At 64.2% G+C, this 109874-nt stretch carries 124 protein-coding genes (2 of these 124 only partly in view); 52 read left to right on the plus strand and 72 right to left on the minus strand.

Annotated elements, in window-relative coordinates; genetic code table 11:
* From M9955_04455 to M9955_04540, 18 genes are all read right to left on the minus strand, one after another.
* Positions 1 to 258, minus strand: partial view of a helix-turn-helix domain-containing protein gene (locus tag M9955_04455; GenBank protein ID MCO5080893.1) — the 5' portion only. Its footprint begins 963 nt before the window's first position; only the first 258 of its 1221 coding nucleotides appear in the window; its start codon is at positions 256 to 258; its stop codon lies beyond the left edge, outside the window.
* Positions 259 to 409: 151 nt separating this feature from the next.
* Positions 410 to 2428: a DNA cytosine methyltransferase gene (locus M9955_04460; GenBank protein MCO5080894.1), complete on the minus strand. Its 2019-nt coding sequence runs from the start codon at positions 2426 to 2428 to the stop codon at positions 410 to 412.
* Complete coding sequence (locus tag M9955_04465; protein ID MCO5080895.1) at positions 2425 to 2640, minus strand: hypothetical protein; 216 nt, start codon at positions 2638 to 2640, stop codon at positions 2425 to 2427. The genes M9955_04460 and M9955_04465 overlap by 4 nt, the downstream gene beginning before the upstream one ends.
* Complete coding sequence (locus M9955_04470; protein MCO5080896.1) at positions 2637 to 3194, minus strand: hypothetical protein; 558 nt, start codon at positions 3192 to 3194, stop codon at positions 2637 to 2639. Before M9955_04470 ends, M9955_04465 begins: the two co-directional genes overlap by 4 nt.
* Entirely contained in the window at positions 3191 to 3691 is a 501-nt protein-coding gene (locus tag M9955_04475; protein MCO5080897.1) for a hypothetical protein, read from the minus strand. The genes M9955_04470 and M9955_04475 overlap by 4 nt, the downstream gene beginning before the upstream one ends.
* The gene (locus tag M9955_04480; GenBank protein MCO5080898.1) at positions 3691 to 3939 is read right to left on the minus strand and encodes a hypothetical protein; all 249 of its coding nucleotides are present in this window, start codon (positions 3937 to 3939) and stop codon (positions 3691 to 3693) included. The genes M9955_04475 and M9955_04480 overlap by 1 nt, the downstream gene beginning before the upstream one ends.
* Entirely contained in the window at positions 3936 to 4487 is a 552-nt protein-coding gene (locus M9955_04485; GenBank protein MCO5080899.1) for a phosphohydrolase, read from the minus strand. Before M9955_04485 ends, M9955_04480 begins: the two co-directional genes overlap by 4 nt.
* Positions 4484 to 4885, minus strand: coding sequence for a hypothetical protein (locus tag M9955_04490; protein ID MCO5080900.1), 402 nt, complete (start codon positions 4883 to 4885; stop codon positions 4484 to 4486). Before M9955_04490 ends, M9955_04485 begins: the two co-directional genes overlap by 4 nt.
* Positions 4878 to 5258 carry a hypothetical protein gene (locus M9955_04495; GenBank protein MCO5080901.1) on the minus strand — a complete coding sequence of 127 codons (381 nt, stop codon included), beginning with the start codon at positions 5256 to 5258 and terminating at the stop codon, positions 4878 to 4880. Before M9955_04495 ends, M9955_04490 begins: the two co-directional genes overlap by 8 nt.
* Positions 5255 to 6784, minus strand: a complete 1530-nt coding sequence (locus M9955_04500; protein MCO5080902.1) for an SAM-dependent methyltransferase — start codon at positions 6782 to 6784, stop codon at positions 5255 to 5257. The genes M9955_04495 and M9955_04500 overlap by 4 nt, the downstream gene beginning before the upstream one ends.
* Positions 6781 to 7326 (minus strand): hypothetical protein, encoded by a 546-nt coding sequence (locus tag M9955_04505; protein ID MCO5080903.1) that lies wholly within the window; start codon positions 7324 to 7326, stop codon positions 6781 to 6783. Before M9955_04505 ends, M9955_04500 begins: the two co-directional genes overlap by 4 nt.
* Positions 7323 to 7583: an HNH endonuclease gene (locus M9955_04510; GenBank protein ID MCO5080904.1), complete on the minus strand. Its 261-nt coding sequence runs from the start codon at positions 7581 to 7583 to the stop codon at positions 7323 to 7325. The genes M9955_04505 and M9955_04510 overlap by 4 nt, the downstream gene beginning before the upstream one ends.
* On the minus strand, positions 7583 to 8170 hold the full coding sequence (locus M9955_04515) for a hypothetical protein (protein ID MCO5080905.1): 588 nt from the start codon (positions 8168 to 8170) through the stop codon (positions 7583 to 7585). The genes M9955_04510 and M9955_04515 overlap by 1 nt, the downstream gene beginning before the upstream one ends.
* Positions 8170 to 8505: a hypothetical protein gene (locus tag M9955_04520; GenBank protein MCO5080906.1), complete on the minus strand. Its 336-nt coding sequence runs from the start codon at positions 8503 to 8505 to the stop codon at positions 8170 to 8172. The genes M9955_04515 and M9955_04520 overlap by 1 nt, the downstream gene beginning before the upstream one ends.
* Entirely contained in the window at positions 8502 to 9038 is a 537-nt protein-coding gene (locus M9955_04525) for a hypothetical protein (protein ID MCO5080907.1), read from the minus strand. The genes M9955_04520 and M9955_04525 overlap by 4 nt, the downstream gene beginning before the upstream one ends.
* Complete coding sequence (locus M9955_04530; protein ID MCO5080908.1) at positions 9035 to 9565, minus strand: GcrA family cell cycle regulator; 531 nt, start codon at positions 9563 to 9565, stop codon at positions 9035 to 9037. The genes M9955_04525 and M9955_04530 overlap by 4 nt, the downstream gene beginning before the upstream one ends.
* Before the next feature lie 61 nt (positions 9566 to 9626).
* The gene (locus tag M9955_04535) at positions 9627 to 10112 is read right to left on the minus strand and encodes a hypothetical protein (protein MCO5080909.1); all 486 of its coding nucleotides are present in this window, start codon (positions 10110 to 10112) and stop codon (positions 9627 to 9629) included.
* Between the two features lie 262 nt (positions 10113 to 10374).
* Positions 10375 to 10770, minus strand: coding sequence for a hypothetical protein (locus tag M9955_04540; protein MCO5080910.1), 396 nt, complete (start codon positions 10768 to 10770; stop codon positions 10375 to 10377).
* A gap of 231 nt (positions 10771 to 11001) precedes the next feature.
* On the opposite strand from M9955_04540, the gene M9955_04545 reads away from it, so the two are divergent.
* The 16 genes from M9955_04545 to xth all read left to right on the plus strand — a co-directional run bounded on the left by M9955_04545 (position 11002) and on the right by xth (position 24733).
* On the plus strand, positions 11002 to 11703 hold the full coding sequence (locus tag M9955_04545) for a transcriptional regulator (GenBank protein MCO5080911.1): 702 nt from the start codon (positions 11002 to 11004) through the stop codon (positions 11701 to 11703).
* A 60-nt stretch (positions 11704 to 11763) separates the two neighbouring features.
* Positions 11764 to 12153 carry a hypothetical protein gene (locus M9955_04550; protein MCO5080912.1) on the plus strand — a complete coding sequence of 130 codons (390 nt, stop codon included), beginning with the start codon at positions 11764 to 11766 and terminating at the stop codon, positions 12151 to 12153.
* 81 nt (positions 12154 to 12234) lie between these two features.
* Positions 12235 to 12426: a hypothetical protein gene (locus M9955_04555; GenBank protein MCO5080913.1), complete on the plus strand. Its 192-nt coding sequence runs from the start codon at positions 12235 to 12237 to the stop codon at positions 12424 to 12426.
* A gap of 101 nt (positions 12427 to 12527) precedes the next feature.
* On the plus strand, positions 12528 to 12749 hold the full coding sequence (locus tag M9955_04560; GenBank protein ID MCO5080914.1) for a hypothetical protein: 222 nt from the start codon (positions 12528 to 12530) through the stop codon (positions 12747 to 12749).
* Entirely contained in the window at positions 12746 to 12976 is a 231-nt protein-coding gene (locus M9955_04565) for a hypothetical protein (GenBank protein MCO5080915.1), read from the plus strand. Before M9955_04560 ends, M9955_04565 begins: the two co-directional genes overlap by 4 nt.
* The gene (locus M9955_04570) at positions 12973 to 13359 is read left to right on the plus strand and encodes a hypothetical protein (protein MCO5080916.1); all 387 of its coding nucleotides are present in this window, start codon (positions 12973 to 12975) and stop codon (positions 13357 to 13359) included. Before M9955_04565 ends, M9955_04570 begins: the two co-directional genes overlap by 4 nt.
* Complete coding sequence (locus M9955_04575) at positions 13352 to 14452, plus strand: phage Gp37/Gp68 family protein (GenBank protein ID MCO5080917.1); 1101 nt, start codon at positions 13352 to 13354, stop codon at positions 14450 to 14452. Before M9955_04570 ends, M9955_04575 begins: the two co-directional genes overlap by 8 nt.
* Positions 14453 to 14471: 19 nt before the next feature.
* Positions 14472 to 15407 carry a hypothetical protein gene (locus M9955_04580; GenBank protein ID MCO5080918.1) on the plus strand — a complete coding sequence of 312 codons (936 nt, stop codon included), beginning with the start codon at positions 14472 to 14474 and terminating at the stop codon, positions 15405 to 15407.
* Between the two features lie 28 nt (positions 15408 to 15435).
* A complete protein-coding gene (gene avd, locus M9955_04585; protein ID MCO5080919.1) occupies positions 15436 to 15801 on the plus strand; it encodes a diversity-generating retroelement protein Avd in 366 nt (121 codons plus the stop codon).
* 311 nt (positions 15802 to 16112) lie between these two features.
* Positions 16113 to 17096, plus strand: coding sequence for a reverse transcriptase/maturase family protein (locus M9955_04590; GenBank protein ID MCO5080920.1), 984 nt, complete (start codon positions 16113 to 16115; stop codon positions 17094 to 17096).
* A gap of 50 nt (positions 17097 to 17146) precedes the next feature.
* A complete protein-coding gene (locus tag M9955_04595; GenBank protein ID MCO5080921.1) occupies positions 17147 to 17401 on the plus strand; it encodes a hypothetical protein in 255 nt (84 codons plus the stop codon).
* Entirely contained in the window at positions 17374 to 18600 is a 1227-nt protein-coding gene (locus M9955_04600) for an integrase (GenBank protein MCO5080922.1), read from the plus strand. The genes M9955_04595 and M9955_04600 overlap by 28 nt, the downstream gene beginning before the upstream one ends.
* A gap of 144 nt (positions 18601 to 18744) precedes the next feature.
* A complete protein-coding gene (locus tag M9955_04605; GenBank protein ID MCO5080923.1) occupies positions 18745 to 21402 on the plus strand; it encodes a DNA translocase FtsK in 2658 nt (885 codons plus the stop codon).
* Positions 21403 to 21531: 129 nt separating this feature from the next.
* Entirely contained in the window at positions 21532 to 22206 is a 675-nt protein-coding gene (locus M9955_04610) for an outer membrane lipoprotein carrier protein LolA (GenBank protein MCO5080924.1), read from the plus strand.
* Between the two features lie 157 nt (positions 22207 to 22363).
* On the plus strand, positions 22364 to 23833 hold the full coding sequence (locus M9955_04615) for a VWA domain-containing protein (protein MCO5080925.1): 1470 nt from the start codon (positions 22364 to 22366) through the stop codon (positions 23831 to 23833).
* 93 nt (positions 23834 to 23926) lie between these two features.
* On the plus strand, positions 23927 to 24733 hold the full coding sequence (gene xth / locus M9955_04620; GenBank protein ID MCO5080926.1) for an exodeoxyribonuclease III: 807 nt from the start codon (positions 23927 to 23929) through the stop codon (positions 24731 to 24733).
* A 132-nt stretch (positions 24734 to 24865) separates the two neighbouring features.
* On the opposite strand, the gene M9955_04625 is transcribed toward xth, so the two are convergent.
* A complete protein-coding gene (locus M9955_04625) occupies positions 24866 to 25051 on the minus strand; it encodes a DUF465 domain-containing protein (protein MCO5080927.1) in 186 nt (61 codons plus the stop codon).
* Positions 25052 to 25283: 232 nt separating this feature from the next.
* Here M9955_04625 and M9955_04630 point away from each other — a divergent pair, with 232 nt between their 5' ends.
* The 3 genes from M9955_04630 to M9955_04640 all read left to right on the plus strand — a co-directional run bounded on the left by M9955_04630 (position 25284) and on the right by M9955_04640 (position 27170).
* Positions 25284 to 25487, plus strand: a complete 204-nt coding sequence (locus M9955_04630; protein MCO5080928.1) for a YdcH family protein — start codon at positions 25284 to 25286, stop codon at positions 25485 to 25487.
* A 115-nt stretch (positions 25488 to 25602) separates the two neighbouring features.
* Complete coding sequence (gene purE / locus M9955_04635; GenBank protein MCO5080929.1) at positions 25603 to 26088, plus strand: 5-(carboxyamino)imidazole ribonucleotide mutase; 486 nt, start codon at positions 25603 to 25605, stop codon at positions 26086 to 26088.
* Positions 26088 to 27170, plus strand: a complete 1083-nt coding sequence (locus tag M9955_04640; GenBank protein MCO5080930.1) for a 5-(carboxyamino)imidazole ribonucleotide synthase — start codon at positions 26088 to 26090, stop codon at positions 27168 to 27170. Before purE ends, M9955_04640 begins: the two co-directional genes overlap by 1 nt.
* A gap of 30 nt (positions 27171 to 27200) precedes the next feature.
* Here M9955_04640 and M9955_04645 read toward each other — a convergent pair whose 3' ends face one another.
* A complete protein-coding gene (locus tag M9955_04645) occupies positions 27201 to 27458 on the minus strand; it encodes a DUF6074 family protein (GenBank protein ID MCO5080931.1) in 258 nt (85 codons plus the stop codon).
* A 244-nt stretch (positions 27459 to 27702) separates the two neighbouring features.
* Between M9955_04645 and ykgO the strand changes: the two genes are divergently transcribed.
* The 7 genes from ykgO (at position 27703) to M9955_04680 (ending at position 32939) form a co-directional block, all read left to right on the plus strand.
* Entirely contained in the window at positions 27703 to 27828 is a 126-nt protein-coding gene (gene ykgO, locus M9955_04650) for a type B 50S ribosomal protein L36 (GenBank protein MCO5080932.1), read from the plus strand.
* Between the two features lie 64 nt (positions 27829 to 27892).
* Entirely contained in the window at positions 27893 to 28483 is a 591-nt protein-coding gene (locus M9955_04655) for a hypothetical protein (GenBank protein MCO5080933.1), read from the plus strand.
* Between the two features lie 130 nt (positions 28484 to 28613).
* Positions 28614 to 29684 carry an alpha/beta hydrolase gene (locus M9955_04660; GenBank protein ID MCO5080934.1) on the plus strand — a complete coding sequence of 357 codons (1071 nt, stop codon included), beginning with the start codon at positions 28614 to 28616 and terminating at the stop codon, positions 29682 to 29684.
* Positions 29685 to 29785: 101 nt separating this feature from the next.
* On the plus strand, positions 29786 to 30121 hold the full coding sequence (locus tag M9955_04665; protein ID MCO5080935.1) for a YkvA family protein: 336 nt from the start codon (positions 29786 to 29788) through the stop codon (positions 30119 to 30121).
* Positions 30122 to 30401: 280 nt separating this feature from the next.
* Positions 30402 to 30905, plus strand: a complete 504-nt coding sequence (locus M9955_04670) for an invasion associated locus B family protein (protein ID MCO5080936.1) — start codon at positions 30402 to 30404, stop codon at positions 30903 to 30905.
* Positions 30906 to 31141: 236 nt separating this feature from the next.
* Entirely contained in the window at positions 31142 to 32377 is a 1236-nt protein-coding gene (rlmN, locus tag M9955_04675; GenBank protein ID MCO5080937.1) for a 23S rRNA (adenine(2503)-C(2))-methyltransferase RlmN, read from the plus strand.
* A gap of 157 nt (positions 32378 to 32534) precedes the next feature.
* The gene (locus M9955_04680) at positions 32535 to 32939 is read left to right on the plus strand and encodes a hypothetical protein (protein ID MCO5080938.1); all 405 of its coding nucleotides are present in this window, start codon (positions 32535 to 32537) and stop codon (positions 32937 to 32939) included.
* 12 nt (positions 32940 to 32951) lie between these two features.
* On the opposite strand, the gene M9955_04685 is transcribed toward M9955_04680, so the two are convergent.
* Together M9955_04685 and M9955_04690 are read right to left on the minus strand one after the other, a co-directional pair.
* Positions 32952 to 33599, minus strand: a complete 648-nt coding sequence (locus M9955_04685; GenBank protein MCO5080939.1) for a LysE family translocator — start codon at positions 33597 to 33599, stop codon at positions 32952 to 32954.
* Positions 33600 to 33739: 140 nt separating this feature from the next.
* Positions 33740 to 34636 (minus strand): hypothetical protein, encoded by an 897-nt coding sequence (locus M9955_04690; protein MCO5080940.1) that lies wholly within the window; start codon positions 34634 to 34636, stop codon positions 33740 to 33742.
* 169 nt (positions 34637 to 34805) lie between these two features.
* Between M9955_04690 and M9955_04695 the strand changes: the two genes are divergently transcribed.
* The gene (locus M9955_04695; protein ID MCO5080941.1) at positions 34806 to 36029 is read left to right on the plus strand and encodes an argininosuccinate synthase; all 1224 of its coding nucleotides are present in this window, start codon (positions 34806 to 34808) and stop codon (positions 36027 to 36029) included.
* Between the two features lie 56 nt (positions 36030 to 36085).
* Positions 36086 to 37249, plus strand: coding sequence for a hypothetical protein (locus M9955_04700; GenBank protein MCO5080942.1), 1164 nt, complete (start codon positions 36086 to 36088; stop codon positions 37247 to 37249).
* Positions 37250 to 37416: 167 nt separating this feature from the next.
* Here the strand turns inward: M9955_04700 and M9955_04705 are convergent, their stop codons facing one another.
* Positions 37417 to 38211, minus strand: a complete 795-nt coding sequence (locus M9955_04705; protein ID MCO5080943.1) for a lytic murein transglycosylase — start codon at positions 38209 to 38211, stop codon at positions 37417 to 37419.
* Between the two features lie 164 nt (positions 38212 to 38375).
* Here M9955_04705 and M9955_04710 point away from each other — a divergent pair, with 164 nt between their 5' ends.
* From M9955_04710 to rpsP, 4 genes are all read left to right on the plus strand, one after another.
* Entirely contained in the window at positions 38376 to 39614 is a 1239-nt protein-coding gene (locus tag M9955_04710; protein MCO5080944.1) for an FAD-dependent oxidoreductase, read from the plus strand.
* Between the two features lie 265 nt (positions 39615 to 39879).
* Positions 39880 to 41478, plus strand: coding sequence for a signal recognition particle protein (ffh, locus tag M9955_04715; GenBank protein MCO5080945.1), 1599 nt, complete (start codon positions 39880 to 39882; stop codon positions 41476 to 41478).
* A 10-nt stretch (positions 41479 to 41488) separates the two neighbouring features.
* On the plus strand, positions 41489 to 41824 hold the full coding sequence (locus M9955_04720) for a chorismate mutase (protein MCO5080946.1): 336 nt from the start codon (positions 41489 to 41491) through the stop codon (positions 41822 to 41824).
* 39 nt (positions 41825 to 41863) lie between these two features.
* Positions 41864 to 42247: a 30S ribosomal protein S16 gene (gene rpsP, locus M9955_04725; GenBank protein ID MCO5080947.1), complete on the plus strand. Its 384-nt coding sequence runs from the start codon at positions 41864 to 41866 to the stop codon at positions 42245 to 42247.
* Positions 42248 to 42315: 68 nt separating this feature from the next.
* Here the strand turns inward: rpsP and M9955_04730 are convergent, their stop codons facing one another.
* The 3 genes from M9955_04730 to M9955_04740 form a co-directional block, all read right to left on the minus strand.
* A complete protein-coding gene (locus tag M9955_04730) occupies positions 42316 to 42612 on the minus strand; it encodes a 4a-hydroxytetrahydrobiopterin dehydratase (GenBank protein MCO5080948.1) in 297 nt (98 codons plus the stop codon).
* Positions 42613 to 42614: 2 nt separating this feature from the next.
* Positions 42615 to 43211 (minus strand): RNA 2',3'-cyclic phosphodiesterase, encoded by a 597-nt coding sequence (thpR, locus tag M9955_04735; protein ID MCO5080949.1) that lies wholly within the window; start codon positions 43209 to 43211, stop codon positions 42615 to 42617.
* A gap of 127 nt (positions 43212 to 43338) precedes the next feature.
* Complete coding sequence (locus M9955_04740; protein MCO5080950.1) at positions 43339 to 43983, minus strand: arylesterase; 645 nt, start codon at positions 43981 to 43983, stop codon at positions 43339 to 43341.
* Positions 43984 to 44044: 61 nt separating this feature from the next.
* Here M9955_04740 and M9955_04745 point away from each other — a divergent pair, with 61 nt between their 5' ends.
* From M9955_04745 to M9955_04755, 3 genes are all read left to right on the plus strand, one after another.
* Entirely contained in the window at positions 44045 to 44746 is a 702-nt protein-coding gene (locus M9955_04745; protein ID MCO5080951.1) for an ABC transporter ATP-binding protein, read from the plus strand.
* Entirely contained in the window at positions 44743 to 47286 is a 2544-nt protein-coding gene (locus M9955_04750) for an ABC transporter permease (GenBank protein MCO5080952.1), read from the plus strand. The genes M9955_04745 and M9955_04750 overlap by 4 nt, the downstream gene beginning before the upstream one ends.
* A gap of 229 nt (positions 47287 to 47515) precedes the next feature.
* Positions 47516 to 48295 carry a Bax inhibitor-1/YccA family protein gene (locus M9955_04755; GenBank protein MCO5080953.1) on the plus strand — a complete coding sequence of 260 codons (780 nt, stop codon included), beginning with the start codon at positions 47516 to 47518 and terminating at the stop codon, positions 48293 to 48295.
* Positions 48296 to 48572: 277 nt separating this feature from the next.
* Here M9955_04755 and rplS read toward each other — a convergent pair whose 3' ends face one another.
* The 3 genes from rplS to rimM form a co-directional block, all read right to left on the minus strand.
* Positions 48573 to 49067 carry a 50S ribosomal protein L19 gene (rplS, locus tag M9955_04760; GenBank protein ID MCO5080954.1) on the minus strand — a complete coding sequence of 165 codons (495 nt, stop codon included), beginning with the start codon at positions 49065 to 49067 and terminating at the stop codon, positions 48573 to 48575.
* Between the two features lie 122 nt (positions 49068 to 49189).
* The gene (gene trmD / locus M9955_04765; protein MCO5080955.1) at positions 49190 to 49996 is read right to left on the minus strand and encodes a tRNA (guanosine(37)-N1)-methyltransferase TrmD; all 807 of its coding nucleotides are present in this window, start codon (positions 49994 to 49996) and stop codon (positions 49190 to 49192) included.
* Between the two features lie 62 nt (positions 49997 to 50058).
* Positions 50059 to 50679, minus strand: a complete 621-nt coding sequence (gene rimM, locus M9955_04770) for a ribosome maturation factor RimM (protein MCO5080956.1) — start codon at positions 50677 to 50679, stop codon at positions 50059 to 50061.
* A 104-nt stretch (positions 50680 to 50783) separates the two neighbouring features.
* Between rimM and M9955_04775 the strand changes: the two genes are divergently transcribed.
* From M9955_04775 to M9955_04790, 4 genes are all read left to right on the plus strand, one after another.
* A complete protein-coding gene (locus M9955_04775) occupies positions 50784 to 51728 on the plus strand; it encodes a tyrosine recombinase XerC (protein ID MCO5080957.1) in 945 nt (314 codons plus the stop codon).
* A 49-nt stretch (positions 51729 to 51777) separates the two neighbouring features.
* Positions 51778 to 52845 (plus strand): TraB/GumN family protein, encoded by a 1068-nt coding sequence (locus M9955_04780; protein MCO5080958.1) that lies wholly within the window; start codon positions 51778 to 51780, stop codon positions 52843 to 52845.
* A gap of 315 nt (positions 52846 to 53160) precedes the next feature.
* A complete protein-coding gene (locus M9955_04785) occupies positions 53161 to 53346 on the plus strand; it encodes a hypothetical protein (GenBank protein MCO5080959.1) in 186 nt (61 codons plus the stop codon).
* Positions 53347 to 53468: 122 nt separating this feature from the next.
* Positions 53469 to 53945 (plus strand): hypothetical protein, encoded by a 477-nt coding sequence (locus M9955_04790; protein ID MCO5080960.1) that lies wholly within the window; start codon positions 53469 to 53471, stop codon positions 53943 to 53945.
* Positions 53946 to 54017: 72 nt separating this feature from the next.
* Here M9955_04790 and lpdA read toward each other — a convergent pair whose 3' ends face one another.
* From lpdA to M9955_04850, 12 genes are all read right to left on the minus strand, one after another.
* Entirely contained in the window at positions 54018 to 55421 is a 1404-nt protein-coding gene (lpdA, locus tag M9955_04795; protein ID MCO5080961.1) for a dihydrolipoyl dehydrogenase, read from the minus strand.
* A 32-nt stretch (positions 55422 to 55453) separates the two neighbouring features.
* Positions 55454 to 56206, minus strand: coding sequence for an SDR family oxidoreductase (locus tag M9955_04800; protein MCO5080962.1), 753 nt, complete (start codon positions 56204 to 56206; stop codon positions 55454 to 55456).
* Positions 56203 to 56706, minus strand: a complete 504-nt coding sequence (locus M9955_04805; GenBank protein ID MCO5080963.1) for a hypothetical protein — start codon at positions 56704 to 56706, stop codon at positions 56203 to 56205. Before M9955_04805 ends, M9955_04800 begins: the two co-directional genes overlap by 4 nt.
* Positions 56703 to 57110 carry an MAPEG family protein gene (locus M9955_04810; protein ID MCO5080964.1) on the minus strand — a complete coding sequence of 136 codons (408 nt, stop codon included), beginning with the start codon at positions 57108 to 57110 and terminating at the stop codon, positions 56703 to 56705. The genes M9955_04805 and M9955_04810 overlap by 4 nt, the downstream gene beginning before the upstream one ends.
* Before the next feature lie 53 nt (positions 57111 to 57163).
* Positions 57164 to 58435 carry a 2-oxoglutarate dehydrogenase complex dihydrolipoyllysine-residue succinyltransferase gene (odhB, locus tag M9955_04815; GenBank protein ID MCO5080965.1) on the minus strand — a complete coding sequence of 424 codons (1272 nt, stop codon included), beginning with the start codon at positions 58433 to 58435 and terminating at the stop codon, positions 57164 to 57166.
* Between the two features lie 22 nt (positions 58436 to 58457).
* Positions 58458 to 61448 (minus strand): 2-oxoglutarate dehydrogenase E1 component, encoded by a 2991-nt coding sequence (locus tag M9955_04820; protein ID MCO5080966.1) that lies wholly within the window; start codon positions 61446 to 61448, stop codon positions 58458 to 58460.
* A gap of 102 nt (positions 61449 to 61550) precedes the next feature.
* On the minus strand, positions 61551 to 62453 hold the full coding sequence (gene sucD, locus M9955_04825) for a succinate--CoA ligase subunit alpha (protein MCO5080967.1): 903 nt from the start codon (positions 62451 to 62453) through the stop codon (positions 61551 to 61553).
* A gap of 8 nt (positions 62454 to 62461) precedes the next feature.
* Positions 62462 to 62833: a cupin domain-containing protein gene (locus M9955_04830; protein MCO5080968.1), complete on the minus strand. Its 372-nt coding sequence runs from the start codon at positions 62831 to 62833 to the stop codon at positions 62462 to 62464.
* 4 nt (positions 62834 to 62837) lie between these two features.
* Positions 62838 to 64034 carry an ADP-forming succinate--CoA ligase subunit beta gene (gene sucC, locus M9955_04835; GenBank protein ID MCO5080969.1) on the minus strand — a complete coding sequence of 399 codons (1197 nt, stop codon included), beginning with the start codon at positions 64032 to 64034 and terminating at the stop codon, positions 62838 to 62840.
* 27 nt (positions 64035 to 64061) lie between these two features.
* A complete protein-coding gene (gene mdh / locus M9955_04840) occupies positions 64062 to 65024 on the minus strand; it encodes a malate dehydrogenase (protein ID MCO5080970.1) in 963 nt (320 codons plus the stop codon).
* Positions 65025 to 65297: 273 nt separating this feature from the next.
* Positions 65298 to 66458: a cell division protein ZapE gene (gene zapE, locus M9955_04845; GenBank protein ID MCO5080971.1), complete on the minus strand. Its 1161-nt coding sequence runs from the start codon at positions 66456 to 66458 to the stop codon at positions 65298 to 65300.
* Positions 66459 to 66489: 31 nt separating this feature from the next.
* Positions 66490 to 67011: an AprI/Inh family metalloprotease inhibitor gene (locus M9955_04850; protein MCO5080972.1), complete on the minus strand. Its 522-nt coding sequence runs from the start codon at positions 67009 to 67011 to the stop codon at positions 66490 to 66492.
* Between the two features lie 257 nt (positions 67012 to 67268).
* On the opposite strand from M9955_04850, the gene M9955_04855 reads away from it, so the two are divergent.
* The 6 genes from M9955_04855 (at position 67269) to M9955_04880 (ending at position 72615) form a co-directional block, all read left to right on the plus strand.
* Entirely contained in the window at positions 67269 to 67430 is a 162-nt protein-coding gene (locus tag M9955_04855) for a DUF1328 domain-containing protein (protein ID MCO5080973.1), read from the plus strand.
* Between the two features lie 71 nt (positions 67431 to 67501).
* The gene (dapF, locus tag M9955_04860; protein ID MCO5080974.1) at positions 67502 to 68383 is read left to right on the plus strand and encodes a diaminopimelate epimerase; all 882 of its coding nucleotides are present in this window, start codon (positions 67502 to 67504) and stop codon (positions 68381 to 68383) included.
* Positions 68383 to 69666, plus strand: a complete 1284-nt coding sequence (gene mtaB / locus M9955_04865) for a tRNA (N(6)-L-threonylcarbamoyladenosine(37)-C(2))-methylthiotransferase MtaB (GenBank protein MCO5080975.1) — start codon at positions 68383 to 68385, stop codon at positions 69664 to 69666. Before dapF ends, mtaB begins: the two co-directional genes overlap by 1 nt.
* 14 nt (positions 69667 to 69680) lie before the next feature.
* Positions 69681 to 71348, plus strand: a complete 1668-nt coding sequence (ftsY, locus tag M9955_04870; GenBank protein MCO5080976.1) for a signal recognition particle-docking protein FtsY — start codon at positions 69681 to 69683, stop codon at positions 71346 to 71348.
* A complete protein-coding gene (locus tag M9955_04875) occupies positions 71345 to 71992 on the plus strand; it encodes a septation protein A (protein ID MCO5080977.1) in 648 nt (215 codons plus the stop codon). The genes ftsY and M9955_04875 overlap by 4 nt, the downstream gene beginning before the upstream one ends.
* A gap of 8 nt (positions 71993 to 72000) precedes the next feature.
* Positions 72001 to 72615, plus strand: coding sequence for a pyridoxamine 5'-phosphate oxidase family protein (locus M9955_04880; GenBank protein ID MCO5080978.1), 615 nt, complete (start codon positions 72001 to 72003; stop codon positions 72613 to 72615).
* An 11-nt stretch (positions 72616 to 72626) separates the two neighbouring features.
* Here M9955_04880 and M9955_04885 read toward each other — a convergent pair whose 3' ends face one another.
* From M9955_04885 to M9955_04895, 3 genes are read right to left on the minus strand one after another with little or no spacing between them, the layout of a single operon-like run.
* Positions 72627 to 73196, minus strand: a complete 570-nt coding sequence (locus M9955_04885; GenBank protein ID MCO5080979.1) for an N-acetyltransferase family protein — start codon at positions 73194 to 73196, stop codon at positions 72627 to 72629.
* A gap of 52 nt (positions 73197 to 73248) precedes the next feature.
* Positions 73249 to 73557 carry a DUF1244 domain-containing protein gene (locus M9955_04890; protein ID MCO5080980.1) on the minus strand — a complete coding sequence of 103 codons (309 nt, stop codon included), beginning with the start codon at positions 73555 to 73557 and terminating at the stop codon, positions 73249 to 73251.
* 9 nt (positions 73558 to 73566) lie between these two features.
* On the minus strand, positions 73567 to 74376 hold the full coding sequence (locus M9955_04895; GenBank protein MCO5080981.1) for an N-formylglutamate amidohydrolase: 810 nt from the start codon (positions 74374 to 74376) through the stop codon (positions 73567 to 73569).
* Positions 74377 to 74662: 286 nt separating this feature from the next.
* On the opposite strand from M9955_04895, the gene M9955_04900 reads away from it, so the two are divergent.
* The 3 genes from M9955_04900 to M9955_04910 all read left to right on the plus strand — a co-directional run bounded on the left by M9955_04900 (position 74663) and on the right by M9955_04910 (position 76899).
* Complete coding sequence (locus tag M9955_04900) at positions 74663 to 75082, plus strand: DUF1036 domain-containing protein (GenBank protein MCO5080982.1); 420 nt, start codon at positions 74663 to 74665, stop codon at positions 75080 to 75082.
* Positions 75079 to 76521, plus strand: coding sequence for a pyruvate kinase (gene pyk / locus M9955_04905; GenBank protein MCO5080983.1), 1443 nt, complete (start codon positions 75079 to 75081; stop codon positions 76519 to 76521). The genes M9955_04900 and pyk overlap by 4 nt, the downstream gene beginning before the upstream one ends.
* A 210-nt stretch (positions 76522 to 76731) precedes the next feature.
* A complete protein-coding gene (locus M9955_04910) occupies positions 76732 to 76899 on the plus strand; it encodes a hypothetical protein (protein ID MCO5080984.1) in 168 nt (55 codons plus the stop codon).
* A 79-nt stretch (positions 76900 to 76978) separates the two neighbouring features.
* Here M9955_04910 and M9955_04915 read toward each other — a convergent pair whose 3' ends face one another.
* Genes M9955_04915 through M9955_04930 form a run of 4 tightly spaced genes read right to left on the minus strand, consistent with a single transcriptional unit; the run spans position 76979 to position 79607 of the window.
* Complete coding sequence (locus M9955_04915; protein MCO5080985.1) at positions 76979 to 77812, minus strand: hypothetical protein; 834 nt, start codon at positions 77810 to 77812, stop codon at positions 76979 to 76981.
* Positions 77805 to 78683, minus strand: a complete 879-nt coding sequence (locus tag M9955_04920; protein MCO5080986.1) for a hypothetical protein — start codon at positions 78681 to 78683, stop codon at positions 77805 to 77807. The genes M9955_04915 and M9955_04920 overlap by 8 nt, the downstream gene beginning before the upstream one ends.
* Positions 78680 to 79075: a phage holin family protein gene (locus M9955_04925; protein MCO5080987.1), complete on the minus strand. Its 396-nt coding sequence runs from the start codon at positions 79073 to 79075 to the stop codon at positions 78680 to 78682. The genes M9955_04920 and M9955_04925 overlap by 4 nt, the downstream gene beginning before the upstream one ends.
* Positions 79068 to 79607, minus strand: a complete 540-nt coding sequence (locus M9955_04930) for a hypothetical protein (protein MCO5080988.1) — start codon at positions 79605 to 79607, stop codon at positions 79068 to 79070. Before M9955_04930 ends, M9955_04925 begins: the two co-directional genes overlap by 8 nt.
* Before the next feature lie 329 nt (positions 79608 to 79936).
* Here M9955_04930 and M9955_04935 point away from each other — a divergent pair, with 329 nt between their 5' ends.
* Positions 79937 to 81133 (plus strand): AI-2E family transporter, encoded by a 1197-nt coding sequence (locus tag M9955_04935; protein MCO5080989.1) that lies wholly within the window; start codon positions 79937 to 79939, stop codon positions 81131 to 81133.
* A 24-nt stretch (positions 81134 to 81157) separates the two neighbouring features.
* Here M9955_04935 and M9955_04940 read toward each other — a convergent pair whose 3' ends face one another.
* Positions 81158 to 81745: a copper chaperone PCu(A)C gene (locus M9955_04940; GenBank protein MCO5080990.1), complete on the minus strand. Its 588-nt coding sequence runs from the start codon at positions 81743 to 81745 to the stop codon at positions 81158 to 81160.
* Positions 81746 to 82518: 773 nt separating this feature from the next.
* Between M9955_04940 and M9955_04945 the strand changes: the two genes are divergently transcribed.
* Positions 82519 to 83442 (plus strand): dihydrodipicolinate synthase family protein, encoded by a 924-nt coding sequence (locus tag M9955_04945; protein MCO5080991.1) that lies wholly within the window; start codon positions 82519 to 82521, stop codon positions 83440 to 83442.
* A 92-nt stretch (positions 83443 to 83534) separates the two neighbouring features.
* Here the strand turns inward: M9955_04945 and M9955_04950 are convergent, their stop codons facing one another.
* The 17 genes from M9955_04950 to M9955_05030 all read right to left on the minus strand — a co-directional run bounded on the left by M9955_04950 (position 83535) and on the right by M9955_05030 (position 100159).
* On the minus strand, positions 83535 to 84152 hold the full coding sequence (locus M9955_04950; protein ID MCO5080992.1) for a DJ-1/PfpI family protein: 618 nt from the start codon (positions 84150 to 84152) through the stop codon (positions 83535 to 83537).
* Between the two features lie 83 nt (positions 84153 to 84235).
* Entirely contained in the window at positions 84236 to 84916 is a 681-nt protein-coding gene (locus M9955_04955) for a GntR family transcriptional regulator (protein ID MCO5080993.1), read from the minus strand.
* A gap of 260 nt (positions 84917 to 85176) precedes the next feature.
* Entirely contained in the window at positions 85177 to 86406 is a 1230-nt protein-coding gene (locus M9955_04960; protein MCO5080994.1) for a M20 family metallo-hydrolase, read from the minus strand.
* 32 nt (positions 86407 to 86438) lie between these two features.
* On the minus strand, positions 86439 to 87386 hold the full coding sequence (locus M9955_04965; protein MCO5080995.1) for an N-carbamoyl-D-amino-acid hydrolase: 948 nt from the start codon (positions 87384 to 87386) through the stop codon (positions 86439 to 86441).
* A gap of 2 nt (positions 87387 to 87388) precedes the next feature.
* A complete protein-coding gene (gene puuE / locus M9955_04970) occupies positions 87389 to 88309 on the minus strand; it encodes an allantoinase PuuE (GenBank protein MCO5080996.1) in 921 nt (306 codons plus the stop codon).
* Positions 88309 to 89016 carry an aspartate/glutamate racemase family protein gene (locus M9955_04975; protein ID MCO5080997.1) on the minus strand — a complete coding sequence of 236 codons (708 nt, stop codon included), beginning with the start codon at positions 89014 to 89016 and terminating at the stop codon, positions 88309 to 88311. Before M9955_04975 ends, puuE begins: the two co-directional genes overlap by 1 nt.
* Positions 89013 to 90182, minus strand: coding sequence for an ArgE/DapE family deacylase (locus M9955_04980; protein ID MCO5080998.1), 1170 nt, complete (start codon positions 90180 to 90182; stop codon positions 89013 to 89015). The genes M9955_04975 and M9955_04980 overlap by 4 nt, the downstream gene beginning before the upstream one ends.
* 1 nt (position 90183) lies before the next feature.
* Positions 90184 to 90990: an ABC transporter permease gene (locus M9955_04985; protein MCO5080999.1), complete on the minus strand. Its 807-nt coding sequence runs from the start codon at positions 90988 to 90990 to the stop codon at positions 90184 to 90186.
* Entirely contained in the window at positions 90987 to 91865 is an 879-nt protein-coding gene (locus tag M9955_04990; GenBank protein ID MCO5081000.1) for an ABC transporter permease, read from the minus strand. The genes M9955_04985 and M9955_04990 overlap by 4 nt, the downstream gene beginning before the upstream one ends.
* Positions 91862 to 92947 (minus strand): ABC transporter ATP-binding protein, encoded by a 1086-nt coding sequence (locus tag M9955_04995; GenBank protein MCO5081001.1) that lies wholly within the window; start codon positions 92945 to 92947, stop codon positions 91862 to 91864. The genes M9955_04990 and M9955_04995 overlap by 4 nt, the downstream gene beginning before the upstream one ends.
* Positions 92948 to 92950: 3 nt before the next feature.
* Positions 92951 to 93937 (minus strand): extracellular solute-binding protein, encoded by a 987-nt coding sequence (locus M9955_05000; GenBank protein MCO5081002.1) that lies wholly within the window; start codon positions 93935 to 93937, stop codon positions 92951 to 92953.
* Positions 93938 to 94080: 143 nt separating this feature from the next.
* Positions 94081 to 95352 (minus strand): M28 family metallopeptidase, encoded by a 1272-nt coding sequence (locus M9955_05005; GenBank protein ID MCO5081003.1) that lies wholly within the window; start codon positions 95350 to 95352, stop codon positions 94081 to 94083.
* 9 nt (positions 95353 to 95361) lie between these two features.
* Complete coding sequence (locus M9955_05010; protein MCO5081004.1) at positions 95362 to 96171, minus strand: ABC transporter permease subunit; 810 nt, start codon at positions 96169 to 96171, stop codon at positions 95362 to 95364.
* Complete coding sequence (locus M9955_05015; protein ID MCO5081005.1) at positions 96168 to 96974, minus strand: ABC transporter permease; 807 nt, start codon at positions 96972 to 96974, stop codon at positions 96168 to 96170. The genes M9955_05010 and M9955_05015 overlap by 4 nt, the downstream gene beginning before the upstream one ends.
* A 71-nt stretch (positions 96975 to 97045) precedes the next feature.
* Entirely contained in the window at positions 97046 to 98116 is a 1071-nt protein-coding gene (locus tag M9955_05020) for an extracellular solute-binding protein (protein ID MCO5081006.1), read from the minus strand.
* The gene (locus M9955_05025; GenBank protein ID MCO5081007.1) at positions 98109 to 99284 is read right to left on the minus strand and encodes an ABC transporter ATP-binding protein; all 1176 of its coding nucleotides are present in this window, start codon (positions 99282 to 99284) and stop codon (positions 98109 to 98111) included. Before M9955_05025 ends, M9955_05020 begins: the two co-directional genes overlap by 8 nt.
* Positions 99284 to 100159 (minus strand): arginine deiminase family protein, encoded by an 876-nt coding sequence (locus M9955_05030; protein MCO5081008.1) that lies wholly within the window; start codon positions 100157 to 100159, stop codon positions 99284 to 99286. The genes M9955_05025 and M9955_05030 overlap by 1 nt, the downstream gene beginning before the upstream one ends.
* Positions 100160 to 100300: 141 nt before the next feature.
* On the opposite strand from M9955_05030, the gene M9955_05035 reads away from it, so the two are divergent.
* A complete protein-coding gene (locus M9955_05035; GenBank protein ID MCO5081009.1) occupies positions 100301 to 101161 on the plus strand; it encodes a LysR family transcriptional regulator in 861 nt (286 codons plus the stop codon).
* On the opposite strand, the gene M9955_05040 is transcribed toward M9955_05035, so the two are convergent.
* The 4 genes from M9955_05040 to M9955_05055 are packed head-to-tail and all read right to left on the minus strand — an operon-like array spanning position 101151 to position 106936.
* A complete protein-coding gene (locus M9955_05040) occupies positions 101151 to 102611 on the minus strand; it encodes an aldehyde dehydrogenase family protein (GenBank protein MCO5081010.1) in 1461 nt (486 codons plus the stop codon). The two genes, M9955_05035 and M9955_05040, sit on opposite strands and share 11 nt — an antisense overlap.
* The gene (locus M9955_05045; GenBank protein ID MCO5081011.1) at positions 102601 to 102981 is read right to left on the minus strand and encodes a cupin domain-containing protein; all 381 of its coding nucleotides are present in this window, start codon (positions 102979 to 102981) and stop codon (positions 102601 to 102603) included. Before M9955_05045 ends, M9955_05040 begins: the two co-directional genes overlap by 11 nt.
* On the minus strand, positions 102981 to 104597 hold the full coding sequence (locus tag M9955_05050; GenBank protein MCO5081012.1) for a hypothetical protein: 1617 nt from the start codon (positions 104595 to 104597) through the stop codon (positions 102981 to 102983). Before M9955_05050 ends, M9955_05045 begins: the two co-directional genes overlap by 1 nt.
* A 23-nt stretch (positions 104598 to 104620) precedes the next feature.
* Positions 104621 to 106936 (minus strand): CehA/McbA family metallohydrolase, encoded by a 2316-nt coding sequence (locus M9955_05055; GenBank protein MCO5081013.1) that lies wholly within the window; start codon positions 106934 to 106936, stop codon positions 104621 to 104623.
* On the opposite strand from M9955_05055, the gene M9955_05060 reads away from it, so the two are divergent.
* The gene (locus M9955_05060) at positions 106895 to 108721 is read left to right on the plus strand and encodes an amidase (protein MCO5081014.1); all 1827 of its coding nucleotides are present in this window, start codon (positions 106895 to 106897) and stop codon (positions 108719 to 108721) included. The two genes, M9955_05055 and M9955_05060, sit on opposite strands and share 42 nt — an antisense overlap.
* A 21-nt stretch (positions 108722 to 108742) precedes the next feature.
* Here M9955_05060 and M9955_05065 read toward each other — a convergent pair whose 3' ends face one another.
* Positions 108743 to 109240 (minus strand): 2,4'-dihydroxyacetophenone dioxygenase family protein, encoded by a 498-nt coding sequence (locus M9955_05065; protein ID MCO5081015.1) that lies wholly within the window; start codon positions 109238 to 109240, stop codon positions 108743 to 108745.
* Between the two features lie 36 nt (positions 109241 to 109276).
* Positions 109277 to 109874 carry the 3' portion of an iron-containing alcohol dehydrogenase gene (locus M9955_05070; GenBank protein ID MCO5081016.1) on the minus strand. It continues 530 nt past the right edge of the window, so only the last 598 of its 1128 coding nucleotides appear in the window; the start codon falls outside the window, past its right edge — the gene reads right to left on this strand; it ends in the stop codon at positions 109277 to 109279.

Below are 109874 nucleotides of genomic sequence, written 5' to 3' on the forward strand. Positions count from 1 at the left end.
GAGCGCATATTCGTTCGTCGAGCGCGGCCCCTTGCCGCCCTCGCGAACAAGACGGATCAGCCCGACGTCGAGAAACGCCTTCAGCTCGCGCTGGACCTGCCTCGTCGAGCATTGCGCCGCGCGCGCGACGGTCGACATCGCCGGGAAGATGCGGCTGCCGTCATCCTCGCAGGCGTCGATGAGCTTGAGCAGCACGAGCTTGCGCACGCAGGTGCCCATGTCGGCGCGAAAGCCTATTCCGAGGAGGAACGCGCTCATGTGGCGCACCTTCCGGCAATATCTGCCGGTAGGAATGCGGCTGTCCGCCGGCAATTGGCGGATATCGGCAGAACCCTACCGGCAAAATTTGCCGGTAGGCTGACGCAAGAGCCCAGCCGCTGCTCTTTCGTCCATGCGGATGCGCGCCAGCTCATTCCGCCACCTCCCGGTACGCGGCCAGATGGCCGCAATTGGCCGCGACAAGGGCGGCGGCGAGCGGCGGGCAGATGGAATTGCCGCAGCAGGCGATCTGGTCGGATTTCGACAGCGGCCGTCCGTCATGCTCGACGTCGATGACATAGTCTGGCGGGAAGCCCTGCGCGGAAAACAGCTCGCGCGGGGTCAGCATGCGCATGCCGATGTCGACGATGGTCCAGAACTCGCCGTCCAGGTCGACCGTGACGAACTCGCGCTCGTCCCAGAATCCGTGTCCACGCAGGAAGGCAGCCACCTCTCGCGCCCGGTCGAGCTGCGCGCCGGTCAACGGAGGCGGCTGAAGCTCACCCTCGCACAAGCCGAGGCGATCCTTCACGGTGATGGTCCGCGACGGCTCGTCTGCGCGCTGCCCGTCGCCCGTGCCGTAGTATGTCTGGAAGAAGGGCGCGACGACGCAAAGCCCCGCGCCGCCCGCCGTCACCGTATGCGTCGGCTCGTCCGCTCCGTTGAACGGCTTCGCGGCGTTGCGCATGGTTATCAGGTGCGGCACGATGACCGCGGATTTGTTCACGTCGGCCGTCGCCGTATGCGCCGGCTCGTCCATTCCATGTCCGACCGACTGCCCGAACTGGCGCAACATGAAGGCCGAGACGAGGGCCTGCTGCGGCGCCTGCGTGATGGTGGAGATCGGCTCCTCGGCCGGACGACCGGGATTGACCCCGCCAACGCGACGCGAATCGTTGTTGTGCTGCGCCAGAAACGCCGCCGTGACACAGACGTCGGCCTTGGCCGTCATCGTGGCGACTGGCTCGTCGCCGCCGCGCGGGCGGCTCTGCCCTGCCCTTCCCCCGCAGCCGACAAGCGACGGGACGACAACTGCATGCTTGACGCCACCGGCAACCACAGTGCCGAGAGGCTTTTCTATATCGAGCGCGCGAGGCGCCTGTCCTTCCCGCTCGCCATATCCGGTTTGTATCAGCGACGGCGCGATCACCGCGTGATTGATGCCGCCAGCCGTGACGACTGATAGCGGATCATCAATCGAGCGATGGCCTTTGCCCCAGCGCTTCACACCCGATGGCGAGACTTCGCCATGCGTCAGGTTGACGAGAAACGGCCGCTTCGCGTCCAGCACGTAGCGCTTCACTCCGCGCGCGACCCGGCTCATCGTGGCGGATGCCAGAGGCCGCACGGCGCGCAGGCCATGTCTGGCGAACACTTCGTCCGACGTGTCGAAGATCGACGGGCATGGCAATGACCAGTCGATGATCTCGGCAGCCGTGCGATACGGCTTCAGACCCTGCAAATCCTTCAGTGTCAGGCCATGGCCTTTGGCCCATGCGGTAACGATGCCATCGCTATTCACGCGCAATGGCGCATGCGTCGGCTTCGGCCACACGATCTTCTGGCCGTCGCAGCGGGCGACGAGGAAGAGCCGCTTGCGGATCGTCGGCGCGCCGTAGTCGCAGGCGCGCAACTCGCGATGCTCAAGCCGGTATCCGAGCTTCCGCAGCTGCTTCGCCCATTTGGCGAAGGTCGCGCCGCGCTTGTCCGGATCGGGCATCAGCACCACTTTGCCGCCGCGCTCCTCCTCGCGCAGCGGCCCCCAGTCGCTGAATTCCTCGACGTTTTCGAGCAGGATCACGTCGGGCCGCACGCGCTCGGCCCACAGCACGACGACCCAGGCGAGATCGCGGATGTTGCGCTCCACCGGCTTGCCGCCCTTGGCCTTGGAGAAGTGCTTGCAGTCGGGCGAGAACCAGGCGAGGCCGACATGCCGGCCCTTCACGTAGTCGAGCGGGTCGACCTGCCAGACGTTTTCCGAAAGGTGCAGTGTGTCGGGATGGTTGGCCGCATGCAGGGCGAGCGCCGCCGGATTGTGGTTGATGGCGATGTCCGGCGAGCGGCCGAGCGCCATCTCGATGCCGGTCGAGGCTCCGCCGCCCCCGGCGAAGCTGTCGACGATCATCGGCGGAAAATCGGCCTGCGATTCGAATGGAAACAGGCCGTTCATGCCGCACCCGTTGCCGCTGGCCGCGACCTGTCGGCACATCGCATCTGCGCCAGAGCGCGGCGCAAGGCCTCATGCGCCTCCGCTTCGGCGCATTCCGTGGCGACGATCACGTTGGCATAGGTGATCGCGAGCACCGCCAGCGCCAATTTCGGATCGTCGGGAAGCAGGTCAACAATGCCATCCGACAGGAATTTGACTTCTTCCGGCTTCATCCCGCCCTCTTCCAGTTCTCGAACTCCGCCATGAGGCTTTTCCAGCGCGCCGCGGCGGCGTCGCCGTCGTTGAATTCCCGCCGGCTGGTCACGCCGCAGAGCGAACGCACCTTTTGCGCCGCGCGCCCTTCGGTGAGCGGCGGCTCCAGCCCGTGCCGGTCGGCGAGGAAGCGCAGGAAGGCCGGTGACGCGCATTGCATCGCGGCCTGCGCCGCATAGTCCTTGCCGCGAAGGCCGTGGCGATCCTTCGTCTCGCGCGAGGAATCCGCGTCGCCGGTCTCACGGTCTTCGGCCGGCGCGCGCAGGCGGCGCACGGTGTCGGTGGCGCGGTCGACCAGCGCCAGAAGGAAGCGCACCATGTCCGGTGCAGCCGCAAGGAAACGACGCTCCGCATCGCTCGCGATGGGATGGATGCGGCAGATCGGCACGATCTCGCCCATATCGCCCATCGCCTCGACGAACTCGCCGTCGGCATCGGCGGCGCGCTGCCACTTTCCGGGCGCGATGGCGGCAAGGTCGGTGCGGATGGCGGCGAGTTGCTGACCGTCCGTCATTCGCCCCTCGCCAGATCGTGCCATGCGACATGCCCCGCAGCGGTCATGCGACAGGCGCGCAGCTTGCCCCGTCCGGCCGCCACGTCCCGCTCGATCATCCTGAAGCGGACGAGGGCGGCGACCGCGTTGCCGACCGCGCTATGCCCGCGCCCGGTCAGCAGGGAGAGCTTGTCCAGCGACAGCCGGCACACGCCGTCCGCCTCCGTGTTCTCGCCGACGAGGAAGAGGACCGCCGCCTGGTTGTGCGTCAGCGTCTCGCCACCCGCCGTGATGCGCCCCTGCCCCGGCCGAGCTTCCCCGCGCATGGCGTCCAGCATGTCGTCGGCGAGACCGTGCGCCTCCACATAGTCGACCAGCGCCACGATCATTGCTTCCGTATGTTCGCGGCGCTCCGCCGCCAGCATGCGCAGGCGGCCCGACAGCGTCATCGGGAAGCTGACATGCACGCGCGCCGGGCGATCGGGCGGCGCGGATGACGGTTTTCGCAGGGCCGACATCAGTCCGGCTCCACGCCGAGCGCGGAAAGCTGGCTGATGATCTGCCGCTCGCGCTGTTGCAGGCTGCCGACAATGTCGCGCCTCAGGCCGTCGACATATTTCGCCGACAGGTGGAGCGCGCTGGCGTCACTCCCCTCGCCGACGACGAGGGAGATCGCCGCGCCGGATTCGAGCCGCCCGAGCATGCCGCGCGTCGTGGCAAGCTGTTCGAGCAGACGCTGTGCGCTGCCGAGATCGGAGGCTTTCATGCGAACAGCCTCTCGAACGCGACGATGAAGGCGTTTTCCGCATCTCGCGGCGACAGGAGCTTCAGCTGGAGGCCGAGCGGTTCAGGAGGGTCGATCCATGCCGCCTCGCAGGCGGAAAGGTTGCGGCGCTCGTCGCCGATGATGCGGAAATCCGCTTCGGCGACCTCGTCCGGCATGTCGGGCGGTAGGCCGAAGCGCTCGCAGACGGCGGCCATCACCCGCGTCTCTATCTCGCGATAGTTGGCGAGATCGCCCTTCACCGGTCGCGGTATGTCGACGAGGTAAGCCTCGCTCGCGTCATGCAGCAACGCCCAGCGCTTGAACGGATCGGCCACATGCTCCGCGAGCAGCACGCTGTGCTCGGCGACCGAGTAGAAGTTCACACAGTGGCCGGCGTAGCGGCACTGGAGCGAGAGCGCGTGCGCGATATCCTCGACATGGATGTCTTCCGGGCGTGGGTCGAGAGGCCAGAAACGGCGGCCGGTGAATGTCTGCATCCACTGCCCGGCGCGCGCCGGGATGAGCACGGATCGGCTCGGTTCCGTCATGGCTGGTTCCTTTCGGCCGAAGGCCGCAAGCCCGACCGGGCGTCGCGGCTCATGCCGCGCCCCGCCGGAGCGGCTGGAGGCGAAGCCTCCGGTGCGCCGCGTGAGGTTGACGATTCTGTTTCACGGGTGACAGGCACTGTAACCATCTGTTTCAGAATGGTTTTTCGTGTCACGCGCCGTTTGTGTTTCACCATCAGGAAGGCGAAGGGGTCGAGGCCCGCCATCTGGCAGAGCAGCAGCATGTTGCCGGACGACAGCGGCTTGCCGTTGCGGGCGCGGCTGATCATGGCCTTGTCGGTGTCCGGCCACTTCTGCACGGCCCGGTCGGCCGTGTAGCCGATGGCCGACAGGCGGGCCTCGAAGGCTTCGGCGAAGGCGTCGTGATCGAAGTCAGCCATCGGCGCGCTCCTGTCCGCCATGGGTGAGCAGGACGCCGTAGTCGCCCGGAACATGGCCGAGCACGCCCCACAGGCGGGCGCGTGGCACCGGCGACAGCAGCCGCCCCATCCATGCGAATTCCATCTCGGCATGGGTCACGCGGGCGAGCTTTCGCCATATGGCTTTCTCGCGCTTCGCCGTGGCCTGAAAGCCGCAGCAGGCCGGATGCTTTCCCTTCTGCGCGCCTTCGGCGTCGCGGTTCTCATGCGCGAAATGCGCCCGCGCGCGCAGGAACAACGACAGCATGGCGGGGGAGAAGTCAGGGCGCGTCAGGCAATCGCCCAGAATAAGCCGGCAGTCGCCGATGGTGACCTCTTTGCGGATCGGGCTCATGCGGCCACCGCCAGTCCGGCGCGGCCGAGAAAGCCGCGCCATTCCTTCGTCAGCGCCTTTTTTCCGGCCTCGACGGTGCGCGCGTGCTTGTGCGGCGGCGCCGCGCTTCTGCCAAGCCAGAAGCACCATGTGCACCGCCCCGTGTCCCCGTCCGGAAACACCGCGCCGAGTTCGATCTCTCCGGATTTTGCGAGCAGACGGCCGCCTTCATAAGGCTGATGCCATGTGATCGGGAATGAGAAGGTTGCGGCACTCTCTCCGCCCGGCGCGTCCATTCTCTCAGACGTTGCAGATGCCGTCCGGCCGGCATCGACCCTACTCGCCTCTCCCGCCATGCTGTCGGTCGGAACCTCGCTGTCCGATCCAGTCGCACCGTTGTCCTCGGAGGCTTTCGCCTGGGGTTCCAGCGGCCCGCAGGGAGCCGTGTTCTCGAATGTCTTCCAGTCGACGCGCAGCAGCAGCGTGTCGCGCTTGCCGCCGGCATCGTAGCTGTCGGTAGCCTCGTCCAGTTCCCAGACGAACCATGCACAGTTCATCCGGCTGGAGGCCTCCGGCCCGTCCCATCCGTCGCGGTGCATCATCGGCAGACGGCGCGTGAACACGATCACGCGGCAGGGCGGATGCTCGTCCATGGCGAAGCAGCGATCGGGATCGTCGAAGCCGGCGAGGAAATTGAGGTTGAGCAGCAGCGCCATTTTTCGCGGGCGATGCACACGCAGCGCATGCGCGACGAAAGCGTTGAGCGTTCCGCCATAGGGCGGATTGGTGACGATATCGGGCCTGTCCGGACGCGCCTCGGTCGTGAGGAAATCAGCGACGTCCTGGCACTCGCCGTGCTTCGTCGCCGTGCCGTAGTCGACAAGATCGGAGAGCGAGACGTCGTAGCCCGCAGCTTCCATCTCGCGCGAGATCGCGCCCCTGCCGCAGGCCGGTTCCCAGACGTTCGGCGCGAAGCGCATCCATGCCAGAAGCACGCGCATCGCCTCCGGCGGCGTCTCGTAGAGATTGTGGCCGCGCTCTTCCTTCGTCGCGGTCGCGGTGCCGACGGCGGCGCGCAGGTTCGCGCGGCTGGGCTCCAGCCCCGCGGCAAGCCGCGCCGCTATGGCGCGCTCGACGATCCCCGGCTCGCGGCGCTCGGCATCGCGCAGCTTGCGGGCTTCGTGGATGTCCTTGTGGGAGAGGCCGATATCGGCGGCGCCGGGCAATTCTTCTGTTCTGGAAGAATTGGGGTTCCCCGTTTTCTTGATCTCGCCCCTTTCCTGCGCCGCGTCGTACTCATCGGCCAGCCGCACCTTTGCCTGCGTCTCGATCCAGAGAGCATCGCCCTGCAACTGATGCGCCTTGCCGATAAGCTCGGTTCCGGCCTGAAACCGCTTCGCGAAGCTGGCCGCCGCCTTCGCCTGATCGTACGCGCCGGAGGCAAGCATGCGCGCCGCCATCACATCGCCTTCCGTCAGCAGGCCGCGGGCGCGCTCAACGACGAGCGCGATGTCCGCCTGCTTCCGCATGACGGCGGGCGCATTCATTTGCGGCACCGGGCAATGAGTTCATCGAGGATCGCCAGTTCGACATTCCATGCGTCGGAAACGTCCTGTGATGCTCGCCACGACCGCCAGGTCTTCGCGCGAATCTCCTGAAGCGCAGTGAGATTTTCGGCCAGTTCCTCGCGCGGCACGTGGCGGCCAAGCGCTTCGACCCAATACACCTCGCTTGGGAGATGCTTCCTCAGTTCCTCGGTGGAGAGACCGACGATTCTGTCGCCGAGCAGATCCCCGACATGGCCGCTGCGGGCGAACGCTTCGACATCCTTTTGACGACGCTCTCGCTCGATGATGTCCGCAGATTTGCCGCCCAGTTTTCGTGGGGACACCGCTAATCGTTCGAACGCGAATTTGATCGCCTCGACGCATTCCGGGTCCGGGATGGATTCGATCAGTTCATCCCAGCCGCGATCGTGGAGTACGCGGTCGACTTTTTCACGGGCAGTCTCGCCGCGCGCAGCAATGAAATCATTGAATATCTGCTGGCCCAGCAAGCCATAGTCATGTGGGTCGACATGTACTGTCATTTCCGGCGTCTCCATTTGGCATTTTCGCTGCGCCGCTTCTTCCCGCCGTGGCAGGGCACGCACAGCACCTGAAGGTTCGCCATGCTCAGCCGAGCCGCCCAGGCGACACGGGCCGGCACAATATGGTCGACATGAAATGGACGGTCGGTCCGCCCGCAGAGCGCGCATCGGCGACCCTTGAGGTACAGCGCGGCACCCTTCAGATCGCGCCAGGCGGCCGAGCCGTAAAATCTACGAAGCGTACCGCGCGACAGCATCAGTTCTGCGCCTCCCGTACCGCCCGCTGCCACAGTTCTTCGGGAATGCTGGCCTTCTGGCGTTCGAGCCAGTCGCGCGTCTCCGCCTCGCCCTCGTCGGCGATGCGGTTTGCGATATCCTCGACGACGTCGTCGGGATCGATCGCCACGCGGTCGGCAAAGGTCAGGCATTCCTCACAGACAACCTCGCCGGCGACGACGCGCGCGCCGGCGTCGCGATGGGTTTCGTAGCCGCAGCGCTCGCAGTGGTGGCCTAAACCGATGTCGAGCCAGTCGGCGGGACTGATCCTGGTCAGGGAGTCCCACTGCTCGACGCGCTCGACGAAATCGGGATCGAAGACCGGTGCGTCCTCGTCATCGCCCCAGCGCGACCAGACCCACTCGCGGAACGCCTCTTCCGGCGACGAGGCCCTGATCGCCTGCCAGTCCCATTCGCCCGGCGTGCCGACGGCATAGGCAAGCATGTCCGGCTTCGTCGAGAGGTCGACACCGGCAGCGACAGGGGCGGCAGCGTTCAGCGACGCGGGCATGGCCGCGGCGAGCGCCGTGGCCGAGGCGGAGAGCAGGAAAGCGCGGCGGGAGAGCATCAGTTCTGTGCCTCCGCCAGCCGGCGGCGGCACGGGTCGATCGCCGCGCTCACCTCGTCGATCTCGCGCAATTGCTCGCGCGCGGCGGCTATCCGTTCGTCGCGATCAGCCTCGGCCGCCCGCACCGCCCTTGCGCAATCCGTGCGCGCCGCCGCGATCTCGGCTTCCCATTGCAGCCGGCCATCGGTCAGCCGGGCATGCAGCGCGTCGAGGTTCTGTCGCGTGTTGACCCGCGCCCATTTGCCGGAGAGTTTCTTTTCAACAGCCGCATCGGCCGCCAGATCGAGATCGGCCGGATCGAGGGCGATCCCGGCCGTATCCTGTTCGAGGCTCATGAATTCCTCCGTTTCGGGCAGATGTCGCGGTGGTTGGTCATCCACATTTCGAGCGAGCTGACCGGCTTGCCGATGCGGGCGGCGATGGCCTTCGCCGTCAGTCCCTCCGCCCACAGTTTCCCGATCAGCGCGGCCGGAAAGTCCGGACGCCCGCCGGACGGCGGGCTTTGTGCGCCAGTCGTCGACGCCGGCGCGGCCGCGGCGGAGGGCGCGCGGCCAGCCGACGCCTGCCTCCATGCGTCGAGGATGCGTACAACGCGCGGTTCCGGCACGCCGGTCGCCTTGCTGATCGCGGCGGTGCTGCCCTGTCCGGCGAGCGCGAAGACGAGCCGCACCTGATCGTCCAGTTCGGCGTCGGCCGAAGGCTCGGCCCTCTCCTGCCCGACCCTCGCGGCAAAGCCCGCTTCGAACAGCAGCTTGGCGTAGCCCGTTGTCGAGACGCCCATCTCCGTCGCCCGCTTCGCCAGCGCGGCATGCGTCCGCGCCGTGACGCGGATGCCGATCTGCATGTTTTCCTGAAGCTTGAAGGTCATGCGATCCTCCGCTGCCGGAAGATGTCGCCGCGACGCATCGCCTCCGAGACGACGCCATTGAAAGCGCGGGCGGTATGGTGCGGGCAGTATGGAGAACCGGGCGCTATCGCATGCCCGCAGAACAGATGCTCCTCGCCCGGGGCGGCGTCGTTCACGGCGAAGCGGCAGTCATGCCGGTCGAGATCGACCAGCGGCAGCCGGCGCGAGCCGGCGTCATAGGCGGCGAAGTTTACGAAGGGTTTCGGCTCCGGCAGCGAAAACGCCTTCGGCGGCGCCGGCAATGCTTTCGGGTTCGGATCGCGGATCTTCGGCGCAGCCGCCTTGCGCACCCGCGCCGCGACCACCTTCTGCACCTTGCCGCGTCCGTCCTTCGGCGAGCGCGCGGCGGGGCCGGGGCGCTTCGCCGCGAACCCGATCCGCGAAAGGTCCGCATCGCGATGGATCACCCCGATGATGGCGTTCCGCGAGACATAACGAAACTTCTGGCAGAACTCCCGCGCGATGCGGCTGGCGGAAAGGCCGTCCATCAGCCATCCGCCGATCGCCGCCCGCTCGATCTCCGAATAGGCCGAATTCGGGTGTGCCATATCAGCCGGCCCCCACGACCTTGAGTGGTCCGCCGACCTGGACGGCGACAAGCGAGTCCTTGATGACCGGCATGATCCGCTCGGCGTTCGCCAGCAGGTCGAGCAGCCGGGTTGCTTCCGCAATGGTGAGCACGCCGTCGGACTTCGCCCGCGCCACCTCCACGACCAGCCGGCCGACATGCTCGACCAGCTCGGCCGCATGCATGGAGAGCGAGCCGGCGACGGTCTCTCGCGCGGGAGCGCCGGAGATCTCGCAGCCGAGGAAATCCACCATGGCGAGCGAAACCACCGGCCTGCGCACATAGCCCTCAACGCGCATCGCCTCCGGCAGCGACATGAGGTCCGGCGCGTCGGCGTCGCCCCATCGGTAGACGACGGATTTTGACTTGTTGGTGATGTCCATCACCTTGCCGACGCCGGCCTCGGCCACCAGTTCGGCCTGCGCGTTGCGCAGCTTGCGCTCGACGCGCTCCGTGAATTCGATCATCGAGGCCTCCTCTCAAGGCGCAAAAGCATTCCCGCGCCGGGAAATCCGGCGTCGTTTTCCCGTGGCGGGAAAAGGTCTGGCGATTCACTGTGCGGCGGTCACTTTCCTCACGGGGGACCGCATGGAAAACGAAAGAAACGGCCGAAGGCCGCAAGCCCTGCCGCGCCGCCGCAGGCGTGCAATCGAAAAGGCAGGCGTCGGGCCTTGTGGCCCGCCCACCCGGAGCGCCAGCGAGCAGCGCGAGCGATGCGGCGCGCGAGGCTCATGTGACACTTGCTCCCTTGAAACGGCTGAGCCCGGCGCGCTGGCGGAACTCCATCGCCAGTTCCGGATCGAGGTCGAGCGCCGTGGCGAGCACCTGCAGGCCGAGGCCGTCCGCATAGCAGGCGATGGCCCGGCGCAGCGCCTCGCCGACGCCGATCTGTTCGGCCGCCGCGGCCATGCGCAGCGTCAGCAGCAGATCTGCCGACAGCGTGACGTCGAAGGTGGCCGGCGAATCGGCGGAATGGACGGCCGGCGGCGCGGAGGAGTTGTCGCCGCCGGCCGTGTCCCGTCCGCAGGGGATCGTTGCGGCAGCAGGGACTTCGGGGAAAAGACGATGCGCCAGCGCGGCGCGTTGCGCGGAATGCTGGAAACGGGAGGCGGCGCGGACGCTCATGCGGCGGCTCCTGCTGAAGACGATAATCTTCGGTGCGCGAGCCACGCGTATGTCACGCCGGTAATTCCACGGCGTTCCGCCGCATGGATAACAGCCTGCCAGTGCTCCGGAGCGATCTTTCCGCGGCGACGCATCTGCCGCGCCGCCTCGTAACCGCACCCAACATCAGCAGCGAACTCGACGATTGTCGGCCACGCGTCAATGAGGTCAGTTATGGAGCATGGTTCTGTCATGGCGACGATTTCGTACAATACGTACGACGTCGGGTCAAGCCAACATCGTACACCTTGGACGATGGAAATCGGCCAAAATGTACGAATGAGACAGCAACCGAGAGAGCGGCTTCAATTAGCAAGAGCCAAGGCCGGCTTCAAGAATCCGGCTGATGCGTCGCGCGCCTTCCGCGACATCAATCAAAACACGCTGACGAGCCATGAAAATGGCAATCGGACCATATCTCGCAAGGCTGCCGAAAAATACGCTCGGCATTTCGGCGTCGAAGCCGGTTGGATTCTCTACGGCGACAGGAGCGATTTGGAATTTCCTGGCCTCTATCGTATCCCGGTGCTTTCATGGGTCAGCGCAAGCAATCTTCGGGAGCAGCCAGGCGTCACAGCCGCCGACATTGAGCGATGGGTGCAGGTGGCCGACCTGCCGGCGGGAGACTGGATAGCGCTTGGTGTGGACGGCGATTCGATGAATCGGGTCGCTCCGGACGGATCGACCATTATAGTCAATCGCGCAGATGATAGACTATTGGACGGCAGATACTATGTGTTCCAACAGGGCGGCGGTGCAGCGACTTTCAAGCGCTACAAGCGCAATCCCGAGATGATGCAACCCTTCTCCACAAACCCAGACCACATGTCGATTGCAATTGCAGATGACCTGTACGTCTTCGGTCGTGTTCGCAGAGTTATCACCGACCTCTAGTAAATATGGACACCCGGTAGAGTTGATTTACACTCCCGAGCGGAAGCTTGGGAGGGCATCATGGATTATCTCGATCTCGATCTATTAATCGAAGACACGCTTGTCGTGGGCGTACAGCACCACATTGAGAATTGTCGTGACTTCTACGAGGCAGCGATGGAGGCGGCCTCGTTTGATCTGCTTGAAGAGCACATCGGCATCCGGCTTCAGCGTGATCCGGGCAACGCCTTCGACAGCTACGCCATCAAGGTGCTTGGCAAGTGGATTCAGCCAGACGGGCGCAAGAAGTCCGCCTTGCTGGGCTATCTCTCAAAGGGCATGGCGTGGAAAGTTGGTCAGGAGACAGATGAGGAAGATCGGCTGTATGGCGAATTCTGCTCGATCGAACCACACCCCGACTATGGGTACGACCTTCGGATTAACGTTTATGTAAAGTACGACTTTCAATAGCAATCGTACAAAACGTACTTGACCTGAAATCGTACATCTTGTACGAAAACGCCCATCGCAATCCCGCGATGGAGCTGAACCATGTCACATCCTTTCCGGAAGCCGGCCACCGTCGAGCGGATGGCCGCCGTCATGCTCGACATCCGCGCCACGGGCCGGGTCGTCGACGAGGATGCCCTCGCCAATGAGGGTTTTACCGGGGCCGAGATCGAGGCCTTCGCCCGCCGCGCCCGCGACATCGCCAACGCCCGCGCCGTCCGTCAGGTCGCGTGAGGCTCGCCGGCCATGCGCGACCTTATCCACGACACCGCAGCGTTCGCCGCCCTGATGGCGTGCCTCGCCGGCAGCGCCCTTCTGCTGATGGCGCTGGCGACATGACGAACGACAACCGCCGCCCCGAAACTCTCGATCCCCGCGAGGCGATCCACGCAAAACCGTGGCCGGATGGATCGAACGCCTTCGACGACGAGCCGGAGCTTCTGCCGCTCGCCGCCCGGCCGATGTTCAGCCTGATCGAACTCGTGCTGCTCAGCTGCATGATCGGCATCCTGCTCGTCACGCTTTACATCGGCCTCGTCTGGGCGGTGCGCCCATGACCCCCGCCGAAAAGCACAACGAGCTTGCGCACGACTTCGTCATGAAAGTCGTGCGCGAGACGAAGAGCCATTCCGAGCTGATGGTCGTCGTCGAGAGCGCCGTCCTGTCCGCGATGCTCGTTTCCCGCAAGGTCTACAGCCTTCCTCCGGCTGGCTGCGTCGAGATGATCGAGATGGCGATCCAGCAGGCGACGGCCCGGTTCTCCGCGATAGAGACGCGTTCATGAGCCAGAAGTCATTCCCAACAGCCGCGGTGCTATCGGTCGTTACCGGCAGTCTGCTCTGCGATATCGGCCAGGTCTATGAAGTCCTGAACTTCATGACCGGCGAGAGCGTCTACACGCATCAGTTGCCGCGCATTTCCCGCGAAGCCACACCCGTTCTTCTCGCTCGCCGTCCGGAGTTGCAAGCCGCCATCGACGAAGCGGATCAGGTCAATCCTGAGAACTGGCAAGCATGGCTGGCAACCTGGGTGGAACGCTATGGCGAAACGATGGCCGTGCCCCGCATGACCATCGGCCAGCACGAGCGTATCGATCCACTCTCAGAACTGGCCGAGAAGGTCCATCCCAGCCGCATCATTGTCGTTCAGGGGCGCGGCAATGGCTGACCACACGCATATCGAATGGTGCGATTCAACGTGGCAGCCCATCACCGGCTGTTCGGTCGTCTCGCCCGGATGCACGAACTGCTACGCCATGCGGCTTGCCGGCACACGGTTGCGGCACCATCCGAGCCGCGCCGGCCTCACCCGAGATTCTAACGCCGGCCCGGTCTGGACCGGCGAGGTTCGCCTCAACGAGCAATGGCTCGACCAGCCACTGCGCTGGAAACGTCCGCGCAGGATCTTCGTCTGCGCCCATGGCGATCTCTTTGCCGAAGGCGTGCCCGACGAATGGATCGACCAGGTCTTCGCGGTTATGGCGCTCGCACCGCAGCACACATTTCAAGTGCTGACGAAGCGCGCCGACCGGATGCGCAAGTATGTTGAAGGCGCTTTCGAGCGTCGCGAAGCCCTTGGCGACCTGATGGGCACCGTTGGAGGATCAGAGCGGGAAGGCTGGTACGCTCCGGAATGCGACGGCCGCCGCGGCTGGGTTGGAATGCACCTGCCACTTCCCAACGTCTGGCTCGGCGTCTCGGCCGAGGATCAGAAGCGCGCTAACGAACGCATCCCCCACCTGCTCGCAACGCCGGCGGCCGTGCGCTTCGTCTCGGCCGAGCCGCTGTTGGGGCCGATCGACTTCATGGACATTCCGTGGCCATCAGATCGGCCGAGATTCCCAGAGATAGACGATATCTCGGACGGGCGGAGCTCATTGCATCCTATCGCAGGCTCAAAGCTCGATTGGATCATCGTCGGCGGCGAAAGCGGCCCCGTCGCGCGGCCGATGCACCCGGCATGGGTTTGCTCGATCCGCGACCAGTGCGCGGCAGCCGGCACGGCGTTTTTCTTCAAGCAGTGGGGCGCATGGTTGCCATGGCACCACTTCATGAGCGCCTACATCGCCGACGATCCGGAGCAGACGCGCTTCTCGACCATGGAATGGGATGACGGTCGCTGGCGGGATGTCGGCCGGCCCCAATGGTGCGACGAGGCCGACGGTAACATCGACGGAACACAGTGCGTCGCCCTCGTCGGCAAATCCCGCGCCGGCCGCCTGCTCGACGGCATCGAGCACAGCGCCTTTCCCCACATCTGATCCAACCACGGAGACTCCCATGCTCACCGCAGCAGCCAGACCCGATTCCGCTCCCGTTCTCACAAAAAAGAACCTTGATGCGCCTGCCTTCGTCGTCACCGGACGGGCATCGCTCGCCTTGCAGGACGATATCACCATTGCCGGCACGCTCTTCGCGGCCGGAACGGCGATCACGCTGCCCGCCGGCGAGCACAGGCCCGGCTCGGACTTCGGTATCTTCGTCGACGGCGGCACGCTGATCGCCCTGCCCGACACGCGCGATACGAACGCCGCCGTTCCCGGCCCGCTGGAAAACGGCCTCGTCCAGATCGGCGGCTTCCACTTCGCGCCGGGCGGCAATGCGACGGCGCGATCTGGCGGCGACGACATCCCGGCCATCAATCCGTTCTCCATCTGGGACCTGTCGTTCCGTCCAGCCTGTCCGGACCCGCGCGGCATGTTTGTCGTCAGCCTTCCCGATGGCAGCCGCTCGTGGATCGACATCTACAAGCTCGGCGTCGATCATCTGAAGGACGGCACCAGCCGCTGCGGCGTCACCATCGCCGACGGCGAGAGCCTGCCCGGCCGCATCGGCGGCAACGGCAAGGTGGCGCGTCTGGATTTTCCGACGGCGCAGGAGATCCTTGGCCATCACGGCAAGCAGCTGCTCACCTATGACGAGTTCCGCGTCGCGGCCTTCGGCGTGACGGAAAAGACCGCGGCCGGGAAAGACCCGAAGATCACGGCCCTCGACGCGCCGCGCACCAGCCGTTTCGGCATGATGCAGGCGACGGGCAATCTCTGGGACTGGGGAACCGACGGCGATCCGGACAACCCACGCGCGTCGATCTTCGGCGGGTGCTGGTGGAGCGGCGACGACGCCGGCTCCCGCTGCGCGGATCTCGACGCCTGGCCGGGCCTCTCGGACGGGCTCATTTCCGCGCGCGGCCGCTGCGGCCACATGCGGCCTGCATAGGCCGCGCGAAAGCGCGGGCTGACCCGACATGATCAGGGACGCTCACATGCACGCGCCGGGGCTGGCGATCGTTGAGAAGTACGAGCAGACGATCGCCTATCTCTATCCGGTCATCCAGCGATTTCCGCGCCGGCACGGCGTGGCGCGCGACGCGTTCCTGAATGTCCTGTTCGATCAGGTCACCCTGCTCCATCAGGCGGCCAAGTCGGGCCAGCCCTCGAAACTCTACGCGGCGGACGCGAACCTCGCGACGCTGCGCTTCTGGTTGCGCTTCACGGCGGGTCCAGCCGTCCGGGCCATCACGCCGCGCCAGCACAAGGCCGCGCAGGCCCTTGTGGCCGAGACCGGCGCCATGCTCGGACAGTGGATCAAGACCGCGAAGGGCAAGGGATGAACGGGGTAGAGATGCCACGCGCGTCGATCTTCGGCGGTAACTGGTGGAACGGCGACAACGCCGGCTCCCGCTACGCGAATCTCGACAACTGGCCGGACAACTCGGACAGGAACATTTCCGCGCGCGGCCGCTGCGACGATCCTTTTCCGGCGCGGCCGAGGTCACGGCCCGGCCGGCCCTTCACCATGCGGGCAGTCCCGCAGGGGTGGTCGGCCCGCTCATCCCGCTTCGGCGAACACACTTCTGGGTCCGGCAGAGCGGGGAGTAGCGCCGTCAGGCGTCGAAACCCGCGGCCGGCACGCGAGGCCGCCATGGGCAAGAAACACCGCAATCTCATCGACAGGATCACCGCCGATGCCAACATGATGGAGGCGTGGCGCCTCACCCGGCGCGGCCGGCGCCTTGCGGCATCTGGGCTGGAGTTCAAGGAATACGCCGTCCTCAACCTGCACCGGCTCGCGGCCGCGATGCGCGACGGCAGCTATAGCGAGGGCGAGCCGACGCGGTTCCTGATCTGGGACCCCAAGCGCCGCGAGATCGCCGCGCTCCCCTTCCGTGATCGCATTGCACAGCACGCGCTCTGCGCCGTCATCGGCCCGATCTTCGACGCAACGCTGTTGCCCAACACCTTCGCCTGTCGCACAGGCAAGGGAACGCATGCCGGCGTCAGGGCCGTGCAGGCGGAGCTGCGTCGCCGGCGGCGGGCGGGACGCGCAACCTGGGTGCTCAAGACGGACTTCTCGCGTTACTTCGCATCGATCGACCGGGCTGTGCTCTGGCGCATGATCGAGGCCAAGATCAGCTGCCGCGCCACGCTTCGGCTGATCGAGGCGATGATCCCGCGATCCGGCATCGGCCTGCCGATCGGCAGTCTCGTGTCGCAGATCTTCGCCAACGTCTATGGCTGCATCGTCGACCGTCATCTTCAGCAGGACCTCGGCGAGCGCTTCTGGTATCGCTACATGGACGATCTCGTCGTGCTCGGCGACTGCCCCAACCATCTGCGCCGGGTTAAGGCCTCGATCGAGACCCTGTCGCGGCGGCGGCTCGGCCTGCGCTTCTCCAAATGGTCGATCCAGCCGGCGTCGCGCGGCGTCAACTTCCTCGGCTATCGCATCTGGGCGACGCACAAGCTGCTGCGTCGCGATTCCGTCAAGCGCGCCCGCCGCAAGATCGCAGCCATGCGCGCGAGCGGCGACGACGAACGGCTCGCCCATTTCCTCTCGGCCTGGACGGGACACGCCGGCTGGGCTGACAGCCATAATCTGCTCAAATCGCTCGGGGTGGCAGAATGAGCGCACGGCCAAAACGTGACAATCTCGCCCCGACACTTGATGAACTGCCGATGTTTGCGACGGATCGGCAGATCGCCGAAGCCATCGTCGGCAAGGACGCCGCCGAAAAATGGATGCGAGAACGGCTGCCGACACTTGCGGGAAAGCCCGGTTTCCCCAAGATTGACGAATTCCACGGCGGCAGGCCGGTGAAGCTCGTCGCGCGGTTCTATGACGACTATCTTGGAACCGCGAGAACATCGCCCGCTCCGGCGCGCGGAATAGAGGATGCCAGCGCATGGAAACCGTCAAAGCGCCGGGCCTGAAATGGCGCAAACTCGCGGGCGGCCTGTCACCGGTATGGGTCGCCGACGAGGCCGCTGTCGCAGCAGGCTATCTGCCGAAAACGATGAACCTCAAGCATCTTGCCGGAGATCCGCAGATGCTTGTCGCCAAGTGCAACGCCTTGCAGGCCGATCTCGCTTTGTGGCGCACGGGATACCGTCGCGACCTCCTGAAATTCGACGGCACGATCCGATCGCTGCTCGACATTTACGAGACGCATGAACGCAGCCCCTACCGCGCGCTCAAGCCCGGCTCACGTCGCCCGTACAATCACTATCTGCGTCGGATTCGCGGCCATATCGGTACGCGCTACGTCAACGACATCACGGGTGTCGACGTGCTCAACTGGCACGAAGTCTGGTCGGAAGAGGGTAAGCACCTCGCCGCCGCAGCAATGGCGCGCGCCGTTCTTGAGGCTGCCATAAGCTTCGGCATCATGCTCCGGAAAGAAGGATGCGCCGAGCTGGCTTTGATCTTCCGCGAGACGCGCCGCAAGCTGCCGGGGCCTCGCCCGCGAAAGGCGGTGCTCACGGCCGAGCAGGTCATTGCAGCGCGAAAGGCCGCCCATGCCGACGGTCGGCCGAGCTGCGCCCTTGCCTACGCGCTCGCCTTCGAGACGACGCTCCGGCTCTGGGATGTCATCGGCCAATGGTACCCAATCGACTGGCGTGACGTGTCCGACGTCATCCATGCCGACCGCAAGGAGAAATGGGTAGGCGTACGCTGGGAAGACATCGACCAGAGCATGCGCGTGACCTACACGCCGTCGAAGACAGCCACGCGAACCGGAGCGACGATTTCCTATCCGCTCACGCAGGCCCCCATGGTGCTTGAGGAGTTGGCCCACTGGCCGGAGGAAAAGCGCAACGGCCCGATCATCGTCTCAGAAAAGACGGGTCTGCCCTACAGGGAACTGCCCTTCCAGACGTGCTGGCGTAAGGACCGCAAGGCGGCCGGCATTCCTTCGACTGTGTGGGCGCGTGATTTGCGCGCGTCTGGTATCTCCGAAGGCCGCGCCGCCGATGTCTCGACGGACGATGCCGCAAAGGTCGCGGGACATTCCAGCACCCGCACGACCGATATCTATGACCGTGCCGTGATCGAGGCGACGAACCGCTTCGCAGCGGCCAGAATCAAAGGCCGCGAACAGAGCGGTAACGGGAGCGGTAACGGGCGGTAACATGCCGCCCGCAAAGCCTTGCGCCACAAGGCACACAAAATGGAGATGGTTAATGCCCCCTTTACCAAACGCCTCCTAGGGTAGGGCGACCGTCCCGGCGACTGATTCTGCGGGACGGCTTTGCCTTGCGCGAATGGGTGATGCATGCGTTCTGGTGTGGCGGCACCGCTGTCTCTGATCGAAACCGGCTCCGGCCTCGGCCTCTTCATGCGGCGCCAGCTCGGCCGCGCCGGAGGCCTCGCCCTGCTCGGCGGTGTGGCCTTCGCGCTCGCGGCGCTGGGGACATGGAACGTCGCCGACCCGAGCTTCAGCCATGCCACCGACGCGCCCGTGACCAACGCCATGGGCTATCCCGGCGCCATCTTTTCCGATCTGGCCATGCAGTTCTTCGGCCTGTCCTCCGTCGCGGCGCTCGTGCCGGCGGTGATCTGGGCGCTGTTTCTGCTGAGCGGGAAGCGAATCGACCGGATCGGGAAGAGAAGCATGGCGTGGTTCGCCGGCGCGCTGTTCGCCGCGGCAATCGCCGGCTGCATCGCGCCGCCGCCGACATGGCCGCTGCCCACCGGCCTCGGCGGCGTCTTCGGCGACATGATGCTCAAGGTTCCCGGCATTTTCGCCGGCGGCTATCCGACCGGCTTCCTGGCAACCATTCTGATGGCCGTCTTCGCCCTGCCGGCGCTCTGGCTGTTCGCCTTCGGCTCGGCGCTGCTGTCGCGTCCGCCTTCGGTCGAGGACGATCTCGTCGCTCCCGATGCGCATGAGGACGAGGCCGACGAGGAAGACGACACCAGCGACGGCCTGCTGGCGCTGGGCGCGGTGACGCACTGGTTCCTCTCGGCCCGGGCCTTCGTGCGCCGCCGTTTGGCGGCGATGCGGACGCGCGATGACGACTATCTCGAAGGCATCGCGCGCAAACCCGGCTGGCGCGCGGCGGCCGAGCGCGTCGAATATGCCGAGCGGCAGGAGGCGCATGTCAGCCAGAACGGCCGCGCCCGCGTCGAGCCGGAATTCTTCGCCGCCATGGTTTCCAACGGCCGCGCCCAGCGCGACATGGAGCCCGACCTTGATTTCGACGATGATGACGAACCCGTGGCCTTCGCTGTCGACGACGAGGACGATGAGCTCGCGCGGCGGGCCGCTTCTGCGCGCAACGTCAACGTCCAGAACTTCCGCAGCACGGCCGGCCAGCGCGTCGCCGCGCCCGCGCCGCGTCCGCAGCCAAGCGCCCGCCTCACCCGCGAGGCGCAGACCTCGCTGATCGGCTCCGACAGGTTCGAAATGCCGGCGCTGCATTTCCTTGCCGAGCCGAAGAGCATCGCCAAGGATCCGTCACTGTCCAAGGACGCGCTGGAGCAGAACGCACGCCTTCTGGAGGGCGTGCTGGAGGATTTCGGCGTCAAGGGCGAGATCATCCAGGTGCGGCCGGGTCCGGTCGTCACGCTCTATGAGCTGGAGCCGGCGCCGGGCATCAAGTCGAGCCGCGTCATCGGACTCGCCGACGACATCGCCCGCTCGATGAGCGCCATCGCCTGCCGCGTCGCCGTCGTGCCGGGCCGCAACGCCATCGGCATCGAACTGCCGAACGCCAAGCGCGAGACGGTCTATCTGCGCGAGATCCTCGGCAGCCGCGATTTCGAGCAGACCAAGGCGAAGCTCGCGCTGGCGCTCGGCAAGACGATCAACGGCGAGGCGGTCACCGTCGATATCGCCAAGATGCCGCACGTTCTGGTCGCCGGCACCACCGGCTCCGGCAAGTCGGTCGCGATCAACACCATGATCCTGTCCCTGCTCTACCGCATGACGCCGGAGCAGTGCCGCCTCATCATGATTGACCCGAAGATGTTGGAGCTGTCGGTCTATGACGGCATCCCGCACCTGCTGACGCCCGTCGTCACCGATCCGAAGAAGGCGGTGGTGGCGCTGAAATGGACGGTTCGCGAGATGGAGGACCGATATCGCAAGATGTCGAAGGTCGGCGTCCGCAACATCGACGGCTTCAACCAGCGCGTCGGCGAGGCCGAGAAGAAGGGCGAGCCGATCTCCCGCACGGTGCAGACCGGCTTCGATCGCGAGACCGGCGAGGCGATCTACGAGACGGAGGAGCTCGACCTGTCGCCGATGCCCTACATCGTCGTCATCATCGACGAGATGGCCGACCTGATGATGGTTGCTGGCAAGGACATCGAAGGCGCGGTGCAGCGGCTCGCCCAGATGGCGCGCGCCGCCGGCATTCACGTCATCATGGCGACGCAGCGCCCGTCCGTGGACGTCATCACCGGCACCATCAAGGCGAACTTCCCGACGCGCATCTCCTTCCAGGTCACGTCGAAGATCGACAGCCGCACGATTCTCGGCGAGCAGGGCGCGGAGCAGCTGCTCGGCATGGGCGACATGCTCTACATGGCCGGCGGCGGCCGCATCCAGCGCGTGCACGGGCCTTTCGTCTCCGACGAGGAGGTCGAGAAGGTCGTCGCCCACCTCAAGCTGCAAGGAGCTCCGGAATATCTCGACGCGATCACGCAGGACGACGACGAGGACGACGACGAACCGAAGGGCAAGGGCGGCTCCGGCGGCGGGGACGGCGGCAACTTCGAGGACTCGGAAGACCCGTACGATCAGGCGGTCGCCGTGGTGCTGCGCGACGGCAAGGCATCCACCAGCTATATCCAGCGCCGCCTGGGCATCGGCTACAACCGAGCCGCCTCGATCATCGAGCGCATGGAAAAAGAGGGTATCGTCGGCGCGGCGAATCATGCCGGAAAGCGCGAAATCCTCGTGCCGACCGAAGAGGACAAGTTTTAGTGTTGCCGGGCGCGGCTCCGGTTGGAACCGTGCCGCCCAAATTCGCGTTTCCGACGAGTTTCCGTCGCCAAACTTCAGCCCAACTGGCTTTGTAGGCCGTTCGGGCGATTTGCAGGAAAGTATAGAGATATGGAAAAGATCTCCGGCTCAGGCCTTCTCACCCGTCGGTCCGTTCTCGGCTTCGCGTTTGCCGGAGCTGGCGCGATCGCGTTGCAGGCGGTTCCCGGCTTCGCGCTGATCGCGACCGCGCAGGCGGCGTCCAACACCGCCCAGAAGATCGCCGATCATTTTTCGGCTGTGAAGAGCATGACCGGCGAGTTCGTCCAGTTCGGTCCGCGTGGAGAGCAGACGGGCGGAAAATTCTATATACAGCGGCCGGGCAAGATACGCTTCAACTACGAGGCGCCTTCCGCCTACCGCGTCATCGCCGACGGCACGTCGGTCGCGATCGACAACCGCAAGCTCAATACGATGGATGTCTATCCCCTGTCGAAGACGCCGCTGAAGCTGCTGCTCGACGACCGGATCGATCTGTCCGGCGGGCGCGTGAAGAGCATCAAGGAAGAGGATGACCTGACGACCATACAGCTTGGCGACAAGCAGATATTCGGCAACTCGAAGATCACGATGATGTTCGATCCCTCGAGCTATGAACTGCGCCAATGGACCATTACCGACGCGCAGGGCAAGGACACCACGGTGATGATCTTTAATACCAAACAGGGGGTCGCCATAGACGCCGACCTTTTCAAGATCGACTACCGCCGAAATCTCCAGGTCAACAGCAGGAAGCGGGACGGATAAAGGCCGCCCTCTCCCCCGGACGTGATGGAATGGCGTCGCGCGGAAGCGCGGCGCCATTCGCTTTTGGCCGTTACGAACGGTTAAGTATCTGACTTCAGTGAATTTTCAGCGCTTTGCTCTATTCCGGATCGTTGTAGCAGTCAGATGAGGCAGCCACATGATCCGGAAGATCGCAGAATATTTTCGGGACAGGGGTGGGCAGTTCGCCGTGCTCACGGGCTTGTTGATGGTGCCGATGATCGGGGCCAGCGGCCTCGCGATCGACTATGGCCGCCACGTGGCTGCGAAAAACCACCTGCAGGCGCTGGCTGACGCCGCGTCGCTGGGCCTCGCTTCGGCCAAGCGTCTGGACGAGCAGGAGTCGAGGAAAGAAGCCGAGGCGATGATCGCGGCAAACAATCTGATCGACTGGGTTCACGACGTCGAGATTTCCGACATCGACAGCAATGACGATTTCGTCGACATGAGGCTGTCGGCATATATCAGACCGACCTTCATGCGCGTGCTTGGGTATGAAACATTACCCGTTCAGGCTTATGCCAAGGCGGAGCGGGCACTGATGGGGTCGGTGGAGGTCAGCCTTATCCTCGACAATACCTGGTCCATGTCCGAAAAGGACAAAGACGGTGTTTCGAAGATTTCGACCCTCAAGTCTGCCGCCGCTGAAATGGTCAAGGAACTGATGACCACGGAAGACGGGGCGATACGCATCGCGCTTGTCCCCTACGCGGACTATGTCAATGTCGGTACGCAATACCGCGGCAAGGGATGGCTTTCCATTCCTGACGACTACACGGTAGCGGCAACCGAGAAAGTGTGCGTCACCAAGACCACGAAGGACGTCTGCATTGAAAAGGCCCCGACCTACGCCTGCACGAAGGTGACGGATGGCGTCGAGGAGCCTGCCACCTGCGGCGGCGGCTGCACCAAATATGAGACCCAGACTGTCACGCCCTATCAGTCCTGCTCCGGCGGCGCGGCGGCCAAGACCTACACCTGGTATGGCTGCGTCGGTTCCCGCATGCCTGGAACAGCCCGTCTCGATGACCAGAGCCCCTCGATCCCCTATCCCGGCTATCTGGATACGTCGCAGAAGTGCCTGAATCCGATCGTCCCCCTGACCACGGACAAGGCAAAGCTGCTGTCCGCGATCAACGGGATGATCATCAATATCGGCTCATACAAGCCGGGGACTTACATTCCTGCCGGACTCGTCTGGGGTCTGAACACGCTCTCTCCCAAGGAGCCGTTTGATCAGGGCGCTGAATACGACCCCGAAAACCGCAAGCCGCGCAAGGTCGCGGTGTTGATGACCGATGGTGAAAACACGCTGCGCTTCAACAGCGCAGACGGCAAGCACCCGGCCCTGAGTTCGAACGCCACGACGGCGGCCAAGCAGTTCGCGCAGACCAATGCCGATACGCTGTCGATCTGCTCGAACATGAAGAAGCAGAACATCGAGATCTACACGGTGGCCTTCATGGTCGATGACGAGACCGCCAAAAACATGCTGGAAAGCTGCGCAACGGACAAGAACCACTATTTCGACGCTTCCGATACGAGCAAGCTGCTGGAAGCGTTCACGGCCATCTCGAAATCGCTGCGCGTCGTGCGGCTCGCGATCTAGAGCAGTTCTGAACGCCGCGTCGGGAATTGGCATGAAGGTTGTGTTTTGACGTGATGGCTGGCAGGGTCCGGCGCGATTCCTTCGGACCCCGCCATGTCGCTTTCCATCGCCACCTGGAACATCAATTCCGTACGTCTGCGCATGCCGATCGTGGAGCGGCTGCTGACGGAATATCAGCCGGACATACTGTGTCTGCAGGAGACCAAATGTCCGGACGACCAGTTTCCCTCGGCCGCATTCCGCAAGCTCGGCTATACCCATCTCGCGATCAGCGGCCAGAAGGGCTATCATGGCGTCGCCACCGTGGCGCGGCGCCCGATCGAGATCGTCGAAAAACGCGCCTTCTGCGAGATGGGCGACTGCCGCCACATCTCGACGCGCGTCCGCTCCGGCGGAATCGACATTCTGCTGCACAATTTCTATGTGCCGGCCGGCGGCGACGAGCCTGACCCCGCGATCAACTGGAAATTCAGGCACAAGCTGGATTTTGTCGAGGAGATGCGCGCGGTGCGCGCCGATTTCGCCGAAACCTCGGCATCGATCCTCGTCGGCGACCTCAACATCGCGCCGCTGGAGAACGACGTCTGGTCGCACAAGCAGTTGCTGAACGTCGTCAGCCACACGCCGGTCGAAACCGAGAATTTCGAGGCGATGCGCATGTCCGGCGGATGGGTGGATCTGATGCGCCACCAGATCCCGCCGGAGGAGAAAATCTATACCTGGTGGAGCTACCGGGCGCAGGACTGGCAATCGTCGAATCGCGGCCGGCGGCTCGATCACGTATGGTCGTCGCCGAACCTCGTGCCGCGTCTCGGCCGCATCGAGATATTGCGCGACGCACGCAGCTGGGATCGCCCCTCCGACCATGTGCCGGTGGTCGCCCACTTCGATCTGGAATGACGAATTTCAAAGGTCACCCGCCGTTTCCTGGCGGGCGACCGGAATTCTAATTGAACCTGATCTACGGTCCGACGCCAAGGAGCGTCGGTCCACAGCCGCACGAAACGTGCGTTTTCCGGATTTTCCGCTAGATCAATGCGTCGTCGGTTGCTCTTCCACCTTCAATCTCTCGATCTGGTCCTTGAGAGCGAGTTTGCGTCGCTTGAGCAATACGATGTCGAGATCGTCCACTGACGGATGCGCCAGCGCTTCGTCGATTTCCCGCTCGAGTTCGCCGTGCTTGCGCTGCAGCTCTTCAAGATGGGATGCAAGAGACATAGAGGCTCTCCCTTCGTTTGTTCCTCGAAGTCCGCCACATGCTCGCCCACCGCAGGTTCACCTGTGACGGTATAAACAGTCTGCCATCTTCTTTGCCGATTGTCGAATGCCGGCTAGTAGCATTTCCTGAAGATGTTACTTGTGATATAGGGCTCGCGCCGCCCGCCAGAAGGGGCGGCCCGGTCGAAATGCGGCGCTTTCGAGCCCGGCAAGAATGCCTGACGGGAAAAGAATGTCGGAACAGGAACAGGCCGAGGTTCGTCTCGAATTGGCGCGTCTCAAGCAGGAACACGCAGACTTCGACACGGCGATAAACGCGATGATCGCACAGGGCTGCGATCCGTTGGCCGTCCAGCGCATGAAGAAGAAGAAGCTGGCGTTGAAGGACCGGCTGAAGATAGTGGAAGACCGCGTCATTCCGGACATCATCGCCTGAGGCATACGGCCTCGCGATCGAACACGGGCCGTTTCCTTGTGATGCGGAGATAATTCCGCTAAGGCCCCGGCATGGATGGCGGGCTTCACCGCGCTCCATTGCCGCAGGGGAACGGATGGCCGACGTCGCGATCATTATGGGCAGCCAGTCGGACTGGGCGACGATGCGCCATGCCGCCGAAACGCTTCATGCGCTGGGTGTCAGCCACGAGGCGCGCATCGTTTCCGCGCACCGCACGCCCGACCGCCTGGTTTCGTTCGCGAAAGGCGCGAAGGCCGCCGGCTTCAAGGTGGTGATCGCCGGCGCCGGCGGCGCCGCGCACCTGCCGGGGATGACCGCGTCCATGACCCCGCTCCCGGTCTTCGGCGTGCCGGTGGAATCAAAGGCGCTGTCGGGTCAGGATTCGCTCCTGTCGATCGTCCAGATGCCGGCCGGCATTCCGGTGGGAACCCTTGCCATCGGCCGTGCCGGCGCCGTCAATGCCGCGCTTCTCGCCGCCGCCGTGCTGGCGCTGAACGATGACGGTCTCGCCGGGCGGCTTGACGCCTGGCGGCAGGCTCAGACCGGCAAGGTCGCCGAATTTCCGACGGACGAAGCCTGATGCCTGCGCTCGGACCCGGCCAGACGATCGGGATCATCGGAGGCGGCCAGCTCGGCCGCATGCTGGCCATGGCTGCCGCGCGCCTCGGCTATCGCACCATCATACTGGAGCCGCAGAAGGATTCGCCCGCTGCGCAGGTCGCCAACGATCAGATCGTTGCCGCCTATGACGATCCGGTCGCCCTTGGTGCGCTGGCCGAACGCTGCGCCGTCGTCACCTACGAATTCGAGAACGTTCCGGTTTCTGCGGCCAGCCGCCTCGCCGGGAAGACAGGTGTATTCCCGCCGCCCCGCGCTCTCGAAGTCTCGCAGGACCGGCTGACCGAAAAGACCTTCCTGAACGATGCTGGCGCGGAAACGGCCCGTTTTCGAGCCATCGACAGCGAGAAGGCGTTGCGCGACGCACTTGCCGAATTCGGCGGGGAAGGCGTGCTGAAGACGCGCCGGCTCGGCTATGACGGCAAGGGTCAGCATGTGTTCCGCAAGGGCGGCGCCGACGTAATCGCTGTTGTTTTCAGCGCGATGGGCGGCGTTCCGCTCATCCTGGAAGGCTTCGTGCCGTTCGAGCGGGAGATTTCGATTATCGCCACGCGCGGGCAGGACGGCGCCTTCGCCGCATACGATGCGGCAGAAAACATCCATCGCAACGGCATTCTCCATACTTCGACCCTGCCCGCCTCCGTGACGCCCGAGACGGCGACGGCGGCAAGGCAAACCGCCCGGGGCATCCTCGAAGCGCTGGACTATGTGGGCGTCATCGGCGTGGAGTTCTTCGTGCTGGCCGGGGGCGGGCTGCTCGTCAATGAGATCGCGCCGCGCGTGCACAATTCCGGCCACTGGACCGAGGCGGCATGTCTCGTCTCGCAATTCGAACAGCACATCCGCGCTGTCGCCGGCCTGCCGCTGGGCGACACGCGCCGTCATTTCGACTGCGTGATGGAAAACCTGATCGGCGACGATGTCGAGCGCTTCGCGGACCTCGTCGGGCAGCCCAATCTGATGCTGCATCTGTATGGCAAGGCCGAGGCGCGTCCCGGCCGCAAGATGGGCCATTTCACCCGGATCGCCGCCAGACCGGCGTGATCTTGTAACTATCTGGAACGACCTGCCGCGTCAGGCGAGGCTGCCCGCATCGGCGCTCGGCTTGGCGCGGCCCTGCAGGTCCGCCTGTACGGCGCTCTGAAGCTCATAGATCTCATCCCGTATCGCGCCGTCCGAATGACCGGCCTTGCGCATCTCGGCGACAAGACTGGCGATACGCGATCGCCACAATTCATTGGCTGCGGCGCCATGAACGACGTCGAGATCGTCGGCGAGGGAACGGACGAGGTGAACGCGCGAACGCAACGGAAAAGGAATCACTTGAACCATGACTGCACCGTCGCTTTTCATGGTTGATAGTTGGTGAACGAAACGCCAGTCACGATCACGGCACTTCGATCACGTCCGCGCGTGCCGACGGTGAATGTCCGGCGTCGCTGGCATACATCCGGACGCATCGCGCGGTTGACAGCCGCCGTTCGTCTCGTCTATGAGCCAGCCATCTTTGACGGGCGTGTCTTCGGGCGCGCCCTTTGAGTTCGGCCCGGATGGGCCACATCCGACGGGCAAGACCATGAAGATCAAGAATTCCCTGAAGGCCCTCAAGGCCCGCCACCGCGACAACCGTCTGGTTCGCCGCAAAGGCCGCATCTACATCATCAACAAGACTGACCCGCGCTACAAGGCACGCCAGGGCTGATCGGCCCGCACCTTCACGCGAATTTCAGTTTGACGTTCCGATGCGCGGGGCTAGATTCCCGCGTATGCGGAACGTTTTTGTGCTTTGCGCCCTTGCCATTCTGGCAACCGCCACGCCGGCGCTGAGCGCCGGCAATGCCCTGCCCGACGTCCAGAAGCCGGAGGCTCTCGATCCGAAGGCGAAGCTCGACGGATTGTTCAGCGAGCTGAAGCGCGAGCGCAACGAAAAGGCCGCCGAGCGCATCTCCGGCCGTATCTTTGCCGCCTGGAGCCAGTCCGGCAGCGCCAATATCGATCTGATGATGCACTGGGCGCAGAAGGCCATCGACGCCAAGAAATATGACGTCGCGCTCGACTTCCTCGACCAGATCGTCGTCATGCGTCCGGATTTCGCGGAAGGCTGGAATCGCCGCGCGACCGTCCACTTCCTGATGAACAATTTTGCCAAGTCGATGGTCGACATCGAGCATACGCTGGAACTGGAGCCACGGCATTTTGGGGCTCTCGCCGGCATGGCCCGGATCATGAAGGATCGCGGCCGCAAGGAACTGGCGCTCAGCGTCTATGAACGCATCCTCACCATCTACCCGATGATGCGGAGCGCGCAGTCGGAGGTCGCCACCATATCTGACGAGCTCGCCGGCGAAGGCATCTGACGACCTTCACGCGCACGCCTCTCTGAATATAGCGTCGGCGAAGAATCACGCCGCATTGAACCCGATCCGGCTTTTGTTGCGTATATGGTGTGGCGTCTGATCACCGGGCGCACGCAAAACGCAGCTCCCGATGAATCCTGTCTACGCAATCCTTGCATTTTTTATCGCCATCGCCGCCGTTCTGATCGGTGTTTCCCGCGTCAACAGCTGGCTGATCGAGCGACGGCACCCACCTGTCGGAACCTTCGCCGAGATCGCCGGCACGCGTCTCCACTACGTCCACGATCCAGCGCCGGCCTCACCGGACCTGCCGCCGATCGTCTTCATCCATGGTGCAAGCGCCAATCTCAAGGATCAGTTGCTGACCCTGCGCCCCATGCTGGAAGGCCGCGCCGAACTGCTGTTCTGGGATCGACCGGGGCACGGCTGGTCGGCGCGAGGTCCACTCGCGGCGCAGACGCCGTTCGATCAGGCAAAGCTGCTCGCTGGCCTCATGGACCGGCTGGGCATCGACAACGCCGTTCTTGTCGGCCACTCCTTCGGCGGCGCGGTCGAGACGGCTTTCGCCCTCTCCTATCCGAAGCGCGTCCGCGGCCTCGTCTTCCTGTCGGCGGCGACGCATCCGTGGCCCGGCGGCAAGACCTCCTGGTACTACGACTGGGCTTCGTTGCCGGTGATCGGCCGGCTGTTCGTCGAGACGGTCGCCGGCCCGGCGGGAGCACTGCGCGTGGGACCCGCGACGGAATGCGTGTTTGCCCCGAATGCGGTGCCGGAAGCCTATCTGGAGAAGGCTTCGATCGGGCTGGTGTTGAGACCGCGGAACTTCCGCGCCAACGCCCGCGATGTCGCGGGGCTTTATGCCTATGCGAGCGCGGCCGCCCCGCGCTACAAGGAGATTTCCGCGTCCACGGTGATTGTCAGCGGCGACCGCGATGCCGTCGTCGCCGAGGAAATCCACAGCATTGGCCTTGCCAGGGACATAGCAGGCTCGCAACTCGTCTGGGTCCGCAACCTCGGCCACAAGCCGGAATGGATCGCGCCGGAACTGGTTGTCGGCGCGATCGAGAAAGTCGCGGGCAGACAGGTCGATCTCGCCACGTTGACGCGTGAGGTCGAAACCCGCATTGCGGCCGATGCTTTTGGCGAACACTGCGTCGACGAGCCGTTCGACGGCGGCGAGTTGCATCCCACGCCGGGTTGATCTCCGGGGTCAGGCAAGGCCGCGCCGTTTTCCTCTTGCACGCGCACCGGGACACACCATTTTGTAACAAAGGAAGTTCCTGTCCGCATGGGAGCGAAGAGGTGAAGAACACAGAAACCGCACGTCAGCAGACCTATGTCCGCGACAATTTCTGGCGGACGGCCAAGCGTGCCGCGAGGCACGTGCCGTTCATGCAGGATGTCGTCGCCGCATACTATTGCGCGATGGACAAGCGCACGCCCTTGCGCGTGAAGGGCATCATCCTTGCCACGCTCGCCTATTTCGTGCTGCCGACGGACACGATTCCCGATTTCGTTCTTGGGCTCGGCTTCACCGACGACGCAGCCGTGCTGACCGCCGCCATATCGGCCATCGCCGCCCATCTGAAGCCCGCGCACCGCGCCGCCGCCCGTGCGGCGCTGAAGGAAGCCGACTGATCACGCTTTGGTGACCTTGCACCCGGCGAACCCGTTCCGGGTGCAAGAATACGGGATAAGTCAAACTCTCGCCGCTTTCCTCCGTTCAATCCCGGCAAGGGACGGAACGCTTGCGCATATCGGCTGCGCCAGCGGGATCAGGGCGGGGCACCGGCGGTGGAAGCCTTTTCTTTCGGAAATCTTCATCGTTTGGTAACCCAGATTAAATCAAAGTGACGCGAACGGGTCGTCGCCGGCGACCTCGTCCACGCATCATTTCGTAAGGACAAGATCAACCAACATGCGCGGATTGATTTCGACACTCACCGGCCTCCTCGCGATCGGCCTCGCCACACCGGTTCTCGCGCAGTCGGCCACCAAGATCGGCCAGCACAGCGCCTGGGGCACCTACAGCTACACCCAGAACGGCAGCAAGGTCTGCTACGTGCTCACCGTTCCGACGGACAAGAAGCCGACCAGCGTGGATCACGGCGACATCTTCTTCTTCGTCAGCCAGAAGCCCGGCCAGAACGTCACCTACGAGCCGCAGTTCATCGCATCCTACAATTTCCAGGAGAACTCGAAGGTCTCCGTCTCCGTCGGCAACAAGAACTATTCCATGTTCACGCGCGGCAAGTCCGCCTGGATGGAGAACGCCGCGCAGGAGCCGGAATTGATCGCCGCGATGAAAGGTGGCTCCGACATGAAGATCCAGGCCAAGTCGAGCCGCGGCACGGCGACATCCTATGTCTTCTCCCTCAAGGGCATCTCGGCAGCGCTCTCTTCCATCGCCAAGTGCAAATAGGATCGGATGACTGACCGGCAAAGACGGCTCGCGCCGGCCCGGCCGGCTTGCGCGAAGCCGCTTTCGCGATCCGCAGGGAGATCGACGAGGCTCCTCGAACCGGCTCGGATGGTTGCGGCAGCAATACCGCCTCGCCATATAGGCTTCCGGGCGGCGCGTGACGTCGAGGCCGGCCCATGATATGTGGCGGCCGGAGCGCTAACCTCCCAGCCACAAGCCAAACCGATCGATCAGACATGGCAGTTTCTATAGACCTCATCGCCGACAAGGCGCACAACGCCGTTCCGCCCCGCGTCGCGCTGGTGGAAAAACCGACTCTGATCGGCCTCAGCCGCGCCGAGATGGCGGAGGCGCTGATCATATCGGGCATCGTGCCGGAGCGGCAGGCGAAGATGCGCGTCCAGCAGCTCTGGCACTGGCTTTATGTGCGCGGCGTCTCGGACTTTTCCGAGATGTTCAACATCTCGAAGGATTTGCGCGCCACGCTGGCGAGGCATTTCACCATTGCCCGACCCGAAATCGTCGAGGAGCAGATCTCCAACGACGGCACACGCAAGTGGCTGTTCCGTTTTCCGCCGCGCGGCGCAGGCCGGCCCGTCGAGATCGAGACGGTCTATATACCCGAGGAAGGGCGCGGCACGCTTTGCATCTCCAGCCAGGTCGGCTGCACGCTCACCTGCTCCTTCTGCCACACCGGCACGCAGAAGCTGGTCCGCAACCTGACGGCGGAAGAGATCCTCGCCCAGCTTCTGACCGCGCGCGATCGGCTGGGCGATTTCCCGGATCGCGATACGCCGGATGGCGCCATCGTGCCGGCGGAAGGCCGCAAGGTTTCCAACATCGTCATGATGGGCATGGGCGAGCCGCTCTACAATTTCGAGGAGGTGAAGAAGGCGCTTCTGATCGCTTCCGATGGCGATGGCCTGTCGCTGTCGAAGCGCCGCATCACGCTCTCCACCTCCGGCGTGGTGCCGGGCATCGCCCGCACCGGCGAGGAGATCGGCGTCATGCTGGCGATCTCGCTTCACGCGCCGAACGACGACCTGCGCGATCTGCTGGTGCCGATCAACAAGAAGTATCCGCTCGAAGAGCTCATGGACGCCTGCCGGAAATATCCCGGCCTGTCGAACGCGCGCCGCATCACCTTCGAATATGTGATGCTGAAAGACGTGAACGACAGCCTTGACGATGCCCGCGCTCTGGTGAAGCTGCTCAAGGGCATACCGGCCAAGATCAACCTGATCCCCTTCAACCCATGGCCCGGCACCAACTACCAGTGCTCGGACTGGGAGACGATCGAGAAGTTCGCCGACTTCATCAACAATGCAGGCTATGCCTCGCCGATCCGCACGCCGCGCGGCCGCGACATCCTCGCCGCCTGCGGTCAGCTCAAGTCGGAATCGGAGCGGCTGAAAAAGCACGAGCGGCTGGCGCTCGAAGCCATGATGATCGCCGGCCACGGCGAGGCATGACGTCCGGCACAAAAGCTGACGGCCTGCTGACAGTGCCAAGATACGCTGCAAAGCTGCGCTGAACCTGCACGACAGCAACATCGTTTGGAGCCACGCAAGGCGTTGCTTGACGTGATCCGGCATGGAAGGTCCGTGCCGCAAGCGGAGACGCCGACCCATGAAGGAAGACATCGCCCGAACGATCCTCGGATATGCCGCTTCCGTGCTGACGGCGGCTGCGGTGACGGTTTCCATCGTCACCGCCGGCGAGGCCGTCAGCCTCGGCAACTTCCTTTTCATCCTTCTCTTCGGTTCCGCCTATATCGCGACCTGCGGCCTGCCCGGCTTCGCGGCGACCGTCTGGCTTTCGCGCAGGTTTGGTATCCGCCGGTGTCCGTTCTTCGCGCTTGCCGGCGGCGCGAACGCGATCATCGCATGGACAGCGCTTTACGTTGTCACCGGCAGCGGCGTGCGCATCGACGATGCGCTTTTCGCAGCGAGCGTCGCCGGTGGCTTGGCTGGCGGCATTTCGTTCTGGTCGGTTGCCATCAGGAAAGTGCCCAGCACGCCGCAGGCAGCGTAGCGGCAGCGCCTCTTATCGCGCCTGCGCCGTCAGGATCTTGAGCGCGAAAGCGGAAAACACGCCGGCGAACAGATAGTCCACCGCCCGCGTGACCCTCGGACTCTTGCGCAGCAGGCCGGCGAAGCGATCGGCGGCGAACACCATCGGCGTGGTGATGACGGCCGAAAGCACGATGAAGAGGACTCCGAGGAAATAGAGTTTTGCGGGCGCGTGCGGATCGTTGACACTGACGAACTGCGGCAGGAAGGTCATGAAGAAGAGGATGATCTTCGGATTGAGCAGGTTGATGCCTATGCCGGTCAGGTAGTTCTGCATGAGCGTGTGTCTGCGCCCCTGCCGCTTCTCGGGGGCGAAAGCCGATCCGTGGCGAACGGCCTGCCATGCCAGCCAGACGAGATAGCCAGCACCGGCCACCTTCAGCGCGAGGAACGCCTCGGGCGAAGCCACGATCAGTGCCGAGAGACCGAACACCACCAGCGACGTGTGGACGAGACAGCCGGTGAAGCCGCCGAACATTGCGGCGAGCCCGGCCGCCCGTCCCTCCGAAAGCGCCCGTCCGACGAACAGCGTCATGTCGGGGCCGGGCGTGATGGCGATGATCACGATGGCGATCGAAAACTGGAGGATGGTGGAAAAGTCAGGGACGAAAGCGGGCAGCATGTCTGTCAGGGCGGGTTCGGTTGATGCTTGCGCTCTACCGTCACAAATGCCGGCCGCGCGCAAGCGTCAACATGTTGAAACGGCTGCATAGCCCGCATCATGCCGGTCACGGGGCCGCACCGCAGACCTTTGCAATGACCTCACTGCGCCGCGCGGCTTTTCCCGACGGTCTCGTCCTCCGCCAGCAGCGCGCCTCCCTGCGCCTCGTAGCCGCTGCCGGTCCATGTCCAATGGATCGCCTCGATGCCGTTGACCATTGCCAGCGTCGCGAGGCCGGGCCAGCCGTCATGCGTACGACTCTCGTCGAGATAGAGGCGCACCCCTTCCGTGGCATAGGCGGACTGCCAGTCGCCCGCGCCTTCCGCCGCCCATCCGGCCAGCGTGCAGCCGGAACTGCCGTAATAAAAGGTCGAGCCGCATAGCGAGGCGAACAGCAGCCGTTTGCCGTCCGGCCTGTCGATCTGCGCAGCCGCGATTGTCGGCTCCTTCTTGACCGCCTCCCGGAACAGCCGGATTTCGTCGGCAAGAAGGACCGTCGCCACGGCCGCCGGCGGCCCCTCTTCGGCGAGCGACACCGTCTGATAGGCGGACATATCGATCTGGCTGCAGCGCGGCGCGATCGCTTCTATCACCTTGCCGGAATTGCGCAGATTGAATGTTGCCTGCGCGACAGGCTTGTCCGCGCCGGTGCTGACGCGCATGCGGGTACCGGTCTTCAGTGGTTCGAGGATGTCCGTCGGCACGGACACCTGCAATGTCCCGGGACCGCGCACCGGCTCCAAGGCAAGCGTCCTCCCCTCGAGCCCGATCTTCAAGGGCCCCGGCAGGAGATCAGCCCCTTCGGTGCGGAAGAGGAAGCCCCACTTCTGCTCGGCGCAATAGAGCGAGCCGCCAGTGATGCCGGAAGCCTGCGTAGGCGTGGGCAGAATGGCCACCGCGCCGCCGGCGGCTTCCTCCCAGCGATCTCCCGCCTGGACGGAATGCATGCTGGCCATGCACGAAAGCAGCATCGCCAGCCGCAAGAGCCGTGTTCTCACCGTCTCACTCCCTGACAGCCCCGAAGAATCAACCGCATCATAGGATGTGCTGTGCCTCCAAATGGCAATCGCGGCGTTTCACATTTCGATTACCTTGCCTTGGCGGGGCTTTCCTGCTTAGAGACCCGTCGATTCAGGGGCACATATCCCCCATCTGTGCGGAGAAATCATGTCCAAGTGGAAAGACGTGAAGAAGGTCGTGCTCGCCTATTCCGGCGGTCTCGACACGTCGATCATCCTCAAATGGCTGCAGACCGAACTGGGTGCGGAGGTCGTGACCTTCACCGCCGATCTCGGCCAGGGCGGCGAACTGGAGCCGGCGCGCCAGAAGGCCGAGATGATGGGGATCAAGGACATCCGCATCATGGACCTGCGCGAGGAATTCATCTCCGATTTCGTCTTCCCGATGTTCCGCGCCAACGCCCAGTATGAGGGCGTCTACCTGCTCGGCACCTCCATCGCGCGACCGCTGATCTCCAAGCATCTGGTCGACATCGCCGCCGAGACGGGTGCCGATGCGATCGCCCATGGCGCCACCGGCAAGGGTAACGATCAGGTCCGTTTCGAACTTTCCGCCTACGCACTGAACCCCGACATCAAGGTGATCGCGCCGTGGCGCGACTGGTCCTTCAAGTCGCGCACGGACCTGCTCAACTTCGCGCGCGACCACCAGATCCCCGTGCCGAAGGACAAGCAGGGCGAGGCCCCGTTCTCCGTAGACGCCAACCTTCTGCATTCGTCCTCGGAGGGCAAGGTTCTCGAGGACCCGTGGCAGGAGCCGCCGGAATTCGTCCATCAGCGCACCGTTTCACCGATGGAGGCGCCGGATGCGGTCACCGAAATCGAGATCGAGTTCCTGAAAGGCGATCCGATTGCCCTCAACGGCAAGAAGCTTTCGCCGGCAACGCTTTTCGCGGCTCTCAACGACCTTGGCCGCGACAACGGCATTGGTCGCCTCGACCTCGTGGAGAACCGCTTCGTCGGCATGAAGAGCCGCGGCGTCTATGAGACGCCGGGCGGCACCATCCTGCTCCATGCGCACCGGGCGATCGAATCGATCACGCTCGACCGGGGGGCCGCGCATCTCAAGGACGAGATCATGCCGCGCTATGCCGAGCTGATCTATAACGGCTTCTGGTATTCGCCCGAGCGCGAGATGCTGCAGGCGCTGATCGACAAGAGCCAGGAAGACGTCGAAGGCACCGTGCGGCTGAAGCTCTACAAGGGCAACGTCATCGTCACCGGCCGCAAATCGCCGAAGACGCTCTACTCCGACACGCTCGTCACCTTCGAGGACGACCGCGGCGCTTATGACCAGAAGGACGCCGAGGGCTTCATCCGTCTCAACGGCCTGCGTCTGAGGACGCTGGCCGCGCGCAAACGCAAGACCTGACGACCGCCTTGCAGCGTCCGGGTCAAGATCACGCCGTTCGCCGCCGGCTGGTTCTGATGCTCCCCGGCTTCGAACGGGTTTCGCTGGAAGCGCATCATCGCCGGTTCCGCAGGGAGGCAGCCAGGACTGCCCCCAGCTATGGCGTGACGTTCGGCGTCGGCGAGCCGGAGATTTCCGAGGGCGCTTGCCGGACGTCCTCCTTTCAGCTCGACGCGGAAGGCGACGGCTGGCGCACGACGAGCGACATCGTATTCTACGACCTCGCCTGCCTCAACGGCATGTATGAGCGCAAGTCCATGCCGATACGCCTTCTGCGCGGAGTCGGCGCGGCATTTGACCTGATGATCCGGGGAGCCGGGCTGCGCTATCTGCGCGACGGCTGGCGTTTTTTCCTGTTCTTCCTGTTTCCGTTCCTGCTGCTGCTCATAACCCTCGGACTGGCAGCGCTGGCCGTTCTGCCGGCATTCTACAACGGCGCATGGAATTTGCTGTGGAGCGTGCCGCTCGCTTTGGCCGGTGCAGTGGCGCTCTGCCTGCTCGCCAAGCCGATGCATGTGCCGCTGATGATGGATCTTTGGGCACTGACGGTCGACGTGCCGCGACGACGGCATCCCGAGGTGCATCGGATGCTGGAGGCCGTAAGCGACGACATTGCCCGCCGGATCGCAGCGACGACCGCGGACGAGGTGATCGTCGTCGGGCACAGTTTCGGCGCGGTGCCGGCCATCATGGCGCTCGCCGATCCGCGCTGCACGGCCATTGCGGACGAGAAGCCGCTGGGTTTGCTTGCCGCGGGATCATATCTCCTTGCCGTCGCTCACCATCCGGCCGCCGCGAAGCTGCGCGAAGCGGCCGGGATCGTCATGCAAAGCCCCATCGCGTGGCTGGACGCGCAATCGCACACCGATCCGATCAACTTCTTCCGGACGAACCCCGCCGATGCTCTCGGCATGAAGGACGCCCGCCGGCCCAAGGTCGTCGAGGTCCGCTTCAAGCAGCAGTTGGAGCCCGAGAGCTATCGGCAGATACGCGGCGACTTCTTCCGCACCCATCGACAATTCGTCTACGGCGTCGAGAAGCGCAGCCACTACGCGCTGTTTGCGATCATCGGGGGGCCTGAACCCTTTTCCGAAATCGTCGCACGCGGTGGGCTCTCGACTGACTGGACGCGCTTTTCGCCGCAGGCGAAGGACGGCGGCAGACACGCTGCGGCATCCTGAAAATGAAAAGCCCGGCGCGAGGCCGGGCTGCTCTGTTTCGTCTAAAGCATGTCGCCCGAAAGTGGGAACCGGTTTCGGGACAACGACATGCGAAAAAACAATAACTTAAAGCGTGTCGCCTGATTCCGGTTCGATGCGACACGCTTTCGGATGCATAGCCGCCGGGATTACTGACCGTCGATCTGCTCGCCGATGATGGCGATGGCCTGCTGGTAGACGCTGGCGGCATTCCAGCCCGCTATGGCGCCCATATTGCCCCGGTAGCCGGCGCCGGCGCGCCAGCCATGGCCCTTCAGGAAATTGGCGGTCGAAGCCAGAGCCGTCGCCTTGTCGCGCAGGTTGGCGCTGCCGACGCCGTATTTGAGGACATTGCCGGGAAGGAACTGCGTATGGCCGATTTCGCCATGCATGGCGCCGACCGAACCGGCGCTGAGCGCACCACGATCGACCAGCTTAAGGGCCGCGATCGCATGCGGGGTGAAGAACTCCGGCCGGCGGCAGTCATAGGCCAGCGTCACGATGGCCGAAACCGTGTTCTGCTTGCCCATATAGGAGCCGAAGCCGGTCTCCATGCCCCAGATAGCGAGGAGCACGCCGGGCGGAACGCCGTACTTGCGCTCGATGTCGGCGAAGAGCGCCGCATTCGTCTTCTTCAGCGTCCTGCCCTTGGAGATGATCGCCGCGCCGCCGCGACGCTGCATGAACGCTTCCACCGAACCACTGAATGCCTTGTGCACGGCGCGATCGGCCTTGATCGTCGCGGTCGCGTATTTGGCGCCGGCCAAGGCAGTCAGACCCTTGCTCTTTACGCCGGAGGCCTTCGCCTGCTGGGCGAAATCCGCTTTCCACTCATCGAAGCCCGCCGCGGTCTTGCCGCAGCTTTGCGCCTGCGCCGCTCCCGTTGCCAGAGCCAGAACCGCCAAGGCTGCGCCAAATGCAATTCCCATGGCCGTGCGTGCCATCAATTTCTCCTCGCTGCCCAAGATACTTCCTTGCGAAAGTTCCGAAATTAGCCTGAATTATTCCCGTAAAGATGATGTTTGAGGCCAAAGCAAGTCACACTGGCTTGTGCGCCGGAATTTCCCGGCTTCTGCAGCATTGTTGCCACGTCTGAGGGGGCGTTTGCATGGAAGACGTCGATGTGGTGGTCGTCGGGGCGGGTTCCGCCGGGCTCTCGGCGGCGAAGACGCTCCGCGCGGCCGGACTGTCCTTCAAGGTGTTCGAGGCGATGAACCGCATCGGCGGGCGCGCCTGGACCAGCGACCAGCATTTCGGCGCACCATTCGACATCGGCTGCGCCTGGCTCCATGCCGCCGACCGCAACCCGTACTATGCCGAGGCCGAAGCGGCCGGCTGGACGCTGCACCACCACGACATGAACGTCGTTCACCTCTATTTCGGCAAGCGCAAGGCGAGCGAGGACGAGGAAGCCCATATGAAGGCGGCCGATGCCGAACTCGCCCGGCTTATGGAGACGTGGAGCGGCGGCGACGATGACCGCCTGTCGTCCCTGACCAGCCGGACCCACACCGCACGCGCCGCCGCGACCTTTGCCGGGCCGATGGATTTCGGCGCGGATTACGACGAAATCTCCATCGAGGATTTCCGGCAGGCCGCCGACCTCGACCCGAATTACTTCACGAGAGAGGGTTTCGGCGCGCTGGTCGCCCTCTACGGCGCGGACGTCCCGGTGGAACTCTCCACTCCGGTTCGCAGAATCCTCTGGGACGTGCCGGGTGTCGCCTGCGTCACGGATCGTGGCACGATCCGCGCCCGCGCCGTCATCGTCACCTCGTCGCCGGCTGTGCTCGCATTCGAGGAAATCGCCTTCTCGCCTGCCCTGCCGGACAAGCATGTCGAATCCTTCTTCGACCTGCCCATGGGCATGCTGACCAAACTGCCGATAGAAGTACGCGGCACGCGACTTGGGCTGACGCCGTTCGACGACCTGCTCATCGAGCGGCCGGCGCGCAACGACATCTATTTCCTCTGCTTTCCCTTCGACACCGACCTGATGGTCGGCTTCGTCGGCGGCGATTTCGCGTGGGAACTGTCGGCGGCCGGCGAGGCGGCCGGCGTCGATTTCGTCGCCGATCGGCTCTGCGGCATCTTCGGCAGCGACCTGCGCAAGCATCTCGGCAGGGCCATGATGACCAACTGGGGCGCGGAGCGTTTCGTACGCGGCGCCTATGCGGCCGCCCGGCCCGGCAAGTCAGGCGCGCGGCGCATCCTGTCCGAGCCCGTCGCCGACCGCATCTTCTTTGCCGGCGAGCATCTGGCCGGGCCGCTTGTCCAGACCTGCGGCGGCGCCCGCCTGTCTGGTGAGGACGTCGCGCGGAAGGTCGTGACGATGCTTGCGGCCTGAAACACGCTGCCGCCCATTCGACCGCGCAGACCTTGACTTTCTGCGGCCTTTGCGGTTCAAGGCGCGTTATTCAGCGACGAGTTCATCTCCGAGCCGCCGACCGGGACGCCGAAGCCCATCTGGGCAGGTGCTGTAAAGAGATCCCGGAGGCCAACACCCGGCAGCGCAATGCGCCCCCGGGTGCTTTTTGGCTTTGGCGCTTGGTTGGCCGCCGCCGAGAGACTACTTCTCGGGTCGAAACCGATCCGGAAGCGAAGGAAAGCGGATGTTTGAGTCACTCCAGGAACGACTTGGTTCGATCCTCAACAACCTGACCGGCCGGGGCGCCCTGTCCGAGGCCGACGTTTCGGCTGCGCTGCGCGAGGTTCGCCGCGCATTGCTCGAAGCCGACGTCGCGCTGGAGGTCGTCCGCTCCTTCACCGACCGGGTCCGCACCAAGGCTGTCGGCGCCGAGGTGCTGAAGTCGATCAAGCCGGGCCAGATGGTCGTCAAGATCGTCCATGACGAACTGGTCGAGATGCTGGGATCCGAAGGTCAGACGATCGACCTGAACGCCCCTGCCCCCGTCGTCGTCATGATGGTCGGCCTGCAGGGCTCAGGCAAGACGACGAGTTCGGCCAAGATCGCCAAGCGGCTGACCGAGCGCCAGGGCAAGAAGGTCCTGATGGCCTCGCTCGACACGCGCCGCCCGGCCGCGCAGGAACAGCTTCGTCAGCTCGGTGAGCAGACCAAGGTCGCCACGCTCCCGATCGTCGCCGGCCAGTCGCCGGTCGAGATCGCCCGCCGTGCCGTGCAGGCGGCGAAGCTCGGCGGCCATGACGTCGTCATCCTCGACACCGCCGGCCGCACGCATATCGACGAGCCGCTGATGGCCGAAATGGCCGAGATCAAGCTGGTCTCCAATCCTCACGAGATCCTGCTCGTCGCGGACTCGCTCACCGGCCAGGACGCCGTGAACCTCGCCAAGAGCTTCGACGAGCGCGTCGGCATCACCGGCCTGATCCTGACCCGCATGGACGGCGACGGACGCGGTGGCGCAGCGCTTTCCATGCGCGCCGTCACCGGCAAGCCGGTGAAGCTGATCGGTACCGGCGAGAAGATGGACGGGCTGGAGGAGTTCCATCCCAAGCGCATCGCCGACCGTATCCTCGGCATGGGCGACATCGTCAGCCTCGTCGAGAAGGCGGCGGAAAACATCGACGCGGAAAAGGCCGCGGCGATGGCCAGGAAGATGCAGTCCGGCAAGTTCGACCTGAACGATCTCGCCGATCAGCTTCAGCAGATGTCGAAGCTCGGCGGCATGGGCGGCATCATGGGCATGATGCCCGGCATGGGCAAGATGAAGGACCAGCTCGCCGCCGCCGGCATGGACGACAAGATGTTCGCGCGCCAGATCGCCATCATCCAGTCGATGACCAGGGCCGAGCGCGCCAATCCGGACATCCTGAAGCACAGCCGCAAGAAGCGCATCGCCGCCGGCTCCGGAACCGACGCGGCCGAGATCAACAAGCTCCTGAAGATGCACCGCCAGATGGCCGACATGATGAAGGCCATGGGCGGCAAGGGCAAGGGCGGCGGCATGATGCGCGGCCTGATGGGCGGTCTCGCCTCCAAAATGGGTCTCGGCGGCATGATGCCGGGCATGGGCGGCATGCCGGATCTGTCCAAGATGGACCCCAGGCAATTGGAAGCCCTGCAGAAACAGGCGCAGGCGGCCGGCCTCGGCAAGGGTCTTCCCGGCCTGCCGGGCGGTGGCGGATTGCCCGGTCTTCCCGGCGGCGGTCTTCCGGGATTGCCGGGCAGCATGAAGCTGCCGGGCCTCGGCGGGCCGGGCGGCCTGCCCGGTCCCGGCAAGAAGAAGTGAGGGAGGGGAAATGAGCGAGGACGCACACGTAAAACTGCTCGAATACCGCGCCTCTATCGACAATATCGACGCGGCGCTGATCCACATGCTGGCCGAGCGCTTCCGCTGCACCAAGGCGGTCGGCGTGCTCAAGGCCACACACGGCCTGCCGCCCGCCGATCCGGCGCGCGAGCAGCAGCAGATCGCGCGTTTGCGCCGTCTGGCGCAGGAAGCGCAGCTCGACCCCGATTTCGCGGAAAAGTTCCTGAACTTCGTCGTCAGGGAAGTGATCCGCCACCACGAACAGATCGCCGCCTCGAACGGCGCGACTGCACCCGGCGCTGAGGGCGCCGCCACCACCGGCTGACCTCAGCCACCAAACCGAAGCTTTAGGAGAAAGAACAAAATGTCACTCAAGATCAGGCTGGCCCGCGCGGGCTCGAAGAAGCGTCCCTACTATCACATCGTCATCGCCGACGTGCGCAGCCCGCGCGACGGCCGCTTCATCGAGGCGGTCGGCGCCTGGAACCCGCTGCTGCCCAAGGACGGCGAGCGCGTGAAGCTGGATACCGACCGCGTCAAGCACTGGCTCTCGCACGGCGCCCTGCCGACCGACCGCGTCGCCCGCTTCCTCGACGAGGCCGGCCTTGCCAAGCGCGAGACGCGCAGCAATCCGAAGAAGGGCGAGCCGGGCAAGAAGGCCCAGGAGCGCATCGCCCTGCAGAAGCAGGCCGAGGAAGCCGCTGCTGCCGCAGCCGCGGCCGGCGCGACCGAGGAAGCCGCGGGCTGATCGGCGCGTTATCGCCGGAATTCGGAACGGCGGGCCGAAAGCCCGTCGTTTTCGTTTGCAAAACCTGCCTAACTGCCGGCTATCGCATTCATCTTCTTCGCCAGCTTGAAGTCGAGTTCGGTCAGCCCGCCGGCATCGTGCGTGTTGAGCGTCACGTCCACTGTCCTGTAGACGTTCGACCAGTCGGGGTGATGATCCATCTTCTCCGCCGCCAGCGCCGCACGGCTCATGAAACCGAAGGCTTCGGAGAAGTTGCGGAAGGTGAAGACGCGACGGATCGACAGGCCGTCATCGGCAAGTTCCCAGCCTTCCAGTTCGGCAAGGGCCGCCCGGATCGCATCAGGAGACAGCCGTTCCCGCGCCATGGTCAGCGCATGAAACGGAAGGCGTCGACAGCGCCCGCAGAGGCGCCGGCGCCCTGCGTGTCGGACCCGCTGAGCGGCCAGACCTCCTCGATGACATAGGGGCCGCCGCCGACCGATTCGCGGGACGACATCAGCACGAAACGCCCGACGCGAAAGGGCATCGCGGCAAAATTGCCACGCGACGAGAGGTAATGCGCAACGTCTCCCGGGTTTGCATTCTTCAGCCGCCCCAGGGTCACATGCGGCGTGAACTTTCGTGGATCGGCGGGAAGTCCAAGCCGCTGGCAGATGCGCTCTATTTCGGCCTGCAGCGCATTGAGGTCGGGCGACGGCATGGTGCCGGCCCAGATCGAATGCGGTTTCTTGCCGCCGAAGGCGCCGACGCCCGACAGCGTCAGCGAGAAGGAAGGCCGCCGCACCCGGTCGAGCGCGTTGGCGACCTCGTCTGCGACATGGCCTTCCACGTCGCCGATGAAGCGCAGGGTCATGTGATAGTTTTCGACGTCAATCCAGCGGGCGCCCGGTAGACCCCCGCGCAGGAGAGAGAGCGAGAGGGCCGCATCGCGCGGAATTTCGAGGGCAGTGAAAAGTCGCGGCATGGCCAGGCTCCTTTCCTCGAATCGAACTCGCAGGCTTAGCGAATCATCTAAGCAACGTCGCGGCAAGCGGTTTGTTCGACAGAGGCATCGGCCGCCGTTTCCGCTGGGGAAGCTGCCATATGCCCGATCAGCCGTTCCCGGATGACGCGCCGATCACTTTTTCGACAAATGGCAGCATGCGCTCCACCATGATGTCGACGCCTTCGGCGGTTGGATGAATGCCGTCGGATTGCAGCAGTTTCAGGTCCGCCGCCACCCCGTCGAGGAAAAACGGATAGAGCGGCACGCCGTATTTTTCCGCGAGCCTCGGATAGATGCCGTTGAAAGCCTCGGCGTATTCCGGGCCGAGATTGGGGGCGGCCAGCATGCCGACGAGCAGCACACGGATGCCGCGCTCGTTCAGCCGCGAAAGAATGGCGTCAAGGTTCTTTTCCGTGAGTTCCGGCGCGATTCCGCGCAGCATGTCGTTGCCGCCGAGTTCCAGAACCACCAGGTCGGTGCCGTCAGACACGGACCAGTCAAGACGGGCCAGCCCGCCGCTGGTCGTATCGCCCGACACCCCGGCCCCCGCCACCTCGACGTCCAGTCCCTTCGCCTTCAGAGCCACCTGGAGCTTCTCTGGAAAACTCTCGCCGGGACCGAGTTGGTAGCCCGCCATCAGGCTGTCGCCGAAGCCGACGATACGATATGGCTCCGCGCCGGCCGACCTCGCCACGCCGAAGGCTGCGATTGCCAGAATGGCGAAGAATGCGAATAAGCGTTTGAAAGGCATTTTGCGCAACCCATATCAGGCGGAACGATCCCCGCGTCCCGCAATATAGGACCTATCCTCCGTGACAGAAGCCGTCATCGAATTGCGGGATGTCTCCCTGACGCTCGGCGAGGGAGCGTCGTCCGTCCATGTGCTGAAGGGCATAACGCTCGATCTCGCCGCCGGCGAGGCGACCGGCATCGTCGGCCCGTCCGGTTCCGGCAAGTCGACGCTGCTCATGGTGCTGGCCGGGCTGGAAAAGGTCGATTCCGGCACGGTGAAGATCGCCGGCGAGGTCCTGAACGGCAAGAGCGAGGACCGGATCGCCGCCTTTCGGGGTCGCACCATCGGCATCGTCTTCCAGTCCTTCCACCTGATCCCGAACATGACGGCGCTGGAAAACGTCGCCGTTCCGCTGGAGCTTGCCGGACGGCGCGACGCTTTCGAGGTCGCCGAGCGCGAGCTTGCCGCCGTCGGCCTGTCGCAGCGCCTGACCCACTATCCCGGCGAGCTTTCCGGTGGAGAGCAGCAGCGCGTGGCGATCGCGCGCGCCCTCGCCCCGGAGCCGCGCATTCTGATCGCCGACGAGCCGACCGGCAATCTCGACCAGGCAACGGGCCGGCAGATCGCCGACCTGCTTTTCGCCAAGGCCGCCGAACGCGGCATGACGCTGGTTCTGGTGACGCATGACCCGGCGCTCGCCGCCCGCTGCGACCGTCAGGTCGCGATGCGCTCTGGACGGATCGAGGCGGCCGAGCGGCCGGCACTCCGGATGCCGGCATGACCAGCACCCTTCCCCTCGCATTTCGCTTCGCGTTGCGCGAAATGCGCGGTGGCCTTTCCGGCTTCCTGATCTTCATCGTCTGCATCGCGCTTGGCGTCGCTGCAATCGGCGGCGTCAATTCGGTGGCCAACGCCATTTCCGAGAGCGTCGCCGATCAGGGACAGGTGCTTCTGGGCGGCGACGCGCGCTTCGAGCTCAATCAACGGGAGGCGTCGCCGCAGGAACTGGAGTACCTGCAAGGCCTTGGCGCTGTGGCCCACAGCGCAGGCATGCGCTCCATGGCGCGGCTGCCGGATGGCTCGAACCAGGCGCTGGTCGAAGTGAAGGCCGTCGACGCGGCCTACCCTCTCTTCGGCGCGCTCGTCACGGAGCCACAGCTCGCGACGCCGGAGCTTTTCGCCGAGCGCGGCGGCGTCTACGGAGCGGCGGCGCCCGACCTGCTGTTCGAACGTCTTGGCCTGCCGCTGAACGCCCGGATCAAGCTCGGCACCGCGACGTTCGAATTGCGGGTAAAACTCGTGACCGAACCCGACGCCGTATCCGACGGCTTCGGCTTCGCGCCCCGTCTGATGGTTTCGCTCGACGGCTTGCGCGCCGCCGGCCTTATCCAGCCCGGAAGCCTTGTCGAACATGCCTACAAGTTGCGCCTGCCGGCCGGAACCACGGCGTCGCAGCTCGCCGCGATCATGGAACGCACCGGCGAAAAGTTCCCGGAGGCCGGCTGGTCGACCCGCACGCGCACCAGTGCCGCGCCGGCGCTTGCCTCCAACATCCAGCGCTTCTCGCAGTTCCTGACCCTGGTCGGGCTGACTGCGCTTGTCGTTGGCGGGGTCGGCGTCGCCAATGCGGTGCGCGCCTATCTCGACGGCAAGCGCGCTGTCATCGCCACCTTCAAGAGCCTCGGCGCCTCCGGCGGCTTCGTCTTTCAGGTCTATCTCGTCCAGATCCTCGTCATCGCCGCCATCGCCATCGTCTTCGGCCTGATCGTGGGCGCGCTGATGCCCTTCGCCGCCGGCGCCTTCCTGCAATCCTTCATCCCCGTTCCGGCCGATCCACGTCTCTATCCCGGCGCGCTGGCGCTGGCGGCGCTGTTCGGCGTGATGGTCACGCTCGTCTTCGCGCTGCTGCCGCTCGGGCGCGCCCGCGATGTGCCGGCCACCGCGCTTTTCCGCGAACTCGGTTTCGAGGGACGCGGTTTTCCGCGCGCGCCCTATGTGATCGCCGCCCTGCTGATCGCCGCCACGCTCGCCGTCATCTCGATCTGGATGGCGGCGGACCGCCGTGTCGCCTGGATCTTCGTCGTGGCGGCGGTCGTGTCCTTCATCGTCCTGCGCGGCGTTGGCGCCGTGGTGCAGGCCGTTGCCCGCCGCAGCCCGCGCGTCCGCTCGACCGCGCTTCGTCTTGCCATCGGCAACATCCACCGGCCCGGCGCGCTGACGCCCTCGGCGGTGCTGTCGCTCGGCCTCGGCCTCACCCTTCTGGTCACGCTGGCGCTGATCGACGGCAATCTGACGCGCCAGATCGCCGGCAACCTACCCGAACAGGCGCCGAACTTCTTCTTCGTCGACATACAGAGCGGCGAGGTCGAGCAGTTCGCCAGCCTGGTGAAATCGGAAGCGCCGAATGGCGATCTGATGCGCGTGCCCATGCTGCGCGGCCGCATCATGGCGATAAACGGCAAGGATGTGCGGGAAATCAGCGTGCCGCCGGAGGGGGCATGGGTGCTGCGCGGCGACCGCGGCATCACCTATTCCGAGACCCTGCCCGAAAACGCCACGCTTTTCCGGGGCGACTGGTGGCCCGCGAACTATTCGGGCGAGCCGCTGGTCTCCTTTTCGGCCGAGGAGGCAGGCCAGCTCGGGCTGAAGATCGGCGACAGCGTGACCGTCAACGTGCTCGGCCGCAACGTTACTGCAAAAATCGCCAATCTGCGGCAGGTCGAGTGGGAATCGCTCTCCATCAACTTCGTCATGGTGTTCTCGCCCAATACCTTTGCGGGCGCCCCGCATGCATGGCTGGCGACGCTCACCGACCGCGAGGCGACGCCCGCCGATGAATCCCGCATCCTCAACGGCGTCACCCGCGCCTTCCCGACCGTGACGACGGTGCGCGTCAAGGATGCGCTGGAAGTCGTCAACGGCCTCGTCGCGCAGCTCGGCGTCGCCATTCGCGCCGCTGCCGGCGTCGCGCTGATCGCGTCGGTGCTGGTGCTGGCGGGCGCGCTCGCGGCCGGCAACCGCGCCCGCATCCACGACGCGGTCGTGCTCAAGACGCTGGGTGCGACACGAAAGACGCTGATCGCAGCCTTCTCGCTCGAATATCTGTTGATCGGCCTCGCAACCGCCGTCTTCGCGCTCGCCGCAGGAGGCGTGGCGGCATGGTTCGTCGTGACCCGCATCATGAACCTGCCTTCGGCTTTCCTGCCGGAAGTGGCGGTCGGCACCATCGTCTTTGCCCTCGTGCTGACCATCGGCATCGGGCTTGCCGGAACCTGGCGCGTGCTCGGGCACAAGGCCGCCCCGGTATTGCGGGAACTGTAGATCCGCCGCACGCCGACAGGCAGCTCGCGGCGGCGAACGCCTTTGCGCGTTAGGCATCGTATGAAAAATGCGTGATCACCTTGTCTTGCAGGCGGCGACGGGTCTTGTTCTTGTCGTGAAGACACATCATATTCAGCCGCAGGCATGCTGGAGTCCCGCCAGCGGCGCCTGGACGCGTGCTTGAGCCTGCGACCGACACCCGACGGGACAGAAGCAACAGAGGAAATCAATGGCTGAACCCCTCCGCAACTACCAGACGCGCGTAGCGGCCGGCGCGCGTGCCGACGCGGCGATCGATCAGGGCCTGCGCGCCTACATGCTCAAGGTCTACAACCTCATGGCGATGGGCCTTGCGATCACCGGTGTCGCGGCGCTCGCCATGGTCATGCTGGCGACGACCAACGATCCGTCTCAGGCTGTGGCGACGCTCGGCAACGGCAAGATGCTCACCGGCATCGGCTACGCGGTCTTCGCATCGCCGCTGCGCTGGCTCATCATCCTTGCTCCGCTGGCGATGGTGTTCTTCCTGGCGTTCCGAGTCCACAAGATGAGCGTTGCGGCAGCGCAGACCACTTTCTGGGTCTATGCCGCGCTGGTCGGCCTGTCGCTGTCGTCGATCTTTCTGGTCTACACGACCGCGAGCATCGTCCAGACCTTCTTCGTGACCGCTGCCGCCTTCGGCGCCCTGTCGCTCTTCGGCTACACGACGAAGCGCGATCTGACGGCCATGGGCTCGTTCCTGATCATGGGCGTGTTCGGCATCATCATCGCGATGCTGGTCAACATCTTCCTGCAGTCGTCTGCCCTGCAGTTCGCCATCTCGGCGATCGGCGTGCTGGTCTTCTCGGGCCTGACCGCCTACGACACGCAGAAGATCAAGGAGATGTACTGGGAAGGCGATGACGTCCTGGTCGCGGGCCGCAAGGCGATCATGGGCGCGCTGACGCTCTACCTGGACTTCATCAACCTCTTCACCTTCCTGCTGCAGTTCCTGGGCAACCGCGAGTAATCGCGCCCGACACATCAGGGTGAACGTTGAAAAGAGACGGCTGCGCAGCAGCCGTACCGAAACAGTCAGAGGCTCCGGGATCACCGGAGCCTCTTTTGTTTTCGGCTGCGGTAGGTCGATCCTCTTCCTAAAGGCCGCGACGTCATGACGATCATCAAGATAATCGGACAAACACGAATGCGGTTTCGCCCGCACGATGCAACGAAAATGGCCGCCCCGTTTCGGAAGCGGCCATTTGCTCATTCGGCCGGATCTTGGCGATCCGGAATGAAAAATCTTACTTGGCTTCCGCAGCCTCGGCAGCAGCCTTCTCGGCAGCCAGAGCCTGTGCGGCCGCGACCTTCTCGGCCTCCAGCTTCGCCTTTTCGGCGGCGAGCGCATCACGCTCGGCATCGTTCAGCTTGCGGGCACGGACGCCGGAATTCTCGACGATACGGGCCGACTTGCCGCGACGGTCACGCAGGTAATACAGCTTGGCGCGGCGCACCTTGCCGCGGCGCACGACCTCGACGCCTTCGACCAGCGGCGAGTAGACCGGGAACACGCGCTCCACGCCTTCGCCGTAGGAGATCTTGCGGACGGTGAAATTTTCCTGGAAGCCGGAACCGGAGCGGGCGATGACGACGCCCTCATAGGCCTGCACGCGCGTACGCGTGCCTTCCGTGACGCGCACCTGCACACGCACGGTGTCGCCGGCCTGAAATTCCGGGAGCTTGCGCTTGGCTTCGATCTTGGCGGCCTGCTCGGCCTCGAGCTGACGGATGATGTCCATCTCAAAAGTCCACTTCTTGTTGTTCCAACAGCCAGAGCGCCATCTCTCGCCGCGCAGTTCGTTCGACCGCTTGGCTATGTCGTTCAGGTCTTTCGACCATCCCGGCAGGGGCGACTACACCGTCATTCGTTGACGGGACCGGAGGATTCTCCGCCGGTTCGGCCGCGCTCATACACAGTTGCCAGGCATTTGTCACCTGCCGGCCCCGATTTTTCATGCCCGGAGCGCCCGGATTCCGCCCGATCCCTCGCTTCCAGCAGGTCCGGGCGACGCTCCCGCGTCAGCTCCAGCGCCTTCTCGCGCCGCCACGCCGCGATTTTCGCGTGATTGCCGGAAATCAGCACGTCGGGAATGGCCCGCCCCTCGAACAGCTGCGGGCGGGTATAGTGCGGATGTTCGAGCAATCCATTCTCGAAACTCTCCTCCTCGCCGGACGCATCGTTGCCCATGACGCCGGGCAGCAGCCGCACAACGGCGTCGAGCAGCACCAGCGCCGCCGGTTCGCCACCGGAGAGGATGTAATCACCGATTGAAACCTCTTCGAGGCTCCTCGCTTCGATGACGCGCTGGTCGACGCCCTCGAAACGGCCGCACAGGATGGTAACGCCGGGGCCCGCGGCCAGTTCGCGCACCCGTGCCTGCGTCAGGGGTCGTCCGCGCGGGCTCATCAGCAGGCGCGGCCGATCGTCGCCGGGCGGCGAGACATGATCGATGGCGCGGGCCAGCACGTCGGCGCGCATCACCATGCCCGCGCCGCCACCCGCCGGCGTGTCATCGACGGAACGGTGCCTGTCCATGGCGAAGTCGCGGATCTGGGTGGTCTCCAGCATCCACGTGCCGTCCTGCAGCGCCTTGCCAGCCAGCGACTGCCCAAGCACGCCGGGAAACATCTCCGGATAAAGCGTCAGCACGCTGGCACGGAATGGCATACGCGCGCTGCCGGAACCGGGCGCGTCTTCCTGTTCAGGCATGCGGCAGCGCGTCCATGAGCTTAACGGTTGCCGCCGGCATCGGCAGGGCCGCGCGGACGACGTTTCGGGTCGAAGCCGCTTCGGGCGGCGTAGCTGGCGGGTGCACCCTCGATGTCGCTGTCGTCGGTCTCAACGAGGCCGGCCGCGGCCGGATCGATGCGGAGATAGCCGGCGGCCACGGCCACTTCCGGCACGGCGGCAGCGGAAAACGGGACCAGCACCTCGTGCCGGCCGGCAAGGGCGATCTCCAGAATATCGCCGCCTCCGAAATTCTGCACCGCCGTCACACGGCCGATTTCCGCACCCGTATCGTCACGCACCTTCAGGCCGACAAGGTCGGCGTGATAGAATTCGTCGTGGTCATTATCGTCCGGCAGGACGGAGCGATCGACGAAAAGCTCGGTATTGGTGAGCGCTTCCGCTGCCGTGCGGTCGTTCACGCCCTTGAGACGCACGATCACGACGTTGTTGGCGGGACGGATGTCGGCGATGGTGAACTTGCGGCCGTCTTTTGTATGCAACGGCCCGTAGTCCGCCAGCGCCATCGGATCGCCGGTAAAACTCTTGACCCGCAACTCACCCTTGATGCCGTGGGCAGCACCGATGACAGCCATCTGGACCGGGTTTTTCAATGATGACATGGCCGAACTCCTTGCCGGGTTCTAGAGCAAGACGGGGTTGGATTGAAGCCTTCACGCTCCGCTAACCCGAACCCGCGACACTGCCCGTACTGAAAGGTGATTTCGTGGAAGAGTTCCTGATCTCGGCAAGGCCGGAGCTTCAGGCGGCGCGCGCCGACTGGCTGAAGTCTCTCATCGGCGAAAGGCGGCTCGCCCCGCTGACGGTCGATGCCTATGAGCGCGATACGCGGCAGTTTCTGCAATTCCTGACCGGGCATTGCGGCGCTCCGCCCGGCATCGCCGACATTGCCGACCTTCGTCCCGCCGATCTTCGTGCTTTCCTGGCGCAGCGGCGCGGCGCGGGAGCCGGCGCGCGCACGCTGGGGCGCGGCCTGGCCGGCGTGCGCTCGTTCCTGCGCCATCTCGAACGGCGCGGGATGGTGAACGCCGCCGGCGCGACCGCCTTGCGCGCGCCCAGACAGCCGAAGTCGCTGCCGAAGCCGCTGACGGCGCCGGACGCGAGACGCGTCGTCTCGGTCGAGGGGCAACTGGCCGAAGAGCCGTGGGTCGCTGCGCGCGACGCCGCCGTGCTGACGCTGCTCTATGGTTCCGGATTGCGTATCTCCGAGGCACTCGGCCTTATGGGCGGCGACCTTGCGTCGCCGCGCGAGACGGTGCTGCGCGTCACGGGCAAGGGCGGCAAGACGAGGCTCGTGCCGGTGCTGCCGGTCGCTTTGCAGGCCGTGGCCGAGTACCGCAGGCTCTGTCCCTACCATCTCGACGCCGGGGGTGCCTTGTTTCGCGGCGCCAAGGGCGGCCCTCTCGATCCGGCGATCGTACAGCGGGCGATGCGGAAAATGCGGTCGGCGCTCAACCTGCCGGACACCGCGACGCCGCATGCGCTGCGTCATTCCTTTGCGACGCATCTGCTCGGCCGCGGCGGCGACTTGCGCACCATCCAGGAATTGCTGGGCCATGCCAGCCTGTCCACGACGCAGATTTACACCGGCGTCGATACGGCGCGACTTCTGGAAATCTATCAGGCAGCCCACCCGCGCGCCCGCATTTGAACGGCGCGATTAACGATTTCTAGCGCAGTTGAAGGCTAGAATCGCGGCCATGAAATCTGCCCTTGTCCTTGCCGATCGGTATTCCGACGCAGCCTTGAAGCTGCTCGTGTCGATCAATGTGCTGTTCCTCCTGTCCTTTACGATCGTGCTGCTGATCGCGACCGGACAGGCGCGCGCCGAGACTCCGGCCTGCACCGGACGGAGCGTAATGGAGGAACTGGCCGCAGGGAAACCGGCGGAGCTGGCGAGGATCGAAGCCGAAGCCGCCAAGGTCATCAATGGCGACAGGCTGCTTTGGAAGATCGAGAAGGAAGGCGTCGAACCCTCCTATCTGTTCGGCACCATGCATATGACCGATCCGCGCGTCACCGCGCTGACGCCCGCCGCGCAGACGGCGTTCGAAGGGGCAAGGACGGTCGTCATCGAAACGACGGATGTCCTCGACAAATCGCAGATGGCGGCGGCTCTCGCGAAGCAGCCGGAATTGATGATGTTCACTGACAGCACGACGCTCACCTCGCTGCTGTCTCCCGAGGACAGGGCTATACTGGAAAAGGGTCTGGCAGAGCGCGGTATTCCGCTCGCGAGCGTCATCAAAATGAAGCCGTGGATGCTGGCCGCGATGGTCGCGCTGCCTGCCTGCGAGATGGCGCGTCAGGCTTCCGGGGCTCCCGTGCTCGACGTCAAGCTCGCGGAAGAAGCTAAGGCCGACGGCAAGGCGCTCAAGGGGCTGGAAAGCGTCACCGACCAGCTCGGCGCGATGGCTTCGCTGCCGATGGAGTTTCACATACGCGGCCTGGTCGATTCCCTGACGCTCGGCGACCGGATGGACGACATCATGGAAACGATGATCGAGTTTTATGAACGCGAGCAGATCGCGATGATCGTGCCGCTTATCAATGCGGTGACGCAGGAGGCGGGGGCGGACAATTCCGGCTACGCCGATTTCGAACAGACGATGATCACGGCGCGCAACGCGACGATGGCGAGCCATGCCGCGCCGATTATCGATCAGGGCGGAGCATTCATCGCGGTCGGCGCGCTGCATCTGCCGGGTCCGGACGGTGTCGTCGAGCGCCTCCGCAAGGCTGGCTACACGCTGACGCCGGAAAGCTAGGGTCGCTCGTCTCCGGTGCCCGTTTCGTTGCCGGAACGAGGGGCGCCGTTGATCCAGGTCAAGGCATGGCCGGTGGCCCTCGCTACGATGATCTCCAAAAGGGAGATCGCCGCATGCCGTCCGACACACTCATGATGCTCATTCCCGTCTTTGGAGCGTTCGCGTTCTTTGCGGTGTCGCTTATCTATGCGGACATGACTTGGCGTCCGAAGCGCTGAGCGCGACATACTGACGACATTCACAAAAAGCGTGATTTGCCACTTGGTCAGGGTCTGTTACCCTTGTGTCCTCGATATCGAGCAGAGGAGAACACCCATGACCAGAGTGCTCCTGTTGGCTGCGGCCATCGGCTTCACCGTCTCCGGCGCCGGCGCGTGCGAGTATCTCAAATCCGTGCAGGCCAAGACCGACAACACGGTCGTCGCCAGCATCGCCAATGACAAGATGTCGACCGCAGAGGATGCGCAGGCACCTGTTATTGTCGAGGAGAAGGCGGAGTAATCATGGTTTCGGGGTGCGGAGACGGGTGCGCCGCGGCGTTCCCGTCTTCACACATTCCGCCAGGATGAAACCGATTCGTGTGTCGCGCGTTGATCCGCCAGTGCAACTGACGGAGACTTGCCATGGCAAACGCCGCACGAAGATATGAAGAGCCGGTCGAAGGCGCACCGCGCGCCGTCGATCCGCTAAATCCCGTCCCGCCGCTCGGCGGTCCGGCTACCGATCCCCGCTTCACGCCTGCTAACGATCCGCGTTTCGATAACACCACTGTGGTGCAGTCGCGCGGCGGGGGTACGGGTGTTCTGATTGCCGCGCTGGTGATCGTGCTTGCCGCGATTGCCTATTTCCTGTTCGCGCCGGGAACTCCTGAAACGACTGTTCCGGCCGATCAGCCCGCAGTGACGAGCGAGCCAGCTACGCCGGCACCTGCTCCTGACGCGACGACCACGACGCCGGCCCCCGATGCTGCGGCGCCGGCAGCCCCGGCCCCCGATGCGACAGCGCCCGCCGATCCGGCAGCGCCTGCACCTGAATCCAGCGCGCCGGCCGATACGGCTCCGGCGACGCCGGCTCCTGCCGAGCCAGCCCCGGCCCAGTAGCGGCGTTCGAGGACAAACAAAAAGGCGGCCCGTATAGCGGGCCGCCTTTTCGCATGTCGAAAGTGCATCGGCTCAGATGTGGATCGACTTGGCGAAGGTGCCGAGCGCGGCTTCTTTCACGGCTTCGGACATGGTCGGATGGGCGTGGCAGGTGCGGGCAAGGTCCTCCGACGAACCGCCGAACTCCATGAGCACCGCCGCCTCGTGGATCATCTCGCCCGCGCCGAAACCGACGATATGGACGCCGAGCACGCGGTCGGTCTTCTTGTCGGCGAGCACCTTAACGAAACCGTCCGTCTTCAGCATAGCGCGCGCGCGGCCATTGGCCGAGAAGGGGAATTTTCCGGCATTGTAGGCAATGCCCTCCGCCTTGAGCTGCTCTTCGGTCTTGCCGACCGAAGCCACTTCGGGGCTGGTGTAGACGACGCCCGGTATGACGTCGTAGTTCACATGCCCCGCCTGCCCGGCGATGGTTTCCGCAACCGCGACGCCCTCGTCCTCGGCCTTGTGCGCCAGCATCGGCCCGGCGATGACGTCGCCTATGGCGTAGATGCCCGCAACATTGGTGCGCCAGTGCGCATCGGTCTTGACGCGACCGCGCTGGTCCAGTTCCACGCCGGCTTCTGCGAGACCCAAACCTTCCGTGTAAGGCTTGCGGCCAGTCGCCACGAGCACGGCGTCTGCCGTGATCGTCTCGGCGGCGCCGCCCTTGACCGGCTCGAAAGTGACCGTCGCGCCCTTCTTCCCCCTGGCCACGGCCGTCACCTTGGCGCCGAGCTTGAATTCGAAACCCTGCTTGCCGAGGAGGCGCTGAAACTGCTTTGCGACCTCGCCATCCATGCCGCCAAGAATCGTATCGAGATATTCCACGACCGTGACCTTGGCTCCCAGCCGCGCCCACACGGAGCCGAGTTCAAGCCCGATGACGCCGCCGCCGACCACGACGAGATGACCGGGCACCTTTTCCAGATCCAATGCGCCTGTCGAGGATAAAATCACCTTCTCGTCGAAGTCGACCTGGACGCCCGGAATGCCGGCGACATCGGACCCCGTGGCGATGACGATGTTCTTCGCCTCGACCTCGCTGACCTTGCCGTCATTGCCGGTGACGGCAACCTTGCCGGCGGCGACGATCCTGCCGGTACCGCGCAGCACGTCGATCTTGTTCTTCTTCATCAGGAAATCGAGACCCTTGGTGTTCTGCTCCACCGTCGTGGTCTTGTGCGCGAGCATCTGCTTGAGATTCAGCTTCGGAGTCACCTCGACGCCGAGAGCGGCGAAGGAGTGCTGAGCCTCCATCAGCATCTCGGAAGCGTGCAGGAGAGCCTTGGACGGAATGCAGCCGACATTGACGCAGGTTCCGCCATGAGTGGGGCGCTTTTCGATCACCGCGGTCTTGAGGCCGAGTTGTGATGCCTTGATCGCGCAGACATAGCCTCCGGGGCCGGTTCCGATGACGACGACGTCGTAAGCCATGCTCACATCCCTCTTTCGATGGTGGCGGCCGTTCAGCGACCGCCGGTTACACTCACCACGCTTCCGGTGACATAGGAAGATGCGCCCGACAGCAGCCACAGAATCGCTTCAGCCACTTCTTCCGCCGTGCCGGCGCGCTGCATCGGCACGGTCGGCGCAAGCTGATACGGGCGTTCGGCGTCCGTGATATCGGCGTGGATATCGGTGATGATCAGTCCCGGCCTGACCGCATTGACCCGTATGCCTTCGGCTGCGAGTTCACGGCCCAGACCCATCGTGAATACGTCGATCGCGCCCTTCGACGCGGCATAGTCGACATACATGCCGCCGCCGCCCAGAGTGGCCGCTGCGGATGAAAGGTTGACGATCACCCCGCCTTCGCCGCCATTGCGGGTCGACATACGCCTGACCGCCTCCCGTGCGCAGAGAAACGAACCGGTGATGTTCACCCGGAACATTCTTTCGATGCGCGCGCTATCCATCTCGTCGAGGCGGGCGGTTCTGCCCGCAATGCCGGCGTTGTTGACGAGGCCACAGAGTCGGCCGTAACGGCGGTCCACCGTATCGAACAGGGCCATGATATCCGTTTCCGAGCCAACATCGCCTTGGACCGCGAATGCCTCTCCGCCCTCGCTTTCGATCGTTCTGACCACCGCTTCGGCGGCATCCTTGTTGGCGGCGTAGTTGACGGCCACACGCCAGCCGGATCGCGCCGCCAGCACCGCAGTGGCCGCGCCTATGCCGCGCGAACCGCCCGTGACGATCAATGTCTTTCGTTCCGTCATTCCTGGCATCCGTTCAGCGCAAAGACATCCCAGGGCGCGCTTGCCTCCACGCCCTGCCAGACCCTCGAAGCGGCGAGCGAAGGGCCGAGGCCGGCAAACAGCAGAAGCTCCGGTGCGGGCTTTCCCTCTGCCGGCAAGGGCGCGATGTTGCCCGCCTTGTCGGAGGCGTAGACGATGCCTTCCCATACCGTGCAGGCGGCAAGCTCCTCTCCGGTGACGTCTCCATCGGGGCACTTGTCCATCAGCATGCCGTAGGGCCGCGGCGTGTCCGCCCTCCACATCACGATGCCGTCGAGAACGATATCGGTTCGGACGAGCATTCGGAACCTGTTGGTGACGGTGGCGCTTTCCCCTGTCGGCGTGAACTCGACGCGCGCGCCGGACTGGATTTCTCCGTAGGTGGCCAGTTCGACCGGACACGCCGCATGCGCCGGCGCTGCGAGAAGCAGGCCCGCCACGAGCGTGCTCGCGCAGGCGGCGGCGCGTTCCGCCATCCTCATGCGAACATCAGCCTGACCAGCATCATCAACAGGCCCGCAAGGGCGACCAGCCACACCAATGTGCGCACGACCGGCACGCCAAGACCATAGAGGACGACGAAGACAATACGTGCGACGAGCCATATCCACGCACCCGTGGCGGCGATGCCGCCCGCCTTGCCGCTCACGACGAGCGCCAGCGCTAGGGCGACGAACGCCGGATAGGTTTCGAGCAGGTTCTTCAGCGCACGGGCGAAACGTCCGGACAGCACGTTGGCCGATTTGCGTTCGGTGTCGCGCGGCCCCATGAGATAGTTCGGCCCGAGGTCGTAGGACGATACGGCCTGCGCCGCGATCTGCACCAGCAGGAGCACGACACTCCAGCCCAGAACCGTGATTTCGGTGGCGTTGAGCGCTTGCTCCATGTCAACTCCTGCTTCGGCGGCATCGCGCCGCCGATGAGTCAGCTCTGCACAGATCAGAGATCGAGAACCAGACGCTCCGGATCTTCCAGCGTTTCCTTGACGCGGACCAGGAAGGTGACCGCCTCCTTGCCGTCGACGATACGGTGATCGTAGCTGAGCGCCAGATACATCATCGGGCGGATGACGATCTGGCCGCCGACCACGACCGGCCGGTCCTGGATCTTGTGCATGCCGAGGATGCCGGACTGCGGCGCGTTGAGGATCGGCGTCGACATCAGCGAACCGTAGACGCCGCCATTGGAGATGGTGAACGTGCCGCCCTGCATGTCGGCGACCGACAGCTTGCCGTCGCGCGCGGCGAGACCGAGCCTGCCGATCTCCTTCTCGATCTCGGCGATGGACATCTGGTCCGCGTCGCGCACGACAGGCACGACGAGGCCCTTGTCGGTTCCGACCGCCACGCCGATATGGGCGTAGTTCTTGTAGAGGATATCGGTGCCGTCGATCTCGGCGTTGACCGCAGGGATTTCCTTCAGCGCATGCGTCACGGCCTTCGTGAAGAAGCCCATGAAGCCAAGCTTCACGCCGTGCTTCTTCTCGAACAGGTCCTTGTACTTGGCGCGCAGGTCCATCACCGGCTTCATGTCCACCTCGTTGAAGGTGGTGAGCATGGCGGCGGTGTTCTGCGCATCCTTGAGGCGGCGCGCGATAGTCTGGCGCAGCTTGGTCATGCGCACGCGTTCCTCGCGGCTTTCGTCGGCCGGGCCGGACGGAATACGCGGGGCTGTCGGCGCCGCGGGAGCGGCGGCCGGAGCCGGAACACCCTTGGCGATGGCGTCGAGCACATCGCCCTTCAGCACCTGGCCGCGCTTGCCGGAACCCTGCACCTGATCGGCGGACAGATTGCTTTCGGCAAGCAGCTTGGCGGCGGCCGGCGCCGGCGGCGCCTTGCGCTCCTCGACCGGGCCTTCGCCGGCGATCCTGGCCGTCTGCGCCGCGGCTTCCTTCGTGGTGGAGGCTGCTGTAGGTGCGGAAGCCTGCGCGACGGCCGTATCCTGCTTCGGTTCGGGTGCCTTGGCGGCGCCGCCGCCGGAACCGATCGTGCCGAGGATCGCACCGAGGCCGACCGTCTCCCCTTCCCTGGCGGTGATCTCCTGCAGCGTGCCGGAGGCCGGCGCCGGAACCTCGACGGTAACCTTGTCGGTCTCGAGTTCGACCAGCGGTTCGTCTGCCTTGATCGCGTCGCCGACCTTCTTGAACCACTTGCCGACAGTCGCTTCCGTCACGGACTCGCCCAGTGTGGGAACCTTGATTTCGGTGGCCATCTGTCTTTTCCGGTTTCTGGGTTTATTCGCCGAGTGCGTCTTCGAGGAGGGCGGCAAGCTGCGCGAGATGCTTGGACATCAGGCCCGTCGCGGGCGAGGCCGCGGCCGGACGCCCCGTATATCTAACGCGCTGATGCTTGGCGTCGATATGCGCCAGCACCCATTCGAGATAGGGATCTATGAAGGACCATGCGCCCATGTTCTTGGGTTCTTCCTGGCACCACACCATCTCCGCGTTGCGGAAACGCGACAGTTCGGTGATCAGCGCCTTCGCCGGGAACGGATAGAGTTGTTCGACGCGCAGCAGATATATGTCGTTGATGCCGCGCTTCTCGCGCTCCTCGTAGAGGTCGTAATAGACCTTGCCCGAACACAGCACGACGCGGCGTATCTTCGAGTCCTTGACTAGCTTGATCGGCTGGTCCGCGAGCAGTTGCGCGTCGTCCCACAGCAGGCGATGGAAGGTGGACTCGCCCGACATTTCGGCCAGCGTCGACACCGCGCGCTTGTGGCGCAGCAGAGACTTCGGCGTCATCAGGATCAACGGCTTGCGGAAGTCGCGCTTCAGTTGCCGGCGCAGGATGTGGAAATAATTGGCCGGCGTCGTGCAACTGGCGACCTGCATGTTGTCTTCAGCGCAAAGCTGGAGGAATCGCTCCAGACGGGCGGAAGAATGCTCCGGCCCCTGGCCCTCATAACCGTGCGGCAGCAGGCAGACGAGGCCGGACATGCGCAGCCACTTGCGTTCGCCCGACGAGATGAACTGGTCGAACACGACCTGCGCGCCGTTGGCGAAGTCTCCGAACTGCGCTTCCCACAGCGTCAGGGCGCGCGGCTCCGCAAGGCTGTAGCCATATTCGAAGCCGAGAACGGCTTCCTCCGAAAGCATCGAGTTGATCACCTCGTATCCGGCCTGTGCGGCCGAGAGGTTGTTCAGCGGGATGTAGCGGTTCTCGTCGCGCTGGTCGTAGAGCACCGAATGGCGCTGCGAGAATGTGCCGCGCTCCGAATCCTGGCCCGACAGGCGGATCGGATTGCCATCGAGCAGGATCGCGCCAAAGGCCAGCGATTCGGCCGTCGCCCAGTCGATGCCCTCGCCGGAGTCGATCGCCTGCCGGCGATTTTCCAGGAAGCGCTGGATGGTGCGGTGGACCTCGAAATCCTTCGGCACCTCGGTGAGCTTCCTGCCGATCTCCTTGAGGGTCTTCATCGGCACGGCGGTCTTGCCAAGCCGGCGTTCGTCCTGATTGTCGGCCGCGCGCAGGCCCGACCATGCCCCGTCCAGCCAGTCCGCCTTGTTCGGCTTGTAAGCCTGGCCGACCTCGAACTCGGCTTCGAGATGGGCACGCCATTCGGCCTTCATCTTGTCGAACTCTTCCGCCGACAGCAGGCCCTCGCCGATGAGCTTGTCGGCATAGAGCTGCACCGTCGTCTTGTGCGAGCGGATGTTCTTGTACATCAGCGGCTGCGTGAAGGCCGGCTCGTCGCCCTCATTGTGGCCGAAGCGGCGATAGCAGAACATGTCCACCACCACCGGCTTGTGGAACTTCATGCGGAATTCGGTCGCCACCTTGGCGGCGTAGACCACTGCCTCCGGATCGTCGCCGTTCACATGGAAGATTGGCGCCTCGATCATCTTCGCCACATCCGACGGATAGGGCGAGGAGCGCGAGAAGCGCGGATTGGTGGTGAAGCCGATCTGGTTGTTGATGATGAAATGCAGCGTGCCGGCGACGCGATGGCCGCGCAATCCGGAAAGGCCCAGTATCTCGGCGATCACGCCCTGGCCCGCAAATGCGGCGTCGCCATGCAGAAGCAAGGGCATGACCTTGGCGCGCTCGTCGAGCGGGACGATCTCGCCGCGTGCACGGCCGAAGAGCTGGTCCTGCTTGGCGCGCGCCTTGCCCATGACGACGGGATCGACGATCTCGAGATGCGAGGGGTTGGCGGTGAGCGACAGATGCACCTTGTTGCCGTCGAACTCGCGATCCGAGGATGCGCCGAGGTGATACTTCACATCGCCGGAGCCTTCTACGTCGTCCGGAGCATAGGAACCGCCCTTGAATTCGTGGAAGATGGCGCGGTGCGGCTTGGCCATCACCTGGCTGAGCACGTTGAGACGGCCGCGATGGGCCATGCCGAGCACGATCTCCTTGAGGCCCATCTGGCCGCCGCGCTTGACGATCTGTTCCAGCGCCGGGATCAGCGACTCGCCGCCGTCAAGCCCGAAACGCTTGGTGCCCTTGTACTTGACGTCGATGAACTGCTCGAAGCCTTCGGCCTCCACCAGCTTGTGGAGAATGGCCTTCTTGCCGTTCGCAGTGAATTCGATGCCCTTGTCCGGCCCTTCGATGCGTTCCTGAATCCACGCCTTTTCCTCGGGATCGGAGATGTGCATGAACTCGACGCCGAGCGTCGAGCAATAGGTGCGCTTCAGGATTTCCAGCATCTGCCGGATGGTGGCGTATTCGCCGAGACCCAGCACGTGATCGATGAAGATCGGGCGGTCGTAATCGGCGTCGGTGAAGCCGTAATTCTCCGGCGAAAGCTCGTTATAGTCCTCAAGCGGCTTGGCTATGCCGAGCGGATCGAGATTGGCGTGCAGATGGCCGCGCATGCGGTAGGCGCGGATCATCATGATGGCGCGAACGGAATCCCGCGCCGAACGCTGCAGGTCCGCCTCGGAAACGGCAGTGCCGCCCGCTGCCGCCTTGTCGCGCATCTTCTTGTCGATGACCTTCTCGACAAGGCCCCAGTTGCCGTCGAGCGCCGAGACCAGTTCACCATTGGCCTGCAACGGCCAGGACGGCCTGGACCACGAGGCGCCGCGCGCGTTCTTGCGGACGTCGCCCGCATCGTCCTTCAACGCATCGAAGAACGCCCGCCACTCGTCGTCGACGGAGGATGGATCGTCCTCATACGCCGCATGCAGCGCCTCGATGTAGTCGGCATTTCCGCCGTATAGAAACGAAGTCAGGGAAAATTGGTCGTTGGCCTGATCGTGTCGTGCCATCTGCCTCTTCGGAGCGACGCTCCGTCTCCTTTTCAGAGTGATCGGTGAACAGTGATCCGTGAACAGCAGTACTACTGCTCACCGTTCACTGTTCACTGCTCACTATCCGTTGATCGCCTCCACCAGCGTCGTGCCGAGACGCGCCGGCGACGGCGATACCTTGATGCCCGCCGATTCCATCGCCGCGATCTTGTCCTCGGCTCCGCCCTTTCCGCCGGAGATCACCGCGCCGGCGTGACCCATGGTGCGGCCGGGAGGGGCGGTGCGGCCGGCGATGAAGCCCGCCATCGGCTTCCTGCGGCCCTTTTTCGCCTCGTCCTTGAGGAACTGCGCGGCATCTTCCTCGGCCGAACCCCCGATCTCGCCGATCATGATGATCGACTTCGTCTCGTCATCCGCCAGGAACATTTCGAGGATATCGATGAACTCCGTACCTTTCACCGGATCGCCGCCGATGCCGACGGCCGTGGTCTGGCCGAGTCCGGCATTGGTCGTCTGGAATACCGCCTCATAGGTAAGCGTTCCGGAACGCGAGACAACGCCCACCGAACCCTTGCGGAAGATGTTGCCCGGCATGATGCCGATCTTGCATTCGTCCGGCGTGACGATGCCGGGGCAGTTCGGGCCGATGAGGCGCGACTTCGACCTGTCGAGCCTCGCCTTGACCTTGACCATGTCCATCACCGGAATGCCCTCGGTGATGCAGACGATCAGCGGAATCTCGGCCTCGATCGCCTCGATGATGGCCTCTGCGGCGCCTGCCGGCGGCACATAGACCACCGAAGCGTTGGCGCCCGTCTTCTCCTTGCCTTCGGCGACCGAAGCGAAGATCGGCAAGGTTTCTCCTTTGGAGCCGGTCCAGTTCGTGCCGCCCTTGGAAGGATGGATGCCGCCGACCATCTTGGTGCCATGATAGGCCAGCGCCTGTTCGGTGTGGAAGGTGCCGGTCTTGCCAGTCAGGCCCTGCACGAGGATCTTGGTGTTCTTGTCAATGAGGATGGACATTATTTCCCCTAAAGCCGCTTGAGGTTCGCGACGGTCAGCTCACTTTTGGCGTTGCCGGTGTTCAGTGTCGTCGCCAGCTCGAACATCAGCACGACGGGTTCTTCGGTGATGGAGCGCGGCCGATGCTCGACGCCGCGCGGGACGACGATGAAGTCGCCTTCGTCCAGTTCGACCTGTCCATCGCGAAAATCGATGGCGATCTTGCCACGCAGCACGAGGAACGCCTCGTCCTCATTGTCGTGTGCGTGCCAGTCGAATACCGCTCCGAACTTGGCGACCTTGGCCTGCGCGTCGTTTATATCGCCGGCGATATGCGGATCGAAGACCTTTGCGATCCTGGCATCCGCGGCTTCGACAAGATTTATCTTGCGCGGTGGCATCGGCTTACGGCTTCCCGACCGCCTTGACGATCTTCTGGGCGGCGTCGTCCAGATCGTCCGCCGGGATGACGTTCAGGCCGCTCTCGCGCAGGATCTTCTTGCCGAGTTCGACATTGGTGCCTTCCAGCCGCACCACCAGCGGGACCTGGAGGCCGACTTCCTTGACCGCCGCGACCACGCCCTCGGCGATGACGTCGCACTTCATGATGCCGCCGAAGATATTGACCAGAATGCCCTCGACCGCCGGGTCGGCCGTGATGATCTTGAAGGCGGCCGTGACCTTCTCCTTCGACGCGCCGCCGCCGACGTCGAGGAAGTTCGCGGGCTCCTTGCCGTAGAGCTTGATGATGTCCATCGTCGCCATGGCAAGGCCCGCGCCGTTCACCATGCAGCCGATATTGCCGTCGAGCGCGACATAGGCGAGGTCGTATTTCGAGGCCTCGATCTCCTTCTCGTCCTCCTCCGTCGTATCGCGGAGTTCCATGATCTCCGGATGCCGGAAGAGGGCGTTGTTGTCGAAGGACACCTTGGCGTCGAGCAGCCGCAGGCGGCCGCTCTTCATGACGATCAGCGGATTGACCTCGAGCAGGCTCATGTCCTTCTCGACGAAGGCCTTGTAGAGCGCCGGAAACACCGTCTCGCCGTCCTTGGCCGCGTCGCCGGTCAGCTTGAGCGCCTCGTTGAGCTTCCTAACGTCGGCCGCCGTGACGCCGGCTTCCGGATCGATCGCGACATTGACGATCTTTTCCGGCGTGTCGTGCGCGACCGTCTCGATGTCCATGCCGCCTTCCGTCGAGACGACGAAGGCGATGCGGCCGACCGAACGGTCGACCAGCAGCGAGAGATAGAGCTCGCGGTCGATGTCGGCGCCGTCCTCGATGTAGAGACGGTTGACCTGCTTGCCGGCAGGACCGGTCTGCTTGGTCACCAGCGTGTGGCCGAGCATCTCGTTGACGTTCGTCACCACTTCGTCGACCGACTTGGAAAGGCGAACGCCGCCCTTGGCGTCGGGGCCGAGTTCCTTGAACTTGCCCTTGCCGCGGCCGCCGGCATGGATCTGGCTCTTCACCACATAGAGCGGGCCGGGCAGGGACTTCGCCGCCTTCTCCGCCTCGTTCGCATTGAGAACCGCGACGCCGTCGGCAACCGGCAGTCCGTAGCCCTTCAGGACCTGCTTGGCCTGGTATTCGTGGATGTTCATGGCTGGCCTCTCGCTTGCTTCGCAGGCTTATTTCAGGCTGGGAGCGATGGTGACGCAGGCGTCGCAGAGCCCCTTCACCGCCGCGACGGATTTTTCGAACATGGCCTTTTCGCCTGCGTCGAAGGCGATCTCCACGATGCGCTCGACGCCGTCGGCGCCGATCACGACCGGCACGCCGACATACATGTCCTTGATGCCGTACTGTCCCGCGAGATGCGCCGCGCAGGGCAGGACGCGCTTCTTGTCCCTGAGATAGCTCTCGGCCATGGCGATGGCGGAAGCGGCGGGCGCGTAATAGGCTGAGCCGGTCTTGAGCAGCGCGACGATCTCGCCGCCGCCCTTGCGGGTGCGCTCGACGATGGCATCGAGCTTCTCCTGGCTGGTCCAGCCCATCTTGACGAGATCGGGCAGGGGAATGCCGGCGACGGTGGAGTAGCGCACCATCGGCACCATGTCGTCGCCATGGCCGCCGAGCGTCATGGCGCTCACATCCTCGACCGAAACGTTGAACTCTTCCGAGAGGAAGTAGCGGAAGCGGGCCGAATCCAGCACGCCGGCCATGCCGACCACCTTGTTCGCCGGCAGGCCGGAGAATTTCTGCAACGCCCAGACCATGGCGTCGAGCGGGTTGGTGATGCAGATGACGAAGGCGTTCGGCGCATATTTCGCGATACCCGCGCCGACCTGCTCCATCACCTTGAGGTTGATGCCGAGGAGATCGTCGCGGCTCATGCCCGGCTTGCGCGGCACGCCGGCGGTGACGATGCAGACATCCGCGCCTTCGATCGCGGAATAGTCGTTGGCGCCACTATATTTCGCGTCGAAGCCATCGACCGGCGAGGATTCGGCGATGTCGAGGCTCTTGCCCTGCGGCACACCCTCGGCAATATCGAAGAGGACGACATCGCCCAGTTCCTTGAGGCCGACGAGATGGGCCAGAGTGCCGCCGATCATGCCGGAGCCGATGAGCGCGATCTTGTTGCGTGCCATGTGACGGAAGTTTCCCTTGTCTGAGCCGTGCCGGACGGCAGATTGAGGCATAAAGGGTGCGGCCAGCGGCCGAAAAAGTGCGATGCCAATAGCTTCCGACTTGGAAAAGATCAACCGGTTATTTTGACATCAAATATTTCAATCGGTTAGACGATTCAGGATTTACGTAAACGTAATTTAGCGTCGCTTTTTTTCTGCATCTTCATCCAGAGTTTTACTGAGATTGTTAATGCGGGATGACACGGGTCCTCCGCCTTCAGCGATCACCACAGCCTAAGCAGCCGCCCGCCATTGCTCAAGCCATTCTGCACTCTGCATTTCGATCAGCCGCGAGGCGGTGCGCTCGAATTCGAAGGCTTCCGTTCCGCTCTTTCCGGCATAGAGCTTGTCCGGGGCCGCGGCGGCGCTCGCGATCAGGCGGGCGTGGCTGTCGTATAGCGTGTCGATGAGCAGGATGAAGCGCTTGGCTTCGTTGCGCTGTCCGTCCGCGAGCACGGGAATACGGTCGATGAGGATGGTGCGATAGCGCGCCGCGATCGCCAGAAAGTCGCGTGCGCCAAGCGGCTTGCTGCAAAGATCGGAGAAGTCGAAACGCGCCACGTCCCCGGCGGCGGCCGGCACCCGGATCTGACGCCCCTTCAGGGAAATCTCCTCCGCGGACGGCGTCCGGCCTCGGATGACGGCCGCCCAGGTCTCGTCCATATGCCGCTCGGTCTGCCCGTCGAGCGGTGTGAGATAAACCTTCAGCCGATCCAGCTTCTCCAGGCGGTAGTCGGTCTCCGAATCCAGCGTCATTACCGTCACGTGACGCTGAAGCGTATCGATGAAGGGCAGGAAAAGCTGTCGGTTCAGGCCGTCTCGATAGAGATTTTTGGGCGCGACATTGGAGGTGGCGACCAGAACGACGCCCTCGGCGAACAGGGCGGAGAACAGACGCGACAGGATCATCGCATCCGCAATATCGGTCACCGTGAACTCATCGAAGCACAGGACCCAGGATTCGGCCGCAAGCTCGCGCGCCACCGGCGGGATCGGGTCATCCTCCGTCACCCGGCCTTCCTTGCGCGCCTGGCGCTGCCGCTGGATGCGGTCGTGAACGTCCGCCATGAAATCGTTGAAATGCGCGCGGCGCTTGCGGCGGACGGGGACAAGCTCGAAGAACATGTCCATCAGCATGGTCTTGCCACGCCCGACGCCGCCATGGACATAGAGGCCCTTGACAGGCGCCTTCTGCTCGCGGCGCTTGCCGAACAGCCAACCAAGCGCGCTCGACTTCTGGGCGAGGCGCTTGCTGGCGATTTCATCGATCAGGCCGTCGAGCGCCGCGACAACCGGAAACTGGGCGGGATCGGATCGAATCTCGCCGGTACCGACCAGATGGTCATAGCGTTGCCGGATGGTGGCGCGCGGCTGGAGCCCGTCGCGAATATGCATGCCAAGGGCTCCGAAGGCAAAGGCGGGAGGATCAGCGGCTCAATGTGATCGCTACGCCACCGGAGGTCTGCCCGTCAAACTTTTCGGGACCGGAGGCGTAGAGGCGCGCGAGCGTGCTGCCGCTCTCGTCGTAAAGCGTCAGCTGCTTGCCGGACACGCTCCACGACTTCACCCCGTCGATCGGCGCGGGACAGCGCAGAGGACCGGCGCGATAGCCCTGACCGAACTTGGTCTGCGGGGTCGCCACCTTGCAGGTCTGGCCGGAAACGCTGGCGTTCCATACGCCGGCAACGCTGCCGGGCGTGAGATCCGGCGCATTCGCGTCCGGTTGCGGGAGAGCCGCGACCTGCGTCTCCGGCGCGGTCGGAAATTCGGTCGCCGAGGGTTGCGGCGTTGCCGGCGGAGGCAATTGCTGGCTGCTCACCTGCCCGGATGGCGCGGCCGGAAGCGGCGCCGGCTGCGTGTTCTCTGATGCGAAGCGCGAGCTCGTGCAGCCGCTTGCGGCGAGCACCGCGAAGGCGGCAGCCAGAACTGCGGTTCTCGTAATCAGCATCAGGGGTCCTCCGTGGACACAGAAAATGGCTTGGCGCCGTTGAGGTCGGCACCACTCAAAAGGATGAAGTTGGCGAAATTTCAACTCTATATGGTTAAAATACGGTGTAGGAGGGTTATGTTCCGTGAAAGTGCGGGCTACCGCTTGTCGAATGTCAACGCGCTGAGGCTCGAACGACGCGCTGTCTGCAAGCGTGGCTCTATGGAACCTCCTATGACAACCGACGTTGAGAGCCGTCGTTCGCGTTGGGGAAAATCATGCTCAAATGGATACTCATCCTGCTGATTGCGGCGGCAGTGCTCAGCCTGCTCGGCTTTCCGCGTCTGGCCGGAGTTGCGGCGACAGGCGCGCGCCTGCTGATTGCCCTCGTTTTGATCCTGTTCCTGCTGGTGCTGCTTGGCCTGATCGTCGTGACGTAAGCGCGGCGGACTGGTAATTCCACGGGCTTTCCGCCATATAGGCCGCAACCGGAACGGAGTGGCCGAGCGGCATGTCGGCACGCGCAGAATTCGCCAAGATGAACGGACTCGGCAACGAGATAATCGTCGCCGACATGCGCGGGCGTGCCGATCGCGTCTCGGCGGCGGCGGCCGTCGCGCTCAATGCCGATCCGGCGACGAAGTTCGACCAGATCATGGCGATCCAAGATCCGAAGACTCCGGGTACGGCCTATTTCGTCGACATCCTCAATTCCGACGGGTCGAAGGCGCAGGCCTGCGGCAACGGCATGCGCTGCGTCGTGCAGGCGCTAGCCGGCGAAACCGGACAGAAGATCTTCACCTTCGAGACGGTGGCCGGCATCATCAATGCCGAGGAGCATGCGGACGGTTCGATCTCGGTCGATCTCGGCAAGCCGCGCTTCGGCTGGCAGGATATTCCGCTGGCTGAGGAGTTTCGCGACACGCGCGCCATCGAGTTGCAGATCGGGCCGATCGACGCGCCGGTGCTGCATTCGCCGTCGGTCGTGTCGATGGGAAATCCGCATGCGATCTTCTGGGTGGATCGGGACGTCTGGTCCTACGAACTCGACAAGTTCGGCCCGCTCCTCGAAAACCATCCGATCTTTCCCGAGCGCGCAAACATCACGATCGCAGAGGTCGCTGCGCGTGATCACCTGATCATTAGAACGTGGGAACGCGGCGCAGGTCTGACGCGCGCCTGTGGTTCGGCCGCCTGCGCGGCGGCGGTCGCCGGCGCGCGCACCGGTCGCACCGAACGCACGATCCGGCTCACTGCGCCGGGCGGTGATCTTCGTGTGGAATGGCGCGCCGACGATCATGTTATCCTCACCGGTCCGGCCGAATGGGAGTTTTCCGGCAGCTTCGATCCGGCCACCGGCGCATGGTCCCGCGCCACGGAAAGCGCGGCCTGATGGGCGTCGATATCGTCACCTTCGGCTGCCGGCTCAACACCTACGAGTCGGAAGTGATGCGGCGCGAGGCGGAAGCCGCTGGGCTCGGCGCGTTGAAGGACGGCGCGGTAATCTTCAACACCTGCGCCGTGACGGCCGAGGCCGTGCGCCAAGCCAAGCAGTCGATCCGCAAGGCTCGGCGTGAAAACCCGAACGTTCGCATCATCGTCACCGGCTGCGCCGCGCAGACGGAGCCGGGCAGCTTCGTCGAGATGGACGAGGTCGATCTCGTGCTCGGCAATGAGGAGAAGCTGAAGGCGCATTCCTATCGCGCACTGCCCGATTTCGGCGTCAACGACACGGAGAAGGCGCGGGTCAACGACATCTTTTCCGTGCGCGAAACGGCCTCGCACATGGTCGACGCCATCGAGGGCCGGGCCCGCGCCTTCGTGCAGGTGCAGAACGGCTGTGATCATCGCTGCACCTTCTGCATCATCCCTTACGGACGCGGCAATTCCCGCTCCGTGCCGATGGGCGCTGTGGTCGAGCAGGTGAAACGGCTGACCGACAACGGCTATGCCGAGATCGTGCTGACGGGCGTCGACATGACCAGCTACGGCGCGGACCTGCCGGGCGCGCCGAGGCTGGGCAAGCTGGTGCGCAGCATTTTGCGGCAGGTGCCGGAGGTGAAGCGGCTGCGTCTCTCCTCCATCGATTCGGTCGAGGCCGACGACGATCTGCTGGAATGTATCGCCACCGAGCCGCGCCTGATGCCGCATCTGCACCTTTCCTTGCAGGCCGGCGACGACCTGATCCTGAAGCGCATGAAGCGCCGCCATCTGCGCGACGATTCCATCCGCTTCTGCGAGGATGTGCGGCGGCTGAGGCCAGACATCGTGTTCGGCGCGGACATCATCGCCGGCTTCCCGACCGAGACGGAGACGATGTTCGAGAACTCGCTGAAGCTGATCGATGAATGCGGCCTGACGCATCTGCATGTCTTTCCGTTCAGCCCCCGCGAAGGTACGCCGGCCGCACGCATGCCGCAGGTCGACCGCCGTGCGGTCAAGGCACGCGCGGCGCGGCTGCGCGAAGCGGGCGACCGTGCGTATGCACGACATCTCACATCCCTCGCGGGAACACCGCAGCTATTGCTGATCGAGCGTGAGGGGTCCGGCCGCACGGAAGGTTTCACGCTGGCCAGCGTGCGGTTCGGCGCCGCGGGCGAGATCGTCGAAGCGTTGATCGCCGGGCATGACGGCAACCGCCTGATTGCCGCTCCGGCCGCCGCGCGGGCGGCTTAAGGGTTTCGTCGCAGATGGCTTTGGGTATCCTCAAGAAGGTCTTTTCCTTCGGCAAGAAGGAAGTGGTCGAGACGCCCGGCCTGCGCACCGACGGCGATGAGCTGAAGCCGCTCGATTCGGCGGTGCTCGAGGCTGCGACACTCGAGGCTGCGACGCTGGAAGGCGAAGCCGCCGTCCGGGCTGAGACCGAAGCAAGACAAGCCGCCGAGGAAGCAGCCCGGAGAGAAGCCGAAGAGAAGGCGGCTCTGGAGGCTGCCGCGAAGGCGGCGGCAGAAGCCGAAAGATTGGCCGAACAGGAACGTCGCGCAGCCGAGGAAGCTGCAGCGCTGCAGGCTGCGGAAGACGAGGCCGCGAGACGGGCCGCCATCAAGCTGGCCGAGGAGGCCGCGACAAGAGCCGAGCAGGAATCGAGACGACTGGCGGAAGCCGCCGCTGCGCAGAAGGCGGCGCAGGCTAGAGCTGCCGAGGCTGCTGCCCGCGAAACCGCCGAAGCTGCCGCAAAGGCCGTGGAGGCGGAGCGTCAGGCCGCAGCCGCACTCGCCGAAAGAGAGGCAGCCAAGGAAAATGTCGCGCGCGAGGCGGCGGTGGCGGCTGCAACGGAAACGCAGAGGCGGGCGGAGCAGGAGCAATCGTCACGCGCGGCGGCGCTCGAACCCACCGCGCAGCCCGTTTCCCCGCGCCCTGCCGAAGGCAAGGTCACCGTCGCCAGAAAGGTCGAGCAGAAGGCTGAGCCTCAACCCGCGGTGCCGGCGCCCGCTCCGCGCCCGTCATGGTTCCAGCGGCTCAGGCAAGGTCTGTCGCGCTCATCGCGCGAGCTGACCAGCAACGTCTCGGGCCTCTTCACGAAGCGCAAGCTGGACGAGGAAACGCTGCAGGATCTGGAGGATGTGCTGATCCGCGCCGATCTCGGCCTCGAGACGGCGTTACGCATCACCGATTCTCTGGCTTCCGGCCGCTACGGCAAGAACGTGTCGGACGAGGAAGTCCGCGCCGTGATGGCCGAGGAGATTGGTAAGGTGCTCGCCCCGGTCGCGCAAGCGCTGGAACTCGACCTGTCGCACAAGCCGCATGTCATCCTCGTGGTCGGCGTCAACGGCACCGGCAAGACGACGACGATCGGCAAGCTGGCGGCAAAGCTCACCGAAGGCGGGCTTTCGGTGATGCTTGCGGCCGGCGACACCTTTCGCGCCGCCGCCATCGAGCAACTCAAAATCTGGGGCGAGCGCACGAAGTCGCCCGTCGTTTCTTCCAAGCTCGGCGCGGATGCGGCGGGGCTTGCCTACGACGCGTTCGAGCAAGCCAGGGCAGCAGGTTCCGACGTGCTCATCATCGACACCGCCGGCCGGCTGCAGAACAAGGCCGAACTGATGGCGGAACTGGAGAAGATCGTGCGCGTGCTCGGCAAGCTCGATCCGGAGGCGCCGCATACGGTGCTCCAGACGGTGGATGCCACGACCGGCCAGAACGCGCTCAATCAGGTGGAGATCTTCCGCAACGTCGCCGGCGTCAATGGGCTGGTGATGACCAAGCTCGACGGAACGGCGCGGGGTGGCATCCTCATCGCCATCGCCGCCAAGCACAAGCTGCCAGTCTATTTCATCGGCGTCGGCGAGCAGGTCGACGATCTCGAACCGTTTTCCGCCGGCGACTTCGCCAAGGCGATTGCAGGGGTGCAGGGATGAACGAACCCATTCTCGAGCGCGACCCCGCCGACCCGCGGAAGAAGGAAATGAACCCGCTTCTGAAGCTCGCGCTCGAACTCGGTCCGCTGCTGATCTTCTTCTTTGCCAACACGCGCGGCGAATGGCTGGTGCAGAAATTCCCGGTGCTGGGCGCCTTCGGCGGCCCGATCTTCCTAGCCACGGGCCTGTTCATGATCGCCACGGCGATCGCGCTCGTGGTGTCCTGGATTCTTGTCAGGTCGCTGCCGATCATGCCGCTTGTGTCGGGCGTCGTCGTCTTCGTCTTCGGCGCGTTGACGCTCTATCTGCAGGATGACGTCTTCATCAAGATGAAGCCGACCATCGTCAATACGCTGTTCGGCGGTGTGCTTCTGGGCGGCCTCGCTTTCGGCAAGTCGCTGCTCGGCTATGTTTTCGATTCCGCCTTCAAGCTCGACGCCGAAGGATGGAAGAAGCTCACCTTTCGTTGGGGCCTGTTCTTCCTCTTCCTGGCTTTTGCCAACGAGATCGTCTGGCGCAATTTCTCGACCGACGCCTGGGTGGCGTTCAAGGTCTGGGGCATCATGCCGATCACCCTCGTCTTCACCTTGAGTCAGATGCCGCTGATCATGCGCCACTCCGCTGACGAAAACGCCGGCAAATAGAGGAACCCATGGAGTTCATCAGCACAAGTGAGGAACTGCGCGAGCACTACAAACCAGCCTCCGACGGCTCGCTGAAGAAGGAGATGCGGACGCTCGACGCGCATGTGCGAAAATTTCTCGCCAACAGCCCCTTCGTGCTGATCGGCACGTCGGACGGCAGCGGCAATGCCGACGTGACGCCGAAAGGCGACAAGCCCGGCTTCGTCACCGTGCTTGACGACGCAACCATCGCCATCCCCGACCGCCCCGGCAACAATCGGCTCGACACATGGGAAAACGTGCTCGTCAATCCGGCTGTGGGGCTACTGTTCCTTATACCCGGCATGAACGAGACGCTCCGGATCAACGGCACCGGACGGATCACCGTCGACGGAACGCTACGTGAGCGCCTTTCCGCCGAAGGCAAGGCGCCGCTCAGCGTGCTGGTGGTCGAAATACGCGCCGTATACATGCATTGCGCCAAGGCATTCATGCGCTCCCAGCTCTGGCAGCCGGAGACATGGCAGCCGCGTTCGGCCATGCCGACGCTGGGCGAGATCCTTAAGGACCAGATCAAATTCGCCGAAAGCGCAGCCTCGAAGGACCGCTGGCTGGACGAGGTCTACAGACAGGAAATGTGGTGAGGTCGCGAGGTTCAGCGGGTTTCCCTGAACCGCCTTTCCGGAAGCGATTGCGGGTCCGGATCTGATTGACGACCTCCGTTGATCGACAACTGCATCAGGACGGTGTCCAGCCAGCGGCCGTGTTTCCAGCCTGTCGCCTCAAGCGTGCCGCAATGCCGGAAGCCCAGCCTCTCATGCAGCTTCACCGAAGCGCTGCTCGGTGATCCGTCGCCGATGACGGCAAGGATCTGGCGGAAGCCGAGGCGTTCGCATTCCGTGATCAGGGAGCCCATCAGCACCCTGCCGATACCTGCTCCCCTCGCTTCCGGTGCCACATAGATCGAATTCTCGACGATGAAACGATAGGCGGGCCGCGTGCGGAAGACGCTGGCATAGGCATATGCCAACACAAATTCGCCCCTGGCCGCGACGAGATAGGGATAGCCGCTGTCTGTGGTCGCACTGAAGCGCGCCGCCATCTCCTCGATCGATGGCGGCTCCAGTTCGTACGTGGCGGTGCCGTTCAGCACGGCGTCCGCATAGATGGCGGTGATGCGCGGCAGGTCGTCGATCCGGGCGGGCCTCATGTCGAAATCAGGCATTGGTTGCTCGCGGGGAATGCCTCAATCCGGGCAGAAGCGACGTACCCGCAACTCAATGATCCTTCGGCCGCCGCGCTTCGAACAGGGCTTTCTTGGCTTCCGACGTTTCCGTCTGGTATTTCTTCTGCCACTCGGCATAAGGCATGCCGTAGACGATTTCCCGCGACGCATCCCTGTCGAGATCGACGCCAGCCGCGCTGGCGGCATCTCGATACCAGTTCGACAGGCAGTTGCGGCAGAAGCCGGCGAGGTTCATCAGGTCGATATTCTGCACGTCGCTGCGTTCGCGCAGATGCTGCACCAAGCGGCGGAAGGCGGCCGCCTCGAAATCGCGCTGCTGTTCGGGCGTGAGGTCGGACATGGCTGGCTCCTATATCACAGAGTCGAACGGCCCGGTCCGCGAGCCGAATTTGCGGCGCTCGTGTATGTCGGGCCGGGCATTCACCGCCTCGACGATCGGCGCGAGCCGTTCGGCCCATTGGTCGGCGCCGGCATCGTCGGCGATCAGATCCTGCCGTATCTCGATGAGCGCATGCGCAAAGCCGTTGACGATGGCGTGCCGGAACATGGTATCGCCGCGCAAAGCCCCGTCATAGGGCTCGTTGTCGCCGACCACGAGCGCCGCGTCCTTTGACAGCAGGTCGATCAGCGCGCGCGGCGCGCGATCGTCGAGATCCCACAATATGCCGACATGCCACGGCCGCTGCTGACCCTGCATCGACGGCGTGAATGAATGGATCGAGAACACGAAAGGCGCCGCACCGGTAGCTGCATGCACCGAGGCGACCAGAGCGCCGACGGCGTCGTGATAGGGCCGGTAGAAGAGATCGAGCCGGCGCTCCCGTTCCTCCGCCGTCATCGGATAGTTCCCGGGAACCACCGTGCCGTCATAGAGCTGTCGGATAAGCGTCGGATCATCCTCGCCGCGATTGGGATCGATCAGGAGACGGGAAAAATTCGCCATAAGCGCCGGCGCGCCGGTCAATTCGGCCAGCCTGCGGGTCACCCGCTCCACCCCGATATCATAGGCTATGTGGCGGTCGAACTCAGCCTGCGGCAAGCCAAGGTCGCCATATTCGTCCGGCAGCGCGCGCCCGGCATGATCGGCGAGCAGCACCAGGCCGCGCCCGCGGTCTCCCTCGATCATCTCGAAGGGCCGAAAGACAACGGTACGCACCATGAAAGAAATGCCCTGCACGGCGGAATGCCGCAATCACAACCGTGAGACAGGCCGAATGTCGTCGTTTTGTCAATCTTTTCTCCGACATCGGCGCCATGGGATCATGCGCGGCAACACGCTCTAAATCGATTGGAACGAGCGGAAGCGCGCGTTGACATGCACGCCGACTTTTCCGAAAAGGGTCACCACGATGCCGATGTCACGCTGGAGGGGTTGGGAATTGCAGCCGCGGCGCTTTGCTGAGCGACTATCTTATGCCTCCCTCGGCCTTCTCGCGGCCGTTTGCGTGCTACCGGCGCTGGGGACAACGGCTGCGCTTGCCGACTTTCGCGTCTGCAACGGCACGCAGAGCCTCGTCGGCGTCGCGATAGGATATCGCGCGGCAGCCGGCTGGGTGACGGAGGGCTGGTGGCATATCGCCGGCTCAAGCTGCAAGACGCTTATCGAAGGACCGCTCTCGTCGCGCTATTTCTATCTCTACGCCGAAGACGCCGAAAAGGGTGGCCGCTGGGACGGCCCCGTCAACATGTGCGTGGCCGACAAGGAGTTCAAGATCAACGGCGTCAACGATTGTTTTGCCCGCGGCTTCCAGCGCGCCGGCTTCCAGGAATACGACACTGGCGAGCAGGCGAGTTGGATGGTTCAGCTTTCCGGCGAAGCAGAACCGGGCGGCGAAGCCGCTCCCTCGGGAACTGAAGGTCAATGAGACGCAACCGCAGGGTCAAGATTCTCGCCACGCTCGGTCCGGCTTCCTCTTCCGAGGAAATGATCGGCAAGCTGTTCAATGCCGGCGCCGACGTCTTCCGCATCAATATGAGCCACACCGATCACGACGCCATGCGGGCGCTCGTTGCGCGAATCCGCAAGATCGAGGCGGAGGTGGGCCGGCCGATCGGCATTCTCGCCGACCTGCAAGGACCGAAACTGCGCGTCGGCAAGTTCCGGAACGGCAAGGAGGAGCTGGTCGTCGGCCAGACCTTCACGCTGGACGACAATGCCGAACCGGGAGACGCCACGCGCGTCTACCTGCCTCACCCTGAGATCCTGACCTCCGTGCAGGCCGGCGACAGGCTGCTGATCGATGATGGCAAGCTCGAACTGAAGGCGATCAAGTGCGACGGCCGCTCGATCGTGACGACGGTGGTCGCCGGAACGCGAATCTCCGACAAGAAGGGGGTGAGCCTGCCGGATACGGAGCTGCCGGTCGGCGCATTGACCGAAAAGGACCGCGCCGATCTCGATGCGGTTCTGGAAACCGGCGTCGACTGGGTGGCGCTCTCCTTCATCCAGCGGCCAGACGATCTTGCCGAGGCGCGCAAGATTGCGCGTGGCCGTGCGCTTCTGATGTCGAAGATCGAGAAGCCGCAGGCCGTCGCCAGACTGGCGGAGATCATAGAGCTCAGCGATTCGATCATGGTCGCGCGCGGCGACCTCGGCGTCGAGATGCCGCTCGAACAGGTGCCCGGCATCCAGAAGCAGATCACGCGCGCTGCGCGCCGCGCCGGCAAGCCGGTGGTCGTGGCGACGCAGATGCTGGAATCGATGATCACCGCGCCTGTGCCGACGCGCGCCGAAGTATCCGACGTCTCGATCGCCGTTTTCGAGGGCGCGGACGCCATCATGCTGTCGGCCGAATCCGCTGCCGGGCAATATCCGGTGGAGGCGGTCGCCACGATGGACCGCATCGCCACGCAGGTCGAGAAGGACCCGCTCTATCCGGGCATCATCAACGCGCAACGCAGCACGCCCGAGGCGACCGGGCCCGACGCGATATCCCTTGCCGCCCGCGAAATCGCCGAAACGCTGAAGCTCGCGGCGATCGTGACCTATACGGCCTCGGGCAACACCGGACTGCGCGCGGCGCGGGAACGGCCGCAGGTGCCGATCATCGCGCTCTCGCCGATCAAGAGCACCGCACGGCGTCTGTCGCTGCTGTGGGGAACCCATTGCGTCGTGTCTCCGGACGCGACGGACCTCGACGACATGGTTGACAGGGCTTGCCGGATCGCGCGCGAGGAGCAGTTCGGCGACGCTGGTGACCGGATCATCATTACCGCAGGCGTGCCGCTCAGAACGCCGGGCGCCACCAACATGCTGCGCATCGCCTATATCGGCGAGGCAGGCGCTCCTGCCGGGCAGCCCTGATCTTTAGCTGGATATCTTCCTTCGCGGCGATCACCCGAAAGAACGCCGTATGTCCTCAGACAACCGTGAAATATTTTTAGCCGTTATGCACTCAATGCATTGCTGCGTTGCAATATGAATTATTGCATCGCACAATACAGCACACCATCTTTGCATCGGGAGGAACAACCTCGCCGCCGAAAGGCAGCATAGACCAGGGGATCTGTTCCGATGTTTGCATCGATCGTCAAGAATGTCCGTCAGCGGGTTGCAAAGCGCCAGCGCTACAACCGCCTCACGGCCGAAATCCTCAGCATGAGCGACCGCGACCTCGCCGATATCAACGGCAATCGCACCGACATGCTCCGCTACGCCTATCGCGAAGTATACGGCAGCTGAGTTCCCGTTTCCGGACAAGCGTAAATTGGCGGCGGTCGAGGACGACCGCCGCTTCTCCTTCCAGCCATGCTGGTGATGCCTAGTCCACCGGCTCGTTCTGCCGACGCTGATAGAGAACTGCCATAGCCGCGCCGAGAGCGATCCCGGCGGCACCCAACAGCAGGGTGTCGGTTCGCAACACCTTGCCGCGCGTGTCGACCTCTTCCTCGCCATCGTCGAAAAGATCATCCATGGCAGGCTCTTCCTCGTCTTGGCTGACGAAACGGCCGAGCGGTGTGCGCGCAATGGCCGCCTTCGCCTCGTCAGCCAGCGATGAAGCCTTGTCCCTCGCCTCCCCGACGAGTTCGGAGGCGCGATCCCTGGCCTCGTCGATCATGTCCGCCGCCTTGTCTTGCGCATCCGCAGCCAGCGCCGCTGCCCTTGTTCTCGCGTCGCGTACGAGTTCGGCAGCCTTTTCCTCCACACTCCTGCCCGCCTGGCGACCGAGTTCGGCGGCTTGTGAACCCAGCTCTCCGGCCTGAGTTTTCAGATTTTGCTTCGCGCGTTCCAGTTCATCGCCCCGCCGCCCGGACAGCGAAGCGTCGACGGGAGTGCGTAGGAGGCTAAAGAGCCCACCGCCGACAAGCGCGATCGCAATCGGCGGACGGCGCAGGAAATGCCAGGCGAGGCCGGCGCCGATCACCAGTGCCGCGGCAGGATTGGCCACCGCCTTTTCCCTGATCGTTTCGACCACGGAACGGCTCCGCGCCCGCGCCTCCTCGACGAAGCTGTCGCGCTTTTCAAGCGCCGCCTGCTTGAGCGTTTCCGGCAGATCGGTCAGCCCGCCCGGCGCACGCAGCGCTGCGATGTCACCCATCAGTTTGGCGCGTGCCGTCTCGGCCTCGCGCTCCAGCTTTCTCAGATCTTCAGCCATCACGCGCGCCCTGATCATCCTCACGCGCCGCATTGCCATCGCCGGCGTCACACGAGGCGTTGCGATGAGGCCGGACCTCATTCTCCGTCACTTTCTCGTCAGAGGACCGCTTTGCCGAACGTGATGCGGCCGCCTTTCCGCGTCCTGCCTTGGCGCGCCCGCCCGACGCGCCCTTCTTCTGCGTTCCCGCTCCGGCCTGCCCACGGCCTGCGGCAGGCTTTTCCGCCGACATGAATTCGTCGCTGAACGTCTCCGCGACATCGAGCGCCGCCTCCTTCAGGCCGTCCGGTGTGAGGCCGTGTTCCTCAGCAACCTCGGCCGCGCGTCTTCGTGTCCGATCCGCAGCGCGCTTGAGACGCCGGCGAGCATCATCAGCAGCTTCGCCGATGCGTTCCCCCACGGGAGCGAATGCGCGCCTTTCCACACGTGAACCGGGAAGCGCAGCCGCGATCAGCGCGCCCGCCGCGATACCGATGAGGCCGACAGTAAGAGGCTGCTGGGCAAGCATGCGGTCGACCGCATCCGATGCGCCGCCCCGCACACCCCGCATCGCCTCGCCCGTCCGTTGCGCCGCAGCACGACGCGCGTCGTCGGCATAGCTCACGGCTTCCTCCGCCGAATGGGCCATCCTTCCGGCGACATCGGACGCATACGCCCGCGTCACGCCGAACAATCCGCGGGCATCATCCTCTTCGGCGTGACGCCCTCTGCGCCGCGCCCGGCCAGTGGCACGAGGCAGATCCTCTTCTCCGCGCAACCTGTGCGCCGCAGCGCCCACGCCGCGCATCAGCAGCGCGCAGCCGGCGGCAAACAGCAGCGCGCCTTCGGGGCTCCGTTTCGCTGCGGCGACGACACGATCCAGCACGCTCATGACAGTTGCTCCTTCGTCGATTTGATATCTTGCTTGATCTGGTTGATTGCCCGCTCCGGAGCCATGCCGGCGGTCGCATCCGCCCTGCCCTTGAGGAAGCAGCCGAGGCCCACGATCGCCAGAACTGCCGCGACCAGCAGACAGGCCCAGTGCGGAGCCATGCCCCAGGCGATCAGGCCGAGCACGATTGCCTGAATGACGAGCAGCGCCGCCAGCAATGCCAAAAGGCCGGCCACCGACATCCACAATCCGGCGCGCAGGGTTCGCGCGATGTTGTCGGCGATCTCGGCCTTGGCCAGCTTCAGCTCTTTCTGGAAAAGGTCGACGGCGTCCGTCGCGACATCCGTCAGCGATTGCAGAAGCGCCGACGCCTTCGGCGCTTCGTCAGCCATTGCGGCTTCTCCGTTTCTTGGCGGCGGGCCGGGCGGGCTGCGTCGGAACCGAACTGTTGCCCAGAGCGCGCATGACGACGAAACCCGCCAAGGCCGCCAAGCCGAAGGTCACCAGCGGCTGGCGGCGGGTAAAATCGGCGGCTATGCCCACCACCTGATCGACCGTCTTGTCGCGCACCTCTTCGGCGAAGGCATCGATACGATCGGCCATGGAGCCGACGAGGCCGGCGACATGGGGCAGCGTCTCACTCATGTCGTCCGCAGCAAGCCGCGTCGAACTCGCCACCTGGCTCATCATCGCCGCGCCGCGGTCGACCTGCTCATCGAGCATGCCGTGAACCCGGTCCGTGATGCTGGAGGCCCCTTCGCTCGCCGCCTGCAGCACGGAATCGGTCGCCTGGAAGGCGAAGGAAGATGCCCGCGCGGCGGTGCTTTTATGGGCACGCGTCGATGCTTTTCGGGTCGATGGCTTGCGTCGCCCGGCAGCGGTATCCGGCGCAGAGGATTTCTGGGTTTTGCTTGTCTTGCTCATCTCTCCCTCCATTCCTCCGACTGTGACCCCGGAGCCGCGCTCACTGTCCAGAGATCGAATGCTCGCGCTGCCCAGATCGAACGGCCGGGAAACCGCTTTGTTCCGGAACGACGGTCGCGTGAAGATTTCGCCGCAGCGTCCGATACTTTGGCGCGTCGGAAGCCTTTCTCTCGAAAGTCATTGTCCTGACGTGCCAAGCTGCGCTTTATAGGGACAGGATTTGCCCGTCGGAGAACACCGGAAGTGTCGATCATGCTCATTCACTCGCGTCATAACGTCGGGAAATACCGCATGTTGCCCGCCGCCGCGGCAGGGGAGCGCGCCTGACCTTGGCCGCCGGCCTTCCCCCGCCGCCCAAGCAGCCGCATCTGCTCGGCACGTCGACGCGCGCAGTCGTGCCGCCGCTTTCGGCGGCGCGCTGGTTGCTGGTGCTCGTCGTTCTGGCGGGAGCCTATTTCTTTCACGGCTTTCTGTTTCCGGTTCTCACCGCCATCGTCATCGCCTTCGCGAGCTGGCCGCTCTATCGCCGCCTGCTGAGGCTGGTGGACGGCAACCGCACGCTCGGGGCCACATTGGCGCTGCTGCTCATCCTTGCCTTCCTCATCGTGCCCATCGTGTACGCATCCAGCTATGCCGTCGCGGAGATTCGCGAATGGGTCGGCTGGGCATTCGAGGCGAACCGCGTCGGCGCCCCGACGCCGCAATGGATCGTCGCGCTGCCGTGGATCGGCGAATGGCTGAACGAACAATGGACAGCACGTTTCGGCCATCCGGGCGGCATCGGCGAGGTGATTCAGCTGATCAGCGGCTCGAACATCCGCAACATCTATCAGACAGTGCTCGCAGCGGGTGGAAGCGCTTTCTCGCTTCTGCTGGCAATCCTGTTCATGCTGATCGCATTGTTCTTCGCCTATCGCGATGGCGAGAAGCTGGTGGCGCAGGTCGATCTCGTCGGCGAGCGCATCCTGCCGATGCGCTGGGAGCGCATTTCGCGCGTCGTGCCGGCGACGATCAGCTCCACCGTCATGGGCATGACTCTCATCGCCATTGGCGAAGGTGTCGTGCTGGGCACCGCATACTGGATCGCCGGCGTGCCGTCACCCGTCACGCTGGGCGTGCTGACGGGCATCATGGCGCTCATTCCCGGCGGCGCGCCGCTCGCCATGACGCTGGTTTCGATCTACCTCGCCGCCAGCGGTTCTCTCTTCGCCGGTCTCGCGCTTTTCGCCTGGGGCACGACCGAACTCTTCATCGTCGACAAGACGATCCGGCCGAAGCTTGTCGGTGGTCCGATCAAGCTTCCCTTCCTCCCGACCTTCTTCGGTCTCGTCGGCGGCGTGAAGACGATGGGCTTTCTCGGCCTGTTCATCGGACCCGTGCTGATGGCCCTTCTCGTCGCCATCTGGCGCGAATGGATCCGCGAGATCGAGATCGCGGATGCACAGGATGCCCGTCCGGCGGGCATCGAGCCAAACCCGCCGGCATCGACCGTCGCCGATCCTCCCAAGGTCAGGGCCGAGGCCTAGAGCCTTTCACGGCTGGCTAAAACGTCAGCCGCCGTGACTGGCGTGGCCATCGGCGGGTTGGGCCGCACCATGTCCATGACCTGCGTCGTTGCCCATTCCCTGAACCTCGAACTCGACGTCGACGGACCCCGCCTTTTCAAAGGTCAGCGTGCCCTTGAACTTCGCGCCTTCCTTTGCCCAGTCCTTCATGCTCATGAACATGATGTGTACGCCGCCGGGCTTCAGCTCCAGGGTTGCACCGGCCGGAACCTCGACGCCACCTTCCAGTTGCCGCATGGTCATGACGCCGCTGGAGTCGACTGCCATCTCATGAATCTCGACCTTGTCGGCGACCTCTCCGGTTGCGGAAACCAGCCTGTCGGCTTCGGCTCCACTGTTCGTGAGCGTCAGATATCCGGCCGACACCTTGGCGCCTTCCGGCACGGCGCGCGACCAGGGATGGGTGATTTCGATATTGCCGGCCTTGTAGTCGTGCGCGAACGCGCCCGAGCAGAAGACGACCAGCATGGCCGTGACTGCGAGTGTGCCGAGCCATTCGCCTGAAGAGCGAAAAAGCGAGATGGAGTGGCTGGGAAGGAGGGCGCGCGCGGCACCACGAATGAAAACTTGCATCGATCATGCTCCGGTATGCCCTGATGCGCCTTTGCGCCACGGGCTGGACTCGAACGGGATTCGCGCCGGGCTTCGGCGCCATTCGTATCAAACCGTGAGCGGAGGCGCGCGAGGTCGTCCCGGATCGTGATCGCGAGTATACCGATCCTGTAATGTATGAAGCGCTGGCAGCGGCATGTCGGCGGAGCGCGCAGGAGGGAATGCTGGTGCAGTGCCTTGAGGCGCATGAAGAGCCGGGAGGGCCGAGGCGCAGGCCATCGTGCAGCAGTTGGGCAATTTGGCGTGATCGCCTTCCATCGGGCTGCCGTGACCGGCGCCGGTGATGCAAAGCGGATTTCCGAACAAGTCCAACGCCGGGCCGGCCGGCATCGCAGCGATGGCCGAAGCCGTCAGGGAGGACTGCAGCAAAAGCACCAGAGCCGCGACGATCACGGCTATTCCGCTGCTTCGATGCCTCACCGCTTTCAACGCATTCTCCTGATAGGAGGCGTTTAGCACGGCAGCAGCACCGGGAAAACTCAGCCGGGCTGCGGCAAAGTTCCCGCATCGCATGCGGGCCTGTCGGCCTCACATGCCTTTGCGGTCGCCTCGTCAAGCCATAAAGCTCCGAGTGGCGGCTTGCGCACAGGAACGAGTTGCGTTCGGCACGGCGGCGATACTATCGTCAGGACGGGAAGCACACCTTGCACGACCGACTCTCGTCATGATCGAGATCGCCGCGCATCGCGCAACTTCTTCGCACGCATTTTTCCACTCTGACCCTGGAACCGACCATGCCCCTGACCCAGCCGCTGACCGGCATTCTTCCCGTCGCACCAACCCCGTTCCATGCGGATGGCCGCGTCGACGAAGATGGCATGCGCCGTGTCATCGACTGCATGATCGACCAGAAGGTGGACGCGATCTGCATACTGGCGAACTATTCCGAACAGTTCCTGCTGTCGGACGAGGAACGCGCGCTGCTGATACGCCTTTGCCTCGAGCATACGGCAGGCCGCGTGCCGGTCATCGTCACGATCAGCCACTTCTCGACCGGCATCGTCACGCAGCGCGCGAAGGCCGCCGAGTCCATGGGCGCGGCGATGGTGATGATGATGCCGCCCTATCACGGCTCCGGACTGTTTCCCGCGCCACAGGGCATCTTCGAGCACTTCAAGTCGGTGAATGATGCCATCAGTATCCCGATCATGGTTCAGGATGCGCCGTTGTCGGGCGTCAACCTGCCGGTCGATCTTCTCGCGCGGCTGGCGAAGGAGCTCGAGAATGTCACCTATTTCAAGATCGAATGTCCCTTCGCCGCCGACAAGCTGGCGGCGCTGATCGACGCGGCCGGCGAGCATATAGACGGGCCGTTCGATGGCGAGGAAGCGGTGACGCTGCTCGCCGACCTGGACGCCGGCGCCACCGGCACCATGACATCGGCGCTCTTCCCGGAAATGATCCGGCCGATCGTGACCGACTATCGCGCCGGCAATCAGGCGGCCGCGCTGGCGCAATGGCAGAAATGTCTGCCGCTGATCAATCATGAAAACCGTCAGTGCGGCCTGCGCGCCACCAAGACCGTTTTCGCCGCCGGCGGCGTGATCCGCAGCGACGCGGTGCGCCATCCGCTAAAGCCGATGTCGGAGCGCACGAAGAAGCGTCTTCTGGAACTCGCCCGGGACCTCGACATCCTCGCCCTGCGCTGGGGCGAGTGACCGTCGCCGCCGGCATGTGCATCGAAGCGGGTTGACGGTCTGACTTTCAATGTGCGCGGACCCTCAACGATCCGCGCACCATTTCCATCGAGCTACGCCGCGGCTTTCTCGCTTCCCGCGACGGCTCCATGTCGGATCTCGGTGCCGAGCACCTTCAGACATTCGCGCATGAAGGCGGCAAGACCGGTCCAGCCCTTGGCCGACACCATGGTCCCGTCCACATAGGCCTCGGTCGGCTTGACATCGATATAGGTGCCGCCGGCAAGCCGCACTTCGGGCTCGCAGGCGCCGAGTGCTGCCACCTTCTTGCCACGCACCACGCCGTCGACCGCGACAAGGATCTGGACACCGTGGCAGATGGTGAAGATCGGCTTGTTCGCCTCGTGGAAGTGGCGCACCATCGCCTGCACGCGCTTGTCCGTGCGGATATATTCCGGGCCGCGGCCGCCGGCGCAATAGACGGCGTCATACTCCTCGGGCTTCACTTCCGAAAAAGTCTTGTTGATGTCGGCGAAGTGACCGTAGCGTTCGATATAGGTCTGGTGTCCTTCGAAATCGTGCAGCGACGTCTGGATCTTGTCGCCCGCCTTCTTGTCCGGGCATACGACATGGACGGTATGGCCGACCGCCTCCATGCCCTGTTGAAACACGAAGATCTCGTATTCCTCGGTAAATTCTCCGGTGAGCATCAGGATTTTCTTGCCGGGCATGTCGTTTCCTCCTTCGAATGGTATGCCGTCTCGGTTCGCCCAGTTATCTGCAGTCTGATGGCGTTTCACGCGCCTCCATGAAGCTATCCGAACGCCGGCCTCAATCTCGCGCGCGATCGCTCGATATGCATCCGCATCGCCCTGTCCGCCGCATGGCCGTCACGTGCAGAAAATGCCCGCATGATCGCATCGTGCTCCTCGAGCGCCTCGTCGGTGACGCGGGCATGAAACATGAGACGAAAAATGTGGAAATGCGTGTGCTGGTGCGCAAGCGTGCTGCGGATGAGCGCGTTCTCCGCGAACTCCATGATCCTGTCGTGGAAAGCGGCGTCCTGGCGCGCGAATGCGGAATAGCGCATCCGCTCGTCTCCATCGGATGGTTGCGCCATGGCGCCGGCAAGCTGCCGCAGCGAACGAAGCCTGTCCTCGTCCATGCTCTCAGCCGCGCGCCGCGCGCCTTCCGGCTCCAGCAGCAAGCGCAGTTCGTAAAGTTCCTCGAAGCTTCGGCGCGAGATCTGCGGAGCCGCGCTGTAGCCGATCAGGTGCGTCTTGACGACCAGACCCTCGCCCTCCAGCCGGCCCAGCGCTTCGCGGATCGGCGTCTGCGAGACGCCGAGTTCGCGAACGAGATTGTCGACCGTTATGCGGACGCCCGGCGCGATTTCCAGCGCCATGAGCTGATTGAAAATGGCCCCATACACATCGTCCACCAGACCATGACGACCGATGACACGACCGCCGCGTCCAGCAGCGTCGCCATCCATCCGGCTTTTGGGGAATGCGATGCCCATCGAAGCCTCTTGCCTGCCGGGATTTGGTATCATGGGGGAATGGCAGCGACAATCCTATATCCTATAGGATTTTAGGCAGAATCTCGCATCCAAGTCGGTTGTTCGATGGAAATTGATGCGATGAGGGCACAATCCAAGGATGCGCCAGGAGCATGCGAGCATACAGACGTGAGCTCTGCGGTAAAAATTCTCCGCACTGGGACCTCCTCCGCATGTCAAAGCCGCCGAACTCGCTATACTATTCTTCCACGCTTTCCACGGCGATCGGGCATTCCGCGTGCAAGTTGCCTAATCGTCTCGATTAGCGCCACAACGGCGAGGCCCATGTCCTTGGGCGAAGCATACTCATCGGGATGATGACTCACGCCGCCACGGCATCGCACGAACAGCATGCCGACATGTGCGAGATCCGCCATCGTCTGGGCATCATGCCCAGCGCCCGAGGGCAACCGGAATGGTTCGATACCGAGACTCGACAAGGCAGCTGCGAGGGTATTCTGCATTTCCGCGGAACACGGGGTGGCTGACGCCTCGTAGTCCGTCACGATGTTCAGCGATACGCCGCGGTCATGCGCCAATTGCGCAAAGGCCGTTTCCATGGCGAGTCTGCCTGCCACGTAGGTCGCATCGTCGGGAGCCCGCAGGTCCAGCGTGAAGCGGACCCATCCCGGGATGCTGTTGGCAGCCGGAGACGCGATCGAAATATGCCCGACAGTGGCGACCAGACCAGCCGCCGATGCCCGGGCCAGCCGCTCGGCCGCGAGCGCCATTTCGGCCGCTGCGCTGAAAGCGTCGTGTCGCAGCGCCATCGGCACCGTGCCGGCATGCCCGCTCCGTCCTTCCACGGTAATGGTAAAGCGGCCAGCCGCCGCGAAAGAAGTCACGATGCCAAGCGGCCGATCCTCCTGCTCAAGCACCGGTCCCTGCTCGATATGAACTTCTATAAATCCCAGCACGTCCTCCGGACGCCGGGCGAGCGGCGCGAGCTTGGGCTCGGAGATGCCAAATGCAGCCAGCGCCTCGTGCATACTCAGGCCGCTCTGGTCGCTCGTTTCGAGCAGGGATTGCGGGAGTGGCCGCGTAAGGGCCAGCGAGCCGATCGTCGCGTCGGGAAAACGGAGCCCTTCCTCGTCGCCGAATGCCAGAATCTCGAGATCGAAGGGAAGTCGCTCGGCGGCGAGCGCGTCGGCAGCGAGAATGCCGGCGATCACGCCGAGCGGACCGTCATAACGCCCGGCATCGACGACGCTGTCGATATGCGAGCCGATCAGCAGCGAGGAGGCGCCGGGGCAGCCGCAAGACAGGCGACCGCATACGGTCGCAAGGTCGTTGACCATCACCTCAAGTCCCGCCTCCGCCATCCACTGCCCGACGAGATCCGCCGCCTGCTTATGCGCCGGGCTAAGATAGGGCCGGTTCAGCCGCCCCGCATCGTCGGAGCAGCGAGCGAGGGCGTCGATCATCACCGCGGCGCGGACTCCGAGGCTGCTGGCCATCATCGCGCAGCGGGAGCGGACGGCGGGACCGCACCCTTCCGCTCCGTGATCAGTCCGTAATGCTGCGGCTGCCGATGGGCGGCGAAATTGAAGATGCGGTCTTTGATATCGTAGCAGAGATCGAGGTCGATCCGCGCCGTGATGAGTTCGTCGGCCATGGTCGTGGCCTGGGCTACGATCTCGCCCGTAGGGGCGATGATGGCGCTCTGGCCGATCATGGTCGAGCCTTCCTCGTTGCCGCATTTGGCGACGCCCACGACGAACGTACCGTTCTGATATGCGCCCGACTGCATCACAAGATGGTTGTGGAACCCCTGCAGGTGATCGTGATGCGGAACCTCGGGGTCGGCGATCGGCGTGTTGTAGCCGATGAGCACCAGCTCGACACCCTGCAGACCCATGACGCGATAGGTCTCTGGCCAGCGGCGGTCGTTGCAGATCGCCATCCCGACATTGCCACCAAAAGCGCACCAGACGCGGAATCCGGTGTCGCTAACATCGAAATAATGCTTCTCCAGATGCTGATGCGCCCAATCTTCGCGATGGTCAGCATGTCCGGGGAGATGAACCTTGCGGTATTTGCCGACGATGACGCCGGTCTGGTCGACCAGTATGGCGGTATTGAAGTGCCGCACGCCATTGGTTCGGTCGAGTTCGGCGTAACCCAGATAGAAGCCGATCCCCAGGGCTCTGGCGGTATCGAAGAGCTTCTGCGTTTCAGGCGAGGGCATGGAGGCCTCGAAGAAATCATCGACCTCGGCTTGGTCCCTTAGCCACCAGCGCGGAAAGAAGGTGGTGAGCGCCAATTCCGGAAAGACCACGAGCTCGCAGCCGCGCGCCTTGGCCTCGTAAAGCAAAGCGATCTGCCGCTCGATGACCTGCGTTCGGGTATCGCTCCTGGCGATCGGCCCCATCTGGGCTCCGCCGACGACGATGGTTCGGGCCATCCTTATGCTCCTTGCGGGTAGTGATGCTGGTACCAGTGCTGCGCAATTGCATTCCGGCGACAGATCCAGACGTCCTCATGAGCGAGCACGTGGTCGAGGAAGCGCTCGAGACCCGCAGCCCGGCCGGCACGGCCGGAGAGCCGGCAATGAAGGCCGATGCTCAGCATTTTCGGATTCGCCGCGCCTTCCCGGTAGAGGAAATCGAAGCTGTCCTTGAGATAGGTGCAGAAGGAGACCCCATCGGGAAAGCCGGCGGGCGAGACGAAGCGCATGTCGTTGGTGTCGAGGTTGTAGGGAATGACGAGGTGCGGCTTGCCGTGGTCGAAGTTCCAGAAGGGCAGGTCGTCGCTGTAGTCATCGGAATCATAGAGGAACCCGCCGTCTTCGATGACAAGACGCCGCGTGTTCTCGCTGATGCGGCTGCCATAATAGCCAACGGGGCGCTCGCCGAGCAGATCTTGATGGGTGCGGATGACCTGCGCGATCTGGGCGCGTTCGGTCTCCTCGTCCATATCGGCATGATCGATCCACCGCCAGGCATGGCTCGCGACCTCCCAGCCGCTGGCCTTCATCGCGCGGGCCGCTACGGGATTGCGCGATAGCGCCATGCCGACCGCAAACACGGTCACCGGGACGGCGCGCTGGGTGAACAGCCGTCGCAGCCGCCAGAAGCCGGCGCGGCTGCCATACTCGTAGATCGACTCCTGTCCGAGATCGCGCTGCCCTGCGAGAGGCGGGGAATCCGGCAGCTCGCCCAGAAATCCTTCCGATTGCGCATCGCCGTGGAGGATGGAGCTTTCGCCGCCTTCCTCGTAGTTGATGACGAAGTTGACCGCGAGGCGCGCGTCGTTGGGCCAGCGGGGGTGGGGTGGAGTCTCGCCGTAGCCGATAAGGTCGCGCGGATAGCTCTCGGCTGCGGCCATCAGCGAGCGCCTTCCCCGGAAGTCGGCGGGAAGGCAAAGACGCCGACCTTGCTGGTCGCAATGCCCGCCGATGCGAGACCCGCAACAAGGCCTACGGCAGCAGCGACGCTTTCGATGATCGGCACCCCGGACTCCGTGCTCAGCCAGTCCGCCAGATCGGACATGCCGGCACAGCCGAGGATGACGGTCTCGGCCCCATCCTCCACCGCCGCCTGCACCTGCGCCAGAACCTTGGCGTTCGCCATAGGCGATCCGTCGAGGTCGAGCACGGCCATATCGCAGGAGCGCACCGACCGGCATTTGCGTTCGAAACCGTACCGCAAGGCCATGTCCTCGATGATGGGAATCCCGGCCCGGGCCGTTGTGACTACCGAGAAGCGCGAGGCGGTGACGGCGGCAGCCAGCATGGAGGCTTCGCAGATGCCAAGCACGGGGCCTGTCGCGAGCTCCCGGCAGGCGGCGACCGCAGGATCGTCGAAGCACGCAATGACGTGACCGGCACAGCCCTGCTCCATCCCCTGACTCACCTCGCGCAGAATAGCCGGAGCGGCAGTGATCGTATCGCAAGCGGTCTCGATAGACTCAGGCCCGGCGGGCGGGTTGGAACAGACGACCTCGAAGCGGCCAGCGGCGGCACGCCGCGCTGCCGCCGCGATCTTTGCCGTCATCGCCGCGGTCGTGTTCGGATTGATGACCTGAATCTTCATGCCGGTTCGCCCTTGGCGAAGCCATCGGTCAGCTTCGACAGCGCCCGCATCTGGATGGCGAAACCCAGCTCCAACTGGTCGATATCGATATATTCGTCCGGGCTATGGCAGCGATCGCCGAAGCCAGCGCCGAAGTTCAGAATCTCGATGCCGTCGTCTGCGAAGTGCCGGCCGTCGCTCGCTCCTTCGCTCAGCAGGAACTTTGCCTGCTTGCCGGTGATCTCCTCCACTGCCGACTGGTGAGCGCGCACGCCCGGACCGCCGCGCCCCGGCATGAAGCCGTTGGAGGCGACGAGCACCTCCATCGACCACTTGTCCGCAGGTTCTCCCGACGCGCGCAGGACAGCCTCGATCTCGGCGATCGCCACGTCGACCGGTTCACCGGGCAGGACGCGGCGGTCGATCTCGAAGCTGCAGGAATCGGGCACGGTATTGATGTCATGACCGCCATGAATGCGGCTGATGGCCATGGTGCTCTCGAAACAGGTGTCGCGCCGGGTCGCAAGTTCTGGCTGCAGTCGCTCTTCGAGGATCGCGATCAGCCGTGTCGCGCGCAGTACGGCATTGTCGCCGCGGCTGGGCGAGCCGGCATGGAAAGCATGCCCCGTAGTCTTGATACTGAGCCACAATACGCCGCGCTCCTCGCAGCCGAGGTCGAAGCCGCTCGGCCCGCCGACGACGAACAGGCTGGGCTTGATCAAGCCGTGCTCCCGCAGGTAGCGCGCGCCGCCGTCCCCGAGGTTTTCCTCGTCGCCGACGAAGGCAAAGACGACCTTTCCGCGATTTGGGCCGCCTGCCTCGGCAAGCGCTTTGGCAACGGCAAGGAAGATTGCGGCGGCGCCCTTGCAATTCTCGGCTCCGAGGCCGTAGACCCGACCGTCCTTCACCGTCGCCGCAAACGGCTCGACGCTCCAATGTGCCAGCGTTCCAGGTCCCACTGTATCGATGTGAGTGCAAAGGACGATCTCAGGTTGCCCTTCGCCGATCGACGCGACGACGTTGGTCGCACCGCCCGTTGGGCCGACGACCTGCGGTTCATAGCCGAAGCCGCGCAGATAGGCGGCGATCACGTCGGCAACGGCCGAGGTGTTTCCCTCGGGCATGGCCGAGGGCGTCGACAGCAGCGCCTCGAGATAGGCGATCATCTCATCGGTTCGGGAAGTCATTTCAGTCCTTGATGCCCAGGAGCTTGTCGAAGCCGACAATGCGGTCGAACAGCACGATGACAAACAGAGTGGAGAAGACGAACAACGCCGAGACGGCGCCGATCAGCGGGTTGAGCTGGTAGCGGATGTAGCCGAAGAGCTTGAGCGGCAGCGTCTGCGCATTCGCCCCACCGATGAACGCCGCGAAAGTGACGTCGTTGAAGGAGAACAGGAAGCTGAGGACAGCGGCCCCGGCGATGGCGCCGGCGACCTGGGGCAGGACAACGAGGCCGAAGCTGCTCCACGGACCGGCACCAAGGCTGGCGGCCGCCTCGGTGACGGACCGGTTGAGGCTGGCCAGTGCCGCCGCCACTGTACTGGTGACAAGGGGTACAGCGATCAGCAGATGCGCGCCGACGAGCCCGATCCTCGAGCCGAGCAGGCTGTTCTCGGAAAGAAAAAGCAGAAGGGCGAGCGCCAGAACGATGATCGGAAAGACGAGCGGCGAGAGGATCAGGGCGGTGATCAGCGTCTTGAGCGCGCCGACCTGCATTTGATCGAGCCCGTAGGCAGCCAGAACCCCGATGACCGTCGCCAGAACGGTGACGATAGCGGCGATCTGCAGGCTGAGGACGAGCGACGCGATGAATTCGGGATCGCCGAGAAAGCGCGCGAACCATTGTAGCGAATAGCCGGGCGGAGGGAAGGTGAGGAATGGAGAAGCGCTGAAGCCGATGATCGTCGCGATGGTGAGCGGCATCAGGATGAAGATGGTGACGATGACGAACAGGCCGATCATCACCGGATTGCGGTGGAGCGCGCCTATCATGCGAAGCTCCGTCCGGATTTCGTCAGGCCGGCCAGCCACATGGCGAGGCCCAACATGGCGAAGACAATGAGGAAGCTCGCGATGGACATCGCCGCCGCAAGCGGCCAGTCGAGCGTATCTCGAATGGCCTGCCAGATCAGCAGCGGCACGATCAGCACGCCGTCACCGCCCACATAGATTGCGAAGGCAAAACTCGAGAGTACGATCGTGACGGTGACGAATCCCGCCGCAAGCGCGCCCGGCAGCGTCAGCGGCAGCACGATGAGGAAGAATGCGCGCCACGGACCCGCTCCGAGGCTCAATGCAGCCTCCTCAAGCTGTCGGCTGACCTGAACGACCGCAGTGATCAATGGAATCAGCGCATATGGAAAGGCGACATGGACCAGAGCAATGACGAGGCCCGTTTCGGTGTAGAGCAGCTTCAACGATGGTCCGAGGATGGACTGCAGCGCCTTGGTCAAGGAACTGCCTGGCCCCAGAAGGAGTATCCAGGCGAACACCAGAACGACGAAGTTCGTGAGGAGAGGCGACAACAGGAGACCTATCATCAGCCCTTTGCCAGCAAAACGCCCTCGCGCCAGCACATAAGCGACCGGGTATGCGAGCAGCAGGGAGAAAAAGGCCACCCAGAAGCAGACTCTCACCGTAAGCGCCATCTTGGACAGATAGAACGGGTCGGTGAGATAGCGCTGGTAGTTGTCCAACGTGAAACCGGGCGCCATGATGATGTTCGGCTCGTGCACAAAAAACGATATCTGCACCAGCTTGACGGCCGGCATCACAAGGAACAACGCCATGAGCAGCAGGGCCGGGGCCAGCGCGAGCCAGATCGATACGCGCTGCCACCGCATGGCGCTCGACGCAGCCGCGCTCATTTGCGGGCCTCGACCAGACGGGCGTCTGAGGCCCTGAACGCCACCTTCACCGGCTCGCCTGGCGAAGGCAGGCCGCCGAGGTCTCTTCCGTCGTTGGGCAGCAGAACCTCGAGTTGACCTTCTGGTCTGTTGGCTACAAGGGACAGCCAGGCCCCCTTGAACGAGAGAGCGTCGACCACCGCATCGAGCACGATCCAGTCGCCGCCTGATTCAGCGGGGCCGGCAAGGCGCAGGCGCTCCGGACGGACAGCGAGGACGACGGGATGGTTGCCGCTGGCTTGAGCTTCTTCCAGCACTATCGCCGGGCCGCCGGCGATGGCGAATGCCAGGGCTCCCGCCGCATCCCGCACGAGTGCGCCGGCCAGCAGGTTGCTCTCGCCGAGGAATTCTGCAACGAAGGCCGAGCGCGGCTGCAGATAGAGATTGGCTGGCACGTCGATCTGCAGCATGTACCCCCGGTCCATCACCGCAACACGGTCGGACATGGTGAGGGCTTCTTCCTGATCGTGCGTGATGTAGACGAAGGTGCGCTGCAGTCGCCGATGCAGATGCTTGAGCTCGATCTGCATACGCTTGCGCAGCTTCAGATCAAGCGCGCCCAAGGGTTCGTCGAGCAGCAGCACTTCCGGTTCGAAGACGATGGCGCGCGCCAGCGCAACCCGCTGCTGCTGCCCGCCCGAAAGCTGATTGGGCAGGCGCTGCTCCATGCCGGAGAGGCCGACCAGATCGAGCGCCTGGGCGGCACGTGCGTGGCGTTCCTTTTTCGGCTGGCCGCGCATACGCAGGCCGAACGCGACATTGTCGATCACGCTCATATGCTGAAAGAGCGCGTAGTTCTGAAACACCACGCCGAGGTTGCGGCGCTGCGGTGGCAGCCGCAAGACTTCGCGGCTGCCGATGCGGATCGAACCCGCGTCGGGCTGGACGAAGCCCGCGATCATACGCAGCAACGTCGTCTTGCCCGAGCCCGATGGACCGAGAATGGAGAGGAATTCTCCCTGCTCGATGTGAAAATCGAGCGGATGAACAGCGGCGACGCCCGCGTAGCTCTTGGTCAGGCCGGTGAGTTCGATGGACGACATGTGCTAGCCGGCGATTTCCCTGTTCCAGGCGGCAAGCCAGCTGTCCTGAAGCGTCGAGACCTTCTTCCAGTCGACCGGATAAGCCCGGCTCATATCGGAAGCGGAAAGTACCTTGTCGCGCAGTTTCTCACCGACATCAGCCTTGATGTTGGTCGGTCCGGAATACATCAGGGCGGACATGGCGACCTGCGGAGCAGGGCTGAGCATGTGGTTGACAAAGCGCTGGGCGGCTTCCTTGCGTTCTGCCGGAATGTTCGCCGGCATCGCAAGCCAGACACCGATCGGAAACACACCTTCTTTGGGAAAGGCGAAGTTGATCGGCAGTCCCTGGTCGGCAAGATAGAAGGTCTCGTTGTTGAAGATGGTCGCAAGATCGGCGCCATCGTTCTGCAGCAGCGCCAGCGCGGCACTCGCGTCGACGAACTGACCCCCCTTTTCGCGCAAAGCCTTGATCGGAGCGATCGCGGTGGAAAGAACGTCGTCCTCCTTCCCACCGGAGACGACCGTCGCGGCGAGCATGTTGAGCAGAGAGCCGGAACTCGCGACCGGCCGCTGAAAGGCGACCCGCGTCGGATCGGCCGCCTCGAACAGGCTGGCCCAGCTGGTCGGAGCGCCCATCTTGTCTGTGCGGTAGGCAATGCCCCAGGAATCGAATTCGATGTTGTACGCATGCGGCGCCGACTTCGCGATCTCGGGAAGATCGACGGAATTGGGGATGGCGGCCGCATCGAATTCGGCAAGCAGCCCGCCCTGGGTCACAGCAGTGACCACCTCGACATCGGTCAGCGCCACCACGTCGATGGATGGCGTCGCCTGGCGGGTTTCGCCGACCAGCACGGCTATGGCGTCCTGTCCGGAGAGGATCTTGACGGCTATGCCCGTCTCGGTGGTGAACGGATCGATCATGGCGCGCTTCTGGCTGTCGCCATAAAGGCCGCCATAGGTGAGGAAGCTGATGCCGGTTACCGACTGCGCGTGGGCCGGCCCCATCCCTCTCGCCAAAACAGAGCTTGCGGCAAACAGGCCGGCTCCCTGCCGGAGGATTGTTCTTCGCGAGATGTGCTGCGCGAGCAACGACTTATGCAAGGCTGTCATGGCGAGTTCCCTTTTTTGTTGCAGTCAGGGCGTGGCCGTCACGGCAGCAACGGCGTGAAATTCGACCATCCCCAACGTCCGTTGAAGGACTGCACCTCCCGGCGTTGAGTTTCGGAAAAATCCCGGCGGTGGTCGGCCGCCTTAAGGATCGCGTCCAGCAGGGCCTTGCCCATGGCGAGCGGCTTGGTGAGACCGCGCGGCGAACAGCGGTCGATACTGTCGAACGGCGTATGGTTGAAGTTGAAGTAGCTCTGGGCGACGCTGACGGCCGGAATGCCTGCCGCTCCGAAATTGGTGTAGTCGGTAAATCCAGGGCCGCGCTGCACCACAGGCTCGATGCCGGTCCCTTCGACGATCGAATCCATCAGCCGGTTCCAGGCCGGGCCGCCCAGGATATTCACACGGTCCTCGCCCACGGTCATGCCGATAGTGTCGAAATTGATGGCAGCCACAACGGACCTGCCGGCGGCCTGCGCCGCGCGGATGTAGGCCTCGCTGCCATGCATGCCGGTCTCGTGCGAACCCCAGGTGCAGAAATGAATGGTGCGCCGCGGCTTTGGACCGGCAGCAAAAACCCTTGCGAGTTCCAGCACCGTCGCACAGCCACCGGCATTGTCGCAGGCGCCGGGGCTGGTGGGGGCGCTGTCGTGATGGGCGCAGACGACGATGATCTCGTCTTCCCGTTCGCCCTTCAGCGTACCGACGACGTTGCGCGAACTGCCGTTCAGGACTTCGGCCTCGAGCGCCATGGTCAGTTCGGTCGCGCCCTCGGCCACCAGTCGGGCCATGTCGTCATGCGAGATGACGAGACAGGGAGGGGCGGGCATGCGGTCGCTGTCCCGGAAATTGTAGAATACCACCGGCACGCCGCGATGGCCGGGCGAGGCGGTGAAGATGAGGGCGGCTGGATTGTGCACGCCCAGCCGCTCCACCAATGCAGTGTCCGGATAATGGATGTAGGCGTCACGCGCCATCAGCCAGGCCTTGCCGGCGAGGTCGCCCGCCTGGGCGACGTCGAATTCGGCCCCGCCTTCGATATAGGCGATGGGCAGACGGTGCTCACCCTTCGGCAGGGTGCCCGCGAACGGCACGGCCGTGGCCTCGATCTGCACGTTTCCGGCCCGGACCGCCACCACGTCCTCTCGCCAGCGGCGGATCGGAAAGTCGGGCGTCTCCACAACGAGACCGCTTTCGCGCAAGCGCGATGCCACGTAATCGATGCCCGCCTGCTCTTCGGCACTGCCGGAAACCCGCGGACCGATATCGGTCAGGGCGACCATATGGGCGAAGGCGGAGACGTCGTCGAGCATGTTGTTGTCCTAGCGATTGAGGCCGAAGACCCGGTCCAGGCCGAAGAGACGGTCCACCGCCAGCACCGCCACCAGCGAGGCAAGGCTCATGACGGTCGAAATGGCGGCGATCGTGGGATCAGGGCGGAAGCGCATATAGGTCTGGATCTGAACCGGCAGGGTCACGAGATCCTGGCCGGAGAGGAACAGCCCGACCACCGGCTCGTCGAAAGAGACGAGAAAGCCGAACAGGCCGCCGGCAAAAAGGGCCGAACTCATCGACGGCAGGATCACCCGTCCGAAGACACGTGCATATCCGGCGCCGGCGACCACTGCCGCTTCTTCAAGCGCCTCGGGCACCGCCGCATAGGCGGATGCCATCAGCCGCAGGGTGAAGGGCATCACCACCATGAGATGTGCGCCGAGCAGCACCAGCAGGGTGGCCCAGTAGGAGCCTAGCCATCCCATCGCCCCCGACATCAGCAGCAGGGCTGGCCCGTAGACGATGGTGGGTAGCATCAGCGGCACCACCGAAAGCGCCTCGACGAACCGCCGCATCCGGCCGCGGCGTCCCGCCTCGACCACGACCAGGGCGGAAATGCCGGTCGCGGCCACCGCGATGACCAGCGCAATCGACAGGCTCAGCGCAAGGGAGCCAATGAAGTCCTGCCTGGTGAAGAAGTTGGCGTACCATTGCAGGCTGAAACCTTGCGGAGGGAAGGTGACGACGCTGCGCGAAGAGAGGGACGCCAGCGCAACGATTACCGTCGGCAAGCAAAGAAAGGCGCAGATTCCCAGTACGACAAGCAGATAGATCGCACGGGCGATTCGACGGCTCACGACTTCCTCCTGACAAGCCGTGCCCCAAAGCTCAGGACGCCGAGCATCATGAAGATGACGAGGACGAGCAACACCGACAAAGCGGCGGCAAAGGGGTAGTTCACAACCTTGGAGATCAACTGCCGGATCAGCGTTGCCAGCGTCAGCACGCGTCCGCTGCCCAGAAATTCGGGGACGACGAAGCTGCTCAGCGCCATCAGGAAAACCAGCACCGATCCGGTGACGATTCCCGGTGCGCTGACCGGCAGGATCACCCGGCGGAAGATCGCGAACCAGTTCGCGCCGCTGATTGCAGCCGCCTCTTCCTGAGACCGTTCGACGGCCTGGATCGAGCTTGCCGCCATGATGACGAATACGGGTAGCAGTTCCTGGACGAGCGCGATCAGTATGCCCGCTTCGTTGCCCAGGAGCCTGAGAGGCCTGTCGATCAAGCCGGTATCGAGCGCGAGCGTGTTGATGAAGCCCTTGGGACCCAGCACGATCATCCAGCCATAGGCCCGCACCACGAGATTGGTGAAGAGCGAGGCGGCGAGGACGATGAGCACGGCTCGAGGCATCCAGCCTTTTTCACGCGCCACAAACATAGCGAGCGGCATGCCGAGGAGCATGCATCCGATTGTTGTACCTGCAGCGATGCGCAGGCTGGTCAGCAGAATGTTGACCGCATAGGGCTCGGTGAGCGCCCGCAGGTAGTTGTCGAAGGTGAAGTCGGGCGCAAACACGCCCGGCTGCACGAAGGTGTAGAAGCTCAGGCTCAGCAGATAGACCAGCGGGATCACGAAGAAGACGGCGAACGCCGCCACGAGCAGCAGGGTCGCCCACGGCACCGAACGGCGCCGCGACGACGATGCAAATGCGATCGCCGCCGAAAGAGTCATTTCGTGCCCACCAGCGGCACGATCTCGCTATTCCAGCGCTCGACGAGCGCGTCTCTGCGGGCGTTGAGAGAGACCCAGTCAGGGGTGATGAGGGCGCCGACTTCGGCAGCGCCGACCGGCATCCACTGCGTCAGTTCGGCTGGCAGCTCCACCTTTTGGACAGACGGCGCCGAAGCATACTTTTCCGCGAAGACACGCTGAGCGCTCTCCTCGAGCGCGGCGTTGATGAACTTTTCGGCAAGCTCCGGCTGACGGGCTTTCGCCGGGATGACCAAAAGGTTCGGCACTGCGACCATGCCTTCGACGGGCTTGGCTACCCGGATCGAATCCTGGCCGGAGGAATACATGACGAAGGCCTCGCCGCTGTACATCGGCGCAAAAGCGATCTCGCCCGATGCAAAGGACGGCCTCAGATTGAAATCGCCGCTCGAAACGGCTGCGCCGGGGGCGACCTTCGCGACCGCGGCGAAGCCCGCGTCGAGGTCGGCCGGGTCGCCGCCGTCCGCCTTGGCGAAAACCGGCAGTACGTAGAGCATCCAGTTCTCGACCGAGTTGAGGCCATAGCGGCCGCTGTGTGCGGGGTCGAAGAACACCTTCCAGCTGTCGATCTCGGCCACCTCGTTGCTGTCATAGACGATGGTGACGGCGCCGAAGCTCGCAGCGACAGCTTGTCCATCCCCATACAGGGCATTGGGATAGACATTTGCGAGATTGGGGATGACGGCGGAGTCGAGCTTGCGGAACATCCCGCGCTCAAAGCCAGCGGCCGCAGCGTCTAGATCGATATAGAGCACGTCAAACGGAGGATTGTCGCCGCTGGCGATGAGCTTGGCGAACTGGTCGGCACTGGTTCCGGGGGAAATGGAAACCGTCGCGCCGGTCGCCTCGGTAAACTTCGAGACGACGGCCTCCTTGACGGTGTCGTCCCAGATCCCGCCCCAGGAGCCGACCTTCAGTTCCTGCGCCTTGGCCGCAACCGACGACAAGAGCCCGACCGCGAAAGCGGCGAGCAGCGGGAGGGCAACGCGCCCGGCCTTGCGAAGTGGCATACGCTTTTGGTCATGCATCGGAGGCTCCTGGTTGGCGGGGGGTCAAGGTATCGAGCAGATGGATATCGGCGGCGTCCCAACGCAGCCAGACCTGCTGGCCTTCTGCGAGGTTGCCGATCAACGTGCGCGGCAGCGCCGCCGTGATCATGGGACCGTCTGCGAGCCGGCAATCGGCATAAAGCAAAGGGCCGTGGAACCGGGTTTCCATGACGCGGGCCGCGGCTCCCCCGGAGGCTTCGTCGAGAGAAACGCCGACGCGTTCGGGGCGCAGCATGGCGCGAACGACGCTGCCGGGGTTGATGTTATCCTGGAATGGAATGCTCCACCTGAAGCCCCCGATGGCAAGGAGATCGATGCGGCCTGCCTCGGCGTGGTCGACCGTGGCCTCGAGGAAGTTCATCCGGCCGACGAAATCGGCGACGAAATCGGTTGCGGGACGGTCATAGATCGTCTGGGGAGCGGCGATCTGATGCACCCGGCCGCTCTGCATGACGGCGATACGGTCCGACATCAGCAGCGCTTCTTCCTGGTCGTGCGTTACCAGAATGGCCGTTATGCCAAGCCGGCGCTGCAGGGCGCGCAGTTCTACCTGCATGCGTTCGCGCAACTTGCGGTCGAGCGCGGAGAGCGGCTCGTCAAGCAGCAGAATTCTGGGCTCGTAGACGATTGCCCGCGCGATCGCGACCCGTTGCTTCTGTCCTCCCGACAGTTCCGCGGGGTGGCGGCGGCCGTAGTCCTCCAGACCGACGAGTTCGAGCGCCTGCGTGGCCCGTTCCCGCCGCTCAGCCGCTGGTACGCCTCGGGTTTCCAGCCCGAAAGCCACATTCTGGAGGACGCTCATGTGTGGCCAGAGGCTGTAGTTCTGAAACACCATGCCGAGGTCCCGCTTGCGCGTCGGCACGCCGCGGACCGGCTTTCCGTCGATGAAGATCTCGCCGGCATCGGGCTCGATGAAGCCCGACAGGATTCGCAGCAGGGTAGTTTTTCCGCAGCCGCTCGGGCCGAGCAGGGAGACGAACTCCCCGCGCGCGACCTCAAGGGACAGATCCTCCATCACGCGCACGGTCCCAAAGCTCTTGCTGACCCTGTCGATGCGAAGCGACGGCACCGGGGAAGCTGGGCCCGATTCCGAGCCGGAACCGATTGCCTGGGACGACGCTAGATCAATTGGCCGTCCCATCATCATCAGACCGGGTCCCTGCGCAGCGGCATCGTCATGCAGTGAACGCTTCCGCCACCGTGGGCGAATTGATCCAGATTCGGGTCGTAGACCGTCAATCCTTCGCTTCGCAGCAATGTGTTCACACGCTTGCAATGGTGCGGCGTGACGACCCTGCCATCACCCAGCGCAAGCACATTGCAGGCCATATCGAGCATGGCCTCCTTGTAGCTGACGGGGATGAGTCTGATAGCGGTATTGTCCAGCCAGGCCAGGAAGCCGTCATCGAGCACGTCGACGCACGCCAGCGCCAATCTGTCTGCGACCATGCAGAAGATCACGTCGAGATGCAGAAAGTGTTCGGCCATCGGCACCGTGTAGGTCTGCCAGCCCTCGTCGGCGAACCACTTCGCGAACTGCTGGGCCCCCGTCTTGTCGGTACGACCGCCGGAATACCCGACCGCCATGAGGCCTTCGCGGATGATATGGATGTCGCCGCCCTCGATGGCGCCGGCCGTGCCGGTCCGCCAGAACGCCGTCTGGGTCCGGCCGTAAAATTCGAGGATCGACCCGATCTCGCCCCGCCGCTGCGGCCTCTCGAGTTGAGTCAGCATGACCCCCCAGGGAGTCACCTGCGAACTGTCCCTCGTATAGACTTGATAGGGTAGGCCCGCTTCGGGCTTGAGGTAATGGCGATTAACGCCCGCATCCGACAGGGCGCTTTCCAACTCGCCATATTGTAGCGCCAGCCCCCGCGGATCGGCTTTCGTCCCCTGGTCAAGCGCACGGCGCGCTATGTCGTTAGTTGGAATCCACTCGTAGTGATCGGGCCGACAGAGCAGTACGTCGCGCAACGTGCCCGTTTCAGAGTTTACAGTCCATTGCGCAGGGATGTCCGTCATTGCTGCTCCATCTTTCCGGAGAGCCTAGGGACGAACATGCTTCGATTGAATTCGGAAGTTTTGTAGTTCAATAAGGGAAACCTCAAACTAAGCGACAGGTGAGCGGTGGCGCTGGACAAGCTTGATTTTCGGCTTCTGAGAATGTTTGAGACGATCGTGGAAGCGGGCGGATTCTCGGCTGCTCAAGGCGAACTCAATCTGTCCCTCGCAACCATTTCGAGTCACATCGCCTCGCTCGAGACCCGCCTCGGGGTTACGCTTTGCCGACGCGGTCGTTCCGGCTTCCAACTGACGCCCGAGGGCCGGGTGGTCTACGAGGAGGTCCGCCGGCTCAACGGGACACTAGAACAGTTCGATGCCAAGGTTCGCGGGCTCAGGGACCGCCTGTCGGGATCTTTGAACATCGGCCTCGTCGACAACACGATCTCCGACGCCAGCGCGCCGCTCGAGGCTGTGATCGGCGAGTTCACGGATGCGGCGCCGGGCGTTTCGCTCACAATCGCGACGCGGCCGCCTCAGGAATTGCTGCGCGACGTCATCGGCCGGCAGCTTCACCTCGCTGTCGCAAGCTTTCCGCGCACCACTCTGGGGCTTGTCTACACCGATCTCTATTTCGAGGTGCAGCGGTTTTACTGCGGCCGCGGACATCCGCTTTTCGACGTGCCGGATCGCCAGATCGACATCGGAGAGGTGCGCAAGCACAATCTGGTCGCACGCTCCTACTGGGGTGCCCGCGATATGAAGGTTTTTGCTATTTCGGCCCCCAAGGCAACGGTCAGCGACATGGAGTCGGAGGCGCGCCTGATCCTGTCAGGACGCTATCTCGGCTATCTGCCGGAACACTATGCGCGGCAATATGTCGAGTCTGGACGCATCCGCTCCATCCGCCCGGACTTGTTCGGCTACAGGGCGCCCTTTCAGGCTGCCCACGATCCGGGCGAATCCACCAATGGAGTCGTGCGGCTGTTTTTGAAGATCCTCACCGCTCATTTCAAACGGTAAGAGCGGAGCGGGCTTCCGTGATGTGCTTGGTTCCCATGTAGCCGGCCATACCCCACGGACCGAGTTCGCGGCCGATGCCACTCGCCTTGAAGCCACCCCAGGAGGATTGCGGGAAGACCACCGGCGCAGAGTTGATCCAAATGTGTCCGGCCCGGAGCCGCCGGGCCAGACGGGCGTTGCGCTGCTGGTCCTGGCCAACGATGGTCGCCGCAAGGCCGTAGTCGCTTTCGTTGGCCTGCCGCACGGCGTCGTCCTCGTCAGAGAAGCTGCGGACGCACAGCACCGGCCCGAAGATCTCCTCCCGCCACAGCCGGCTCGTAGGCGGAACGTCCCAATAGACCGTCGGCGCGATGAACAGGCCGCCATTCCGATCCACGACATGACCGCCGCAGGAAGGGGACAATCCCTCCTGGCGGGCTATGTCGAAGTAGCTGATTACCTTGTTATACTGTGCCCGCGTCGTCATAGGCCCCATGCCGGTCGAAGGGTCGGCCGGGTCGCCGAGGCGAATTGCCTCCGTCTTCTCCAGCAGCACAGGGCGGAGTGCCGCCTCGAAGCTCCGTTCGACAAGGAGGCGCGAAGTGGCGGAGCACACTTGTCCGGCGTTGTAGAAAATGCCGTCGCATATCCATTGTGCGGCCTCGTAGGGATCGCTGTCCCCAAAGGCCACGATGGCCGACTTGCCGCCAAGTTCCAGCGTCGTCGGCACGGATCGCCTCGCAGCAGTCGCCATCACCTCCTGTCCGACCCGGTTCGAGCCGGTGAAGGAGATCTTTGCCACCAAGGGGTGCTCGCAGATCGCCCGACCGCAGTCCGGCCCGCCGGTGACGATATTCACCACCCCCGCGGGAAGGCTGGCGGCCAGCGCCGCCTCGCCCAGCAGCAATTCGTTCGACGGCGTGAACTCGGAGGCCTTGAGCACGACCGTGCATCCGGCCGCGAGCGCCGCTGCCACTTTCCAGCCACTCGTCACAAGCGGGAAGTTCCAGGGTACGATGAGCCCTGCGACGCCCAGCGGCTCGAATCGCGTGCGCCCGGCAAAACCCTCGATCAGTTGAACATCGGTGTCTTGCCGCGCATCGAGCCGGCAAGCCTCGTCGGCATAGTATCGATAGGTGGCGATCGCATCATCGGCATCTATGCCGGCTTCGACCAGCGGTTTACCGCTGTTGGCGACTTGGTTGGCGACGATCTCCTCGCGCCGGGACTGCAACTGGTCGGCGATCTTGTCGAGCAGCGTTCCCCGTTCGACGCCACTTCGATCACTCCAGCCGGTAAAGGCTCGATGCGCGGCAGCAACCGCCTTGTCCACATCCGCCGCCGTTGCCATGGCGACACGACCCAAAACCGTTCCGTTGGTCGGATTGATGACCGGCGTCGTCTCGCCGTCGCCGGCATCGAGCCAGCGATTGTCGATGAACAGCCGCCAGCGCCGAGGTTCAACGGCCATGGCTGGCCGCCTCCTGATCGACGATTGCGATAAAGAATTTCTCCGCCGCTTCGATCGTCTGCCAGCGGCCCGTGAATCCGGCAGGAATGAAGAAGCCCTGACCCGCGCCGAACTCGCGCCGACGCCCATCGCTATCGACAACCGCCACCCGCCCCTTGGTGACGACACATATCTCGTTGTAGGGCCAGGCATCGAAGACCACCTCCCCCGGCTCGCCCGACCAGTAGCCTCCAAACGAGCCGCCCCAGGTCTCGAAGATCCGATATTCGGTTTCGCTCCATCCTTCCGAGACGCCGTCGTAATCAGTCGTCGGCGGCACAAAGGGCTTAGCGAGAGCGGGGTCTATCGGCAGAATGGAATCGATATTCATCATGCATCCCGGGTAAAGCGGTTGAGAACGTTGCGTACGATCCGGTCGACAAAGGGGTCGCGCTGGCTGAGGGCATAGGGCCATTCGGTACAGCCGCCGTTGAAGACTTCGCCCTTTGCCCGGGTGAAGGCGGCAATCATTCCCGCGCCTCGCATCCCGCCTTCGTTGACGTATTCCGGCAGGTCCTCGCCGAGTTCGATGTTGTAACCTTTCACTTCCTCGATAGGCCCGCCGATCGGATAGCGTCCGGCAAAGCGGTCTTCCTCCCCGCGCACCGCCGGGCAAAGAGCGAGAATTTCGAGCGTTTCGGGCGCTCCGTCCTCGAAGGTCGGATAGGGGAGACCGCGCCGGAAGGTATACTCGATCGAGTCCACCTCAAACGCGGCGAGAAAGGTTGGCGCCGCACCGAGCACATCGCCATAATAGAGATCCGTGCCCTCGAAAGCCCAGTGCTCGGGCCGATAAACGGTAAAGCCGCCTGACGAGCGCGGGGTCGCCACGCCGTACCGTGTATAGACGCCGCCCAGACCGTTGAGGCCCACCGTGGCCGCACCCGGTCGGCCCACCGATTTTGCCTCCCAGACCGTCGTGGCACGCCGCGGATCGGCCGAAGCCTCCGGATCGAGCGCGGGCAGTCGATAGCAGTACTGGGTGGTGCCGTCCTCGCTGAGCCGCACCTGCCATTGATAGTTGCCGCCCAGCCGGCTGAGGCCACCGCCGGCATCGACGAAAGCGTCGACGACATCGCGCATCTGCCAGCTCCAGTATTCGTCGTGTCCGACGACGACCAAGCAACGATAGTCCTGCAGCGCGTCGGCATCGAAATGGAGATCGTGCTGCGTAAGATAGTCGATCGCGTAGCCGGCCTCTTCGGCCCAGACCGCAAAGAGACGCTCATATGTGGCCCAGCCGGAATCGGCATGATGGCGGCTGTAACCTTGGTGACGGGCCCATTCGTAGGACGCATAGCGCGGCGCGCCGCCAATCGGCAGGGTCAGGTGATTGGCTTCGCGCGGGGCGCCGGCGGGCTTCTTCAGCATCCCGCGGGCGATGGGACGCTGCGTCGACGAGAGCGGCGATGCCGCATCATTGCGCGGATCGTTGCCGAGGCCGCGATAGTGGTTCGCACCGCCCCAGTCGTTGTAGGCGAGCATGGTCGAGGTTGTCACCACCAGCGCGATCCAGTTCTTGCGGCCGGCTGGCGCCTTGACGACGAAGAAGTGTTCGCGTTCCCAGATTTCACCGGAGGGCTGCGTGGTCCGCACGGTGACGAGGTAGAATCCCGAGGCGAGGCTGTCGGGAATGGTCCAACTATAGCCGACCGGCCAGCCGCAGCCTTTGGCATACGCATCCAAGGGGGTCGGCCTGTGGTCTGCGACGAGATTTTCGGCGACGTGCACGACTTCCGGCTTGCTGCCGTCGCGCGTGATCGTCAGGGAAAAGTGCGGCGTGGTGGCACTGAGGTGAAAGTCCACACGCTCGCCAGGAAAATACGAAAAACGCGACGTATAGCACCACACCTCTCCTGCGTCGGGCTCTGTGCTCGGACGCTCCGACGGCCAGTCCTTCGACGACCAGGCGAAAGCCGGCTTGAGATGTCCTTGGGCGTGGGTCATGTGTGCTCCTCGGTGGTCCCGATTTATTGTCCCGCCTCGAGGCGGTTCCGGATCGCTGCAAGCGCTTCGTCCAGCGGCCGCAGCAGATAGGCGAGGTGGTCTGTCTCTTCATGACGCTGCCACACAGGACCGGGCCAGTGTCGGCGAGCGCGCTCGGTCACGTGCAGCCGGATGCCATCGGTCAGCGCCTGCATGTATTTCAGCGTATTCGCATCGAAACGACGGTATGGACCGTCGACCCCGACATAGATCGGCGACGTATGGCCCATGATCGGCCGTTGCCAGACATCGTGATGATTCGTTTGTATCGGCCCGGCGAAACAACGCACTGCCAGCCAGCTTGCCTCCTTGATCGGCAGATCGATCTCGAAAGCGATGCGCTCGACCCCCTCGCGCGCCTCGCAGTGGACGACTTCGCCGTTGACGACGAGTTCGAGCCGCGCCAGTGGAAAGATGGAAACCGCATCGGCCCTGATCCGAAGGCGCTGGCCGGAACGCACGACAAGCTCGCTCCCCGGCGGCCTTTGATCTGCACTCAACTGGAGAAGCGGACCGGAGGTGACGAAGCAGTCGCCGCATTTGATCGCCTCCAGCCATGCCGAATAGTCGGGCGTGCGAGCGTCGGCAATCCGGGCATAGGTGCGGATCTGACCGACTGCGACATCCGCCGTCATTTTGTCGGTGCCGCCGACAATGGGCAGGCGATAGCCCGCGTTGAGATAACGGTAATACTCCCCGACGTTGTACGGATCGTGAGCGATCATCTCGATCGCGTCGGCGCGGCCGGTGGCGATCATCGCCGCGATCTCGCCATTAGGCACCGGGAAATGCGCGAGAATCACGATGCCGCCCTGGGCGTGGCATTCGTCGGCCCAGTGCGACAGCATGGTTTCGAGCCCGCCTCCCATGGCGGCCTCCTCGGCGCCGCCGGTGCACCAGGGCACGATCTGCCGCCGCATGCCGAGCAGGTGGATGTGGCCGAGCATGTTCGATCGATTCTCCTGACCGGCATAGACGACGACCCGGCGGTCGTTGCTTTGGCGCGGACGGCCGGTGAACTCCTCCTTGCTGGAATAGTGCTGCCCCCATTGGCTGAGCAGCAGATTCGCGACCGCGACGCCCTCGCAGCGGGCTTCGAGTTCGGTTCCCTGGCTCGAAATGAAATGCAGGTGAGTGTCGCCGGCGGCGTAACCGACCGCGGCCATGTCGGCGATCCGTACGAGCGTCAGCGCGAGATGTTTCTGGCCCGGCGCTATGGTGACGACAGTTTCCACCGATCGGTACTCGAAGCCGCAGGCGAGTTCGACTGTCAGCTCGCCGACAGGTACCCATCCCTCGCATTCGCCGTCGATCGCCGCGTAGGTGCGGCCGCCGATGCGCACATCCCCACCGATATCGAGGTTCCATGTTCCGCCGCCGGAATTTATCGGCGTGTGATGGCCGTAGGGCGCGACGGGAATGCCGTCGGACGTGCGCATGTGAATGCGGCAGGCGAGCAATTCTCCCGTGGCGGCATCGGCGACCGTAATCCGGAGCCATGTGCGGCTACTGTTGACCCGTGTCACGCGAAGCCCAGGTCCCGCCTCGACCGGGTTTCCCGCCTCAAGATCTCCGAAGCGGACCCGGCCGACTTCCTCATCGGCTTCGCGGATGACGAGCGTGGCGCTTGGCGAGCCGGCAATGCTTGCGAAGCCGGTCCGTACCCCCCGCCGTGCCGTGCCCCAGCCAGGCAGATCTCCCGCTTCGCTCGCCGCCACCGCGGCGTGCATATAGATACTTACACCACGGTCGATCGCAATCTCGGTGGCTTCCGTCACCGGCCGGTCGAGTTCGACCAGCAGATCATCCGCCACTTGTCTGCCGAACGGCTCCTCATCGGTCAGCCCGGCTGTGATTGCTCCGATGATGGTCGTGCGCCCTCCGCCCGTGAGGATGAGGTGGCTCAACTCCTTGCCGGGGTGGGGATTCCGCATCGCCCACACGTAGAAACGGTAGGGCAGCACATAGGGCACCCGCGACTGCGGGTCCTCGATCTCGACGAGGCGCGCGCCGGCTTCGTCGTAGCGGCCATGGCTGCGATGCATCAGCCGCTGCTCGGTATCCGGCATCGCCAGGAACGGCGTCTGGCCCCAGTCCAGCGGGATCGGCCGCCCGGTCCACTTGCGCGGCGTCGGGCCGATTTCGTAGCGCTGCCGGATGGGAACAGCGTGTTGCGACCCATCCGAGAAGACGAGCGCGTAGGTCGCGCAAACGTCGCCCACCGCGCCGCCGGAAAACAAGTCTGTCTCCAGCACCGCATGGGCAAAGATCAGCCAATCGACCCGGGCAGGCAGGGGCACTCGGATAGTTTCAGCAGAGCCGATCCGCAGCACACAGGCAGCGGACTCACGGTCGCCGAAAGCGAATGGCAGACCATGCAGAATCCGCCGGCCCAGCTCTACCTCGTGAGCATCCTCGAAAAAGGAAAGGTCGCTGTTGAAGACCCCGCTGAGGTCGAGAGTTTCATAGTCCTTGTGCACGGCATCGTCTCTGTTGGCGAGCCCGTGAGCCCGCCGGCAAATCTAGACGCTTTCAAAACAGCGGAAAAAGCCCACCTGTCCGAAATTCACTTCGAGAAATGCCAAAGCATGGCGCGATGCTGCTGTCCTATCATCGCGGAGCGTAGTTGTTATTCCGAACTGTCTGGGAGGTCTCGTTTGAGCGACAGCGATCTATGCTACATCTCGGGCGTCGAGGCCATTCGCCTGTTCCGAAGCAGGGCCCTCAGCCCGGTCGAGTTCATGCAGGCGGTGATCGCGCAGACGGAGCGCGTCAATCCGCGGGTGAATGCGCTGACCTACAGCTTCTTCGATCGCGCCCTGGCTGAGGCGCGCCTCGCCGAGGCCCGATACAGGAACGATACGGCGCGACCGCTCGAAGGCCTGTCGCTGGTCGTCAAGGATTCTACCGCGCTCGCCGGCGAGATCACGACCTACGGTTCCAAGGTCTACGAACACCATCGTCCGGCAGCGACGCATCCTTCGGCGCAGCGGCTGCTCGACTCAGGCGCCATCGTGCTGGGACGCTCGACCATGCCCGAGTTCGGCGAGGCGGGAAACTGCTACACGCCCCTGTGGGGTGTTACGCGCAACCCGTGGAATCTCGATTACGGTCCCGGCGGCTCGTCGTCAGGCGCCGGCGTGGTGCTCGCGGCCGGCATGTCGACACTGGCGGACGGCTCCGATATCGGCGGGTCGATCCGCATTCCCGCTGCATGCTGCGGCGTTCTGGGATATAAGCCCCCCTACGGCCGCAATCCCAACAGCCTCGCGGCCAGCTTCGATCCCTATATGCACTATGGCCCGCTGGCCAGCACCGTGGACGATATCCGGCTGATGCAACAGGTGACGGCAGGCCGCCATGTCGACGACATCGGCACGGTTGCAGAAGTCGTCGACTATCACACGACGCCGCAGGATGTCCGGGGCTGGCGCATCGCCTATTCCGTCGATCTCGGCTATTTCCAGGTCGATGATGAGGTGCGCGCCAACATGTTCCAGAGTCTGGCTGCGCTCAGCGAGGCCGGTTGCTTCCTGGAAGAAGTGGACCTCGGCTGGACGGACGAAACATTCGAGGCCTGGCTGGCGGTGAATGCCAGCCGCGGTTCGGCCGCACGCCGGGTGCCCGATTTCGAAAGATGGCGGCCGCAGCTGTCGGACTACGTGGTCGACATGATCGAGCACGGCCAATCACTGACGCCTTCCCAGCTTGTTCGCGCGCTCGAGGTGCATGTGGAAATGTATGGTCGTCTAGGTCCGATACTGGAGCGTTGTCACGCCTTTGTCTGTCCCACGAATGCCATACCGTCCGTGCCCGCCGAGCGGTCGCCGCTCGACCTCGACATTCTCATCAACGGCAAGCCGGCATCCCGTTCCGTCGCCTCTGCCTGGTTCATGACCTATCCGTTCAACATGCTTAGTCAACTGCCGGTGATCAGCGTGCCAAGCGGCTTTGCCGCCAACGGAGTTCCCACCGGAATCCAGATCGTCTCCCGCGCCTTTAACGATCTGCGGGTTCTGGACCTCGCACAGGTGCTGGAAAATATCAGACCTTGGCGCGATAAACGGCCGGATCTCTTGTCATAAGTGCCGATGTGCTTCGACTCTTCAGCGAATGAACTGGTCGACATAATCGACGCCGAGACCGACCTTTTCATAGTGCGCGCGGCACATGTCGATCTTGGTGAAGACGTCCTCGTAGCCGATGTGCCGGTCGTCCTCGTCGAGGTAGATCATCGAGCCGGTGATGTTGAAGAAAGTGATCATCTCGCGGCAATCCTCCGGCACCAGCAGCGTGTGGATTTCGCCCGGCGGCTCGAACACATAGGAACCCGTGTCGGCGATCCAGTCGTGCTCGCGATAATGCCACTTTCCCTTGATGACGTAGCCATGCACGGGGTTGGGATGCAGGTGTCGCGAGAGCACGCCGGCGCGGCGCACGCGCAGCAGGTTGCACCACTGGCCCTGCATGGTGTTGAGCATCAGCGGCCGGAACCAGACGCGGTCCGCCTGGGGCACCCAGACGCGCTCGTCATCCGGCAATGCCTGCACCGCGATCTCGGGCGGCGCGAGGCGGTGCGTCGTTCCCACCATATCCTGGTACATGCGTCTTCTCCCCGTAACCAATGGCCGGCGCGAATGTCAGCCCAGAGCCTCTTCGAGCATCGCGCGATAGTCGGCGGCGGTCGCCGCGCGCGGGTTCGTCGCGTGGCTGTGATCGGCCAGCGCCCGCTCCACGATCCAGTCGAACCGGTCGCGCGTGACGCCCATCGCGGCAAGGCCGGCGGGCAGGTCGAAGCGCCGGTTGAGCGCTTCCAGTTCGGCCGCCAGATCGGCTCCCGGTGCAAGGCCCATGGCTGTCTTCAGGCGCTCCAGCTTGTCGCCGACATGCGCCTGGTTGAAGCGCACGACGATCGGCATCAGGATGGCGTTGAGCGTGCCGTGATGCAGCTTCAGATCCTTCAGCCCGCCCAGCGCGTGGCTGAGCGAATGCACGGCGCCGAGGCCCTTCTGGAACGACAGGCCGCCATGCAGCGCGCCCATCATCACCTCGCCGCGGGCCGCGAGATTCGAACCGTCGGCAAAGACCTTCGGGAGGTTGCGCCAGAGGCGACCGGCGCCGTCGAGCGCGATCGCCTCAGCCGGCGGATTATAGCGCGGCGAGAACAGCGTCTCGATGCAATGTGACAGGGCGTCGAGGCCGGTCGCGGCCGTCAGATAGGGCGGCAGGCCGAGTGTC

It is taken from the genome of Rhizobiaceae bacterium (assembly GCA_023953845.1).
Lineage (GTDB): Bacteria > Pseudomonadota > Alphaproteobacteria > Rhizobiales > Rhizobiaceae > Arvimicrobium.

Coding starts and splice junctions, on each gene's coding strand:
- M9955_04460 (MCO5080894.1), bottom strand. CDS start 2,428: ATGAACGGCCTGTTTCCATTCGAATCGCAGGCCGATTTTCCGCCGATG.
- M9955_04465 (MCO5080895.1), bottom strand. CDS start 2,640: ATGAAGCCGGAAGAAGTCAAATTCCTGTCGGATGGCATTGTTGACCTG.
- M9955_04470 (MCO5080896.1), bottom strand. CDS start 3,194: ATGACGGACGGTCAGCAACTCGCCGCCATCCGCACCGACCTTGCCGCC.
- M9955_04475 (MCO5080897.1), bottom strand. CDS start 3,691: ATGTCGGCCCTGCGAAAACCGTCATCCGCGCCGCCCGATCGCCCGGCG.
- M9955_04480 (MCO5080898.1), bottom strand. CDS start 3,939: ATGAAAGCCTCCGATCTCGGCAGCGCACAGCGTCTGCTCGAACAGCTT.
- M9955_04485 (MCO5080899.1), bottom strand. CDS start 4,487: ATGACGGAACCGAGCCGATCCGTGCTCATCCCGGCGCGCGCCGGGCAG.
- M9955_04490 (MCO5080900.1), bottom strand. CDS start 4,885: ATGGCTGACTTCGATCACGACGCCTTCGCCGAAGCCTTCGAGGCCCGC.
- M9955_04495 (MCO5080901.1), bottom strand. CDS start 5,258: ATGAGCCCGATCCGCAAAGAGGTCACCATCGGCGACTGCCGGCTTATT.
- M9955_04500 (MCO5080902.1), bottom strand. CDS start 6,784: ATGAATGCGCCCGCCGTCATGCGGAAGCAGGCGGACATCGCGCTCGTC.
- M9955_04505 (MCO5080903.1), bottom strand. CDS start 7,326: ATGACAGTACATGTCGACCCACATGACTATGGCTTGCTGGGCCAGCAG.
- M9955_04510 (MCO5080904.1), bottom strand. CDS start 7,583: ATGCTGTCGCGCGGTACGCTTCGTAGATTTTACGGCTCGGCCGCCTGG.
- M9955_04515 (MCO5080905.1), bottom strand. CDS start 8,170: ATGCTCTCCCGCCGCGCTTTCCTGCTCTCCGCCTCGGCCACGGCGCTC.
- M9955_04520 (MCO5080906.1), bottom strand. CDS start 8,505: ATGAGCCTCGAACAGGATACGGCCGGGATCGCCCTCGATCCGGCCGAT.
- M9955_04525 (MCO5080907.1), bottom strand. CDS start 9,038: ATGACCTTCAAGCTTCAGGAAAACATGCAGATCGGCATCCGCGTCACG.
- M9955_04530 (MCO5080908.1), bottom strand. CDS start 9,565: ATGGACGGCCTTTCCGCCAGCCGCATCGCGCGGGAGTTCTGCCAGAAG.
- M9955_04535 (MCO5080909.1), bottom strand. CDS start 10,112: ATGATCGAATTCACGGAGCGCGTCGAGCGCAAGCTGCGCAACGCGCAG.
- M9955_04540 (MCO5080910.1), bottom strand. CDS start 10,770: ATGAGCGTCCGCGCCGCCTCCCGTTTCCAGCATTCCGCGCAACGCGCC.
- M9955_04545 (MCO5080911.1), top strand. CDS start 11,002: ATGGCGACGATTTCGTACAATACGTACGACGTCGGGTCAAGCCAACAT.
- M9955_04550 (MCO5080912.1), top strand. CDS start 11,764: ATGGATTATCTCGATCTCGATCTATTAATCGAAGACACGCTTGTCGTG.
- M9955_04555 (MCO5080913.1), top strand. CDS start 12,235: ATGTCACATCCTTTCCGGAAGCCGGCCACCGTCGAGCGGATGGCCGCC.
- M9955_04560 (MCO5080914.1), top strand. CDS start 12,528: ATGACGAACGACAACCGCCGCCCCGAAACTCTCGATCCCCGCGAGGCG.
- M9955_04565 (MCO5080915.1), top strand. CDS start 12,746: ATGACCCCCGCCGAAAAGCACAACGAGCTTGCGCACGACTTCGTCATG.
- M9955_04570 (MCO5080916.1), top strand. CDS start 12,973: ATGAGCCAGAAGTCATTCCCAACAGCCGCGGTGCTATCGGTCGTTACC.
- M9955_04575 (MCO5080917.1), top strand. CDS start 13,352: ATGGCTGACCACACGCATATCGAATGGTGCGATTCAACGTGGCAGCCC.
- M9955_04580 (MCO5080918.1), top strand. CDS start 14,472: ATGCTCACCGCAGCAGCCAGACCCGATTCCGCTCCCGTTCTCACAAAA.
- avd (MCO5080919.1), top strand. CDS start 15,436: ATGATCAGGGACGCTCACATGCACGCGCCGGGGCTGGCGATCGTTGAG.
- M9955_04590 (MCO5080920.1), top strand. CDS start 16,113: ATGGGCAAGAAACACCGCAATCTCATCGACAGGATCACCGCCGATGCC.
- M9955_04595 (MCO5080921.1), top strand. CDS start 17,147: ATGTTTGCGACGGATCGGCAGATCGCCGAAGCCATCGTCGGCAAGGAC.
- M9955_04600 (MCO5080922.1), top strand. CDS start 17,374: ATGGAAACCGTCAAAGCGCCGGGCCTGAAATGGCGCAAACTCGCGGGC.
- M9955_04605 (MCO5080923.1), top strand. CDS start 18,745: ATGCGTTCTGGTGTGGCGGCACCGCTGTCTCTGATCGAAACCGGCTCC.
- M9955_04610 (MCO5080924.1), top strand. CDS start 21,532: ATGGAAAAGATCTCCGGCTCAGGCCTTCTCACCCGTCGGTCCGTTCTC.
- M9955_04615 (MCO5080925.1), top strand. CDS start 22,364: ATGATCCGGAAGATCGCAGAATATTTTCGGGACAGGGGTGGGCAGTTC.
- xth (MCO5080926.1), top strand. CDS start 23,927: ATGTCGCTTTCCATCGCCACCTGGAACATCAATTCCGTACGTCTGCGC.
- M9955_04625 (MCO5080927.1), bottom strand. CDS start 25,051: ATGTCTCTTGCATCCCATCTTGAAGAGCTGCAGCGCAAGCACGGCGAA.
- M9955_04630 (MCO5080928.1), top strand. CDS start 25,284: ATGTCGGAACAGGAACAGGCCGAGGTTCGTCTCGAATTGGCGCGTCTC.
- purE (MCO5080929.1), top strand. CDS start 25,603: ATGGCCGACGTCGCGATCATTATGGGCAGCCAGTCGGACTGGGCGACG.
- M9955_04640 (MCO5080930.1), top strand. CDS start 26,088: ATGCCTGCGCTCGGACCCGGCCAGACGATCGGGATCATCGGAGGCGGC.
- M9955_04645 (MCO5080931.1), bottom strand. CDS start 27,458: ATGGTTCAAGTGATTCCTTTTCCGTTGCGTTCGCGCGTTCACCTCGTC.
- ykgO (MCO5080932.1), top strand. CDS start 27,703: ATGAAGATCAAGAATTCCCTGAAGGCCCTCAAGGCCCGCCACCGCGAC.
- M9955_04655 (MCO5080933.1), top strand. CDS start 27,893: ATGCGGAACGTTTTTGTGCTTTGCGCCCTTGCCATTCTGGCAACCGCC.
- M9955_04660 (MCO5080934.1), top strand. CDS start 28,614: ATGAATCCTGTCTACGCAATCCTTGCATTTTTTATCGCCATCGCCGCC.
- M9955_04670 (MCO5080936.1), top strand. CDS start 30,402: ATGCGCGGATTGATTTCGACACTCACCGGCCTCCTCGCGATCGGCCTC.
- rlmN (MCO5080937.1), top strand. CDS start 31,142: ATGGCAGTTTCTATAGACCTCATCGCCGACAAGGCGCACAACGCCGTT.
- M9955_04680 (MCO5080938.1), top strand. CDS start 32,535: ATGAAGGAAGACATCGCCCGAACGATCCTCGGATATGCCGCTTCCGTG.
- M9955_04685 (MCO5080939.1), bottom strand. CDS start 33,599: ATGCTGCCCGCTTTCGTCCCTGACTTTTCCACCATCCTCCAGTTTTCG.
- M9955_04695 (MCO5080941.1), top strand. CDS start 34,806: ATGTCCAAGTGGAAAGACGTGAAGAAGGTCGTGCTCGCCTATTCCGGC.
- M9955_04700 (MCO5080942.1), top strand. CDS start 36,086: ATGCTCCCCGGCTTCGAACGGGTTTCGCTGGAAGCGCATCATCGCCGG.
- M9955_04705 (MCO5080943.1), bottom strand. CDS start 38,211: ATGGCACGCACGGCCATGGGAATTGCATTTGGCGCAGCCTTGGCGGTT.
- M9955_04710 (MCO5080944.1), top strand. CDS start 38,376: ATGGAAGACGTCGATGTGGTGGTCGTCGGGGCGGGTTCCGCCGGGCTC.
- ffh (MCO5080945.1), top strand. CDS start 39,880: ATGTTTGAGTCACTCCAGGAACGACTTGGTTCGATCCTCAACAACCTG.
- M9955_04720 (MCO5080946.1), top strand. CDS start 41,489: ATGAGCGAGGACGCACACGTAAAACTGCTCGAATACCGCGCCTCTATC.
- rpsP (MCO5080947.1), top strand. CDS start 41,864: ATGTCACTCAAGATCAGGCTGGCCCGCGCGGGCTCGAAGAAGCGTCCC.
- M9955_04730 (MCO5080948.1), bottom strand. CDS start 42,612: ATGGCGCGGGAACGGCTGTCTCCTGATGCGATCCGGGCGGCCCTTGCC.
- thpR (MCO5080949.1), bottom strand. CDS start 43,211: ATGCCGCGACTTTTCACTGCCCTCGAAATTCCGCGCGATGCGGCCCTC.
- M9955_04740 (MCO5080950.1), bottom strand. CDS start 43,983: ATGCCTTTCAAACGCTTATTCGCATTCTTCGCCATTCTGGCAATCGCA.
- M9955_04750 (MCO5080952.1), top strand. CDS start 44,743: ATGACCAGCACCCTTCCCCTCGCATTTCGCTTCGCGTTGCGCGAAATG.
- M9955_04755 (MCO5080953.1), top strand. CDS start 47,516: ATGGCTGAACCCCTCCGCAACTACCAGACGCGCGTAGCGGCCGGCGCG.
- rplS (MCO5080954.1), bottom strand. CDS start 49,067: ATGGACATCATCCGTCAGCTCGAGGCCGAGCAGGCCGCCAAGATCGAA.
- trmD (MCO5080955.1), bottom strand. CDS start 49,996: ATGCCATTCCGTGCCAGCGTGCTGACGCTTTATCCGGAGATGTTTCCC.
- rimM (MCO5080956.1), bottom strand. CDS start 50,679: ATGTCATCATTGAAAAACCCGGTCCAGATGGCTGTCATCGGTGCTGCC.
- M9955_04780 (MCO5080958.1), top strand. CDS start 51,778: ATGAAATCTGCCCTTGTCCTTGCCGATCGGTATTCCGACGCAGCCTTG.
- M9955_04785 (MCO5080959.1), top strand. CDS start 53,161: ATGACCAGAGTGCTCCTGTTGGCTGCGGCCATCGGCTTCACCGTCTCC.
- M9955_04790 (MCO5080960.1), top strand. CDS start 53,469: ATGGCAAACGCCGCACGAAGATATGAAGAGCCGGTCGAAGGCGCACCG.
- lpdA (MCO5080961.1), bottom strand. CDS start 55,421: ATGGCTTACGACGTCGTCGTCATCGGAACCGGCCCCGGAGGCTATGTC.
- M9955_04800 (MCO5080962.1), bottom strand. CDS start 56,206: ATGACGGAACGAAAGACATTGATCGTCACGGGCGGTTCGCGCGGCATA.
- M9955_04805 (MCO5080963.1), bottom strand. CDS start 56,706: ATGAGGATGGCGGAACGCGCCGCCGCCTGCGCGAGCACGCTCGTGGCG.
- M9955_04810 (MCO5080964.1), bottom strand. CDS start 57,110: ATGGAGCAAGCGCTCAACGCCACCGAAATCACGGTTCTGGGCTGGAGT.
- odhB (MCO5080965.1), bottom strand. CDS start 58,435: ATGGCCACCGAAATCAAGGTTCCCACACTGGGCGAGTCCGTGACGGAA.
- M9955_04820 (MCO5080966.1), bottom strand. CDS start 61,448: ATGGCACGACACGATCAGGCCAACGACCAATTTTCCCTGACTTCGTTT.
- sucD (MCO5080967.1), bottom strand. CDS start 62,453: ATGTCCATCCTCATTGACAAGAACACCAAGATCCTCGTGCAGGGCCTG.
- M9955_04830 (MCO5080968.1), bottom strand. CDS start 62,833: ATGCCACCGCGCAAGATAAATCTTGTCGAAGCCGCGGATGCCAGGATC.
- sucC (MCO5080969.1), bottom strand. CDS start 64,034: ATGAACATCCACGAATACCAGGCCAAGCAGGTCCTGAAGGGCTACGGA.
- mdh (MCO5080970.1), bottom strand. CDS start 65,024: ATGGCACGCAACAAGATCGCGCTCATCGGCTCCGGCATGATCGGCGGC.
- zapE (MCO5080971.1), bottom strand. CDS start 66,458: ATGCATATTCGCGACGGGCTCCAGCCGCGCGCCACCATCCGGCAACGC.
- M9955_04850 (MCO5080972.1), bottom strand. CDS start 67,011: ATGCTGATTACGAGAACCGCAGTTCTGGCTGCCGCCTTCGCGGTGCTC.
- M9955_04855 (MCO5080973.1), top strand. CDS start 67,269: ATGCTCAAATGGATACTCATCCTGCTGATTGCGGCGGCAGTGCTCAGC.
- dapF (MCO5080974.1), top strand. CDS start 67,502: ATGTCGGCACGCGCAGAATTCGCCAAGATGAACGGACTCGGCAACGAG.
- mtaB (MCO5080975.1), top strand. CDS start 68,383: ATGGGCGTCGATATCGTCACCTTCGGCTGCCGGCTCAACACCTACGAG.
- ftsY (MCO5080976.1), top strand. CDS start 69,681: ATGGCTTTGGGTATCCTCAAGAAGGTCTTTTCCTTCGGCAAGAAGGAA.
- M9955_04875 (MCO5080977.1), top strand. CDS start 71,345: ATGAACGAACCCATTCTCGAGCGCGACCCCGCCGACCCGCGGAAGAAG.
- M9955_04880 (MCO5080978.1), top strand. CDS start 72,001: ATGGAGTTCATCAGCACAAGTGAGGAACTGCGCGAGCACTACAAACCA.
- M9955_04885 (MCO5080979.1), bottom strand. CDS start 73,196: ATGCCTGATTTCGACATGAGGCCCGCCCGGATCGACGACCTGCCGCGC.
- M9955_04890 (MCO5080980.1), bottom strand. CDS start 73,557: ATGTCCGACCTCACGCCCGAACAGCAGCGCGATTTCGAGGCGGCCGCC.
- M9955_04895 (MCO5080981.1), bottom strand. CDS start 74,376: ATGGTGCGTACCGTTGTCTTTCGGCCCTTCGAGATGATCGAGGGAGAC.
- pyk (MCO5080983.1), top strand. CDS start 75,079: ATGAGACGCAACCGCAGGGTCAAGATTCTCGCCACGCTCGGTCCGGCT.
- M9955_04910 (MCO5080984.1), top strand. CDS start 76,732: ATGTTTGCATCGATCGTCAAGAATGTCCGTCAGCGGGTTGCAAAGCGC.
- M9955_04915 (MCO5080985.1), bottom strand. CDS start 77,812: ATGGCTGAAGATCTGAGAAAGCTGGAGCGCGAGGCCGAGACGGCACGC.
- M9955_04920 (MCO5080986.1), bottom strand. CDS start 78,683: ATGAGCGTGCTGGATCGTGTCGTCGCCGCAGCGAAACGGAGCCCCGAA.
- M9955_04925 (MCO5080987.1), bottom strand. CDS start 79,075: ATGGCTGACGAAGCGCCGAAGGCGTCGGCGCTTCTGCAATCGCTGACG.
- M9955_04930 (MCO5080988.1), bottom strand. CDS start 79,607: ATGAGCAAGACAAGCAAAACCCAGAAATCCTCTGCGCCGGATACCGCT.
- M9955_04940 (MCO5080990.1), bottom strand. CDS start 81,745: ATGCAAGTTTTCATTCGTGGTGCCGCGCGCGCCCTCCTTCCCAGCCAC.
- M9955_04945 (MCO5080991.1), top strand. CDS start 82,519: ATGCCCCTGACCCAGCCGCTGACCGGCATTCTTCCCGTCGCACCAACC.
- M9955_04950 (MCO5080992.1), bottom strand. CDS start 84,152: ATGCCCGGCAAGAAAATCCTGATGCTCACCGGAGAATTTACCGAGGAA.
- M9955_04955 (MCO5080993.1), bottom strand. CDS start 84,916: ATGGATGGCGACGCTGCTGGACGCGGCGGTCGTGTCATCGGTCGTCAT.
- M9955_04960 (MCO5080994.1), bottom strand. CDS start 86,406: ATGATCGACGCCCTCGCTCGCTGCTCCGACGATGCGGGGCGGCTGAAC.
- M9955_04965 (MCO5080995.1), bottom strand. CDS start 87,386: ATGGCCCGAACCATCGTCGTCGGCGGAGCCCAGATGGGGCCGATCGCC.
- puuE (MCO5080996.1), bottom strand. CDS start 88,309: ATGGCCGCAGCCGAGAGCTATCCGCGCGACCTTATCGGCTACGGCGAG.
- M9955_04975 (MCO5080997.1), bottom strand. CDS start 89,016: ATGAAGATTCAGGTCATCAATCCGAACACGACCGCGGCGATGACGGCA.
- M9955_04980 (MCO5080998.1), bottom strand. CDS start 90,182: ATGACTTCCCGAACCGATGAGATGATCGCCTATCTCGAGGCGCTGCTG.
- M9955_04985 (MCO5080999.1), bottom strand. CDS start 90,990: ATGATAGGCGCGCTCCACCGCAATCCGGTGATGATCGGCCTGTTCGTC.
- M9955_04990 (MCO5081000.1), bottom strand. CDS start 91,865: ATGAGCGCGGCTGCGTCGAGCGCCATGCGGTGGCAGCGCGTATCGATC.
- M9955_04995 (MCO5081001.1), bottom strand. CDS start 92,947: ATGTCGTCCATCGAACTCACCGGCCTGACCAAGAGCTACGCGGGCGTC.
- M9955_05000 (MCO5081002.1), bottom strand. CDS start 93,937: ATGGGGCCGGCCCACGCGCAGTCGGTAACCGGCATCAGCTTCCTCACC.
- M9955_05005 (MCO5081003.1), bottom strand. CDS start 95,352: ATGCTCGACGACGTCTCCGCCTTCGCCCATATGGTCGCCCTGACCGAT.
- M9955_05020 (MCO5081006.1), bottom strand. CDS start 98,116: ATGCATGACCAAAAGCGTATGCCACTTCGCAAGGCCGGGCGCGTTGCC.
- M9955_05025 (MCO5081007.1), bottom strand. CDS start 99,284: ATGATGATGGGACGGCCAATTGATCTAGCGTCGTCCCAGGCAATCGGT.
- M9955_05030 (MCO5081008.1), bottom strand. CDS start 100,159: ATGACGGACATCCCTGCGCAATGGACTGTAAACTCTGAAACGGGCACG.
- M9955_05035 (MCO5081009.1), top strand. CDS start 100,301: ATGTTTGAGACGATCGTGGAAGCGGGCGGATTCTCGGCTGCTCAAGGC.
- M9955_05040 (MCO5081010.1), bottom strand. CDS start 102,611: ATGGCCGTTGAACCTCGGCGCTGGCGGCTGTTCATCGACAATCGCTGG.
- M9955_05045 (MCO5081011.1), bottom strand. CDS start 102,981: ATGAATATCGATTCCATTCTGCCGATAGACCCCGCTCTCGCTAAGCCC.
- M9955_05050 (MCO5081012.1), bottom strand. CDS start 104,597: ATGACCCACGCCCAAGGACATCTCAAGCCGGCTTTCGCCTGGTCGTCG.
- M9955_05060 (MCO5081014.1), top strand. CDS start 106,895: ATGGGCAAAGATCAGCCAATCGACCCGGGCAGGCAGGGGCACTCGGAT.
- M9955_05065 (MCO5081015.1), bottom strand. CDS start 109,240: ATGTACCAGGATATGGTGGGAACGACGCACCGCCTCGCGCCGCCCGAG.